Origin of the sequence: Burkholderia lata (genome assembly GCF_000012945.1) — a bacterium.
In the GTDB taxonomy this organism is placed as follows: domain Bacteria; phylum Pseudomonadota; class Gammaproteobacteria; order Burkholderiales; family Burkholderiaceae; genus Burkholderia; species Burkholderia lata.
The window spans coordinates 795,683-906,923 of sequence record NC_007510.1; the positions used below are offsets into that span (position 1 = coordinate 795,683).

The window sequence follows — 111,241 nt, forward strand, 5'->3', positions numbered from 1 at the left end:
TCGAGCCTTCGAGCGTCGGGAACAGCGCGGGATCGACCTTCATCGTCAGGTCGCGGCGCAGCTTGTGAAAGTCGCGGATCAGCCCGTTGTGCGCGAACAGCCAGCGGCCGTGGCGGAACGGGTGGCAGTTGGTTTCCTGCACGGGGGTGTCGGTGGCCGCGCGGATATGCGCGATGAACATCCGCGAACGGATCGCGCGCGCGGCTTCGCGCAGGTTGCGGTCGTTCCACGCGGGATGCACGGAGCGGTAGCGGAACGGGAGTTCTTCGGGGCGCCCGTACCAGCCGATGCCGAAGCCGTCGCCGTTGGTGGTCGTCGCTCCCAGCTCCGAATGCAGGCTCTGGTCGATCAGCGAATGCTTCGCGCGGAACAGTACGGTTTCGAGATGAATCGGATTACCCGTATAAGCGAGCCAGCGGCACATGGAGCGCTCCTTCACGATGGATCGTTCAGCATGGTAGCCGACTTCGCGGCGCATCCGTGCCTGAGCGCACGCGGCCGGTCAATCGGGCAGGTACGCTGGCCAATCTTCATACATCGGTTGCCGGCCCGGATGCGCGACGCGCAACCGGGCGGCCATGCGGCCAATGCGGCCAATGCGGCCGGGCGCCGCCACCTGACGGCAGCGCCGCGGCCGTCAAGCTCACTCGCCGAGCGCGTCCATCACGCGTGCCGAATAGACAAGCGCCGCACCCGCGTTCAGTGCAATTGCCACGCCGAGCGCTTCCGCCACTTCCTCTTTGGTCGCGCCATGCTTGGCCGCTTCCGCGGTGTGCACGGCGATACAGCCGTCGCAGCGCGTCGTGACGGCGACCGCGAGCGCGATCAGTTCGCGCGTCTTCGCGTCGAGATGGCCCGTCTTGGCACCGGCGCCCGACAGCGCCTTGTAGCCGGCCAGCGTATCGGGCGACAGCTTGGCGATCTCGCCGATGCGCGTCGAGAGTTCCTTCCGGTATTCGTTCCAGTTCAGCATGATGCGTCCTTTCGAGTAGGGGTGAGGAAGGCGGCGGGCGCCGCGATCTCGGGCGATGCAGGGCTATTCTGATCGTTCGCGCTGAGGGTTTCGATACGCTAGAGTGTCAATTTTTAGCGCGATCGTCTCATGGATGCGTTGAGTCAACTCCTGTCGCTGGGCCGCAGCCATGTCGAACTCGACGTGCGCTGCCTGCTCGACGGGCCGTTCGCGATGCCGCACGACCCGCTGCCGTCCGGCGAGGCGGCGTTTCACCTGGTGCTGGCCGGAACCTGCCGGCTGCGTACCGCGGACGGGCGCACGCTGCAACTCGCCGAAGGCGATTTCGTGCTGCTGCCCGCAGGTGGCGCGCACGATCTGCTCGACGCAGGGGCCGGCCGGTCGCGGCCGGTTGCGGCGTTGCGCGAACAGGGCGCCGGCGGCGGCGCGGTGCTGCCGGTCAAGTCGAACCTCGATCCGGCCGAACCGGGTGGCGCGAGCGTGGACCTGCTGTGCGGACGGTTCGTCTATGCGCGCGGCGCGGGCGAACTGCTGATGCGCACGCTGCCGCATGTGCTGCATGTCGGGTTGCGCGAGGCGTCGGGGTTCGCGCCGCTGCAACTGCTGACGAGCGTGCTGCGCACCGAGGCATCGAACGGGCAGCCGGGCGCCGGCGCGATCGTGAACGCGCTCGGCCAGGCGCTGCTCGCGTACGCATTGCGGGCATACGGTCGCGGTGCACGCGTACCGTCCGGCTGGCTGGCGCTGGCGGCCGACGCGCGGCTCGGCCCGTCGGTCCAGGCCGTGCTGCAGGCGCCGGAAAAACCGTGGACGGTCGAGTCGCTCGGCGACGCCTCCGCGATGTCGCGCGCGACGTACGCGCGGCATTTCCGCGAGCGGGCCGGGATGAGCGTCGGCGCGTTCGTCGCGCAGATCCGGATGATGCACGCGTGCGCGCTGCTGCTGGACACGCAGCGCGGGCAGGCGGAGATCGGCCAGGCGGTCGGTTACCAGTCCGAGGCCGCCTTCGGCAAGGCGTTTCGCGCGGTGCTCGGCACGACGCCGGGGCGCTGGCGGCGGGCGCAGCGCGAATTGTAAGACTGCAAGCGCGGCGTCTTGCCGCGCACCAAAGCTGCTACCATGCGCGAAACGCAGTTCAACGAAAACGATTTCGAACAAGAAGAAAGAGAGGGCAAAGCAATGAACCAGACCACCATCCAGCAGCCGTCGTTCGCGTTCGTGGCCGCGTCGTGGGCCGCGCTGCTCGCCGGTTTCGCGGCATTCCTGATCGGTCTCTGGAACGCCGGCATGCAGCTCAACGAGAAGGGCTACTACTTCACCGTGCTGGTGTTCGGTCTCTATGCGGCAATCTCGCTGCAGAAAAGCGTCCGCGACCGCGCGGAAGGCATTCCCGTCACCGGCATCTACTACGGCCTCAGCTGGATCGCGCTGCTGCTGTCGATCGCGCTGCTGGTCGTCGGCCTCTTCAACGCGACACTGCAACTGAGCGAGAAGGGCTTCTACGCGATGTCGTTCGTGCTCGCGCTGTTCGGCGCGGTGGCCGTGCAGAAGAACACGCGCGACCTGCAGAACGCGAAGCCGCGCTATACCGACGCCGAATCGGCGCCGTCCGTCCAGGAGTGACGGCACGCGAAGCGGGCGCCATCCAGGCCGCCCGTTTTGCGACGACGGTCGCGGGCGACCCGCATTCGCCGATGCGCCGCGGGCGCTCCGCCCATTCGTTTCATCCATGCCGGTGTGCATGACGATGGAGATATTCCGGATGCCAGACTTCACAGAAACCACGCGGCACACCCGCGCGGCTGCCCGTGCCGTGGCGGCGCAGGCCGCGCTCGTGCTGGAGACGAACAACCTGCGCGGCGGCGCAGGGCTCGCGCAGGCCGTCGACAGCCTGAAGCGCCTCGTATCGGCGCTGTCGAAGCAGACCGTGCCGCCCGCGGCGCTCGCACAATGGATCATCACGCACGACGGGCTGCCGGCCGATGCGTGCGCGGAGATCGCTGCGCTGGCCGGCCGCCCGATCGACTTCGTCGAGATCGGCGCGAGCACCGGCTACTACGATGCGAAGAACGACGGGTTCGATCGCGTCGACGCGGCCCGCTGCGACATCGTCGTGTTCGGCGATGCCGATTGCCGGCCGACCGACGACTGGCTCGAGCACCTGCTCGCACCGTTCGCGCGCGAAGCCGGTGATGCGCCCGTCGCGGTGGCGGGGCGCACCAGCTATGCGCCGAACGTGCTCGGCATCGCGCTGACGTCGATCGATTTCATGTATTTCCCGAGCCCGCTGCGCGACGGCGCGACGCGCAACTTCTACGCGAACAACGTCGCGTTCCGGCGCGAGGTGTTCGCGCAATTCCGCTACGAGCCGCTCGACGGCGTCTATCGCGCGCATTGCCAGGTGATGGGGCTGCGGATGCAGGCAGCCGGCGTGGCCGTCGAGTTCGCACCGGCCGCCCACACCGAACATCGGCTGCCGGACACGCAACGCGAATCGCTGAAGCTGCGCTGGATGCGCGGCGAGGACAGCGTCGGCCTGACACCGTATCTCGTGAACGCGTACCTGCCGCGCGGCTGGCAGTGGCTCGGCCGCAGCGGCCCGCTCGGCCCGTTCTGCGTGATGGCGATGCGGCTCGGCTACAGCCTGCGCGCGCTGAATCGCCAGCAGTTGCCGCCGCTTGGCGCCGCCCGCTATCTCGCGGCCATCGGCGTCACGATCGCGGCGTCCGCCGTGGATACGCTCGGTGCACTCGCGCGCGGTTTCGGTCTCGCCGGGCGTGCATCGGCCCGGCGCGATCTCGAAGCGCTGTCCTATCACCGTCATTGAACCGGCGCCGCGCATCGTGCGCGGCCATGACACACCGACACCCTGCATCCATCCCGACAACGACCATGTCCTCTCTCGCCACCCGTGTTGCCTGCCTCGCCCTGTTTGCCGCCAGCGCCGGCGCCCATGCCGCGCCGGTCGATCATGCGGGGCGCGGGATCTACCACTTCGCATCGCAAAGCGGCTGCCCGTTCGCAAACGCGGCCTCCGCGGACTGCAATCGCGTCGCGCTCGATGCGCCGGACGTTCACGCGAGCATCGATACCGATGCGCACGCGATCGTCTTCTCGAGCGATGCGGCGCGCCGCACGAAGGACGTGCTCGGCGACGTGCTCCTGCAGGGCACGGGTGTCGACGGCGACGGCCGGCGCGTGCCGCTGAGCGTGCACGTGCTGCTGCGTCGCGACGGCGCGAAATGGGACCGCGACGTGTACGTCCACGCGCCCGTGCGCGGCACGTTCACCGAGGTCCGGATCGATCCGTATCGTGTGCGCGTGAAGGAGGGGGAAGGCGAGCGCGACGTGCTCACGCCGGACGAAACGCTGGCGCTGTTCGCGCATCCGTCGCTTGCCTCGCGGCTCGCGCGGCACCTCGTGAAAGTGAGCGCGACCGATCCGAAGCAGCCGTCCGCGGACGACATCACGATCGCGCTCGGCGTCGGCGGCCTGACGAAGTCGGTCGCGCGTGCGAGCTTTACGTCGAACGCGCCGCACGATGCCGACGTCGATCGCGCACTCGCATCCGGCACGTGGACGATTCGTTTCGATGCACTGAGCAATCACATTCCGGTGTGGGTCGCCCAGCGCGAGTTGTTCCTGTTCGGCCTCGACGGCAGCGCGCTCGTGAAGGACATGCGTGCGCGCGGCTTCAGGAAGAACGACCGGATCGAATTCGGCGCGCGTGACGGCAACGGATATCTGCGCGTCAACGGCCGCGAGGAAGCATTTGCGGGCGCGACCGCATCCGCGCACGCGTTCATGCAGGAAAGCTTCATCGGCCTGATCCTCGGATGGCGTCGCGATCCGGCCGCCGCTGCGGCGTCCGCGACGAAATCCGCGTCCGTCCGGGGTGTGCCGGCATGACCGCGGCTGGCGACCTGCCGGCGTCGCCGCATGCGGCGCACGATGCGCGCTTCGACTGTCTCGATGCGCCCGTGCCGCGCGGGGCGGCGCGGGTGCGCGCGTACCTCGTCGATCGCATCAAGCGCGCGGCGATCCGGCAGCTTCATCGCAGCACACATGGCGAGCGCTGGGTGCTGCGCATGTACCTGATCGGCGAGGAAGCGACCGAGTGCGCGTTGCACGAGGACTGGACCGGACAACCGCCGGACTGGCTTGCGCCGCGGATCGAGCAGCATCTCGCGGACGAGCGTCGTCACGCGGCCGCGTTTGCCGATGCGCTGCGCGAACGCGGCGTCGCGCCGTCGACTGTGCCGCATGAGCCCGACTGGCTGAGCCGGCGCAAGATCATGCGATGGCGCCGGCTCGCGCAGCGCCATGCGCCGCATTTCTCGCAAGGCGTGCTCGTGCCGGCCTATGCGACGGGCCTGTGCGCGGAACAGATGGCGATGCGCGTGCTTGCACGTCACTGCGAAACGATCGGCGATGCCCATCCGTTGTACCCGCTGCTCGCGCGCGTGCTTGCCGACGAGACGCGGCATGTGAGGCTCTGCTCGGACACACTGCGTCGTCTCGTTGCGCCGTCCGAGGCCGTGCATCTCGCTGCGTTGCTCGACGAGATCCGCGCGATCGAAGCCGGGTTCGGCGTGACGGGCGCGCTGGCGATGGTTGCGGCGGGCTGGTTCCAGTCGCTTCGTCCGCGCGCATGATGCCGCGCATCGTCTATCTCGCGACGGCCGACGCACGCGGCCACCTGATGCGCGCACAACTGCTCGTGCACGCGCTGCGTGCGGCGGGCGCACAGGTCGACGTGCTGACGACGTCCGATGCGGGGCAGGCGTTCCTGGCTGCGTTCGACATCGACGCAGCCGTGCTGTCCCGTCACTACGCGGTGCAGTTCGACGAACGGCAGAACATGCTGCGCGACGCGACCGATCGGAATGTCGCGCACTACGTGTTCAGGCCGACGCGCATGCTGCGCGACATCGTGCGACTGCGTGTGATCGTCCGCGATGCCGATCTCGTGATCAACGACTCGTTTCATCCGGCGCTGCTGTTCATGGGCGCGATGCCTGGCTGGCGGCGCCGCGTCGTTCATGTATATGGCGGAAGCCTGCGCCGCGCGTTGACCGCGAATTTCGATGCGCGGCTGCCGCGCGCACTGGCGCGTGCTTTTGCGCGGATCGTCGACTGGCAGATCGATTCGGCGCGGTGCTGCATCGAGCACGATTTTGCGTACGATGCCGCCGATGAAGTCCGGCGATCGTGCACGCATTACCGGCTGCCGACACCGGTGCCGATCGTCGCCGAGCGGCCGGCTTCGGAACCGGCTTCAGCAGCCGTCTATCTGAACCCGCACTTCCGTGATATCGCGCTCGCCGATGCGTTGTCGGCCGGCATGCGCGACGCAGGGCTCGCCACACACCGTGTGGGGGAGGGCTATGCCGGGCACGATGGCTGGGCCGGTGTCGACGCCGACTGGGTGACGCGCGCCGCCCATGCACCGCTGATCGTGTCGGCACCCGGCATGGCTGCGCTGTCGATCGCTCGCGTATATCGACGCCCGATCCTGCTCGTGCAGTCCGATCAGCCCGAGCAGGCGAGCAACGCCGAGCGCGCCGCGCGGCTGCAACTCGTGCATCGCGTCGTCACGTGGCGCGGCGATGCGGCCGCGTTCCGGCGGGAAGTCGGGCAGGCTGCAGCCGAACTGATGCGCCATCCTGGAACGCAGGCAGGAACGATCGCTGGCCGCGAGCAGGCGCGTGCGCGCGTCGACGCATGGACGTCGCGCCTCCTCGCGCTGCGTCCGCGTGCGCAGGCGGCCGATACGGATCCGCGATGCGAGGCGCCGGCACCACGATGAATTCGCTGTCGTTTCGTGACGATCGCCGGCCCGATATCCGGCAGATGCTGGCCGCGACGCTCGGCATGGCAGCCGGTCTCGCGATCTTCTTTCTGCTGGAGCGCAGTGTCACGCCGCGCTATGTGTTTGCCACGTCGATCGATGCGCGGATTCCGTTCATCGCGTGGTCGTGGTTCGTCTATGTCGGCTTCTTTCCGTTCGTGATCGCGCTTGCCGCGTATGCGCGACCGCCCGCGTTCGCCGCGTTCAAGGAGGCCGTGCTGATCGCGTTCGTGCTCGGTGTCGTGTGCTTCCTGCTGTTTCCGGAAGCCGTGCCGCGGCCCGACGTCGCGGATATCGGCAATGCGTTCGTGCGCCACCGTCTCGCGCGCATGTGGCAGCTCGATCTCGCGGCCAACGGTTTTCCAAGCCTGCATGTCGCGGTGACGTGTCTTGCCTGCCGGATGCTGGCGGACCGGCGACGGCTCGTGACAGTGGCGGTCGGCCTGCTGATCTGCACGTCGACGCTGACGCTCAAGCAGCATACGGTGGCCGATGTGCTGGGCGGCGTGGCGCTCGCGATGGTCAGTGCGCTGTGGGTCGAGCGGCGTGCGCTGCGCGGGAGGCTCGCGTGACGGATGCCCATGATCACCACGCAGGACCGAATGCGGAGCTTGCGCGGTTCGTGCCCGATCCCGCGTTGTTTCGCGTGAGCGCGTCGCGCGTTGGCGCGGCGCTGGCGGGCGACTGGCTGATGATTGCCGCCGCGTTCGCGGTTGCGATCGCGTTTCCGCATCCGCTCGTGTACGCGTTGGCCGCGATCGTGATCGCGCGCAGCCAGCTTGCGCTCGCGGTCATGATGCACGAAGGCGCGCACGGGCTGCTGGCGCGGAACCGGCGTGTCAACGACGCGCTGGGCCAACTGTTCGCGGCCGGCCCGCTGTGGCTGTCGCTGCGTACGTATCGGGCAGGCCATCTGAAGCACCATCGCGCACCGATGGAGGCGGACGATCCCGTCGCGCTGCTGTTCGGCGTGCATGACTATCCGGTGACGCGCGGGCGGCTGATCGGCCGCCTGCTCGCGTACGCATGCGGGATCGGCTACGTGACGAGTGTCGTGAAGCTCGCACGCGGCGAGTTAGCGCATGCGCTGCCGAAAGTCGGGAAATCGCGTGCGTATGCCGCGTGGGAAGTCGCGTCGATGCTGGCCGGCAACGGTGTGCTGTTCGGCGCGCTCGCATGGGCCGGACATCCGCTGCTGTACGTGACGTTGTGGATCGTGCCGTCCGTCACGCTGCTGCCGCTCGCCGGGCAGGTGCGCGCGATCTTCGAACATGCGGGGCTGCCGGCATGTGCCGACCAGAGCCGCAACGCGCGGACGATCGCCCGGCGTTCGTGGCAGACGTTCCTGTTCGGCCCGCACGCGATTCATTTTCATATCGAACATCACCTGTTCGCGCGGATGCCGTTCCATAACCTGCCGGTCGTGCATCGGCAGCTCGCGCAACGGCAGTTACTGCCTGACGGCAATCTGTACGCGGGATATGGTGGCGTGCTGCGCGACGTGAGCGTGCGCTGATGCGCGGGCGGGGCATTGCGTGCGCTGTCCGGTAGCGGAGTCGGGAGGGTGCGGCTGGGTGGGTTGCGGACATCACCGGGATGCCGCGCGCGACACGGATGCGACAGACGCAAAAAAGCCTCCGCTTGGGAGGCTTTAATTTGCACTATCAAAGATAGTTGGTAGGGTGGGAGGGACTCGAACCCTCGACTCTCTGATTAAAAGTCAGATACTCTAACCAACTGAGTTACCACCCCACGTTCTTGAAACCTGTTCTGTTGGCCCGTTGCTTCAACAACTTGGCAAGCGACCCAAAGAGCAAAAAATTATAGCGGCGGATTGCCAGGCTGTCAACAACCCGCCGCGATAATTATTTGATCGTCTCGAGCTTGCCCTGCGCGGTCTGCGCAGCGTTCGACCCGGCATACTGCGAAACGACCTGCTCGAACGTCTTTTTCGCGGCCGCCTTCTGGCCTTGCTCGAGCTGGTTCGTGCCGATTGCCACGAGGGCGTCGGCTGCGCGCGGATGCTGCGGGAACTTGCTGACGATCCCTTGCCACGTTGCAGTCGAACCGCGGTAGTCGCGCAGCGCGTATTGCGCGTTGCCATACCAGTACTGCGCGGTCGGCTGGTAGGGGCTCTGCGGATACTTCGCGATGAACGCGCGGAACGAAGCCGCCGCCGCCTTGAAGTTGCCGTTGCGGAACTGCTGCTGCGCCGCACTGAGCGCATCCGTTTCACCCGGCTGCACGGTGCCTTCGACACCATCGATCGTCGCCTGCTGCGGCTCGAACTTCTTGAGCCGCGTGTCGAGATCCTGGTAGTACTCCTTCTGCTGCCGCTCGAGCGTCGTCAGCCGGTTCGTCAGGTCCTCGTTCTCGCCGCGCAGCGTCGCGACCTGCTGGTTCAGCTGGTCGAGACGGCCGGATTGATCGAGGATCGTACGCTGGGCGGCCGACAACTGGCTCGCCAGGTTGTCGGTTTTGCTGCGCAGATCGAGCACGGCGCGGCGCGCTTCGTTGTCGTCGAACACGCCGGCGTGCGCCGGCGCGGCCGACCACGCCGCGCCGGCGACGCAGAATGCTGCGGCAACGCGCAGCAGGGATACACGGTGCGTCATACGGCGATTCTTCCGTTACTTACTGTTGGTAGACGAGGTCGGCGCGACGGTTCTGCGCCCACGATGCTTCGTCGTGACCCGCTGCCTGCGGCTTTTCCTTGCCGAGGCTCACGGCTTCCATTTGCGAATCGTTCACGCCGAGCAGTGCCATCGCACGACGGACGGCTTCCGCACGCTTCTGGCCCAGCGCGAGGTTGTACTCGCTCGTGCCGCGTTCGTCGGTGTTGCCCTGGATCAGCACGTGGCGCTGCGGGTGGCTCTTCAGGTACTGAGCGTGCTGCTGCATCAGCGGCTGGTACTCGTCCTTCACCGAATAGCTGTCGAAGTCGAAGTAGATGCTGCGCTTCGCGAGCGGGCTGTTCGGGTCGTTCAGCGGATCGACGTTCACTTGCGCGACGTTGTCGGCGCTCGGTTGCGTGCTGACTGCACCCGCGTTGTTTGCCTTGTCGTCGAGCTTCACGCCCGACTTGCACGCTGCGAGCGCGCTGATCATCATCACGGCCAGGGCCAGACGAGCTTTATTCGACATCATGTTTACTCTCCTTGTGGTCATTGCATGAAGGGCCCCCACGACGGCTCACGTACGGAGCCGCCCTGGACGGACAGGATTTGCGGCGGCGCGCTGCCGTCGGAGGGCACTGCTGCCAGAACATTGCGACCACCCGACTGGGTAGCGTACAGAAGGTACTGGCCGTTTGCCGCGAAGCTCGGCGATTCGTCGCGATTCGTATTCGTGATGGCGTTCGCCGCGCCAGACTGCAGATCCTGAACGTACAGCTTGAAGCCCCCGCCCGTGCGGGAGATGTAGGCAAGCAGCTTGCCGTCCGGGCTGATGCGCGGACTCGTGTTGTAGCTGCCGGTGAAAGTCACGCGCTGCGCAGCACCGGCGCTTTCGCCCTGTGCGGGCATCCGGTAGATCTGCGGCGCGCCGCCGCGATCGCTCGTGAAGTAGATCCAGTGGCCATCCGGCGAGTAGAACGGCTCGGTGTCGATCGAGCTGCTCTGCGTGAGGCGGCGCAGGCCGCCGCCCGTCGAGTTGACCGTATAGATTTGCGTATTGCCCGTCAGCGACAGCGCGACGGCCAGCGTGTTGCTGTCCGGCGACCACGCCGGTGCGCTGTTGTTGCCCTTCTGGTCGGAGACGATGTAGCGACGGCCGGTCGGCAGGTCGTGGATGTAGACGATCGGCTTCTTGCGCTCGAACGACACGTACGCGACCTTCGTGCCGCTCGGCGACCAGGACGGCGAGATGATCGGCTCGGTGCTCGACAGTGCGATACGCGCGTTCTGGCCGTCCGAATCCGAAATCTGCAGCTGGTAGCGGTTACCGGTCTTGATCACGTACGACAGGCGCGTGGCGAACACGCCGCGCACGCCGAGAAGCTTCTGGTAGATGTAGTCGGCGATCTTGTGGCCGGCCGTGCGCAGCGTGGTGTCGGTGGCCGTCAGCGACAGGCCGCCGAGGCTTTGCTGCTTCACGGTGTCGTACAGGATGAAGTTGACCTTGTACTGGCCGTTCGCCTCGCGGTTTACGCTGCCGGCGACGAACGCATTCGCGCCCTTGGCCTTCCATGCGCCGAGATCGACCGATGCGGACTCCGGCACGGGTGTGCTGCCTGCGTCGATGTTGGTGAATTTGCCACTGCGGGCGAGGTCGGCGCGCACGATCGACGTGACCTGCTGCGGCAGGTTCGCCTCGTTCGCGAAATTCGCGGTGGCGATGGGGAACTGGGTCGACCCGACACCGGTGATCAGCACGTTGACCTGGGCGTTAGCGGCGCTGCCCGCCGTAATCAGACACGAGGCCACGAGTGCCCTGAAACCTAGCTTTGTCATCAAACTCATGCTTGTTGCTTCCCGTATGGCTTGGATCGCTGCGCAACGGCAGAGACAGTAAAAATACCCGATTCGTTCCCGTCCGACAGCGACGCCCGGAGTGTAAGCGCATTTCCTTTCACTCCGCTGCCTTGAAGGTAATCGTAATGTCCGACGGGGTACGACCGTTAGAATCGGGCGGCAACGGGACCGATGCGTGGATTGCATTGACCACGGCTTGATCCCACCCCGAATTCCCGCTGGAGCGGGAAACCGATGCGCTCAATACGTCACCGGACGGCGTGCACCGAATCTTGACGACGGTGGTCAGGCCTGCTCGCTCGCCGCCCCAAACGATGTTCGGTTTGACGCGGCGGCGCACCTTGTCGGCATAGCCGGGCGTGGCGGCATTGCCGCCGGAGCCCGTGCCCGTGCCACTTTTCGCGAGGCCTTCGCCGCCGCCTTCACCGGCGCCGGACAGGCCCTGCATCTGTGCCAGGCGTGCGCTGCGCTCGCGGTCGAGCTTGGCGTTCGCTGCCGCATTGGCCTTCGCGCGCGCCGTGGCTTCGGCCTTCGCCTTGGCCTGGGCTTCCGCCTTTGCCTTCGCGGCCGCGTCGGCCTTCGCCTTCGCCGCCTGCTGCGCTTCGAGCTGCGCCTGTTTCTGCTGCTGAAGTTTCTGCTGTTCGAGCTTTTGCTGCTCGGCGAGCTGCTGTTGCTTGAGCTTGTCGGCCTGCTTCTGCTTGTCGCGTTCCGCGGCCTTCTGCGCGGCGAGTGCGGCTGCCTGCTGCGCCGCGAGCTGCGCGCGCCGGGCTTCGTCTTCCTGCTGGGCCTTCAGTTGCTGCGCGCGGCGCTGCTGCTCGAGCAGCGCTTCACGCGCGGCCGCTTCCTGCTGCCGCTTCTTCTGCTGCAGCGCGATGTCGGCCTGCTCGTCGCGCACCGGGGGAGGGGGCGGCGCGACCTTCACGGGCGGTGTGGGTGTGACGACGGGCCGCGGCGCGGGGACATCCGGCACCTCGGTCCACAGCTCGGCTTCGGCGCCGGCCGGCGTGCTGTTCTGCCACTGCACGCCGTGATAGAGAAACAGCGCGAGCAGCACGTGCATCAGCGCGGCGAGCGCGAATGCGCGCCAGGTGCCGCGCTCGCGGGGAGGCTGAGGCGGGTAGGCGGAGCTGCGCGTGGATTGCTGCCGGTTCATTGCGATTTGACGAGGAGGCCGACGCGCTTGACGCCGCGCGCCTTCAGATCGGACATCACGGTCATGACGGCATCGTACTGCACGGTCTTGTCGGCCGCGATCACGACCGGCTGGTCCGGATGGTCAGCCTGCCGGGCGACGATGAAGCTGTCGAGCTCGGCCTTCGTCATCGTGTCTTCCTGGGTCGCGCCCGAGTCGCCCTTGTACTTGACGCTCATCGTGCGGTCGGCCTTGATGTTGACGACGACGGGCGGCGTCTGCTCCTGCGGCGCGGCGTTGCCGACGGTCGGCAGGTTGATGATCGACGGGGCGACGAGCGGTGCGGTGACCATGAAGATCACGAGCAGCACCAGCATCACGTCGATGTACGGCACGACGTTGATGTCGGCCATTGCGCGGCGCGAGCGGCCGCCGCGCATGCTGGAACGGATGGGACTTCCTGCCATGGCGCGCTCCTTACTGGGCCTGACGCTGCAGGATGTTCGAGAACTCTTCGATGAAGGTCTCGAAACGGATCGCGAGGCGGTCGATGTCGTGCGCGTAGCGGTTGTACGCGACCACCGCCGGAATCGCGGCGAACAGGCCGATCGCGGTGGCGACGAGCGCCTCGGCGATGCCCGGTGCGACGTTCGCGAGCGTGGCTTGCTGCACGTTCGCGAGGCCGCGGAACGAGTTCATGATCCCCCAGACCGTGCCGAACAGACCGATGTACGGGCTGACCGAGCCGACCGATGCGAGGAACGCGAGGTTCGCTTCGAGCACGTCCATCTCACGCTGGAACGACGCGCGCATCGCGCGGCGTGCACCGTCGAGCACGAGGCCCGGATCGCTGATGCGCTTTTCCTTCGCCTTCAGGAACTCGCGCATGCCTGATTCGAAGATGCGTTCGAGCGCGCCGATCGTGTGGCGGTTGTTGGCTGCGCTCTGGTACAGCGCCTGCAGGTCGCCGCCCGACCAGAAATCCTTCTCGAAGCGTTCGGTCTGCACGCGTGCGCGGCGGATCGCAAACCACTTGCGGAAGATGAAGGTCCACGACATCAGCGACAGCAGCAACAGCAGCCCCATCACGGCCTGGGCCAGCACGCTCGCGTTGAGGACGAGGGAAATGATCGACAGGTCTTGAGAAGTGTTCATAGAGGTTTGAGTAACGTCCCTTCGGGGGCGCCCGGTATGCGTGTGGCGCGGCGCGCCGGCCATGCCTGACGCCGAACCTTGCTTAGTATCGAATCAGAAAGGCAAGTTCATAGGCTTTGTCTAAACGGGGCTCATGCGAGCTTCGTTGACAGTGCAGTCTGCCCGTCGTCGATGACGGGCCCGCGCTGCAGCGCGTCGAGCACGGCCGGCGGGATGGCCGCGGGCCGGATGCCGGTACGGGCGACGCAGCCGAGACGGATGTGTCCGGCCACGAGCAGCGTGTTTCCGCACCAGGCTTCCTGCGTGAATTCCACCGATGCGCGGCCGATGCGTCCGGGCCGGCTCGTGATCGCCAGTGTGTCGTCGAGTCGCGCCGGTGCGCGGTAGTCGAGCGACGTGCTGCGGACGACGAAGATCGCGTCGGTGTCGTCGGCGAGCTGACGCTGGTCGATGCCGCAAGCGCGCAGCCACTCGGTGCGGGCGCGTTCGAAGAACTTCAGGTAGTTGGCATAGAAGACGATGCCGCCTGCGTCGGTATCCTCGTAGTACACGCGCACCGGCCAGATGAAGCCGGAGGGCGCTTCCGGGGAGCGGGTAGGCTGGGTCATGGCGCGCATTCTACCGGAAGGCAGGAGCCTGATTCGTAACCGATTCGTAACGGAATGTAGTATGCCGTAGCACACTGCGGGCCGGCCCGGAAGGGGCCGGCCCGCGTGGCTTCAGCCGCGGTGGACGGTCGGGCCGCCCGGGGCTTGCGCGATCGGCATCAGCTCGATCGTGTTGACGTTCACATGCGCCGGACGCGTCGCGATCCAGTAGATCGTGTCGGCGATGTCCTCGGGCATCAGCGGCTGGACATTGTTGTAGACGTTCGCCGCTTTGGCGTCGTCGCCGCGATAGCGGATGTTCGAGAATTCGGTGCCGCCGCACAGGCCAGGCTCGATGTCGGTGACGCGCAGCGGCGTGCCGAGCAGGTCGGCGCGCAGGTTCAGGCTGAATTGTCTGACGAAAGCCTTGGTCGCGCCGTAGACGTTGCCGCCCGCATAAGGGTACGAACCCGCGACCGAGCCGATATTGAAGACGTGACCGCGGCCGCGATCGATCATGCCGGGCAGCAGCGCGTGCGTGACCGTGACGAGGCCCGTGCAGTTCGTGTCGATCATCGTGTGCCATTCGTCGAGGCTGGCCTTTTGGGCCGGCTCGACGCCGAGCGCGAGGCCGGCGTTGTTGACGAGCACGTCGAGCGCCGCGAATTCGGCGGGAAGGGCGGCCGGCACGGCCTCGACGGCCGCGCGATCGCGGACGTCGAGCTCGAGCGGCAGAAGGGAATCGCCGAGTTCGGCGGCGAGCGCATCGAGGCGATCCTTGCGGCGCGCGGTCGCGACGACGCGGTGGCCTCCCTTGACGAAGGCACGGGCGATGGCGGCGCCGAAGCCGGCGGACGCGCCTGTGACGAACACGATCATTGCTGCTCCTGGTCGATAACAAAATAGCGAGTGGTATCCCGCAAGCCTACTGAGATTGCCGCACCGCGGCAAGGCGGCAAAGCGTTCCCGCACGGGCGCGTAGAGTCTGGCCCCAATTGCTTCCAGCGCACCGCCGTGCGGTTGCCTATTCATGACGCATCCAATACACTAACGCGCTCATCACCCCCGCGTGACTGGCGATAGAACCCTTCGGGTTCAAGGTGGAGCATCCCACCGTGAAGCGCGGGGCGCCGTTTTTGCCGTTCGCCTGGGCAGCCGTTGTGCGCCGTCGCGTGCATCGCCGGTGGCTGTCCCGCCTCGCGTCATACGGATTCTTCCGCCACGTCGAGCTGGTCCCGCCAGCAGCGCACCGTACTCGGCCGCTCCGGTCAACCTGTACACACTTAACGGAAACCGTATGTTTGACAGAGCCCAAAGCACCATTGCGAACGTCGATCCCGAAATCTTTGCCGCGATCGAGCAGGAAAACCGCCGCCAGGAAGATCACATCGAGCTGATCGCGTCGGAAAACTACACGAGCCCGGCCGTGATGGCTGCGCAGGGTTCGCAACTCACGAACAAGTACGCGGAAGGGTATCCGGGCAAGCGCTACTACGGCGGCTGCGAATACGTGGACGTCGTTGAGCAGCTGGCGATCGACCGCGTGAAGCAGCTGTTCGGCGCGGAAGCGGCGAACGTGCAGCCGAACTCGGGTTCGCAGGCGAACCAGGGCGTGTTCTTCGCGATGCTCAAGCCGGGCGACACGATCATGGGCATGAGCCTCGCGCACGGCGGCCACCTGACGCACGGCTCGCCCGTGAACATGTCGGGCAAGTGGTTCAACGTGGTGAGCTACGGCCTGAACGAAAACGAAGACATCGACTACGAAGCGGCCGAGCAGCTCGCGCAGGAACACAAGCCGAAGCTGATCGTCGCGGGCGCGTCTGCGTTCTCGCTGAAGATCGATTTCGAGCGTCTGGCGAAGATCGCGAAGTCGGTCGGCGCGTACCTGATGGTCGACATGGCCCACTACGCAGGCCTGATCGCAGCGGGCGTGTACCCGAACCCGGTGCCGCACGCGGACTTCGTGACGACGACGACGCACAAGAGCCTGCGCGGCCCGCGCGGCGGCGTGATCCTGATGAAGGCCGAGTACGAGAAGCCGATCAACTCGGCGATCTTCCCGGGGATCCAGGGCGGCCCGCTGATGCACGTGATCGCGGGCAAGGCCGTGGCGTTCAAGGAAGCGCTGTCGCCGGAATTCAAGGCGTACCAGGAGAAGGTGGTCGAGAACGCCCGCGTGCTGGCTGAAACGCTGGTGAAGCGTGGCCTGCGGATCGTGTCGGGCCGTACGGAAAGCCACGTGATGCTGGTGGACCTGCGTGCGAAGCACATCACGGGCAAGGCGGCGGAAGCAGCGCTGGGCGCGGCGCACATCACGGTGAACAAGAACGCGATCCCGAACGATCCGGAAAAGCCGTTCGTGACGAGCGGTGTGCGCCTGGGTTCGCCGGCAATGACGACGCGCGGCTTCGGTCCGGCGGAAGCGGAACAGGTGGGTAACCTGATCGCGGACGTGCTGGACAACCCGGAAGATGCAGCGACGATCGAGCGCGTGCGCGCGCAGGTCGCCGAGCTGACCAAGCGTTTCCCGGTCTATCGCTGATCGACGATGCGCTGCCCGTTCTGCCGGCATGACGACACGCAGGTCGTGGACTCGCGCGTGTCCGAAGATGGCGCCGCGATCCGGCGGCGCCGTCGCTGCTCGGCTTGCGACAAGCGCTTCACGACGTACGAGCGGGTCGAGCTGTCCCTGCCGTTCGTCGTGAAGAAGGACGGCAGCCGCACGGAATTCGACCGTCGCAAGATCGTCGCCAGCATGCAACTCGCGCTGCGCAAGCGGCCGGTTGCTGCCGACGCAATCGACGCGGCGGTCGCCCGCATCGAATATCAACTGCTCGCGACAGGCGAGCGCGAAGTGCGTAGCGAGAAGCTCGGCGAGCTCGTGATGAACGAGTTGCGCGGCCTCGATACGATCGCTTATGTCCGCTTCGCATCGGTGTATCGCCGGTTCGAGGACGTTTCCGAATTTGCCGACGTGATCGAAGAGTTCCGTCGCGCCTCTCCCGCCAAGACTCCGCGTAAGCGCTGACGCGCTGCGTCCGTTCATCGTCTTCTCCGTTGGGTCAGTTCGCGCCGATTGTGTCGGTCGCGATCGCATGCCGCCAGTCGGCCATTCGGCAAATGGTGCGCGTTCGCACGCGCCGCTACAGTCGTCGCATCACCTTGGCGAAGGACGACTGCGATGGGACTGCACGCTCACCCCCTGAAAAACATGTTGCGACGCTCGGGCGGGTTCACGCTCGTCGAGCTGATGGTTGCCATCTCGCTGGCGGCCGGGCTCGCGCTCTATGCGGCGCCCGCGTTCGACCAGTGGCGCATGCGCGAACGTGTGGATGCACGGTCGCGCGCGTTGCTCGGTGCGCTGTCGTTTGCACGTACCGAGGCGACGCGTCTCGGCGTGCGCGTCACGCTGTGCCGGGCCGGGAGCGCCGGCACCTGTCTGCGCGCCGGCGAACGGTGCGATCCGGCCGAATGGTCGTGCGACTGGATCGTCAGCGGGCAGGTCGACGGGCAGTCACGCGTGCTGCGGCGGTATCCGCGCGATGTCGACGTGGCCGTCGCGGGTGCCGCGCACGATCTCGCGTTCGCGCCGCCGGTCGGTCAGGCAATCGGTGGCATCCGCCGTTTCGAATTGCGTCCGCGACGCGATGTGCCGGGGGCTGACGACGCGCATGCATCGCGTTGCGTGCGGATCGCGGCAGGCGGACGGGCGCGGATTGTGACCGGCCGCTGCGACGCGGCATGAGTGCCATGCGCAACGCAGTGCGCGGCACGTCGCTGATCGAAGCGATGCTGGCCATCGCGCTACTCGCGACCGTGATGCTGGCCGTGGCGGGCAGTCAGCTTGCGATGGCGCGTACGCAGCGCGCGACGATCTGGCGTGAACGCGCGCTGTGGCTGGCCGATGCGCGTATCGAGCGCTTGCACGTAGCCGCGGAAGCCGACGATGGCCTCGCGGCGCGGGTCGCAGCGTCGCTGCCCGGCGGCACGATGACGAAAGGTGACGGGCCGGATGGCGTCCGCTACGCGGTTGTCGGCTGGCGGGGCGGCCAGGCAGCTACCGGGCCGCGATGCGAAGCGGCGGGCAGGTCGACGCAGCCGCCGTCGTGCGTCCGGATTCCGTATCGGGAGGCTGACGCCGATGAACGCTGATCGCCGCATGCGTGCGCATACGCTGCTTGAAGTGTTGATTGCGATGACCGTCGGTCTGCTCGTGCTCGCGGCGGCCGGTGCGCTGTACCACGCGCAGCGCGTCGCACAGCGGCGCGCGGACGACGGGTTCCGGATGCGCGATGCTGCTGGCACCGCACTGATGCTGATCGGCCAGCAGATCCAGATGGCCGGATTCCGGCCGCTCGATGGGGAAGGCGTGTGGTCGTTGCCCCCCGTGTTCGGCTGTTCGATGGCACGTGTGAGAGGCGAGGGCGCGCAGGTACGGTGCGAGCCCGTGCGCGGTGTGTCGGACGCGTTGCTGATCGGCTACGTTGGCGATGCGGTGTCGACGTGGCTCACCGTTAGCGGTCAGGTATCGGATTGCCTCGGGCAGGGTGTCGGCGTGTCCGGGGAACGTGCGCCGGTGGAGAACCGCTTCGATGTGCACACCAGTCCGTCGACGGGCGAGCCCGAACTGTATTGCGAAGGAAACGGCCGTCCGGGCACGCCGCAGCCGGTCGTGTCGGGAATCGATCAGTTGCGGATGCGCTATCTTCGCCGCGGTGGCACGCAGTTCGTCGATGCCGATGCATTGCGCGGCGACGACTGGCGCGACGTCGTGGCCGTGCACGTCTGCGTGCGGGCGCGCGGCGAACCGGCGGGCGAGCCGGTGCGGCATGTCGACTGCGACGGCCGCACTGTCGTTGCGCAAGACGGCCGCGCGCGTCTGACGCTCGATCGCATCGTCGCATTGAGGAATTCAGCGCGCGCATCCGAGGATACGTGGCGCGATGCAGCGGATGAACGCGAGGTGCTGCGATGAACGGAGTGGGGCGGTACGCGCGGGGGAGGTCGCGACGCGTCGCGTTACGCAACACGCACGAGCGTATGGCGACAAACGGCCACGTGCCGTGGCTTGCGGCAGGTGCGGAAACCCCGGCAACGAGCCAGCGAGCGCCGCACATACGCTCGCGGTCAGCCAGCCATGATTGGCGTCGCGAAGCGGGCCTTGCATTGCCCGCAGTGATCGCGGTTGGCGCGGCGGTTGCGGCGCTGACAGGCACGTGGTTCGAAGCCGCACTGACGGAATCGCGCCGCACGCGAATGTTGTCCGATCGGCTGGTCGCGTTCCACGCAGCCGATGCCGCGCTGGCCGCGTGCACCGCGCGATTGCGCCGGGGCGCGGCGCCGTACGTGAGCGAAGGCGCGTCGCACGCGGAGCCTGACGCGTGGCGGCGCATGCCGGCGCTGGCGGCCGCCGAAGCGTTCGCGCCGATTGCCGGATGGCCGATGGCTGCGCAACCGCCTCGATGTCTGATCGAAGCGTGGCGCGGGGCAGGGCCGACCGGTGGCCGTGCGTACGTCGTCACCGCGCGTGGCGTCGGTACGCATGCATCGAGCGCCGTCTGGCTGCAGCATCAGGTCGCGATCCGCGACGGACACATCGTCGCCCTGCACTGGCGTCGCGTCGCGACGGTGCTTCGATGATCGGTCGCACGTTTGTGTACCGCTCGGCGGGATTCACGCTGATCGAACTGATGATCGTACTCGCGATCGTCGCGGTGCTGGCCGGATGGGGCATCCCGTCGTATCGCGAGCATGTCGTGCGCGTTCATCGCGCGTCGGCGGTCGCCGCGTTGTACCGAGCGGCTCAATATCTCGAAACACTGGACGGTGGGCCGCCTTCGGCATTGCCGATGGCGCTCACGCAAGCGCCGCCGGACGGGCGCGCGATCTATCGATTGGCGCTCAGGCGGCCGGAGGGCGACGATTCGCCGGTGAGTTATGCACTGGAGGCAATCCCGCTCGACACGGGCCCGATGCACGACGATGCGTGCGGTGCATTCACGCTGCGTTCGGACGGGACGAAAGGCAATGTGCGGAGTGATGGCGCCGATGGACAGGTCGCGGCGTGCTGGGGTGTGCGTTGAGTTCGGCGGGAGGGCGCGCCACGGCGCTTGGCCGTGCGCGCAGGATGCCGACGGTCAGTCGTCGTGCGAGTCGAGCCCGCGCTCGTCGCGGGACTGCTTCCAGATCCGGTAGACCTCCCATGCCGCGAAACCGAGGGTGCCCCACTTCAGCGCGGGCCCCGCACTCGCGCGCAGCAGCGAGCGAACGGGTTTGGCGAGCACGAGCGATGCGAGCGAGCTCAGCATCGGATACTGGTTGACGAGCTGGCCGAGGCTCGTGTTCAGATTCTTGGCAGACTGGCTGAACTTGTTGCTGGACAGGCCGGGGACGAACACCTTGAGCCAGCTGAAGCGCGTGACGGCCTGGCGCATTTCGCCGGCGGCTTCCGCGAGTTCGAGCCGCTCGACTTCGGATCGCAGGATCAGCAGTTCCTTGCGGAGTGCGCGATGCTGCGACGCGCTCCAGTTCGATCGCGACGAATGGGAGCGGGGTGAATTGCCCGTGATGTTCTGGCTCATGGCGCGTCGGCGAAGTAGGTGGGAGGGGTGAGCGCGACTGCGTTCACGGCTTGCCGCGGAACAGTTCGCGGTCTTTCTCGAGTTCGGCGAGCGTCGCCTCGAATACGGTCGGCGCATCGCGCAGGCCCGAGCGGGCCTTCAGTGCGCATGCGATCCCGCCCGCGGCATACAGCGCGGTGATCGCCGCGAGCGACTGCCAGCGATAGGTATCCCAGAACGCGATCGCGATGAGTACGGTCAGGCTGATGAGTGCCATCGTCGCGAGCATCATCGCGGCGAGCCCGAGGAACAGCACGCCCATCAGGCGCTCCTTCTCCTCGGCAAGCTCGATGCCCACCAGTTCGAGGCGCGTTTGCAGAAGTCCGATCGCGGAGCCGACGAGGCGGCGCAGCGGTCCTTGGCCGGACGGCTGCGAGGTGGTGTCTGTCGTCATGGGTGAGGTGCGTGCGCGTGCAGTGTGCAGCTAGGACAAAGCCGGCCGGCGGAAACCGCCAGCTGGCTTCGACGCCCGCAGGCCGCGCGACGCGGCCAACGGGACGAAACGGCGCAGAGCGCGTTACTTGCGGTTGATCAGCAGGCCGATCAGCACGCCGACGCCAGCAGCGACGCCGATCGACGTCCACGGATGCTCGTGCACGTAGTCGTCGGTCGCGCGTGCGGCCTTCTTGCCTTTCTCGACCACCACGACCTGGACGTCGGCTGCCTTTTCCTTGGCCTGCTTCAGGCGCGACATGGCTTTCTCGCGCAGCTCGGCCGCACGGTCGCCCGTGCTGCTCGCAGCTTGCTTGAGCAGGTCTTCGGCGTCCGAGAGAACGGTTTTGATATCCGACATCAGTTTCTCCTTGTTGATTTCCGACATTGCAACTCCCTTCGTGCTGTCATGCTGCAGGTTCACATCGTAGCGAAACGCCTGCCTGCTGGCGAGCCGGGAAGACACACGACGGCCGTGCAAGACCGCATGGTAAACGACTTGTAATCATCAACAGAGCGCCAGACGGGGTGAAAAGTTTCCCGCATGGCCGCCCGTCCCGCACCGACACCGGGCAAAAATGACAAAAAAGTATGAATATCAAACGGAATAATCGTTCGCACGCCCCATTGCTTCCCGTAAGCTGACAGACTTTCCCGCGCCGATCCGGGCGCGGTTTCAACCAGCATCGTTCGAGGAGGGAACATCATGAGTCTGCGTCTTGGCGACATCGCACCGGATTTCGAGCAGGAATCGAGCCTGGGCCCGATCAAGTTTCACGAGTGGCTGGGCGACGGCTGGGGTGTCCTGTTCTCCCATCCGGCCGACTACACGCCGGTGTGCACGACCGAACTCGGGCTGACCTCGAAGCTGAAGGGCGAATTCGAGAAGCGCAACGTCAAAGTGATCGCGCTGTCGGTCGACGGCGTCGAATCGCACAAGGGCTGGATCAACGACATCAACGAAACGCAGTCGACGGTCGTCGGTTTCCCGATCATCGCCGATGCGGACCGCAAGGTTTCGCAGCTGTACGACATGATCCACCCGAACGCGAACGAAACGCTGACGGTGCGTTCGCTGTTCGTGATCGACCCGAACAAGAAGGTGCGACTGACCATCACGTACCCGGCCAGCACGGGGCGCAACTTCGACGAAGTGCTGCGCGTAATCGACTCGCTGCAACTGACCGACAACTACAAGGTCGCGACGCCCGGCAACTGGAAGGATGGCGACGACGTCGTGATCGTGCCGTCGCTGCAGGATCCGGAAGAGCTGAAGAAGCGCTTCCCGAAGGGCTTCAACGCGGTGCGTCCGTATCTGCGCCTCACGCCGCAGCCGAACAAGTAAGCAACGGCTGCACATCAACGCGATACCGGGCCGGCGGCCCGGTGCACGGATCAGATGAAAAACGGCCCGCCCGGCAGTCATGCCGGGCGGGCCGTGTCTTTTGCGCGAACGCGCGCGCGGCGTGGCGGCCGCGCTTTCCGCATCCGGACGATCAGAAGAAGGCCTGGATGCCGGTCTGCGCGCGGCCGAGGATCAGCGCGTGGATGTCGTGCGTGCCTTCGTACGTGTTGACCACTTCGAGATTCACGAGGTGGCGTGCGACGCCGAATTCGTCGGAGATACCGTTGCCGCCGAGCATGTCGCGCGCGAGCCGCGCGATGTCGAGCGACTTGCCGCACGAATTGCGCTTCATGATCGACGTGATCTCGACAGCCGCCGTGCCTTCGTCCTTCATCCGGCCGAGGCGCAGCACGCCTTGCAGGCCGAGTGTGATTTCGGTCTGCATGTCGGCGAGCTTCTTCTGGATCAGCTGGTTCGCGGCGAGCGGCCGGCCGAACTGCTGGCGATCGAGCACGTACTGGCGCGCGGTGTGCCAGCAGGATTCGGCGGCACCGAGTGCGCCCCATGCGATCCCGTAGCGCGCCGAGTTCAGGCATGTGAACGGGCCGCGCAGGCCGCTCACGTTCGGCATCAGGTTCTCTTCCGGAACGAACACTTCGTCGAGGACGATCTCGCCGGTGATCGATGCGCGCAGCCCGACCTTGCCGTGGATCGCCGGTGCCGACAGGCCCTTCCAGCCTTTCTCGAGGATGAAGCCGCGGATCGCGTCCTTGCCGTTCTCTTCGAGCTTCGCCCATACGACGAACACGTCGGCGATCGGCGAGTTCGTGATCCACATCTTCGCGCCGGACAGCGAGTAGCCGCCGGGCACTTTCTTCGCGCGGGTGACCATGCTGCCCGGATCGGAGCCGTGGTTCGGTTCGGTCAGCCCGAAGCAGCCGATCCATTCGCCGGTGGCGAGCTTCGGCAGGTATTTCTGCTTCTGCGCGTCGGAGCCGAATTCGTAGATCGGGACCATCACGAGCGACGACTGCACGGACATCATCGACCGGTAGCCCGAGTCGACGCGCTCGACTTCGCGGGCGATCAGGCCGTAGCTTACGTAATTGAGGCCGGGGCCGCCGTATTCCTCGGGAATCGTCGGGCCGAGCAGGCCGACTTCGCCCATCTCCCGGAAGATTTCGGCGTCGGTGCGCTCGTGGCGGAACGCTTCGGTCACGCGCGGTGCGAGCTTGTCCTGCGCGTACGCCTGCGCGGCATCGCGCACCATCCGCTCTTCTTCGGTCAGTTGCTGGTTGAGCAGCAGCGGATCGTCCCAATGAAAAGTTGCAGCACTCATCGTCTCATCTCCTGTCGACCCGAGTTAGCGCTTTAGCGCTTACTCGGGTCCCATGCTTTGCGGTCGACCCGAGTGAGCACTTCAGCGCTTACTCGGGCCCCATGCTTTGCGGCCGGTCCGAGTCGGCACTTCAGCGCTTACTCGGGTCCCATGCTTTGCGGTCGGCCCGAGTCGGCACTCCAACGCTTTCCCGAGTCCCATGCTTTGCGGTCGGTCCCTGATTCAGCCGGGTTCCATGCCTGAGAGTTTGCTTGACGGAAGTTCCGCTGTGCGGAACAATGTTTTGCAAATCGAACCCAGTGTAGCACCAGATGACACTTTCAACCATCGACGAAACCACGATCGACGAACGCAAGTTCGTCGTCGCGCTCGCGCGCGGGCTCGACCTGTTGCGCGCATTCCGGCCCGGGGAGACGATGCTCGGCAACCGCGATTTCGCGGAGCGCACCGGGCTGCCGAAGGCAACCGTGAACCGGCTCGCCTACACGCTGACCGTGCTCGGCTACCTGCGCTATGACGAGACGCTCGGAAAGTATGCGCTCGACGCCGGCGTGCTGTCGCTCGGCTACGCGCTGCTGTCGGGCTCGGGGACGATCGACCTCGCGCGGCCGCACATGCAGGCGCTCGCACGCGACATCGGCGCGGCCGTGTCGCTCGGCTGCCGCGACGGGCTCGACATGATCTATCTGGAGACGATCCGCAGCGAGACGGCGCTGACGCTCGGGCTCGCGCCCGGTTCGCGGCTGTCGATGCTGACGAGCTCGATGGGGCGTGCGTACCTGGCCGTGCAACCGGAGGACGTGCGCCGCGCGCTCTATGCGGAACTGCATCGCGCGGCCGGCGGCGCGGCCGACGCCGACGCGCTCGTCGCCGCCGCGCAGCAGGCGGTGGCCGAGTTCTCGGCGGGCGGCTGCTGTTATTCGTTCCGGGCGTGGCACATGGACGTCAACGCGGCGGCCGTACCGTTTCGCGAGCCGCGCGAGGGGCGCTGGCTGATCCTGAGCTGCAGCGGCCCCGCATCGTCGATGGACGAGGGTGTGTTCCGTACGCAGGTCGGGCCGAAGCTGAAGGCGCTCGCGCAGCGGCTCGGGCAGACGGCCTGAGCGAAGCGCGCGAGCGGTAGGGGGCCGTCACCGGCTCGGGTGAAAACGCACGAGCGCGACACGGCCGCGGCCGGTTGTGCCACCGGCGAACCGCGCGCATGATCGTTCGCCAGCTCACCGACGCAGAGGGTTGCCATGTCTCACGCAGAAGCGATGGAAGGCGGATGCGCATGCGGCGCGATCCGGTACCGGATCGTCCATGTTCCGACCGACGCCGGTTTTTGCCACTGCCGGCTCTGCCAGCGCACGACAGGCGCGGCGGTCGTCGCGTCGGCATCGGTGCCGATCGACGCGTTCGAATACCTGCAAGGTGAGCCGACGGTCTATGCGTCGAGCGCGTGGGGCGAGCGGCGTTTCTGCGGCCGTTGTGGTGCGCAGCTCGAATACCGGCTCATCGATGCCCCCAAGACGGTCGAGATCAATTCCGCGACGCTCGACGAGCCGTCGCAGCTGCGTCCGGCCTGGCATGTCTGGTATGGAGATCGCTTCCCGGGCATCGAGATCGGCGACGATCTGCCCAAGTATGACGATGGCGGAAGGGCGTAAGCGGTAGATAACCGCCGACACCGACACCGACACCGACACCGACACCGACATCGAGGCGCGTGCGCGCCCGCGAAGCCGCTCTTTCCACGAGGCCGGCAACCACCCGCCGGACATCGGGCGACGGGGCAAGCCAGGCGGCCCGATCCCCGTCACATCACCGGTATTCCACAGTCGGCACGCGGCGCCCCGCGTGTGCGGAATCCTTTATCCACTCAGGCTCAGGCCGTCACGACCTTCGCAAACACGGGCCCCTGCATGAACCGCACGTCGTGCTGGCGCAGCAGCTCGCACTGCGTTTCGTCGACGACGCCGTCGAAGATCAGCGGAATTCGCACGCGCTGCGCATACGCGACGAGCGCCTTGACCATCCCGTCGCGCAACGCGATGCCCGCATCCATCTTGATGTAGTCCGGGCGCGCCATCTCCGATTCGACCGCGAGGATGCGTCCCGGGTCGGGCAGCTTGTCCGCGACCTTGAAGCCGTGATGCTGGTAGCTGCGCGTCAGGTAGCCGAGGAAGGTCTTGTGTGCGACCGCGACCGCCGGCAGCTCGATCACGATCCGCTCGGTCGGCAGCCCGAAGCGCTGCAGCACCGTCGAGAAATGCTTGCCGTGGTCGTACTTCACGCTCTTCAGCAGCCGTTCGTGCACGCGCAGGAACAGCAGCCCATGGCGCTGCGCGCCAAAGAAATTGATCGCATGCAGCGCGCGCGACAGGCGGTCGATCGCGACGAGCGTCTGGTCATCGACGGCAGAGTCGACCGGATCGTGCGGCGTCCCCGTCACCAGCGTGACGGCCTGGAAACCGAGCTCGTCGCCGTAGCGCTCGATCGTGTCGGCGAACGACGTCGATTGCGGCGCACCGGGCATCGTCACGTCGTAGATCGGTTCGTAGGCGCTGCCGAGCGTGCGCTCGGGCAGGTTCGCGCTTGCAGTGCCGCCATCGGCGAGCGCGAGGTGATCCCGTAGATACGGCAGTTGCCCGGCACGGGCGACCAGCTCGGGAATGGTGGGCGGAATCATCGGCGTAAGAAGGAAAAACGGCGGCCGAACGGGCCGCCTCGTAGCTTGATATTAGCAGCGCCGGCCAAGCTCGGCTTGGCGTTTCGTTCATATGGTTATCCCGTCGTCGACGCTTCGCCTAGGGTTTACGTTTATTTCACTATTCGTAATTGGTTTTACTATTCGTAAATCCAGGATTTGTCGCCGATCAAGAAATGCGGCATGCGGGCGCCGCGAGACGGCGCCGTTACGAATCAACAGGAAGCAAGGAGCGAGACGTGGCGGTTGACAGGAATTGCACGCGGGAGAGCGGCGCACCGGCAGGTGACGGGCGGGATGACGGGCGCCCGGCAGGGTTGAGGAGCGGATGGCGACCATGAGCATCGATTACCAGACGCTGAAGTTCGAATACCGTCCGCGCGCGCAGGACACCGCCGTTCACCCGGTGATCGTCGTCGGCGCGGGCCCGGTGGGCCTTGCGGCGGCGATCGACCTGGCGCAGCAGGGCGTACCCGTCGTGCTGCTCGACGACGACGACACGCTGTCGACCGGCTCGCGCGCGATCTGCTTCGCGAAGCGCACGCTCGAGATCTTCGACCGGCTCGGCTGCGGCGAGCGCTTCGTCGACAAGGGCGTGAGCTGGCACGTCGGCAAGGTGTTCCTGCAGGACGAGCAGCTGTACGCGTTCGACCTGCTGCCCGAGGAAGGGCATGCGCGCCCCGCGTTCATCAACCTGCAGCAGTACTACGTCGAAGGCTACCTGGCCGACCGCGCGTTCGAGCTGCCGAACATCGACATCCGCTGGAAGCACAAGGTGACGGGCATCGACCAGTCAGCCGAACACGCAGTGCTGACGATCGAGACGCCGGAAGGCGTCACGACGCTGCGCGCGCAGTACGTGATCGCGGCCGACGGCTCGCGCAGCCCGATGCGCACGATGATGGGCCTCGAAAGCCACGGCCGCACGTTCAAGGATCGCTTCCTGATCGCCGACGTGAAGATGAAGGCGGAGTTTCCGACCGAGCGCTGGTTCTGGTTCGACCCGCCGTTCCACCCGAATCAGTCGGTGCTGCTGCATCGCCAGCCCGACAACGTGTGGCGCATCGATTTCCAGCTCGGCTGGGATGCCGACCCCGTCGCCGAGAAGCAGCCGGAGCGCGTGATCCCGCGCGTGCGCGCGCTGCTCGGGCCGGACGTCGAGTTCGAACTCGAATGGGTGAGCGTCTATACGTTCCGCTGCCAGCGGATGGAGTCGTTCCGGCACGGCCGCGTGCTGTTCGCGGGCGACTCCGCGCACGGCGTGTCGCCGTTCGGCGCGCGTGGCGCGAACAGCGGCGTGCAGGACGCCGACAACCTCGCATGGAAGCTGAAGCTGGTGCTCGACGGCGGTTCCGCCGACAGCCTGCTCGACACCTATGCGAGTGAGCGCGAGTTCGCGGCCGACGAGAACATCCGCAACTCGACGCGCTCGACCGACTTCATCACGCCGAAGAGCCCGGTGTCGCGCGTGTTCCGCGACGCGACGCTGAAGCTCGCGCGCGACTGCGAGTTCGCGCGCAAGCTCGTGAACAGCGGCCGCCTGTCGGTGCCGGCGGTGCTGGCCGATTCGCCGCTGAACACGCCGGACCGCAACGGCGACGCGTTCGCGGGCGCGATGCGGCCGGGCGCCGCGGCGGCCGATGCGCCGGTGCGTGCGCAGGGCGCGTCGGGCTGGCTGCTGCAACATTTGAGCAGCGGCTTCACCGGCGTGCTGTTCGGGTTGCCGGGCGATGCGGCCGCGCTTGCGCAGGCGCTCGACGGCCTCGCGCTGCCGGTGCGGCCCGTGCTCGTCGTGCCGGCCGGGCACGCGCAGCCGGCCGCGGGTGTCGTCGTCGTGGAGGACGTCGACGGCTTCGCCGCGCAACGCTACGACGCGAAGCCCGGCACGTTCTACCTGCTGCGCCCCGACCAGCATGTCTGCGCGCGGACGCGCACGCTCGACCGTCAGGCGCTGGCCGACGCACTGGCGCGCGCGACCTGCGCACGCTGATAACGATAAAGACACCGGAGACTCCGTCATGCCCCCACTCGACACCCGCCCGCGTCTGGCTGACCCTGACGCGTTCTACGAAGCGCTGATCGACATGCATCGCGACCTGTCCGACGCCGACAGCCAGCTCGTCAACGCGAAGCTGATCCTGCTGCTCGCGAACCAGATCGGCGACGCCGGCGTGCTGCGCGAAGCGATGGCGCTCGCGCGCCAGGGCGTGACACCGCCCGTGCATCCGGCCGCCGAGGTGACGCAATGAGCGCGGCGCCGGCCGACGCGCGCGTGCTCGAAGTCGAGAGCGTGATCGACGACACCCATCGCCCGGGTTTTCACTGGATGCTGCTCGTGTTGTGCGGGCTGTGCCTCGTGATCGACGGTTTCGATGCGCAGGCGATGGGCTACGTCGCGCCGAGCGTGATCGCCGAATGGGGCGTGCCGAAGCAGGCGCTCGGGCCCGTGTTCAGCGCGAGCCTGTTCGGGATGCTGCTCGGCGCGCTCGGGCTGTCGGTGCTGGCCGACCGGATCGGGCGGCGCCCGGTGCTGATCGGCTCGACGCTGTTCTTCGCGGTGACGATGCTCGCGACGCCGTTCGCGGGTTCGATCCCGGTGCTGATGGCGCTGCGCTTCGTCACGGGCCTCGGCCTCGGCTGCATCATGCCGAACGCGATGGCGCTGGTCGGCGAGTTCAGCCCGGCCACGCATCGCGTGAAGCGGATGATGATCGTGTCGTGCGGCTTCACGCTCGGCGCGGCGCTCGGCGGCTTCATCAGCGCCGCGCTGATTCCGGCGCTCGGCTGGCGGTCGGTGTTCTTCGTCGGCGGCGCGGTGCCGCTCGTGCTGACGATCGCGATGGTTGCGCGGCTGCCCGAATCGCTGCAGTTCCTGGTGCTGAAAGGGCGCGTCGCGCAGGCACGCGACTGGCTCGCGCACTTCGCGCCGCAGGCCGGCATCGATGCGAATACGCGGCTCGTGGTACGCGAGCGCGCCGCGACCGGCGCGCCGGTCGCCGAGCTGTTCAGCCACGGCCGCCTGCCGGTCACGCTGCTGTTGTGGGCGATCAGCTTCATGAACCTGATCGATCTGTATTTCCTGTCGAACTGGCTGCCGACCGTGATGCGCGACGCCGGCTATTCGCAGGGCACGGCGGTGATCGTCGGCACGGTGCTGCAGACGGGCGGCGTGATCGGCACGCTGTCGCTCGGCTGGTTCATCGAACGCTACGGCTTCGTGCGCGTGCTGTTCGCATGCTTCGCGTGCGCGGCCGTGTCGGTGGGGCTGATCGGCTCGGTCGCGCATGCGCTGCCGTGGCTGCTGGTGGTGGTGTTCGCGGGCGGGTTCTGCGTGGTCGGCGGGCAGCCGGCCGTGAACGCGCTCGCGGGCCAGTATTACCCGACGTCGCTGCGCTCGACGGGCATCGGCTGGAGCCTCGGCATCGGCCGGATCGGCTCGGTGCTCGGGCCGCTCGTCGGCGGACAACTGATTGCGCTCAACTGGTCGAACGGTGCGCTGTTCCACGCGGCCGCGGTGCCCGTGCTGTGCTCGGCGCTGTTCGTCCTCGGGCTTGCCGGTGTGACGCGGCGCAATGGCGCGCAGGCGCCGAACGCCGCGATGAATTGAGGGAGAAAGGAAACGATGACGCTTGACCTGTCGAAACCGGCGAACGCCGGCTACCAGAGCGGTTTCGCGAACGAATTCGCGACCGAGGCACTGCCCGGCGCGTTGCCGCACGGCCGCAACTCACCGCAGCGCGCGCCGTACGGGCTGTATGCGGAGCAGCTGTCGGGCACCGCGTTTACCGCGCCGCGCGGCCACAACCGCCGCTCGTGGCTGTACCGCATCCGCCCGGCGGCCGTGCACCGGCCGTTCGAGCCGTATGCGGGCCCGCAGCGCCTCGTGTCGGAATTCGGCGACTCGGCCGACGTGCCGCCGACGCCGCCGGACCAGCTGCGCTGGGATCCGCTGCCGATGCCGGTCGAGCCGACCGATTTCGTCGACGGGCTCGTGACGATGGCCGGCAATGGCTCGGCCGCAGCGATGAACGGCTGCGCGATCCACCTGTACGCGGCGAACCGCTCGATGCAGGACCGCTTCTTCTACAGCGCGGACGGCGAACTGCTGATCGTGCCGCAGCAGGGGCGCCTGTTCATCGCGACCGAATTCGGCCGGGTCGAGGTCGAGCCGTTCGAGATCGCGGTGATCCCGCGTGGCGTGCGTTTTTCCGTCACGCTGCCGGACGGCGACGCGCGCGGCTACATCTGCGAAAACTTCGGCGCGCAATTGCGCCTGCCGGATCTCGGCCCGATCGGCTCGAACGGTCTCGCGAACCCGCGCGACTTCCTGACGCCGCAAGCCGCGTACGAAGACCGCGAAGGCGCATTCGAGCTGATCGCGAAGCTGAACGGCCGCCTGTGGCGCGCGGACATCGGTCATTCGCCGCTCGACGTCGTCGCATGGCACGGCAACTACGCGCCTTACAAGTACGACCTGCGCCTGTTCAACACGATCGGCTCGATCAGCTTCGACCATCCCGATCCGTCGATCTTCCTGGTGCTGCAGTCGCAGAGCGACACGCCGGGCGTCGACACGATCGACTTCGTGATCTTCCCGCCGCGCTGGCTCGCGGCCGAGGACACGTTCCGCCCGCCCTGGTTCCACCGCAACGTCGCGAGCGAATTCATGGGGCTCGTGCACGGCGCGTACGACGCGAAGGCCGAAGGCTTCGTGCCGGGCGGCGCGAGCCTGCACAACTGCATGTCGGGCCACGGGCCCGACGCGGATACGTTCGAGAAGGCGTCCGCGAGCGACACGACGAAGCCGCACAAGGTCGACGCGACGATGGCGTTCATGTTCGAAACCCGCACGCTGATCCGGCCGACGCGCTATGCGCTCGACACCGCGCAGCTGCAGGCGGACTACTTCGAATGCTGGCAAGGCATCAAGAAACACTTCAATCCGGAGCAACGATGAGCGATACCCAAGACTGGCGCGCGACGCTCGACCCGGCTCGCAAGAGCTGGGTCGAGACGGCGAACGATTCCGCCTGCGATTTCCCGATCCAGAACCTGCCGTTCGGGATCTTCAGCGATGCGAAACAAGCGTCGCGCCGTGCCGGCGTGGCGCTCGGCGACCAGATCGTCGATCTTGCAGCGCTCGCTCGTGCTGGCCTCGTGACGCTGCCGGCCGGCGCCGATGTGTTTGCCGCACCGACGCTCAACGCGTTCATCGCGCTCGGCCGCGACGCATGGCGCAGCGTGCGCGTGCAGCTGTCGGACCTGTTCTCGCGCGACAACGCGAAGCTGCGTGACGATGCTTCGTTGCGAGCACAGGTGCTCGTCGCGCAGCGCGACGCGACGCTGCATCTGCCGGTCGAGATTCCCGGCTACACCGATTTCTATTCGTCGAAGGAGCACGCGACCAACGTCGGCTCGATGTTCCGTGATCCGAAGAATGCACTGCTGCCGAACTGGTCGGAGATGCCGATCGGCTACAACGGCCGTGCGTCGTCGGTGATCGTGAGCGGTACGCCGGTGCGGCGTCCGAACGGGCAACTGAAGCTGCCCGACCAGGAGCGTCCGGTGTTCGGTGCATGCCGCAAGCTCGACATCGAACTGGAGACAGGTTTCATCGTCGGCCAGGGCAACGCGCTCGGCGAGCCGATCGCGTGCGAGGACGCGGAAGCGCATATCTTCGGGATGGTGCTGCTGAACGACTGGAGCGCGCGCGACATCCAGCAATGGGAATACGTGCCGCTCGGCCCGTTCAATGCGAAGACGTTCGCGACGACGATCTCGCCGTGGATCGTCACGCTCGACGCGCTCGAACCGTTCCGCGTCGCGCAGCCGGAGCAGTCGCCGCAGCCGCTCGCGTATCTGCAGCACGCAGGCAAGCATGCGTTCGACATTGCACTCGAAGTGACGCTGCGCGAGGAAGGGGCGGCCGAAGCGACGTCGATCAGCCGCACGAACTTCAAGCACATGTACTGGACGATGGCGCAGCAGCTCGCGCATCACACGGTCGCGGGCTGCAACACGCGTGTGGGCGACCTGATGGGTTCGGGGACGATCAGCGGGCCGACGAAGGATTCGTTCGGCAGCCTGCTCGAACTGACGTGGAACGGCAAGGAGCCGGTTGCGCTGAACGGCGGCGGCAGCCGCGCGTTCATCGAGGACGGCGACGAGCTCACGCTCGCCGGATGGTGCCAGGGTGATGGCTATCGCGTCGGCTTCGGTGCGTGTGTCGGCAAGATCCTGCCGGCGTTGAAGGCGTAACGCGCAACGTAGCGCGTCCGTGAGCACGACGGCCCGCATTGCGCGGGCCGTCGTCGTTTATGCAGTGTGATCGGCGTATCCGTCGCCGGGCGGCGCGCTTTCGCGCCGTCGTCGTTTGGGCAGCGCGCTTTGGTGTGCTCGCGCGCCGGCATCAGACCGCGCGTTGCAACGCGGCGCGGCGCTCCCACAGCGCGGCGGCGACGAATGCCGCGACGCAGGCGACCAGCACGCCGACCAGCGCGTTGCTGCCCACTTGTTCCATCAACGCGCCGGCTACCAGCGGGCCGCCGAAGCTCGCGGCGCTCCACGATGCCGACACGAGCGAGCTCGCGGTGACGAGCGCCGCACCGCGGAAGCGTTCGCCGCATGCGACGAGCGACAGCGTGTAGATGCTGCCGGCCGCCGCGCCGAGCACGAACAGCAGTGGCCAGCACAGCCACGGATTCGCGATCACGAACGGCAGCAGCGGCAGGCCGGCGAGCACGATCCAGCCCGCGCCGAGGTGCACGCGTTCGCGTCCGAGCTTGTCCGCGAGCCAGCCGATCGGGAACTGCATCGCGGTATCGCCGAACAGCATGATCGACGCGAGCAGCACGGCGGTGGCGCTCGCGACGCCGTGATCCATCGCGTAGAGCGGCAGCAGCGACAGCGCGAGCGTATCGAACAGCGCGAAGAAGCCGGTGCCGATGATCAGCGCGGGCATGCGCGGCAGGATGTCGAGCCAGCGGCCGTGCGCTTCGTGATGCGCGTCGTCGCCGGCGAGCGGCGCGCGCCGGATCGTCGCGAGCGTCGGCAGCGCGAGCAGGAACAGCGCGCCGCACAGCGCGAAGCGGATGCTCGTCGCGCCCGCGATCTGGCTGACGAGCACCGGGCCCGCCATCTGGAACAGCGTGAAGTTGGTCGCGTAGATCGCGACGACGCGGCCGCGCGTCGAATCGTCGGCGAGCTGGTTGACCCACGCCTCGCCGATCGTGAACAGCAGCATCAGCGCGGCGCCGCACAGCACGCGCAGCGCGCCCCACAGGATCAGGTTCGACGTGAACTGCATCAGCGCGGTAGCTGCCGCGAGCAGCACGACCGACACGACGATCGCGCGGCGCGAGCCGATGTGTCGCGCGAGCGCGGTGACGAACGGGACGATCGCGAGGCCGCCGAGCGCCTGCGCGGCCGTCAGCATGCCGACCACGTTGGTGCCGTGTCCGGCCTCGGTCAGCGCGAGTGCGGTGAGCGGCAGCGTGGCGCCGGTGCCGAGACCGACGACCGCGACGCTCAGAATGAGTGCGAGGAAATCGCGATTAAGAATGGCTTTCATCGGCGGGGATGCTACACCGCGGACCTTGAAAGGTCCATGAAGGCCATCAGCTTCGAGTGGAGTTGTGTACGCAACGATTTCGACAGGGTTGCTTTACACGTACTCGGTCGGCACGGATACCGGTCGGCGTTCGAGCGACGCCGACCACAACGTGAGCGCGAGCGCCGCGACAGCCATCGCAATGCCGACCCAAGGCAGGTTGACGAGCGACACGCCCGAGCCGATCGCCATCCCGCCGAGCCACGCACCGGTCGCGTTGCCGAGGTTGAACGCGCCCTGGTTCAGCGTCGACGCGAGGTTCGGCGCGTCGCTGGCACGGTCGACGATCAGGATCTGCAGCGGCGGCACGATCGCGAACGCGAGGATGCCCCACACGAAGATCGTCGCGAGCGCGGCGAACGGCAGGTGCATCGTGCCCGCGAACAGCGCGAGGATCACGCCGATCAGCGCGAGCGTCGCGATCAGCGACGGCATCCGGCGCCAGTCGGCGAGCTTGCCGCCGAGCGTGCCGCCCACCGTCAGCCCGAGGCCGAACAGCAGCAGCACGTAGGTGACCTGGCGCGGCGAGAAGCCCGTCACGTCTTCGAGAATCGGGGTGATGTACGTGAACACGCTGAACAGGCTGGCTGATGCGAGCACGCTGATGCCGAGCACCATCAGCACCTGCGGATGTTTCAGCACGCTGAATTCGCGCGTGATGCTGGTGTCGGGCATGGCCAGGTTCTTCGGCAGGCAGACGGCGAGCGCGGCGGCCGCGGCGATGCCGATGCCGGTGACGGCCCAGAACGTCGCGCGCCAGCCGTATGCCTGGCCGAGCGCGGTGCCGAGCGGCACGCCGAGCACGTTCGCGAGGGTGAGGCCGGTGAACATCAGCGCGATCGCCTGCGCGCGACGGTTCGGCGCGACCAGGTTGCTCGCGACCACCGAGCCGATCCCGAAGAACGCGCCGTGGCAGAACGCGGTGACGACGCGCGCGGCCATCAGCACCGCGTAGCCCGGTGCGATCGCGCAGAACAGGTTGCCCGCGATGAACAGCCCGATCAGGCCCATCAGCGCGCGCTTGCGCGGCATCTTCGCGGTGACGATCGCGAGGATCGGTGCACCGATCGTCACGCCGAGCGCATAGCCCGACACGAGCATGCCGGCGGCCGGGATCGACACGCCGAGGTCGCGCGCGACATTGGGCAGCAGCCCCATGATCACGAACTCGGTGGTACCGATTCCAAATGCGGCGACGGCGAGGGCGAAAAGAGGTAAGGGCATCGCGGTAGGCTCGGGAAAAGCCGCCGCTCGGGCTGGCGCAGGATGCGCGGGACGGGCGGACGGTAAGGCGAACGACAGCCGCGATTCTACTTCAGTGAAAACCCCTATGCTTGGGGCCAAAACGGTTGTTGCCGGCGTGCGACGGGGGAGCGTGCGTGAAGCTCACACTGTGGGATTCGGCGGGGTTTGCGGCGCTGAATGTGTTGGGGGCGGAACGGTGGTGGCGGCGAGGTGCGCGTCAGGCGATGCGTTCGGGGGAGCCGTCGACGTTTGCGGCCGATGCACTTGCGGAATCCGCATCCGCCACGTCCGCTCGCGACGGCGGCGAGCCGGCGGCATCGATCGTGGCCGGATCGTCCCAGCCGTTTTCGAACAGGCACGCCTCGATCGGCATCCGCGCCGCCCAGCGCTCCTGCTCGAGCATCGGCTTCGCGTAGAACGCGTCGACGTGCCCGACGCACAGCACGGCGATCGGTTTCGCGCCGTCGGGCATTCGCAGCAGCGCGCGCAGCGCATCGACGTCGAACAGCGATACCCAGCCCATCCCGAGCCCTTCGGCGCGGGCTGCGAGCCACATGTTCTGGATCGCGCACGCGGCGGACGCGAGATCCATCTCCGGCAATGTGCGACGGCCGAACACGTGGCGCTCGCGGCCGTCGGCGAGCGCGACGACCAGCAGCTCGCCGCATTCGCGCACGCCTTCGACTTTCAGCCGCATGAATTCGTCCTGGCGCTCGCCGAGCGCGTCGGCGGTCGCGCAGCGCTCGGCCTCGACCAGCGCGTGGATCGCGGTGCGCAGCGCCGGATCGGTGATGCGGATGAAGCGCCACGGCTGCATGAAGCCGACGCTCGGCGCGTGATGCGCCGCGCGCAGCAGGCGCGCGAGCACGGCAGACTCGACGGGCGCCGGCGTGAAGTGACGCATGTCGCGCCGTTCGAAAATGGCGCGGTAGACGGCGGCGATGTCGGAATCGTCGAAACGCATGGGCGGCACAAGCAGGGGATGACGTCGGCGCAACGATATCAGACCGCGCGCGAGCCGCGTTACATCATTCGAAACAAAGTGCGGAATTGTTGATGCAAAAGATCGTGTTTTCAGCGGCGGCCAAAAGCAAACGATTGCGGTATCGCTTGCAACCATGAAATAAGCCGGTTTCGTCGATTTCTCAGCGATTCGCGGTCACGACGTTCTGCGGCGTGCCCGCGTGCCACGCCTCGATGTTCAACAGGGTGGTGTGCGCGATCTCGGCGAGCGCCTCGCGCGTGAAGAACGCCTGGTGCGACGTGACGATCACGTTCGGGAACGTCAACAGGCGCGCGAGCACGTCGTCCTGCAGCGGCAGGTCGGAGTGATCCTCGAAGAAGAGCCCGCTTTCCTCTTCGTACACGTCGAGCCCGAGATGGCCGAGCTGGCCGCTCTTGAGCGCGTCGACCAGCGCCTGCGCATCGACGAGGCCGCCGCGCCCGGTGTTGATCAGCATCGCGCCGTGTTTCATCCGCGCGAGCGTCCGTTCGTTGATCAGATGGTGCGTCGACGGCAGCAGCGGGCAGTGCAGGCTGACGATGTCGGCGTGGTGCAGCAACTCGTCCAGCGCGACATAGCGCGCGCCGAACGCGATCAGCTCGTCGTTGTACGGCGGCACCGAGTGCGCCAGCACATGCATCCCGAAGCCCATCATGATCTTCGCGAACACGCTGCCGATGATGCCGGTGCCGATCACGCCGACGGTCTTGCCGTGCAGGTCGAAGCCGAGCAGGCCGTTCAGCGAGAAATCGCCTTCGCGGGTGCGCGCGACGGCGCGCGGCAGGCGGCGGTTGAGCGCGAGGATCAGCGCGACCGCGTGCTCGGCAACCGCGTGCGGTGAATAGGCGGGCACGCGCACGACCGTGATGCCGAGCCGCTCGGCGGCGGCCAGGTCGACGTGGTTGAAGCCCGCCGAGCGCAGCGCGATCAGTCGCGTACCGCCGTCCGCCAGCCGTTCGAGCACGGCCGCGTCGACGGTGTCGTTGACGAACGGGCAGACGACGTCATAGCCATGCGCGAGGATCGCGGTTTCCGCGTCGAGGTGCGACGGCTGGAAGTGCAGCCGATAGCCGAACTGCCGGTTGGCGGCAGCAAACGAATCGTCGTCGTACTGCCGGCTGCTGAACAGGATCACGCGCACGCTGCACCTCCGAAGGCTGACGCGCGCAGTTTACTGCAGCCCGGTGACGATGTCGGAGCGGTCGGGCCCACGCGACGGCCGCATGAAGCCGTAGTCGGTGCGTTCGCGGGCCGGCTGCGCGCTGAAGTGATCGAGCGCGTGCTCGACGAAGCTGCGCGTGCGGGCCGGCACGTACTGGCGGTTCGGGTACACGAGCGACAGCTGCGTGTCGGGGTCGTCGATCCGGTAGCCGGCCATCAGCCGCACGAGCGTGCCGCTGGCGAGCGCGCTGGCGACGCACGGCTCGGGCAGCACCGCGATGCCCGCGCCGGCCACCGCGGCCGCGTGGACGAGCGCGAGCTGGTTGACCGTGCAGGCCGGGCGCACCGTGACGGAATGCGCGACGCCGTCGAGGCCGACCAGTTGCCAGGCGGGCGCATGCTGGTGCGGCGCGAGCGTGACCCAGTCGTGTCCCGGCAGGTCGTCGGGCAGGCGCGGCTCGCCGCGTCGCTCGAGATAGGCCGGTGCCGCGACCGCGACGAACGGGTTCGGTGCGAGCGCGTGGCCGATCAGCGTCGGGTTGCCGTCGAGCCGGGTGCCCGTGACGATGCCGACGTCGTAACCCGAATCGAGCACGTCGAGCGGCCCCTCGGCGACGGTCAGCTGCACGCGCAACTCCGGGTAGCGGTGCCGGAAGCTGCTGACGAGCGGTGTCAGCGCGAGCGGCGACAGCAGGCCCGACGCGACGACGCGCAGCGTACCGGCCGGTTCGCGCACGGCATGCGCGACGGACGATTCGAGGTGATCGAATTCCTCGAGCAGCGCCCGGCACCCGTCGAGGTAGCGCACGCCGGCCTCGGTGAGCGACAGGTTCCGCGTGGTGCGGTGGATCAGCCGGGTGTTCAGGTGGCCCTCGAGCATCGCGATCGAACGCGTGACGAGTGCATTGGACACGCCGAGATGGTGCGCCGCGCGCCGGAAGCTCTGCTGCTCGGCGACGCAGACGAATACACGCATGGTCTGAATCTGGTTCATGGCTTGCGTATTTCTGGCCCGGTTGATTGATTATGGTTGTGGTTTTAAGCCGCGCAACCTCGAAAGCGCATCGCACGGCCCCCAGTTTTTACATCGTATCGAAAAATCGCTTTTTTCGATTCCGCAGACGATTGTTCAATACAGAAGCGATATCCGTCAACCTGAGAAAAGGGGCGGGTTGCGGAAAATCTAAATCGGGAGTAACGCGTTAAACGTTGTGCATGTCTAGCATGCCTGCCGTTCAAAGGCGGAACGGTATTCCGTCAGGTATGGATTGGCTGAATATTTCTTATGTTAATCAATAACTTGTGAACTATTCTGGCAGGCTTGTTTTGGTATTGAAGGGAAGCGTACCCCAATACATGCCGAAATAATGGATGTTTTCTGGGCGGTGCGAAGGTTTTGCGTATCGGATTCCGCTTGGCGATTTTTAGCACGGATCAAGCCTATTTCGTTCGATACAGAAGTCGCGCTGAAGCGGCGATGTCGGCGAATCGCGGGGTTATTGACGAAGTAAATCGTGCGCTTGACGCACGAGTGGAACCGTTTCACCACCTGGATGGCAATCCTTTTTCAATCCGGATGACTGGCGTGCGGGCCGCGCAAGGCCGGCTGGCCCGGTCCGGCGACCGGGCCACCGTCGCGCTGTCCGGTCGCGCGTGCCTCTTGCGCGAGGCGGCGGAACGCGGAATGATCGATCAGTTCGCCATGCAGCGCGGCGGGCGTCCGTGCACTTCCTTTCCTCACCTTTTACCAGCCATGTCCATCGATTACTCGCCGATTCCCTGTCCCGTCGTCGTGCCGCTCGACGCGATCCTGCCCGAAGAACCGCTGCTGATGATGGGGGCCGGCCCGGTTCCGATCCCGGCCGCCGTCGCGAAGGCGAACACGGTCGTGATCAACCACCTCGGCGCGACGATGGCGAAGATCATCGAGCAGGTGAAGGAGATGGCGCGCTACGTGTTCCAGACCCGCACGAAGTGGGTGCTCGGCGTCGCGGGCCCCGGTTCGGCCGCGATGGAAATGGCGATCTCGAACCTCGCATGGCGCGGGACGCGCGTGCTGTCGATCCGCAACGGCTTCTTCAGCGCGCGGATGGCCGAGATGGCCACGCGTGTCGGCGCCGACGTCGCGATGCTCGAAGTGGCCGACCGTGCGGTCGCCAGCCTCGACGAGATCGCGGACGCGATCGCGCGCGAGCGCCCCGAGATCGTCACGATCGTGCAGGGCGAGACGTCGAACACCGTATGGAACCGCGACCTGCGCGACATCGCGGCGCTCGCGAAGGCGGCCGGCGCGTTGGTCGTGGTCGACGCGGTGTGCACGCTGTCGACGATGCCGCTCGAGATGGATGCGTGGGGCATCGACGCGGTGATCACCGGCGGCCAGAAGGGGCTGTCGTCGATTCCGGGCGTATCGCTGATCGCGTTCTCCGACGCCGCGTGGAACCGCATGAAACAGCGTCCCGAGCCGAACGCGCACTGGTGCCTCGACATGGCGCTCGCGGAGAACTTCTGGCACAACGCGGGCTATCACTACACGGCACCCGTGTCGGGCGTGCTCGCGCTGCACGAAGCGCTGCGGCTCGTCTGCGCGGAAACGCTCGAAAGCCGCTTCGCGCGCCACCTGCGCTGCTCGCTCGCGCTGCAGGCGGGCGTCGAGTCGATGGGGCTCAAGCTCTATGCGCCGAAGGACTGCCGGCTCAATTCAGTGGTCGGGATCGAGACGCCGGAAGGGCTCACGCCGGGGATGGTCTGCGGCCATATCTCGAAGCAGTACCAGGTCGAGATTTCGGGCTCGTTCGGCTTGCCGATCGTACGGATCGGGCAGATGGGTGAGCAGTGTCGTGAGCACAACCTGTTCCGCACGCTGCATGCGTTCGGCCGCACGATGGTCGACCTGAAGGTGCCGGTCGACCTGCCGGCCGGCGTCGCGGCGCTCGAACAGGAACTGTCGCGGCGCGGCGCGTAAGCGGGAAAACGAGGAAAGGGGCCGCGCTCAGCGGCCTTGCATTGCGCGCCGGTACGTATTCGGCGTGGTGCCGTGCGCGTCGCGGAAGCGATGGCTGAAATGGCCGGCGTTCGCGTAGCCGCAGTCGGCCGCGATCTGCGCGAGCGGCAGCGCCGTCGTGCGCAGCAGCTCGCGTGCCCGCGCCAGCCGTTGCTCGGCCACCCATGCGTGCGGCGCACGGCCGAACGACAGCCGGAACATCCGCGAGAAGTGGTACTCGGACAGCGCGGCCACGTCGGCGAGTTCGCCGAGCGTCAGCGGTTGCGTCAGGTACGTGTCGATGTAGTCGCGCACGCGGCGGCGCACGGCCGGTGCGAGTCCGCCGCGGAACGACGTGTCGGTGCGGGTCGTGCTCTGCCCGCGCAGCAGCAGGCTCAGCACCTCGTGCGCGGTCTCGTTCACGCGCAGCCGTTCGTCGGCATCGTCCCAGCCGTCCAGCGCGAGCGAGCGCAGCAGCGCGGCGACGCGCGCATCCTCGAAATAGGTGCGGTCGGCGAGCTTCAGCTCGCGCGGCTCGCGGTCGAGTTCGCGGATCGCGCGCTGCGTGAAGTGTTCGGGCAGGAAATACAGGTGGATGAAGTGCATCTCGCCGCGCACCCACCAGCGCGATTCATGGTCGCCCGGCAGCGCGCACAGCAGGCTCGGCGCGCCGTAGCGCGGCACGCGCTGGCGTTCGGTCCGGTAGCCGCCGTCGAGGTAGCACGACAGCGTGTGGTGCCCCGGCTGCTCGTAGACCGTCTCGCTTTCGTCGGTGATCCGCGTCCATTCGGCGATCGCCAGATGGTCGCCGAGCCACGCGAAGCGTTCGAGCGTCGCGTTCGCGTCCGCGAGCGTGCGGCAGACCGACTGCAGGCCGAACGGCAGATCGCCGTCAGTCAGGGCGGCGGGGTGGTCGACGGGGGGCGCGGAGAGGGAGAGGCTCATGATGGGCCGAGTATAAGCGGGCGCGCGGCGCCGCGTGCGGCAGCCCGAAAAAGACCGCAATTCCGGACAATCGGCGCGCGCCGGGCGGGGGCATAGTCGGGATCCGTTTCACCTGCTTTTTGGATCGTTGCCGCCATGAACCTGTCGCTTTATTTCGTCACCGTGCTGATCTGGGGTACCACCTGGATCGCGATCAAGTGGCAGCTCGGCTCCGTGCCGCCGCCCGTGTCGATCGCATGGCGCTTCTGGCTCGCGGCCGCCGTGCTGTTCGCGCTGCTGCGCGTGATGCGCCGGCCGGTGCGCCCGCCGCGCGAAGCGTGGCGCTTTCTCCTGGCGCAGGGCTTCGCGCTGTTCTGCCTGAACTTCCTGTGCTTCTACTATTCGGAACAGGTCGTGCCGAGCGGCCTCGTCGCGGTGATCTTCTCGACCGCGCCGCTGCTGAACTCGATCAACGGCCGGCTGTTCATGGGCCGTCCGCTGCGGCCGTCGGCGATCGCCGGTGCGCTGCTCGGGCTGGCCGGTATCGCGTGCCTGTTCTGGCAGCAGATGGCCGGCCATCTCGACGACCATGCGACGTGGGTGGGGCTCGCGATCGCGTTTGCGGGCACGATGTGCTTCTCGATCGGCAACCTGTTGTCGAGCCGGATGCAGTCGATGGGGCTGCACCCGCTCGTGACCAACGGCTGGGCGATGCTGATCGGCGCGGCGATCCTGACCGTCGGCAGCGTGGTGGCCGGATTGCCGTTCACGCTCGACACGAGCCCGCGCTATCTCGGCGCGCTCGTCTACCTGGCCGTGCCCGGCTCGGTGATCGGCTTTACCGCGTATCTGACCCTCGTCGGCCGGATCGGGCCGGAGCGTGCCGCGTACTGCACGGTGCTGTTCCCGATCGTCGCGCTGGCCGTGTCGACGGTGTTCGAGGGCTACCAGTGGTCGCCGCTCGCGGTGGTCGGGCTGCTGCTGGTGGTGGCCGGCAACCTGGTCGCGTTCGACCTGACGCGTAGGTTGTTTCTCCGGGCCGCCTGACCGGCTTGCCCGCCGCACCGGCCCCGTCCGGATACAAAAACGCCCGCGCGATGCGGGCGTTTTTCATTTGGCGGCCGGCTGCGTGATATCCGCGACCGGCCTCCTTGCAACGAACGGCGCGATCAGGCCGCCGCGCCGCTTCCCTCGACCCGCGCCTGCCGCTGATACAGCACCATCGACAGCGCGACGCCCGCGGCAGCCGCCACCGCCGCGAACAGGAACACCTGCGGATAGCCGAACGCGCCCGCGACATAGCCGGCAAGCGGGCCCGTGATGCCGAGCGACAGGTCGAGGAACACCGAGTACGCGGACAGCGCCGCGCCACGGCTCGCGGGCGGCACGAGCGCGACGGCCTCGACGCCGAGCGCCGGGAAGATCAGTGCGAAGCCGAAGCCGGTCAGCGCGGCGCCGATCAGCGCGACGTGCGGCACGGGCGCGAGCCACAGCAGCACGAGGCCCGAGCATTCGAATGCGAACGACACGATCGCGACGCGGAAGCCGCCGTAGGTCTTGATCGTGTTCGCGAACAGCAGGCGCGCACCGATGAACAGCGTACCGAACACGGTCAGCGACAGTGCGGCGTTCGGCCAGTGGCGCGCCGCGTAGTACAGCGTGACGAAGGTTGCGATCGAGCCGAAGCCGGCCGAGCCGAGCGCGAGGCCGAGGCCGTGCGGCAGCACGCGCGTGAACACGCTCGCGTACGACATCCGCTCGCCGTGCACGAGCGGCACGGAGGCGATCAGCCGCGCGAGGTAGAAGCCGGTTGCGGCCAGCGCGATCACGATCACGCCGATCAGCGCCGGATTCAGCGTATGCGCGATCGCGACGCCGACCGGCGCGCCGAGCGCGAGCGCGCCGTAGGTCGCGATACCGTTCCACGAGATCACCTTCGCGTTGTGTGTGACGCCGACCCGGCCGATGCCCCACAGGATCGCACCGGTGCCGCACAGGCTTTCGCCGACGCCGAGCACGAGCCGGCTCGCGACCAGCAGCACGAGGCTCGCGACCGGCCAGTGCGCGAGCAGCAGCGCGACGAGCAGCAGCACGCCCGACACGCCGCAACCGACCAGCCCGCGCAGTACCGTCTGCTTCGGGCCGAGCGTATCGGCCAGGCGCCCGGCGAGCGGCCGCGACGCGAGCGTCGCGAAATACTGGACGCTGATCGCGCCGCCCGCGACGATCGCGGAAAAGCCGAGGTCGTCATGGACGAAGCCCGGCAGCACCGCGAGCGGCAGGCCGATGGTCAGGTAGCAGATGAACGTGAAGCAGACGACGGACACGATTTGCAGCGTGACCGCGAACCCGCTGCGCGGCGGTGTGGCGGAATCGGTTGACATGGGGTCGGAACGAATGAACGAAACGGACGGAGGACGGCGAAAAAGGGAATCGGGATTTTCCCATGGAACCGGTTTTCACGCAGGTACCATTTAGTTAATCGCGACCTGTTTTTGACGATGGCGGACGGTTGCGGGGGCGCAGGGAAGGGGCGGGGAGCGCCGTGTGGAAAGGCCGCCGGGCGGCCGCGGCGCTCATATCGCGGCAGTTATATGGGCCCCATGCGTGATGGGCTATGGGTTGCGGAATTTGATGGTGATAGCGTGCAAACTGTCAGAAAAACGTCGGTCGAGCGCACTGCGCGGGCCGCCTTGCCCCCCATTTGAAGAACCATCGAGACATGAGTGAGCCGATCCGCTTCTACCATCGTCACGCGATCCGCGAAGTCAGCGGCGCGGACGTTACCCGCACCGTGCTGCAATACCTGCGCGAGGACGCGCATTGCACCGGCACCAAGGAAGGCTGCGCGGAAGGCGACTGCGGCGCGTGCACGGTCGTCGTCGGCGAGCTGACCGATGCCGGCGCGGTCGAGTTCAAGGCCGTCAACGCATGCATCCAGTTCCTGCCGACGCTGGACGGCAAGGCGCTGCTCACGGTCGAGGACCTGCGTCAGCCGGACGGCGCGCTGCATCCGGTGCAGCAGGCGATGGTCGACTGCCACGGTTCGCAATGCGGGTTCTGCACGCCCGGCTTCGTGATGTCGATGTGGGCGCTGTACGAGAAGCACGGCCACGAAGGTTGCGGCAGCGCCGGCACGTGCGCGAAGGCGAAGGACGTGCCGACGCGCACCGAGATCGCCGATGCGCTGACCGGCAACCTGTGCCGCTGCACCGGCTATCGCCCGATCGTCGATGCGGCCGTGCAGATGTTCGATGCGCCCGCACCGTCGGCGCCGGTCGACACCGCCGCGCTGGCTCGCACACTCGCGTCGCTCAAGCGCGACGATACGTTCGACTACACGACGATCAACGGCGCGCGCTTCGCGGCGCCGCGCACGCTCGACGCACTGGCCGCGCTGAAGGTCGAGCGGCCCGACGCGCGCATTCTCGCGGGCAGCACCGACATCGGCCTGTGGGTCACCAAGCAGATGCGCCGGCTCGACGACCTGATCTACGTCGGCCAGATCGCCGAACTGCAGCGCCTCATGGAGCGCGGCGACTGGATCGAGATCGGCGCGGGCGTGACGGTCGAGAAGGCGTATGCGGCGCTGGCCGGCCAGTATCCGGAACTGACCGAGATGTGGAAGCGCTTCGCGTCGCTGCCGATCCGCAACGCGGGCACGATCGGCGGCAACGTCGCGAACGGCTCGCCGATCGGCGATTCGATGCCGGGCCTGATCGCGCTCGGCGCGCGCGTGGTGCTGCGCGGCGGCGACACGGTGCGCGAGCTGCCGCTCGAGGCACTGTACACGGGCTACCAGCAGAAGGACATGGCGCCGCACGAATTCGTCATCGGCCTGAAGGTGCCGACCCGCACCGGCGCGCGCGAGAAGCTGCAGTTCCGCACGTACAAGCTGTCGAAGCGGTTCGACTCCGACATCTCGGCCGTGTGCGCGGCGTTCGCGTTCATCGCGGACGGCGACACGATCCGCGAGCCGCGCATCGCGTTCGGCGGGATGGCCGCGACGCCGAAGCGTGCAACGCACACGGAAGCCGTGCTCGACGGCGCGCAGTGGCACGAAGCCACCGCACAGGCCGCGATGCAGGCGCTCGAGCGCGACTACCAGCCGCTGTCCGACATGCGCGCGACGAGCACGTACCGCCTCGATACCGCGAAGAACCTGATGTACCGATTCTGGCTGGAGACGCGCCCGCACGACCCGCTGCCGCCGCAAGCCCTGAATGTGCGTGAAGTGGCCGCCGAACTCGGCACCGACGCGGCGCGCGTCTGAAGACGGAGAACACCGAACATGAACCAGCAAGCAGAACCGTTCCTGAGCACCCTCGACCCGCAAGCCGACGCGGCGCAGGTCCACGTATCGCGCGCGCACGAATCCGCGCACCTGCACGTCAGCGGGCGTGCCACCTACACCGACGACATCCCGGTCGTCGCGGGCACGCTGCACGCGGCGCTCGGCCTGTCGGCGAAGCCGCACGCGAAGATCGTGTCGATGAACTTCGACGCGGTGCGCGCGACGCCGGGCGTGGTCGCCGTGTTCACGGCCGACGACATCCCGGGCGTCAACGATTGCGGCCCGATCATCCACGACGACCCGGTGCTCGCGAAGGGCATCGTGCAGTTCGTCGGCCAGCCGATGTTCATCGTCGTCGCGACGTCGCATGAAACCGCGCGGCTCGCCGCGCGCCGTGCGCAGGTCGACTACGAGGAGCTGCCGGCGATCCTCACCGCGCAGGAAGCGCGCGCGGCCGAAACCTACGTGATCCCGCCGCTGAAGCTCGCGCGCGGCGATGCGGCCGCGCGGCTCGCCGTCGCGCCGCACCGCGAGTCGGGCGAAATGCTGCTCGGCGGCCAGGAGCAGTTCTACCTCGAAGGGCAGATCGCGTACGCCGTGCCGAAGGACGACGACGGGATGCACGTGTACTGCTCGACGCAGCACCCGAGCGAGATGCAGCACCTCGTCGCGCACGTGCTCGGCGTCGCGTCGCACAACGTGCTCGTCGAATGCCGCCGGATGGGCGGCGGGTTCGGCGGCAAGGAATCGCAGTCGGGCCTGTTCGCCTGCTGCGCGGCGCTCGCGGCGTGGAAGCTGCTGTGCCCGGTGAAGCTGCGTCCGGACCGCGACGACGACATGATGATCACCGGCAAGCGGCACGACTTCCATTACCGCTTCGACGTCGGCTACGACGACGACGGCCGCATCGACGGCGTGGCGCTCGACATGACGTCGCGCTGCGGCTTCTCGGCCGACCTGTCGGGCCCGGTGATGACGCGCGCGGTGTGCCACTTCGACAACGCGTACTGGCTGGGCGACGTCGATATCGCCGGCTACTGCGGCAAGACCAACACGCAGTCGAACACCGCGTTCCGCGGCTTCGGCGGCCCGCAGGGTGCGTTCGCGATCGAGTACATCCTCGACGACGTCGCGCGTTCGCTCGATCGCGATCCGCTCGATGTCCGTTACGCGAACCTGTACGGCAAGACCGAACGCAACGTCACGCCGTACGGGCAGACGGTCGAGGACAACGTGCTGCAGGAGCTGCTCGGCGAACTCGAAACGACGAGCGACTACCGCGCGCGGCGTGCGGGCGTGCGCGAATTCAACGCACGCAACACGGTGCTGAAGAAGGGCATCGCGATCACGCCGGTGAAGTTCGGCATTGCGTTCAACGTCACGCACTTCAACCAGGCCGGCGCGCTGGTGCACATCTACACTGACGGCTCGGTGCTCGTGAACCACGGCGGCACGGAGATGGGGCAGGGGCTCAACACGAAGGTCGCGCAGGTCGTCGCGCACGAGCTCGGCATCCGCTTCGGCCGGATCCGCGTGACGGCGACCGACACCAGCAAGGTTGCGAACACGTCCGCGACGGCGGCGTCGACGGGCTCGGACCTGAACGGCAAGGCCGCGCAGGATGCGGCGCGCCAGTTGCGCGAGCGGCTCGCGGTGTTCGCGGCGAAGCAGTTCGGCGACGGCAAGGTCGATGCGGCCGACGTGAAGTTCGGCAACGACTTCGTGTGGGTCGGCGGCGCGAGCGTGCCGTTCGGCGAAGTGATCTCGAAGGCGTACCTCGCGCGCGTGCAGCTGTGGTCCGACGGCTTCTACGCGACGCCGAAGCTGTACTGGGATCAGTCGAAGCTGCAAGGCCGGCCGTTCTACTACTACTCGTACGGCGCGGCCGTGTCGGAAGTCGTGATCGACACGCTGACGGGCGAGATGCGCACGCTGCGTGTCGATGCGCTGCACGACGTGGGCGCATCACTGAACCCGGCGCTCGACGTCGGCCAGGTCGAAGGCGCGTTCATCCAGGGGATGGGCTGGCTCACGACCGAGGAGCTGTGGTGGAACAAGGGCGGCAAGCTGATGACGCATGCGCCGTCCACGTACAAGATCCCGACGGTGAACGACACGCCGCCGGAATTCAACGTGCTGCTGTTCAAGAACCGCAACGTCGAGGACAGCATCCACCGTTCGAAGGCCGTCGGCGAGCCGCCGCTGCTGCTGCCGTTCTCGGTGTTCTTCGCGGTGCGCGATGCCGTGGCTGCGGTCGGCGACTACAAGGTGAACCCGCCGCTCGACGCGCCGGCTACCGGCGAGTCGATCCTGCGTGCGGTCAGCGCGGTGCGTGCGGCGAAGGCAGGCTGAGATGAAACGGCCCCCGCGCTCACTTCGTTCACTGTCTACGGGAGTTGGCGCTTCAGCGCTTGCTCCTGTCCCATGCACGGCTCCCCCCGAGGGGGCGGTCAGCCTCCACGGGGCTGACCGGCGGAGACTGACATGAACGGCCCCGCACGCTCGCTCCGCACCGCGTCGCTCCCTGCGTTGGCGCAGGGCACCGGCCAGCGCAACCGCGCGACCGGCACGCCGGCGCCGATGCACATCGTGCTGTTCGGCGCCGGGCACGTCGGTCACGCGCTCGTTACGCTGCTCGGCGCGCTGCCGTGCGTCGTGCAGTGGGTCGATACGCGCGACGAGCTGTTCCCGGACGAATGTCCGCCGAACGTGCAGCCGGAGCCGACCGACACGCCGGAGGCTGTCGTCGACGCGGCGCCGCCCGGCGCGTACTTCCTCGTGATGACGCACAACCACGCGCTCGACTTCTCGCTCGCCGCGCAGATCATGCGGCGGCGCGACTACGCGTACTTCGGGATGATCGGCTCGCGTACCAAGCGCGTGAAGTTCGAGCGCCGGCTTGCGGCGCGCGGCGTCGATCCGGCGCGGCTCGTGGAGATGGTGTGCCCGATCGGTGTCGCGGGCATCGTCGACAAGGCGCCGGGCGCGATCGCGGTGGCCGTGTGCGCGGAGCTGCTGCAGGCGCGCTCGGGCATGCCGGTGGCCGACGCGAAGGCCGCCGCATCGGGGCGCGCGCGCGACGACGTGTCCTGCGCGCGGTAGCACCGCGGGGTCAGCGCAAGGCCGCGCGATTTTGCATACACTGCACGACGACGCGCGGCACCGGGCCGCGCCTTACCGTGCACGCACCATGTCCGATCACCAGGTTTATCTCGACACGCTCGATGCGAGCCTCGTCGCCATCGAGCGCTGGCTGTCCGGCGTCGATACCGCGCCCGAGGCGCTCGATACGCTGCTCGCCGCGTTTTCCGCCGAATTCACGATGATCCTGACCGACGGCCGCGAGGTCGACCGTGACGGTACGCGCGCGCTGTTCGCGAAGCTCGCCGGCGCGAAGCCGGGGCTGCGCATCGCGCTGTCGGACACCCGCGTGCTCGCGGCCGATGCGTCGCATGTGACCGTCACCTATCTCGAAGCGCAGCACGCGGCCTCGGGCGAACTGCCCGCGCGCCGTGCAACCGCCGTGTTCGAGCGCGACACGGCGGGCGTCGTGCGCTGGACCCATCTGCAGGAAACCTTCTGCACGGCCTGAGCGGCCGCGCCGCGTGTTGTGCCGCGGCTCAGCGCTTGCGGCTGCGGGGCACCGTCAACTCGTCGGACACGCTCTGCATCAGCGCGCACAGCCACGCGATGTCGGTCGGGCGGTCGGGCTGCGGATGCGTGAGCAGGTAGCTCTTGATGCGCGGAAACGGCACGGGCGGCGTGACGACCACGAGCGGCAGCAACTGCGCGTAGTGCGTCGCGAAGCGGCGCGTCGTCGTGAAGATCAGGTCCGACTGCAGCAGCACCTGCGGCACGATCCCGAAGTACGGCAGCGTCGTCACGATGCGTCGCGTGAGGCGTGCGCGTGCGAGGCCGATCTCGATCGCATTGCGCTTGTCGCCGGTGTACGGCGTCGGCGCGACGTGCGCGGCCGACGCGTACGCTTCGCGCGTGAGCGGCACGCGCGCGAGCGGGTGCGCATCGCGCATCAGGCACACGATCGTGTCGGAGAACAGGTCCTGGCGCGCGAACTGCGGGTCGGGCTTCGGCCAGTTGCCGATCACGAGATCGAGCGCGCCCGATTCGAGCGCGCCCGCGTGATCGAGTGCGGGATTCAGCGAATCGATTTCCAGATGGGCATGCGGCGCCGCGTCGCGAAAACGCTCGATCAGCGTCGGCATGAAGAAATCGTTCAGGTAATCGGGTGCGGCGACGCGGAACGTGCGTCGTGCGGACGACGGATCGAAGTCGCCGTGCGGCGTCGCGATGAAGTCGACCTCGCGCAGCGCGCGCTGCGCGGCTTCGAGCAGCGACGCGCCGTATTCGGTCGGCACCATTCCGGATTTGCCGCGCACGAGGATCGGGTCGTTCAGCGTCTCGCGCAGCTTGCGCAGCGCGGTGCTGATCGCGGGCTGGGTCTGGTTCAGCCGCAGCGCGGCCTGCGTGACGCTGCGCTCGAGCAGCAGCGTGCGCAACACGCGCACGAGCCAGATATCGAGCGAGGCGGTACGGTCGTCTTCTTCCATCGTAGGGGGTGATTCGGGGGAAGCGTAACCTTACCGCAGCCGCGCGTTGGCGTGCGTGATACCGGCCATCACAGCCGGCCCTTCGGCAGCGTGCTGATCCGCTTGACCTCGCGCGATTCGAGCCAGTTCGGCGTGCGCGCGCAGTACAGCACCATCGGCAGCGCGTCCTCGCCCCAGAACAGCTGCTGGTTCATCCAGAACGTCGGCACGCCGAACACGCCGAGCGCGATCGCATCGGCATTGTTGCGGGCCAGTTGCGCGGTGGTCTCCTCGAATTCGATCAGCTCGTCGCCATGACCGACGCCGACGCGCTCGCACAGTGCCGCGAAGCCTTCCGGTGTCGACGGATCGTTGCCGTCGCGCCAGATGAAGCGGAATATCTCCCGCACGGTCGCGATATCGGCGCGCAGCGCGATCGCGAGGCGCAGCAGCTTGTCCGATTCGAACGGGTGCGCGGGCGGCATCTTGAAGCGGATGCCGAGCTGCTCCGCGCGGAACAGCGCGTGACGGTACGTGAACACGCGCTTGGCCGGCACGTCGGCGCCGGAGCGCTGCCCCCAGTGACGCTGCAGGTCGGGCAGCGACACGGCGACGGGTTCGAACGGCACGTCGGGCCACTTGTCATGCTGTTCGAGGAGCAGGTAGGAGAACGGCGACACGAAGTCGAAGAACCAGGCAGGCTGGGCGGTATCGAGGCCGGTTGTCATGTCGATCTCCAGTGGGTGGGGCGTGCGGCGCCTGGCGGCGGCCTCCATGTTACGCGGCGGCACGCGCATGCGGCAATGATCGCGGATCGTCCGCTCACGCGGAACCGGGAGTCGCCCGAGGGGGATCGCCGGCCGGCGGCGCGGCTTCGGCACTTGCCTGCGGCGGGCCACCGGCGCCCGGCGGGCTGGCCGGCGTGTCCTGGTCGTGCGCGGTGAGCCGTTCGCGCACGAAGCCGATGTGCTCGCGCAGCACGTAGAACTGCCCGGCATAAGCCAGCGGCATCTTCATCCGGTTCACGGCTTCCTCGATGTCGTCGAGCTCGTCGAGCAACTGCACGCGCTCCTCGGCCGTGTGTTCGCCGAGCGCGCTGCGCTCGAGCGCGATCAGCGCACCGTACCAGCGATAGATGCGCGAGCGCACGCGCCAGCCGTACAGCGACGGCACGAGCCGCAGCCCGGGGATCAGCACGACGATCAGCGGCACGACCACGACGAGCAGCCGGTCGACGAGGCTCGCGACCCAGAACGGCAGCCGCCGGTACAGGAAGGTCTTCCCTGATTTGTAGTAGCGCGCGGCGTCGTCGGAGAGCTGGAAGCCGCGCGTGACGGGCGACGGGAATTCGCCCGCGTGCTGCAGGATCGTCGCGTGGCCGTGCACCTCGCGCGCGGCCTCGATCAGCAGGTCGGACAGTGCAGGGTGCAGCGAATCGCGCGCGACGAGTTCGATGGTCGGCGCAACCGTGTGGATGTCGGCGGGCGGGAGATTCTGACCGAGATCGTAGACGCCCATCGGCAGCGTGATCGCGGTCAGGTACGGAAAGCGCCGCGCGTACGCTTCCGCCTGCGTGAACGAATACACGTGCACGCCCGGCGCGCGGAACAGCTTCGCCATCACCGGGATCTGCGTCGAGTCGCCTGACAGGAAGGCCGCGTCGATCTTGCCGTCGAGCAGCGCGGTGGCCGCGTCCTCGCCGGCGGTCGGTAGCAGTTCGGTCGTGCCGCCCGGCACGATGCCGTTCATCTTCAGCAGGGCGAGGCTCAGCTCGCGTGCGCCGCTGCCTTCCGCGCCGAGCGCGAGCCGCTTGCCCTTGAAGTCGGACAGGCGCGCGACGACCGGGCCGCGATACATGATCGCGAGCGGCACGTAGCCGATGCTGCCGAGCGACACGAGGTGTTCGTCGCGCTCCTTCGGGCCGATGCCGCTCTGCACGAAGCCGACGTCGACCGGCGCGTTCGGGTTCGACAGCCGCGCGAGGTTCTGGGCGGACCCTTCGGACGACTGGACGTCGAGCGTGACGCCGTTCTTCGCCAGGATCGTCTTGTATTTCTGCGCGGCGTTCCAGTAGGTGCTGCCGGGCGGCCCGGACGAGATCACGAGCGTGGACGGCGGTGCCGGCTGGATCAGCTTGACCGCGAGCCAGACGGCCGCGATGGCGAGCAGCACGGTCGGGCCGATCGACAGCGCGAGGTCGCGCCACGACACCGCGACGAAGCGGGCGAGGATGCGGCGAGGCGGGCGAGGGCGGGCTGGCTTCATGGGGGTGACGGATGACGCTGGCGTGACGGATCGGTGACGGTCGGACGGCTGTCATGGACGATGCCGATGCTCGCGGCGATGGTACCCGGTTTCGCCATGGGTGCGCGAGTGGGGCGGCCTGGCGCTGCCCGGCGGCGACAGTGGCGGGCGGCCCCGCGTCAAAAGCTTTGCGCTTCCGCGGGCGCTGGATTACATTGTGCGACGCAGCCGCGCCCGATTTGCGCGCGACCCGGCACGCAACAGACCGGGCGCGTCCGGCCGGCGGCTGTCCGGCCCGGTCGGCCCGCTTTCGCGTGCGCCGACCGCCAGCCCGCCTTGCCTCTCTCGTATCGCCGTGGAAAACACCGGCTGTCCCGCCCGTTCGCGCGCGGGCCGGCTGCTTTTGGGGGTAATCGGCCGTACTGTGCACGGCCGTTCCGGAGTGATAAGGAGATAGCATGAAGTCGATCGTGTTGAGAGCGTTGGGCGTCGCCGCCGTGGCGGCCTGTCTGTCGGGCAGCGTGTATGCGCAGTCGAGCGATGCCGCGGCAACGGAAGCGCCCGCGGCCGCGACCAGCGCGCCGAAGGCCGCCGCGAAAACCGCGAAGAAGGCGAACCGCAAGCTCGGCTACGCGGTGCGCAAGGCGATTTCGAAGGAATCGGGCGAGAACGTGTCGAACCTCGTCGTGCGCTCGAAGGGTGGCGCGATCACGCTGGAAGGCACGATGCCGGCCCAGGATCAGATCGACAAGGCCGAAGCCGCAGCCAAGGGCGTGAAGGGCGTCACGTCGGTCACGAACAAGCTGACGGTTCAGCAGCAGTAATGCCGGGCAGCGGCGCGCGAGCGCCGCATGTGCCCGTTTTCAGGCGGGCCCCGGCGTGCCGGGGCCCGTTTGCGCTTGAGAGGCCGCAAGCCGCATGAAGCGGCGGCGGACCGATAACGATATCGAGAGGGCGGCGATGACGAGGCTCGGGTGGGGCAGGCGGATGGTTTTCGGCGCGGCGCTGGCCGCGGTCGCGATACTCGGCGCCTGTAACGGCGACGAGTCGGCCGAGCGCAACCGGTTGCCCGGTTTCGTGTCCGGCAGCGTGCGCACGACAGCCTATGACGGCGCGAGCGACGACCTGCTCACGGCCGGCCTCGGCAAGACGGGCCTCGGCTCGGCGAGCGCCCCCGGCTTTGCGAATGCCGCCCGCCCGACGAGCGCCGAGCTGCGCCGTCTCGCGATCTGGTCGAACTACCGCGCGCTCGTCGACATGAGCGCAAACGGCGGCTACGGCCGCTTCTGGGGGCCTAACGTCGACCTCGACGGCAACGACACGCTCGGCGAAGGCAAGATCCCCGGCACCGAATATCTCGCGTACTCCGACGATGGCAGCGGTAGCAAGAACGTCACGCTGCTCGTGCAGGTGCCCGCCGGCTTCAATCCCGCGCAGCCGTGCATCGTCACCGCGACGTCGTCGGGCTCGCGCGGCGTGTACGGCGCGATTTCCGCAGCCGGCGAATGGGCGCTCAAGCGCGGCTGCGCGGTTGCCTACAACGACAAGGGCGGTGGCAACGGCGCGCACGAACTCATGTCGGACACCATCACGCTGATCGACGGCACGCTCGCCAACGCGGTGCTGGCCGGCACCTCGAGCCTGTTCACCGCGAACGTCACCAGCGGCGATCTCGCGACGTTCAATTCCCGCTTCCCGAACCGCTATGCGTTCAAGCACGCGCATTCGCAGCAGAATCCCGAGCAGGACTGGGGGCACGTGACGCTGCAGTCGGTCGAGTTCGCGTACTGGGCGCTCAACGAGCAGTTCGGACCGCTGATCGACGGTTCGCGTCACGGCGTGCGCTATCGCGCGGGCGACATCATGACGATTGCCGCGTCGGTCAGCAACGGCGGCGGCGCGTCGCTCGCGGCGGCCGAGCAGGACACCCGCGGCTGGATCACCGCGGTCGTGGTCGGCGAGCCGCAGATCAACGTGCGGATGGCGCCGAACGTGGTCGTGCGCTCGGGCGGCCAGCCCGTGCCGTCGTTCGGCCGGCCGCTGGCCGACTACGCGACGCTCGCGAACCTGCTGGAGCCGTGTGCGGCCGCGTCGGCGTCGCTCGCCGGCGCACCGTACCTGAGCGCGCTGCCGGTGGCGACCACGCAGTCGATCCGCACCCAGCGCTGCGCGACGCTCGCCGCGGCCGGGCTCGTGTCGGGCGCCGATACGCAAAGCCAGGCCGCCGACGCGCTCGCGCAGCTCCACGCGGCCGGCTACCTCGCCGATTCCGACCTGCTGCAGGCGCCGATGTGGGATTCGCAGGCGATTCCGGCGATCGCGGTGACCTATGCGAACGCGTACACGCGCTCGCGCGTCACCGACAACCTGTGCAATTTCAGCTTTGCGACCACGAACCCGGCGACCGGCGCCGTCGCCGCGCCCGCCACGTCGCCGATGCCGGCCGTGTTCGGCGTCGGCAACGGCGTGCCGCCGACGGCCGGCATCGACCTCGTGTTCAACACGGGCGCGGGTGTCGACCACCGGCTCGCGACGCCCGATGCAAGCTTTGCGGGCGCGCTGTGCCTGCGCCAGCTCTGGACCAACGGGATGCTCGGCATGCCCGCGAACGTCGACGCGGTGCGCGTGAACGCGAACCTGCAGGGCAAGCCGGCGATCATCGTGCAAGGCCGCAGCGATTCGCTCGTGCCCGTGAACCACGCGTCGCGCGCATACGTCGCGCAGAACGGCATCAGCGAAGCCGGGCGTAGCCAGCTCGTGTTCTACGAGGTGACGAACGGCCAGCACTTCGACGCGTTCCTGCCGGTGCCGGGCTTCGACACGCGCTTCGTGCCGGTCCATTACTACAACCTGCAGGCGCTGAACCTGATGTGGAAGCACCTGAAGAACGGTGCGCCGCTGCCGCCGTCGCAGGTGATCCGCACGGTGCCGCGCGGCGGCACGCCGGGCGCCGCGCCTGCGCTGACGAGCGCGAACCTGCCGCCGATCTCGGCCGCGCCGGGCGCGAACGCGATCACGGTCGGCGCCGGGGCGATCGACGTGCCGCTCTGACGGCGCCCGCCGCGCTGCCTTCACGAAGCCGGACAGCCGTCCGGCTTTTTCTTTTGGCCGGTCTGGAATCGGTCCCGAACTGCCTTTTATCGGAATGGCGAGCGCCGTAACAAATTATTACTTTACGGCGGTAAATCGGGACCCTAATATGCGCCGGTATTTTCACTTAATTTAATAAATTCCAGATACGAGATATTTCTTTCCGTTTAGTTAATCGATCCTTTCGATTTTATTAAATCGGCTCGAGTCGCGATTGATCGTCGTTTTGCGATTAATCGGTATCTCGCCGAGGGGGATTGTTCGTCTGTTCGAAGCGAGGCGCCCTTGTCAGGCCGGCCTCGCGGGGCATGCTTTTGCCGTCGATTTTGTGCGTATGCAAATACGCGGAATGAATTTGTATTGCTGCGGATTATTGAATTGTCGTTCGCAATGGAATTGATTCCATTGTGCAGTCGCAAAAATATGGGTGGGGTAAATCATGCCGGTCGGTATTCGCCGATCCGGTAAAAAACTCGGAGTGCGTCGCATAACGAATGCATTCCCGGTGCGGAGCGCCGGCGCAAATGATCCTTTGCGACCGGCGGTATTTATCGTTCTGTTCGAGAGGCAATAATGACGACACGGAAGTCCTTGAAAGACGGTTTCGCGCTATTCGGAACGACACTGAGCGTGCCGCTCGCTGCAGCCGCGGCCGCCGCGCTGCTCGTCACGGGGTGCGGTGGCGACGACGGGTCGGGCCCGGCCGCTTCGGCCGCCGCCGCGGCCGCGACGTCGGCCGGCGCCAGCACGTCGGCCAACACCAACGCAACGGCCGCCGCGGCCGACCAGCCTTACGTCGACAACGACGTGTACGGCACCGGGCCGAACGACGCGGTCACGGATTCCACGGAAGGGGCGGCTGTCGTGCACCGCACGGTCACGATCGGCGGCAAGACCATCAAGTACACGGCTACCACGGGCCACCTGACGACGATCGATCCGACCACGTCGGCGCCGAACGCGAAGATGTTCTACGTCGCGTACACGCAGGACAATCCGGACCCGTCGAAGCCGCGCCCGGTCACGTTCTTCTACAACGGCGGCCCGGGCTCGTCGTCGGTCTACCTGCTGCTCGGCTCGTACGGGCCGAAGCGCCTGCAGTCGTCGTTCCCGAACTTCACGCCGCCCGCGCCGTACAAGCTGCTCGACAACCCGGACAGCCTGCTCGACCGCACCGACCTCGTGTTCATCAACCCGGTCGGCACCGGTTACTCGACGGCGATCGCCCCGGCGAAGAACAAGGACTTCTGGGGCACCGACCAGGACGCCCGCTCGATCGACCGCTTCATCCAGCGCTACCTGACCAAGTACTCGCGCTGGAATTCGCCGAAGTTCCTGTACGGCGAGTCGTACGGCACCGCGCGCAGCGCAGTCGTGTCGTGGGTGCTGCATGAAGACGGCATCGACCTGAACGGGATCACGCTGCAGTCGTCGATCCTCGACTACGCGAACGCGCTGTCCGCGCCGGGCACGTTCCCGACGCTCGCGGCCGACGCGTTCTACTGGAAGAAGACGACGCTCAACCCGACGCCGACCGATCTCGACGCGTACATGATCCAGGCCCGCAACTATGCGGACAACACGCTCGCGCCGCTCGCGCAGAAGCCGAACCCGCAGGACGGCGGCTTCGTGAACGTGCGCCTGAACCTGAACCTTCAGACCGCGCAGCAGATGGGCTCGTACATCGGCACGGATCCGACGTCGCTGATCCAGACGTTCGGCAACCCGGCCGCGCTCGGCAACGTGCCGTCGTCGGATGACAACCCGCCGTACACGTTCTTCCTGACGCTCGTGCCGGGCACGCAGATCGGCCAGTACGACGGTCGCGCGAACTTCACGGGCAAGGGCATCGCGCCGTACATCCTGCCGAACTCGGGCAGCAACGATCCGTCGATCACGAACGTCGGCGGCGCGTACACGGTGCTGTGGAACAGCTATATCAACACCGACCTCAAGTACACGTCGACGTCGTCGTTCGTGGACCTGAACGACCAGGTCTTCAACAACTGGGACTTCAGCCACACGGACCCGACCGGCGCGAACAAGGGCGGCGGCAATACGCTGTACACGGCCGGCGACCTGGCGTCGACGATGAGCGTGAACCCGGACCTGAAGGTGCTGTCGGCCAACGGCTATTTCGACGCCGTCACGCCGTTCCACCAGACGGAGCTGACGCTCGCGCAGATGCCGCTCGACCCGACGCTCAAGGCGCAGAACCTGACGATCAAGAACTACCCGTCGGGCCACATGATCTACCTGAACGACGCGTCGCGGACCGCGCTGAAGGGCGATCTCGCCAACTTCTACGACGGCATCCTGGCCAACCGCACTGCGCTGCAGCGCGTGCTGAAGCTGCAGATGCGCACGCAGCAGCTCAAGCAGCAGAAGTTGCAGCAGCAGGGGCAGTAAGCGACGGGGGCAGCTTGCGCCGCCTGTCATGACGTAAAGGTGTCGCCGGGTCACGTGCGCCCGCTTTTCGCGTGACGTATGTCGACGTCGATGCCGTTGTCCTCAACGATGCCCCGGGAGCCATGGACTTCCGGGGCATCGTCTTTTCCGAGGAGACGTGGCGCGTGGAAGCCACCCGTGACGGCATTGCGGAATCCTTGAAGAGGGGATGAACAGCCCTCTATTGAGGATTGGCCGGAAATTCAGGCGGTGACGTTCGGTTCCCGAGCGGGACGAGTTGTTCGCCAGGGGTGAGGTCGATCAGTACCCGGCGGGGCGCTCGCGCCGCTTACGCCAGCACGAGCCGGATGCCGACCGCGACGAGCGTCGCGGCGAGCAGGTTGCGCAGCAGCCGCTCCGGCGCGCGCGCCGACAGCAGGCTGCCGAGCACGATGCCGGGCAGCGAGCCGAGCAGCAGCGACAGCAGCATTGACCAGTCGACCGAGCCGAGCAGCCAGTGGCCCATGCCCGCGACGAGCGTGAGCGGCACCGCGTGCGCGATGTCGGAGCCGACGATGCGGGTCGTTGCAAGCGCCGGATAAAGCAGCAGGAGCACGGTCACGCCGATCGCGCCGGCGCCGACCGACGTCATCGACACGAGCACGCCGAGCACGGCGCCCGTCAGCACGGTCGACCACAGCGTGCGCGCGGGGCTCGGCGCGAGCGGGTTGCGCGCGGCGAATGCGGTGAGCTGCGGCCGGAAGATCAGCGCGAGCGACGTGAGCAGCAGCGCGACGCCGAGCACGAGCTGGATCATCCGCGCGGTGCCCGGCGAGTTCATCCCGTGCGTATGCAGCCACCACAGCGTGACGGCCGCGGCCGGGACACTGCCCGCCGCGAGCCGGCCCGTGATGCGCCAGTCGATCGAGCCTTTCAGGCCGTGGACGAGCGTGCCGGTGGCCTTGGTCGCGGCCGCGTACAGCAGGTCGGTGCCGACCGCCGTTGCGGGGTGGACGCCGAACAGCAGCACGAGGATCGGCGTCATCAACGAACCACCGCCAACGCCCGTCAGGCCGACGAGGATGCCGACGAACAGGCCGGACAACGAGTACAGCAGATCGATATGGGGAAGCGACATCGGAAGCAGGCGGTTATGCGGCGACGGTGATGGGATGTTCGGCGGCGGCGCGTGGCCGCGGCGCGCGCGTCAAAGTCCGCCATTGTCGCAAATGTGGCGGGTCGATGTACGACTGCGTTAAAAATCGCTGGGGAAAGCCCGTGGGGTGGGCAACCGGCCTGAAGTCAAACGGGCGTTTGAGCGGAGCGGGGGCATCGCGGCCGTCGTCGGCGCGACCGATCGGCCCGAAATGCCCGATGAACCGAGCGCGGGTGCCGGGCCAGGCACGCGTAAAAAAGGGCGCGACGATGCGCGCCCTGGTTCGATAGCGACGGCGGACGCCGCCAGCCGCCGGCTACCGGTCAGTGCATCGCGGGGCCGACGCCTTCGACCGCTCCCTGCCGCCGGATGCGCAGCGCGAGGCCGATCAGCGCGGCGGCGGCAGCGAATGCCGCGCCGAACGCGAAGGCCGCATGGTAGCCGCCGTTCAGCGCGTCGAGCGGCGCGGCGTTCGCGGCCGCGAGTGCATCGGTGCGGGCGGCGGCGAGGCTCGCGAGCACGGCGAGGCCGAGTGCGCCGCCCATCATGAACGCGGTGTTGACGATCCCCGACGCGAGCCCGGAATCCGCCGGATCGACGTCGCTCATCGCGGCGAGCAGCATCGGATTGAACGCGACGCCCGCGCCGATGCCGAGCAGCGTCATGCCGGGCAGCACGTGCCAGACGAAGCCGCCGTCCACCGGTGCGCGCGAGAACAGCGCGAGGCCGCAGGCCGCGATCAGCAGGCCGGCGGCGATCGGGCCGCGGATCCCGAAGCGCATCACGATGCGTGCCGACAGCCCGAGCGAGAACACGGCCATGATCAGGTTCGCCGGCAGGAACGCGAGGCCGACCTGCAGCGGCCCGTAGCCGAGCACGCGCTGCATGTACAGCGCGGACAGGAAGAACCACGCGAACATCGCGGCCGCCCACAGCACGGCGATCACGTTCGCGAGCGCGACGTTGCGCGAGGCGAACAGCGAGAGCGGCATCAGCGGATGCGCGGCGCGCGCCTCGATCGCGATGAACAGCGCGAGCAGCACGACGGCCGCGCCGATCAGTGAAACGGTCTGCGTCGACAGCCAGCCGGCCTCGTTGCCGCCGACGATCCCGTAGACGGCCAGCATCAGCGATGCAGTGACGGTGATCGCACCCGCGACGTCGAGCCGCGCGGTGCCGGCCGGCGCGCGCAGGCGCGGCAGCAGCGCGACGCACATCGCATAGACCGCGATGCCGATCGGCAGGTTGACGAGGAAGATCCAGTGCCACGACAGCGAGCTCGTCAGCAGCCCGCCGAGCAGCACGCCGATGCTGCCGCCGCCGGCGCAGACGAAGCCGTACACGCCCATCGCGCGGGCGCGCTCGCCGGGCTCGGTGAAGAGATTCATGATCAGCGACAGCGCGACGGCCGATACGACTGCACCGCCGATCCCCTGCACCGCGCGCGCGGCGATCAGCATCGTCTGCGACTGCGCGAGGCCGCACGCAAGCGATGCGAGCGTGAAGACGACGAGGCCGGCGAGGAACATGCGCCGCTGGCCGTACAGGTCGCCGAGCCGTCCGCCGAGCAGCAGGCAGCCGCCGAACGTCAGCAGGTACGCGTTGACGACCCACACGAGGGCCGTCTCGGTGAAGTGGAGGTCGGTGCTGATCGACGGCAGTGCAACGTTCACGATCGTGCTGTCGAGCACGATCATCAGCACGCCGAGGCAGAGGACGATCAGCGCGTACCAGCGCTTCTCGCCGTGAATCCCGTGGGTCATGGGCTTGCAGCCTTCTGATAGTTATTTGAAAGGATGCATTGTAGGCCCCATCGCTGCGGGCTTCCTGCCGGTTTGTGGCAGCAGCGATGCGTAGTCGCGCGTCCGGGCAGGACGCGCGTGACGGTGGATGCGACGGGTGTTACGAGCGAGCCGGCAGCGCGCAGCCATCGGGGCCGCAGGCGGCCGCGTCGCTGCCGTCGAGTTCGACGATGCCGTCGCGCCATGCCTGGTCGAGCGCCTGCGCGAACGCGTCGGCCGGCTGCGCACCCGACACCGCATAGCGGCCACCGAACACGAACAGCGGCACGCCGCGACCGCCGATCTGCGCGGCGCGCGCGGCGTCGGCTTCGACTTCGTTGCGGTACAGGTCGCTGCGCAGCACGGCGTCGACCGCCGAGCGCTCGAGCCCGGCTTCGACCGCGAATTCGGTCAGCTCGGCGTGATCGAACAGCGAGCCGTGCTCGCAGAAATACGCACGGTACAGCCGCTCGGTCAGCGCGTGTGCGCGGCCCGTCGCTTCCGCGAGCTTCACGAGCCGGTGGCCGTCGAGCGTATCGCCGACGAGCGTGCCGGGCAGGTCGTAGCGCAGCCCGACGCTCGCAGCCGCATCGGTCACCTGGCGCAGCATCTGGTCGACCTGCGCGGGCGACATCCGGTACTTGCCGGCCAGCATCGCCTCGACCGGCTCGACGGGCTGGCCGGGCATCAGCCGGTACGCGCGCAGCGCGACGTCGACGCGGTCGGCGTGCGCGAACGCGGCGAGCGCCTCGTCGAAGCGGCGCTTGCCGATCCAGCACCACGGGCAGATCAGGTCGGACCAGATTTCAACGGTCAGGGTCGGGCGGGCAGTCGGGGCGGGAGCGGTCGTCATGGGCGGTTCCGGGCAGCAAAAAAGTGTAACCGGGACTATATCATTTTGTGCTTCGGCGCTTCGTCTTGGCCGGGCGGGCATGGGGTCATATGAAACAGGCGCCCGGCGTATCACAAAGCATAGACACGGAAGCGGCGTCCCGATAGCGATTGCCGATGCGGGAAGTCGCCGCGCGCGCCGGCAAACCGGCCCGCGGCGCGGGTCGCTTACGCGTCGCCCTGGGTTTCCTTCAGGTGCTTGAGGTGCTTGTAGACGGTCGCGCGGCCCATCCCGAGCACGTTCGCGACGTAGTTCGCCGCGCTCTTGCCGCGGAACGCGCCCTCCGCATAAAGCGCTTCGACGAGCTCGCGCCGGTGCTCGCGCGTGAGCCCGTTCAGCCCGACCTGCCGCTCGCGCAGCCAGCCGTGCAGGAACGTGTTGATGCGCTCCTGCCAGTCGTCGCGGAACAGCTCGTCCGGCTGCGCGACGACGCCCGCGCCCTTGATGAACAGGTCGAGCGTCGCGCGCACCTCGTCGAACACCGCGATGTTGAAGTTGATGCACATCATCCCGGCCGGACGGCCTTCGTCGTCGAACAGCACGTTGCTGACGCAGCGCATCCGCCGGCCGTCCCAGTTCAGCTTCTCGTACGGGCCGATCACGCGCTCGCGCGCGGAATGATCGATTTCCTCGAGCGCGGAATCGTCGCCGACCTCGCGCTTCGACAGGTTGTTCGCGAGATACAGCACGGTCTGGTCGTGCAGGTCGTGGATCACGACTTCCGCGTACGGGAAGAACAGCGCGGCGATACCGTCGGCGATCGGCGCATAGCGGGTGAGCAGCAGGTTCTTGACGGGGGATTGCTTCTTGCGCATCGGGTTCGCCATCTCGGGTGGGCGGGGGCCGGGCAGCGCATCGGGCCGGCGTGCCGGCGCACCGTTGGCCGGCATGCCCGTGCGCCCGCGCGCGGCCGCCGCGGCGGTTGCGCCATTGTATCGGCCCCGCGCGCGAGCGCCGCTCATGCGCGTGCCAGGTGCGTGTACAGCGCGTGGGCGATCGCGATGTCCTCGAGCCCGAGGCCGATCGAGCGGAAGAACGCGTGACGCGTGTACGACGGTGCCGGGCAGGTGCCGGCGACGAGCGCGGGGAGGTCGCCGGCGATCCGCGCGGCGTCCCAGCCGTGTTCGGCTGCCGCGATCTGCATCTCGCCGGCGCTCGCGGGCGTCGTGTGCCGGTAGTCGCAGTACACGTCCATGTCGGGCAGCCAGGCGGGCGGGATCTCGTGCGCGCGCGCGACGTTCGTGCTGATCGACGTGACGAGCGCGGGGCGCGTGAGCATCCCGTCGCCGAGCACGGGCGTGCCCGACGACGTGCACAGCATCACGACGTCCGCGTCGCGCACGCACGCTTCGACGCTCGCCGCGGCGCGGGCGCGCGGATCGAGCTGCGCGAGTGCCGCCTGCTGCGCCGCGTCGCCGGCGAGCGCCGGCGAGTACACGCGGATCGTCTCCCAGTCGCGCAAGCCCGCCGTGTGCCGCAGGTGTGCGAGGCCGACCGCGCCGGCGCCGACGATCGCGAGATGGCGTGCGTCGCGCGGCGCGAGGCAGTCGACCGCGAGCGCGGTCGTGCCGGCCGTGCGCTCGACGGTCAGCAGGCCCGCGTCGCACCACATCAGCGGCTGGCCCGTGCGCATCGACATCAGTGCGGTCCACGCGGTGACGATCGGCTTGCCGCCCGTCACGACATACGGCGACAGCTTCGCGCCGAACACCTGCGCGTCGGCGAGCGCGCCGAGATACGTGATGAAGTCGCCGGCCTGGTCGGGAAACAGCGTGAGCGTTTGCGGCGGCTGCACCGCGCGCGTTGCGGCGAGCGACGCGAACATGCTGCGCAGCGTGCCGAGCACGTCGAGCGACGGCAGGGCCGCGCGCACCGCGGCTTCGTCGACGGTCAGCGGCAGGGTCGGGGCGGTTTGCGTCATGGGGACATCTCCGGTCGGGGCTGGACAGGACCGTCTCGATCGACGGTGTCCGGCAGTGTTCGTGATGGACGAAAAGTCTAATATAGACAAACAAAATCGGGAGAATTTTTCTTTTCGAGACTTCGTGGCGTCGCGTGGTTCGAAAAAAACACCGGTAAATCAATGGTATTTCGTGTGACCGACGAATTTTGGACGTCGCGTATCGGGGCACGATTCTCGTATCCCCTATAGTCTATAGTAGACTTTGAGTCTATATTTCGCGTGCAGGACACGACGCGTCGCCGCGTGGCGGCCGCCTGCTTCGAATGGCGATCCGGCGCCCGGCCGGGGCCGTCGTGTACCGATCTTCATCGCCTCAATCCGGAACGGAAGGACCGTCATGAACTGGAAGCTCTCCCTTTGCGCCGCTGCGGCGCTTGCCTGCGCGGCCGTCACGGCCCATGCGGAACAGACCACGTTGCGCTTCGGGATCGAAGCCGCCTATCCGCCGTTCGAGAGCAAGACGCCGGCCGGCCAGTTGCAGGGTTTCGACGTCGACATCGGCAATGCGGTGTGCGCGAAGCTGAACATGAAATGCGTGTGGGTCGAGAATTCGTTCGACGGCCTGATCCCGGCGCTGCAGGCGCGCAAGTTCGACGCGATCAACTCGGCGATGAACATCACGTCGAAGCGCCGGCAGAGCATCGACTTCACGCCGGCGATCTACGTGGTGCCGATCGTGATGATCGCCAAGCACGGCTCGCCGCTGCGGCCCGATGTCGCGAGCCTGCGCGGCAAGCATGTCGGCGTGCTGCAGGGCTCGTCGCAGGAGGATTTCCTGAAGGCACACTGGGCCACTGCGGGCGTGGCCGTCGTGTCGTACCAGGATCAGGACCAGATCTACGCCGATCTCGTCGCGGGGCGTCTCGACGCGGCCGTGCAGGAAGCGCAGACCGCGCAGGACGGTTTCCTCGACAAGCCGGCCGGCCGCGACTACCAGATCGTCGGCGAGCCGCTGAAGGATCCGGCGACGCTCGGCGAAGGCACGGGCTTCGGGATGCGCAAGAACGACAAGGCGCTGCAGGCGAAGATCGTCGGCGCGCTCGATGCGCTGAAGAAGGACGGCACACTCAGCGCGCTGTCGCAGAAGTACTTCAAGCGCGACATCGTTTCGAAGTAGTCACCGCCGTGCGCCGGCCGCCGCGCCGGCGCGTGTCGCATCGAATCTCGACGCAGTACGGAGAACCATGGATTTCGACGTCATCGTTCTGGGGGCCGGCATCGTCGGCGTGTCGTCGGCGCTGCATCTGCAGGATCGCGGGCTGCGCGTCGCGCTCGTCGACCGGCGTGCGCCCGGCGAGGAAACGAGCCACGGCAATGCGGGGCTGATCGAGCGCTCGTCGGTCGTGCCGTACGCGTTTCCGCGCCGGCTCGGCACGCTGCTGCGCTATGCGCGCAACCGCTCGGTCGATCTCTATTGGGACTACCGCGCGCTGCCCGCGTATGCGGGCTGGCTTGCGCGCTTCTGGCGCGAATCGTCGCCGCAGCGGCTCGCGGCCGCCGCGCGCGACCTGTTGCCGCTCGTCGCGGCGAGCGTCGTGGAGCACGACGCGCTGCTCGCGCGCACCGATGCCCAGCCGCTCGTGCACGACGGCGGGTGGATCGAGGCGTTCCGTTCGCCCGCGCTGTTCGATGCGGAAACCCGCGCGCAGCAGCGCGTGGCCGACGCGCACGGGCTGCGGATGACCGTGCTCGACGCACGTGCGTTGCGGGCGCGCGAGCCCGGCGTCAGCGACGCGTTCTGCGGCGCATTCCACTGGCAGGACCCGAAGACCGTGTCGAGCCCGGGCGGGCTGACCAAGGCCTACGCGCGGCTGTTCGAGCGCGACGGCGGCACGTTCGCGCTTGGCGATGCCAGGACGCTCGTGCAGGTGGATGACGGCTGGCAGGTCGGTACCGAACACGGGCCGATTTCGGCGCGCTCCGCCGTGGTTGCGCTCGGGCCGTGGTCCGATCACGTCTTTGAGCCGCTCGGCTACCGGATTCCGCTGCGCGCGAAGCGCGGCTACCACATGCATTACCGGCCGACGCGCGCACCGTTGAACGTGCCCGTGTGCGATACCGAGGAAGGTTTCGTCGTCGCGCCGATGGAAGGCGGCCGCCTGCGGCTCACGACCGGCGTCGAGATCGCGCTGCGCGGCGCACCGCCGACCGGCGTGCAGCTCGCGCGCGCCGAGCCGCTGGCACGCGATGCGTTCGGGATCGGCGAGCGGCTCGATCCCGAGCCGTGGCTCGGGATGCGGCCGTGCACGCCTGACATGCGCCCGGTGATCGGGCCCGCGCCTCGCCATCGCCACCTGTGGTTTGCGTTCGGCCATTGTCATCACGGGCTCACGCTCGGGCCCGCAACCGGACGCCTGCTCGCCGAAATGATGACGGGCGCACCGACCTATATCGATCCCCATCCGTACCGCCCCGCGCGCTTCGGCTGATCCGGCGGCGCGCGCCGCGTCGCGCGTGCCGGCCTTCACAGTGTTTCAGTCTGCTATCCGAATTATCGGAAATCACGCAATCGGAAATGATCTGCGTAATCGGCAAGAAAGATAATCGCGAAATAAAGAAAATCAGCAAATCGGCGATTTATCAATGCATTTTCATATTGCTGAAATGCGTAATGGGCCGCCGCCGGTGACTGTGTAGCACGCCGTCGCGGCGGGTGTTCCCGTGTTACGCGGAATGTACCGGAACACGTTACCACGGGGCTCGCAAACGTTACGTTACATCCGTGTTCCATCGGCCTTTTTCATCAGATGATTCCGGTTCCCGGGCCACGCATTTCGTCTGAAATCGATTAAAAAAGCGTTATTGCCCGTCAATAGGCAGACGAATCAATCCCGTTTTTGGAATTGGCACACTTCGTGCAATCCGTCCCCATGCTTTATCAACGTTGTGCCAACCGAGATGGGGAAAATAAAGATGGGACACAATCTGAAATTGACGGGTGTGGCGCTGTCGGTCGCGACGGTGTTCGGGGTACTGGCTTCGGGTTCCGCGATGGCGGGGGCCCTCGATGCGCTGCCGATTCCGCAAGTAATCGTCAACCCGCCGACGAACAGCGTGTCGGTCGGGTTGGTCGCGACGGGTACGTCGCCGCTGGGCTCGGTCACAGTGGCGGCAGGCGGGGCGGGCGCGATCCAGACGTCGCTTGGCGACCCCGGCCAGGTGCTGTCGGGTGCCGTGGGGGCGGTGACGGGCGCACTCGGCGGTGGCGGCGGCACGGTACAGCCGCTCGCACCGGTCCAGGGCGTGCTGAATCAGGTGACGGGCGCGCTGAGCGGCGGCAACCCGGCGGGTGCGTTGACCGGTGCGCTGAATACGGCGACGGGGACGCTGAGCAATGCGGTTGGCACGGTCACGGGTGCACTGGGTGGTATCGGCGGCGGGTCGAACCCGCTGGCGCCGGTTCAAGGTGTGGTCAATCAAGTAACGGGTGCGCTCGGTGGTGGCAACCCGGCTGGTGCGTTGACGGGTGCGCTTGGCACGGTCACGGGTGCACTGGGCGGTATCGGCGGCGGGTCGAACCCGCTGGCGCCGGTTCAAGGTGTCGTGAATCAAGTGACGGGCGCGCTAGGTAGCGGCAACCCGGCAGGCGCACTGACGGGCGCACTCGGCACGGTCACGGGCGCACTGGGCGGTATCGGCGGTGGCTCGAACCCGCTGGCGCCGGTTCAAGGTGTGGTCAATCAAGTAACGGGCGCGCTTGGTAGCGGCAACCCGGCAGGCGCACTGACCGGTGCACTTGGCACGGTCACGGGTGCACTGGGCGGTATCGGCGGCGGGTCGAGCCCGCTGGCGCCGGTACAAGGCGTCGTGAACCAAGTGACGGGCGCGCTGGGTAGCGGTAACCCGGCAGGCGCACTGACCGGCGCACTTGGCACGGTCACGGGTGCACTGGGTGGTATCGGCGGCGGGTCGAACCCGCTGGCGCCGGTTCAAGGCGTCGTGAACCAAGTGACGGGCGCACTGGGTAGCGGTAACCCGGCAGGCGCACTGACCGGCGCACTCGGCACGGTGACCGGCGCGCTGGGTAATGTCGGCGGCGGTTCGTACCCGCTTGGGGCGGTTCAAGGCGTCGTCAATCAAGTCACGACGGCGCTCAATAACGGCAATCCGGCTAGTGCATTGACGGGCGCACTCGGTACGGTGGCGGGCGAGCTCGGTGCGGGCAATCCGGCAGGTACGGTGACTGGTGCGATCGGCAACGTAACCGGGGCACTGGGCGCATTGGGCGCCATTGGTGGCGGCGCGGATCCGCTGGCGCCGGTCCAGGGCGTCGTGAATCAAGTAACGGGCGCGCTCGGCAGCGGCAACCCGGCAGGCGCACTGACCGGCGCACTCGGCACGGTCACGGGTGCACTGGGCGGCATCGGCGGCGGTTCGAACCCGCTGGCGCCGGTCCAAGGCGTCGTGAACCAAGTGACGGGCGCACTGGGCAGCGGCAACCCGGCAGGCGCACTGACCGGCGCACTCGGCACGGTCACGGGTGCACTGGGCGGCATCGGCGGCGGTTCGAACCCGCTGGCGCCGGTCCAAGGCGTCGTGAACCAAGTGACGGGCGCACTGGGCAGCGGCAACCCGGCCGGCGCACTGACGGGCGCACTCGGCACGGTCACGGGTGCACTGGGTGGTATCGGCGGCGGCTCGAGCCCGCTGGCGCCGGTCCAAGGCGTCGTGAACCAGGTCACGGGCGCACTGGGCGGCATCGGCGGCGGTTCGAACCCGCTGGCGCCGATCCAGAGCGTCGTCGATCAGGTCACGGGTACGCTCGGCAGCGGCAACCCGGCCGGCGCGCTGAGCAACGCGGTCAACACGATCACGGGCACGCTCGGCAACGTGGGTGGAGCGGGGAGCCCGCTGGCGCCGGTGCAAGGTGTCGTCACGCAGCTCGCCGGCACGCTCGGCGGCTCGAATCCGCTGGCGCCGGTGCAAGGCGTCGTGAACCAGGTCGTCGGCACGCTGTCCGGCGCCGGTGGCGGCAGCCCGATCGCGCCGATCACGAACCTCGTCAACGGCCTGCAGAACGCGCTGCCGACGGGCGGCAACGCAGCCGGCGCACTGACCGGCGCACTCGGCTCGGTGACGGGCGCACTCGGCAACCTCGGCGGCTCGAACCCGCTGGCGCCGGTGCAGGGCGTCGTGAATCAGGTCGTCGGCACGCTCAGCAACAACAATGCGGTCGGCACGGCCACGAACGCACTGGGTAACGCGGTCGGCTCCGTCGTGGGCGCACTCGGCAACCTCGGGGCCTCGAACCCGCTGGCGCCGGTGCAAGGCGTCGTGAACCAGGTCGTCGGCACGTTGTCGGGCGCAGCGGGCAACAACCCGATCGCCCCGATCACGAACCTCGTGAGCGGCCTGACGGGCGGCAGCAACCCGGCCGGCGCACTGACCGGTGCGCTCGGTTCGGTGACGGGCGCGCTCGCGAACGGTCCGGTGGCCCTCGGGCAGGCGGCCGGCGCGCTGTCGGGCGCGGCTGGTTCGACGGCAGCAGCGGGCGGCAGCCTGCTCGGCTCGGGCGCGAACGCGGCCGGCGGCACGGCAGGCGCAGTCGGCTCGCTGCTGTCGACGGGCGCCAACGCGACGGCAACGGTCGTCAACGCGGTCGGCACGACGGTGGGCACGGCACTCGGCTCCGCGCCGGGCCTGTCGGTCACGCCGCACTCGGGCAACAGCGCGCCGGGCAACCCGCTCGCACCGGTGTCGTCGCTGCTCCAGTCGCTGACGGGCGCACTGCCGAAGTAACCGGCCGCACACGCATGGCGGTGCCGGATGGGCCGCCGTGCGCAACGGGTCGCGCAACGCGGCATGACAGCGATGTCATGCCGCGTTGTCTTTGGGGGCCCGCTTTCTTTCGTCGCATGAGTGGCCGCTGCCTGCGCTCGCCGGCCGGCGTGGAATAACCGGTCGCCTCCATCCGTTTACATACCGAATCCCGGCAGCGCCGGCCGGCGGGATAATGGTCGAGACCTGGCCGATCGTCCCGGCCGGTGCCGCCGTGTCGCGATGCCGTGCCAAGGAGAATGGGTATGAAACGGATACTCGTCGCCGCCGCGCTGACGGTGGCAATCGTGCGGCCGGCCGCCGCGGAACCACCGCGAGCCGGCGACGGAAAACTGGTCGACGAAGCGCACATGACGCTGTACGTGTTCGATCGCGATGCGCCCGGCACGAGCGCGTGCGACCGCGCGTGCGCGGCCAACTGGCCGCCTGCGCTTGCCGACGCGTACGACAAGGCAACCGGCGAGCTGAGTCTCGTCGCGCGCGACGACGGCAGCAAGCAATGGGCGTACCGCGGGCACCCGCTGTACCGCTGGAAGCAGGATCGCAAGCCCGGCGACGCGGGCGGCGACGGGATCGGCGGCATGTGGCACGTCGCGCGTCCGTAACTGCACGGCGGTGCGCGAGGCATCCTGATGAGCTACGAATCGGATCTGCTGGTGTGGTTGCCGCATCTCACGCGCTATGCGCGCGCGCTGACGGGCGACCGGGCCTGGGCGGACGATCTCGTGCAGGACACGCTCGAGCGTGCGCTGAACCGCCCGCCGCGCGACTGCGGCAACCTGCGCGCATGGCTGCTGACGCTGCTGCGGCACCGCTTCATCGACCAGTTGCGCGCGCGCCACGAGATCGCGGTCGACGATGCGACGGCACCGTGGCAGACGATGGCCGCGCCGGCCGGCGAAATCGGCGGCCTGGTGCTGCGCGACGTGCAGCGCGCGCTGTACCGGTTGCCGGTCGAACAGCGCGAGGTGCTGCTGCTGGTCGCGCTCGAGGAATTGAGCTATCGCGATGCCGCGGAGGTGCTCGGCGTCCCGGTGGGCACCGTGATGTCGCGGCTCGCACGGGCACGCGGGCAGATGCGCGCGCTGCTGTCGGACGAGCCGTCGGCGCACGGCACGGCTTCACTACGAGTGATCGGGAAGACATGATGGACGATCCGCACAAGCCTTCGAACGAGCGGGACGACGATGCGTCGGCGCAACTGCTGTCCGCGCTGCTGGACGGCGAGCTGTCCGGGCAAGAGCGTCGCGAGGTGCTCGAGCGCGTGCTGGCCGATCCGCAGGAAGCCGAACGATTCGCGCATTACCGCGCGCAGCGCGATGCACTGCAAGCGCTGTTCCCGCTGCCGGGCGCCGCGCCCGCGCTGTTCGTGCAGCGCCGTGCGCCGCGCCGGCGCGCGATTGCCTATGCATTCGCGGGGCTCGCGGCCGGGCTGCTGATCGGCGTCGCGCTGCATGTCGGCTGGGTGACGTTCGGCAGCGAGCCGGCGTTCGCCGCGCGCGCGGATGTCGCGTACGCGACGTACGCGGCCGACCGCGACCATCCGGTCGAGGTCGGGGCGGGCGACCCCGAACGTCTCGTCGCGTGGTTGTCCGCGCGTGTCGGGCGGCCCGTGCGCGCGCCGTCGCTCGACGAATACGGCTACGTGCTGATCGGCGGCCGGCTGCTCCCCGGCGAAGCGGGGCCGGCCGCGCAGCTCATGTACCAGCGCGCGGACGGCGCGCGCGTGACGCTGTACATGACGGCCTACGACGCACGGCGCCTCGCGCCGCAGGCGATGTCGGCCGGCGACCGCTACACGTATTTCTGGTCGGATCGCGGGATGGGCTACGCGTTGTCCGGCCAGGGCGACGAGCGGCGCCTGCGCGAACTCGCGATCGACGCGTGCGGCGACCTCGGCGGCCCGACCGACGCGTGGAAGGGGTGACGCGCGCGGCGCCGGTTCGGAGCAGGCGATGAAGACGACGATGACGAAGGGGCTCGTGCCGATGCTGGTGCCGATGCTGGTGCTGGTGCTGGTGCTGGTGGCGCTCATCGCGGGCAGCGCGCTTGCGCGCGCGGACGGCGACGCGCCGGTGCGCGTGCCCGTCGACGCCGACGGCGTGCAGCGGGTGGCGATCGTCGGCGGCAGCTATTTCTTCCGACCGAACCACGTGATCGTGCGGGCGCACGTGCCGGTCGAGCTGACCGTGTCGGCCGAGCCCGGCCTGGTGCCGCACAGCTTCGAGATCGACGCGCCGCAGGCCGGCATCGCGGTGCACACCGAGCTCGCCACGACACCGAAGACGTTTCGCTTCACGCCGGCGCAGCCGGGCCGGTTCGCCTACTATTGCACGCATCGGCTGCTGTTTTTCAGGAGCCATCGCGAGCGCGGGATGGAAGGCGTGCTCGATGTCGAGGCGGCGCCGTGATCGCCGCGTTGCTGGCCGCGAGCCTGATAGGAGCGAGCATGACCGCCGATCCCGTGACTGTCGCGCAGGCGCATTTCGACCACGTCCGCTCGTACCGCGCGACGATCCGCTCGTCCGCGCGCAGCGGCGAGCACACTGAAATCCGCTACGCGTACCTGAAACCGGGCTTCGTCCGGATGGATTTCGTGTCGCCGCATCACGGCGCGGTGCTCGCCTACGATCCCGGCGACGGCAAGGTGCGGCTGCGTCCGTTCGGTGCGCATGCACCGCCCGCGCTGACGCTGTCGCCGTCCAATCCGCTCGTGCGCGACCGCAGCGGCCACCGGGTCGACCGGTCGGACGTCGGCGAACTGCTGCGCAACGTCCATGCGCTGCAGGAGGGCGGCGCGACGGTGACCGAAGGCGAGGAGGCCGTCGGCGGCCGGACCGCGCTGCGCGTGTCGGTCACGGGCGCCCCCGCGCATGTGGTCGACGGCGTGCATCGCTACCGGCTGTGGCTGGATACCGAGGATGGCTTTCCGCTGAAGGTCGTCAGCTTCGCGGACGATGACGACGTGCCGCTCGAAACCGTGACGCTCGACGACGTCGAGATCGACGTCGCGTTTCCCGAACGCTTCTTCGCGCCCTGAGCGGTGCGCTGACTCATGCCCGTGACGGGCATGCCGGAGGCTGCATGGCGGAATACCGGTTCTCGACGACCTGGCGCGTGGACGCGCCGCTCGCGGTGGTGTGGGACGCGATCTACCAGGTCGACCGCTGGCCCGACTGGTGGAAGGGTGCCGTGAGCACCGTCGAGATCGAGCCGGGCGATGCGCGCGGCGTCGGCGCGCTGCACCGGTACACGTGGAAGGGGGCGCTGCCGTACCGGCTGACCTTCGACATGCGCGTGCGGCGCGTCGAGCCGCCGCATGCGCTCGAAGGTCGTGCGAGCGGCGCGATCGAAGGCGACGGATGCTGGTCGTTCATCGCCGATGGCGCCCGCACGATCGTGCGCTATGACTGGCACATCCGCACGCACGTGCGCTGGATGAACCGGCTGGAGCCGCTCGGTCGCCCGCTGTTCCGATGGAACCATGACGTCGTGATGCGCGAAGGCGCGAAGGGGCTCGCGCGGCTGCTGGGCGCGGCGGTCGAGACGGAGGGCCGGACGTTCCGGCCGTTGTCGGATGCGGGCTGCGCCGATGCCTGAACGCGTGTGAACGCGAGCAGCAGCGCGTAAAGCGCGTAGCGGCGTGCCGCGCCGCTCAGCGCGCGTACGCCATGACCGCGCCATCCACCACCAGTGCGACACGTTCGCCGACGGCCGGACACCGGTGTCCCGGCACGCGTGCGCGCACGAGCACGTCGCCATCGGCATCGAGGCGTACGAGCACGTCGGCGTCCTGGCCCGCGAACTGCGCGGCTTCGACGCGCGCCGTATGGCCGCGCGCCGCGTCGGCGTGCGTGACCGGCACGATGCCGATCTGCTCGGGACGCAGCATCGCATCGGCCGGCCCGTCGGGCAGCGGCGCGACGAGCGGCAGTTCGCCGAGCGCGCAGGCGATGCGCATGCTGCGCACGTGACCGGCGAGCAGCACGGCCTGCCCGACGAACGACGCGACGTCGCGCGTGACGGGCTGCCGGTACAGCATCTGCGGCGCGGCCGTCTGCACGAGCCGGCCGTGCCACATCACGGCCACTTCGTCGCCAAGCGTCATCGCTTCGGGCTGGTCGTGCGTGACGAGAACCGAGGTCGCGCCCGCTGCCGCGAGCGCATCCGCGACCGCGCTGCGCGTTTCGTGGCGCAGCGACGTGTCGAGCGCCGAGAACGGTTCGTCGAGGATCACGAGCGACGGCTCGGGCGCGAGCGCGCGAGCCAGCGCGACGCGCTGCTGCTGTCCGCCGGACAGTTGCTGCGGCGCACGGCTCGCATACGACGCGGGCAGCCCGACCATCTCGAGCAGCTCGTCGACGCGATGATGGCGCCGCCGCGCCGCGCGCGGCAGCCCGAATGCGATGTTGTCGGCCACCGACAGATGCGGAAACAGCGCGCCTTCCTGCGGCACGTAGCCGATCCGGCGCTGTTCGGGCGGCAGGTGCACGTCGGGTGCGGCCACGCGGCGCCCGTCGATTTCGACGGTGCCGCGCTCGGCACGCTCGAAGCCGCACAGCACGCGCAGCAGGGTGGTCTTGCCGCTGCCGGACGGGCCGAGCAGCGCGAGGCGCGAGCCGCGCCGCACCGTGAGGTCGATGTCGTGCAGGACGGTATGCGATCCGAACGATTTCGACAGGCCGTGGATGCGTAGTTCGCTCATGGGCGGTTCCGGGGAAAAAGGGCGGCGCTCAGTCGCGCACCGACGCGCGGCCGAGCAGCAGGAACAGCAGTCCCGATGCACCGAGCGACAGCGCCACGAGCAGCGCGACATAGGGCGCCGCGGCGGCGAACGCGAGTGTCGCCGTATCGCTCCACACCTGCGTCGCGAGCGTGCGGGTGCCGATCGGCGACAACAGCAGCGTCGCGTTGAGTTCCGTCACGACCGAGATGAACACCATCGTCGCGGCCGCGCCGAGGCCGGGCGCCGCGAGCGGCAGCACCACGCGTGTGAGCGTCGCGCGCCAGCCGAGACCGAGCGAGCGCGCGGTTTCCTCGAGCCGCACCTGCACGTGCGACAGCGCGGCGCGCACGCTGACGACCGCGAGCGGCAGGAACAGGATCGCGTACGCGCCGACGAGCGCCGGTGCGCTCTGGTAGAGCGGCTGCAGCAGCCGCACCGTGATCGACACGATTGCCAGCGCGACGACGATGCCCGGCACGCCCTGCACGGTCATCGCGGTACGCTCGAGCAGCGTCGCGACGCGCCCCGGATAACGGACCAGCAGGAACGCGAGCGGCAGCGCGAGCAGCGTGGTGACGGCCGCCGCCATCAGGCCATAGCCGGACGACGCAAGCGTGGCCTGCCACAGCAGCTCGGGCGACACGTCGGCCGGCGTGACGGCGGCCGCGCCCTGTTGCGTGAGCCAGTAGCCGATCATCGCGAGCGGCACGCCGAGCGTCGCGGCCGCGAGCGCGGCGAACGCGACGGTGACGGGGCCGCGCAGATAGCCGAGCGGATAGCGCATCGCGACGCGGCGCGCGGCGCGGTGCGTATGGCCGTAGCGCGCATGGCCGCGCGCGCGTGCCTCGATCGCGAGGCACAGCAGGCACAGCGCGATCAGCACGCAGCCGAGCAGCGACGCGCCACCGCCATCGAACGCGGTGCGGTATTCCGCATAGATCTCGGTCGTGAACGTGCGAAAGCGCAGCAACTGGAATGCGCCGAACTCGGACAGCACGCCGAGCGCGACGAGCAGCATCCCGCCGCACAGCGCGGGGCGCAACTGCGGCAGCACGACGCGGAAGAAGGTATGCCACGGCGAGCAGCCGAGCGTGCGCGCGCTTTCTTCCAGCGCGGGATCGAGTTCGCGCAGCGCGGCGGCCACCGGCAGGTAGACGAGCGGGAAGTACGCGGAAGTCAGCACGATCAGCGCGCCGAGGAAGTCCTGCAGGTCGAGGCTCAGCGACACCCACGCATAGCTCGTGATGAACGGCGGCACCGCGAGCGGCGCGGCCGCGAGCGCGGTCCACAGCGGCCGCGCGGGCAGGTCGGTGCGCTCGATGAACCACGCGAGCGCCGTGCCGAGCAGCGTGCACGCGAGGGTCGCGGCGAGCGTGATCGACAACGTGTTGACCAGCAGTTCGCCGACGAGCGGGCGCCACAGCAGCTCGATCGCGTCGTCGACGCCGAAGGTGGCCGCGCGGTACAGCGTGAAGCCGAGCGGCAGCAGGATCGCGAGCGGCCCGCACGCGGCCGCGGCGACGAGCGCGCGCGACGGGCGGCGCCGTGTCGCGGTGTGCTCGCCGTCGCGTGCGGTGCTTGCCGTGGGGGACACGGCGTCGCTCATGGTCAGAGCAGACCTGCCTGGCGCAGAAGCTTGCCGGCCTGGCTGTCGTCGCCGAGCTGTTCGAACGTCAGCGCCGGCGGGCTCAGTTCGTTGAACGGCTTCAGGATCGGATCGGGTGCGACGCCCGGATGCAGCGGGTACTCGAAGCTGATATGGCCGCCGGCCATGAGTTTCTGCGCGCGCTCGCTGACGAGATATGCGACGAACTTCTGCGCTTCCGGCTGGTGCTTCGATGCCTTCAGCACTGCGGCGCCGGACACGTTGACGGCACCGCCGACGTCGCCTTTGCCGAAGTGGTAGATCGCGCTGCGGGTCGACTTGTCGCCGAGCTCGGCGTGCAGGCGGTCCCAGTAGTAGTTGTTGATGATGCCGGTCAGCACGCCGCCGCGGTTGACGGCCGCCGTCACGCCTTCGTCGTCGTCGAAGATCTGCGCGTTGGCCTTCAGGCCCTTCAGCCATTGCAGCGTCGCGGCTTCGCCGTGCAGTGCGAGCACCGCGCTCACGAGCGGCAGGAAGTCTGCATCGCTCGGCGCGACGCCGACCTTGCCCTTCCATTCGGGCTTCGCGAGATCGAGCAACGATGCGGGCAATTGCTGCGGCTGGATTTTCGCGGTGTTGTAGACGAGCACGTTCTCGCGCGCGAGCACGCCGACCCAGTTGCCGTCCGCCGGGTTGAAGCGCGCGGGCACCGACTGCAGCGTGGCGGCGTCGGTCTTCGCGAACAGGCCCTTGCGGTCGAGCAGCACGAGCTCCGGCGAGTTCTCGGTGAAGTACACGTCGGCCGGCGTGCGGTCGCCTTCCGCGACGAGCTGCGCGGCGAGTGCCGGGCCTTCGCCCGAGCGCACCTTCACGGTGATGCCGCTCTGCGCTTCGAAGTCCTTGACGAGCTGGTTGACGACCTGCTCGTGCTGCGCGTTGTACAGCGTGAGCGTCGCGGCATGCGCGCGCGCGGCGTGCAGCGCGCCGGTCAGCATCAGCGCGGCGGCCGCCGCGGAAATCAGGTGCCGCAGCGGGCGGCTAACGGGTGAAGTATTCATGTGTTTTTTAGCAGGTTGCACCCGGCCGGGGCCGGGAAGGTGTGCCTTGGCTTGCGTTGCGGGCCGTCATGCCTCGAACAGCGCGGCGCCGATGTACGAACCCGGTTGCGCGCCCGGCGGGCACGCGAAGATCGCGCTGCCGACGTGCGTGGTGAACTGGTTCATGATGTCCATCTTTGCGAGCTTCTCGTTGATCGGAATGAAGCCCTTGCGCGGGTCGCGCTGGTGCGCGACGAACATCAGCCCCGCGTCGTACTCGGTCTGCTGGCGCCACGGCGGCCAGCGCTCGATGTAAAAGCTCGTGCTGTCGTTGTACGAGTACGCGCGGCGCAGGATCTGCGCGCCGTTGTTCAACTGCGGCGATGCGAGGCGCGCGTGCGCGTTGTCGGGGATCACCGGGTTGCCGTCCTTGTCGGCCGCGTCGAGATCGAGCGCCTCGAACTCGTGCTTCTGGCCGAGGGGTGCGCCGCTGTACTTGTGACGGCCGACCACCTGCTCCTGGAAGCCGAGCTCCGTGTTGTCCCAGTGCTCGAGCGTGATGCGGATCCGGCGCACGACCGTGTAGGTGCCGCCGTTCATCCATGCCGGGCCTTCGCTGCCGGCCCACACGAATTCATCCATTGCGGCCGGATCGGACATCGGCGGATTCATCGTGCCGTCCTTGAAGCCCATCAGGTTGCGCGGCGTCTCGCCGGGCTTGCCCGACGTGAAGCCGGCCTGGCCCCAGCGCATCTGCGTCGCCTTCGCGCCGAGGCGCACGAGCTGGCGCACCGCGTGGAACGCGACCTGCGCGTCGTCGGCGCACGCCTGGATGAACAGGTCGCCGCCGGTCTTTTCGGGCAGCAACTGGTCGCCATTGAAGCGCGGCAGGTCGACGAGCGCGGCGGGGCGATGCTTCGCGAGGCCGAAGCGGTCCTTGCCGGCGAGCGCGAACATGCCGGGGCCGAAGCCGAACGTGATCGTCAGGCGCGCAGGGCCGAGGCCGAGCGCGTCGCCCCCGTCGGCCGGCGCGACCTCGTCGTTACCCGTCGTGGCGAGCGGCAGCGCGGTGTCGCCGCGCGCCATCCGCGCGGCCGCGTCGGTCCAGGTCTTCAGCAGCGCGATGACGTCCGCGCGCTGGGCCGTCGTCAGGTCGAGCGCCGCGAAATACGCGTGGCGCTGCTGCGGCGTCGCGATGCCGCTCTGGTGTTTGCCGTAGAACGGCTCGACGCCGTCATGCGCGGAAGCGGGCGCGGGTGCGGGTGCGGCGGCGGGTGCATCCGCGGCCTTCGCGGCCGGGATCGACGCCGCCGCGAGGCCGGCGGCCACCGCGGCGCCGCCCGCCTTCAGGAAGCCGCGCCGCGTCGGGCGGGGTGGCTGGTTGGAATCGTCTGCCATGATCGGCTCCCTTACTTCGCGAGCAACAGCGTGTTGACGTCGTCCGCGACGTAGTAGAAGCCGTCGCCTTCAGGCGTCATTGCGATGCCGAACAGGTTGCCGTTGCCGGGGGGCGACTGCGCCTTGTCGGTATTGATCCAGCGCGCGTAGATTTGCTTGCCGGCGACCGGGTCGATCTCGACGACCTGGCCGTTCTGCCCGTTGGTCGTGAGCAGGTGGCCGTTCGGCGCGGTGGCGAGCGCGAGCGGGCGGCGCAGGAAGCCGTCGGCGGTGATCTGGCGGCCGACGCCCGCGCTGGTGTCGCGCGTGAGCGGGTCGTCGATCTCGACGATGCGGTTGCCGATCGCGTCCGACACATACAGTTTCTTCTGGTCGCCGGACAGCGCGAGGCCGGTCGGGCCGACCAGGAACACGCCTTTGTCGGCCTGCGCGCCGAGGCCGCTCGCGACGACCGTTTCCTGCTTGATCACGGGCGGCTTGCCGGCCGGCACGTCGAGGTCGAGACGCAGCACGGTCGCCTGCTTGTAGACGGGCGGATTGCCGTCCGCGCCGCCGACGCCGAAGCCGGCCATGCTGACGAACAGCGTCGCGCTGTCGCCGCGGTCGACCACGGCCATGTTGCCCCACGGGTCGTTGATGTTCGGGGTCGACCACGTCGACGCGATCTTGCCCTGCGGATCGAGCACGATCATGCAGCCGGCGCCCTTGGTGTTGGTCGTGCCGTCGTTGCTCGGCGTGCTGCCGACGATCACCCAGCCCGACTTCAGCATCGTCATCGCCGTCGACAGGCCGACGCCGCCCGGGCACGCCTTCAGGTCGCGCGGAATCGACGCGAACAGGCTCATCTGCTTCGTCGACGGGCGGTAGTTGACGATCGTGCTGCCGGTGCCTTGCAGGTTCGCCGAGTTGTTGAAGTTGTCGACGAGCACGTCGCCCGCCTGGATCGTGCCGGCCGACACCGGCGCGACCGCGATCGCGTACGGATTCTGGTCGCCGTTGTCCGGCACCGTGTTGACGAGCGTGACGTGGCGATGCACGGTCTCGAGGAAACCTTGCGGCTCGGCGAGTGCGCCGGCGGCGGCCGTCAGTGCGGCGGCGGCCAGTGCGCCCGTCGCGAGGCGGCGAAGCGGAGCGGATGGATTCATGTGGGTCTCCTGGGGAGCGCGCCGTCCGGGCGGCGCGCGAAAAGGGTCAGCGTGGGCGCGTCCGCTCAGAACGTGATCGTCGTACGTGCACCGATCACGAACGTGTTGCGCAGCGGCTGGGTCGCGTCGCTCGGGTTCTGGCCGGCACCGGCGTTGAACGTGTACTGCGCGTCGGCCTGGACGATCCACCACGGGTTGACCTGGTACTGGTAGGTCGCTTCGAGGGTCGTCTCGCGGGTGCGTACGCCGTACGGGCCGGTCGCGAACGACTGCGCGGTCTGGTCGAGGTCGGTCACGTGGTTGCCGACCTGGATGTACGTGACGCCGAGGCCGACGCTGTCGTTGTCGCGGCCCTCGAACGGCGCCTTCAGCACGATCCCCGCATTGGCCGACAGGCTCACCAGGTTGCGGTCACCCGGCGCGCCCATCACGCGGGCGAACACGCCGAGGCTTCGCGGGCCGGTCGGGTCGGGGCGCCAGATCATCTGGTCGGCCACCGCGTAGAAGCTGTAGTTGCCGTGCCGCTGCTGCGCGTTGCCGTTCGATGCGGGATCCGAGAGCGACAGCCCGTCGGTGCCCACGTTCTGGTCCGCGAAGCGGCCGTTGTGATACCAGACGCCGATCTTGTAGGTGCCCGGCAGCCCGTTCGAGCGGCCGGTGTCCATTTCACCGTCGGACGGCTGGTTCAGCGCGTACTGCAGTTCGCCGATATAAAGCGCACCGTTGTGCAGGTTGAAGTTGGTGCCGCTGAGGTTGCTCGGGTTGTTGCCGAGCGGATCGCCGTCGAACACGCCCGCGAGTGCGGTGAGCTTCGGCGTGATCTGCGCGCGTACGCGCACGCCGAGGCCCGCGAGCGGATACGCCGGGCCGCCGTTCGGCAGGTCGTACGACGGCAGCGCGGGCCAGCCGAACATCGTGTTGACGAACGTGTTCGCATACGTGCTGACCATGAATTCCTGGTCCAGGCTCTGCTGGCCGATCTTCACGTCGACACGCTTGTCGAGGAACGACTGCTGGTACCACAGCTCCCACAGGCGCGTCGTGCCCTGTGCCTCGATGCCGCTCGCGGTGTTGAGCGTGCCGAGGTTCCGCGTACTCAGGTTGGTGCCGTGGATCTGCAGCGCGCTGACGTTGAACGTGCCGCCGGGCAGGCCGATCGCCTTCTGCGTGTCGACCGTCAAGGTCGCCGTCGTCAGCCCGTCGTACGCGCCGCCGCGGTTCAGGCCGCCGCGCAGGTTCGCAAGGTATTCGCTGGTTTCGGTGATCTGCAGCGTCGCGCCGTACTTGCCGAGCCACGGGCGGATGCCGCCCATGTCGCCGAGCAGGTTCTGGCGGGTCCAGATGCCGGTCCACATGTTGGTCGGCTTCGCCTGGATCGCGAGGTCGGCCTCGGGTGCTTCGGGCTGTGCGTCGACCGGCACGTCGGCGAACGCCGCGCCGCTCGAGAATGACGCGCACGCGAGGATGGCCGCGCAGGCGGCGGGGCGCATCCGGGCACGGACGCTGTCTCCCTGGAACGACGCAAACTTCATATCAAATCCCTGGTTCTAATTAGTGTGGAGTCCTGCTTGTCGGTCGCTGTCCGGACGCTCGGCACCGTTTGGCCAGGGCATGAAGATGAACGCAACGCGGCGCATCGTAGGAGTGTCAAATGGGAAAGTCAATGTAAACGAGAATGATTCGCATCTATATTACTGAATGTAATCCACCTCCTTACGGATGGGGCCTGACACGTGTTTAGTGCCGAGGTAAACCGTAAATATCGGCGTAATGAAAATGAATGCTTCGATGCGGATCGATGGATCCGCGGGGCGGGGCGCAGGAGGCGACCGGCGAGCGCCGGATGGCGCGTGCCGACGGACGAAATCGACGCCGTTACAGAATTTATTAGGTGATGCCGCCGATCGCAGGAACTCCGTGCTTTCCCGGTGTCCAAACGGGGCTGGATGAGATTCCGGAGCCGCGCGGCCCGGCCGGCAAGGCTGGGCGACGCTTGTCAGGGTTTGTTTTGAAAGGGTTTTTTCTTGTCTCCGCGTGCGCTTTGCGCCACGTCCCCGCCCTGAAAATTCGTCCGGTTCCCCTTCTTGAATTTGTCAAAACCCGTCCATATAATTAGCACTCGCTGCACGAGAGTGCTAACAATTCTCTGCCGGGCGATAAGCCGGGCAGATTCCCTAAGCGTTCTTCAATCTCAGTCAAGAGAGGAGTGAATATGAACCTTCGTCCTTTGCACGATCGCGTGATCGTCAAGCGCCTGGATCAGGAAACCAAGACCGCCTCGGGCATCGTGATCCCCGACGCCGCTGCTGAAAAGCCGGACCAGGGCGAAGTCCTGGCCGTCGGCCCGGGCAAGCGCGACGACAAGGGCGCGCCGATCGCGCTCGACGTGAAGGTCGGCGATCGCGTCCTGTTCGGCAAGTACGCAGGCCAGACCGTGAAGGTCGACGGCAACGAACTGCTGGTCATGCGCGAAGAAGACATCATGGCCGTGGTCAACGCGAAGTAAGCGTCCACCGACGGTACATATTCCCAAGAATTCAAGGAGTTAGAAGATGGCAGCTAAAGACGTCGTATTCGGCGATTCCGCCCGTTCGAAGATGGTCGAAGGCGTGAACATTCTCGCCAACGCAGTCAAGGTCACGCTGGGTCCGAAGGGCCGCAACGTGGTGCTCGAGCGCAGCTTCGGCGGCCCGACGGTCACCAAGGACGGTGTGTCGGTCGCGAAGGAAATCGAGCTGAAGGACAAGCTCCAGAACATGGGCGCGCAAATGGTCAAGGAAGTTGCTTCCAAGACCAGCGACAACGCAGGCGACGGCACGACGACGGCAACCGTCCTCGCGCAATCGATCGTTCGCGAAGGCATGAAGTACGTCGCATCGGGCATGAACCCGATGGACCTGAAGCGCGGCATCGACAAGGCAGTCGCAGCGGCTGTCGAAGAGCTGAAGAAGATCAGCAAGCCGTGCACGACGAACAAGGAAATCGCACAGGTCGGCTCGATCTCGGCGAACAGCGACACGTCGATCGGCGATCGCATCGCTGAAGCGATGGACAAGGTCGGCAAGGAAGGCGTCATCACCGTCGAAGACGGCAAGTCGCTGGCTGACGAACTCGACGTCGTCGAAGGCATGCAATTCGACCGCGGCTACCTGTCGCCGTACTTCATCAACAACCCGGAAAAGCAAGTCGCCGTGCTCGACAACCCGTTCGTGCTGCTGCACGACAAGAAGGTGTCGAACATCCGTGATCTGCTGCCGGTACTCGAGCAAGTCGCGAAGGCTGGCCGTCCGCTGCTGATCATCGCTGAAGACATCGAAGGCGAAGCGCTCGCAACGCTGGTCGTCAACAACATCCGCGGCATCCTGAAGACCGTTGCGGTCAAGGCACCGGGCTTCGGCGACCGTCGCAAGGCGATGCTGGAAGACATCGCGATCCTGACCGGCGGCCAGGTGATCGCGGAAGAAACCGGCCTGACGCTCGAGAAGGCAACGCTGGCAGAACTGGGCCAGGCGAAGCGCATCGAAGTGGGCAAGGAAAACACGACGATCATCGACGGCGCAGGCGAAGCCGTGAACATCGAAGCACGCGTGAAGCAAGTGCGCGCGCAAATCGAAGAAGCGACGTCGGACTACGACCGTGAAAAGCTGCAAGAGCGCGTGGCCAAGCTGGCCGGCGGTGTTGCAGTGATCAAGGTCGGTGCAGCGACCGAAGTCGAAATGAAGGAAAAGAAGGCACGTGTCGAAGACGCACTGCACGCAACGCGCGCAGCTGTGGAAGAAGGCATCGTGGCAGGTGGCGGCGTTGCGCTGATCCGCGCTCGCACCGCGATCGCAGCCCTGACCGGCGCTAACGCCGATCAAAACGCCGGCATCAAGATCGTGCTGCGCGCAATGGAAGAGCCGCTGCGCCAGATCGTCACGAACGGCGGCGAAGAAGCCAGCGTCGTGGTGGCGGCAGTTGCTGCAGGTACGGGCAACTACGGCTACAACGCAGCGACGGGCGAGTACGTCGACATGGTCGAAGCCGGTGTTGTCGACCCGACCAAGGTCACGCGTACCGCACTGCAGAACGCAGCTTCGGTTGCAGGCCTGCTGCTGACGACGGACGCAGCGGTTGCTGAACTGCCGAAGGAAGACGCACCGATGCCGGGCGGCATGCCGGGCGGCATGGGCGGCATGGGCATGGACATGTAATCGACTTCGGTCGATGGTGTCCGGAGCGCGCAGCGATGCGCGTTCCAGCCAAAAGAAAAGACCCGCAGCGATGCGGGTCTTTTTTTATGGATTTGCCGGGTGCACGAAATCAGAAGCCCGGCAGGTAGCATGAAGTATCGTCGTCTTCAGCGTGAAGGCCGTAGCTGCACGCGAACGGATCGTGCCAGCCGTTGTTGCGACCGTTGTAGAGATAGACCGTGGTGTCGTTCGATGTCCATGTTAGCGACGCGGCGCCGCTGGAGTAGACGCGCCACCTCCCCGAGCTACCGTCCGGAAACGAAATGGTGCCGTTCGAATGGCAGGGCGAGTAGTAATCGTGCGCGACAAACTTGCCGTCAATTGGCGCGGCTCTCGAAAAGAACCGCTTCAGTTGCGCGACGGTCGGTGTGAATTTCTTGCATGCGCCCCTGGTCAGTGGGTCGTTCGGGGTCGACGTCTGGCCGGATTGCTCGACGGTCACGGTGCTTACCGCTCTGGCATGGCAGAGCGCGATCGGGACGCACAGCACAACCGCCGCGACACATTTGGCTCGAACCATTGCGTCACTCCCACTGTGCCGTGCTTGCCTCGGTGGCGTTCTTGCGCCCGACTTCCGGGTGCCGATATACCTCTCTCATCTCGACGTTCAGCGTCTCGGACAATTCGCGAACAAGCCATTTGAGCGATGAATTCTGTTCGGTCGTGACGCTTTCATAAACCGGTTCCGCGTTTTTCTCGTCGGGGTAGTACATGCCAACGAGTTCGATTCCGATTGCGTCAGAGTTGGATGGATAGCGGTCTGGAAACGCTTTCCTGGATTCGTGGCGATGGGACGCTGCGGGGCCGGTCTGATACGCACGCCTTGCTGCGCGTAGGTCAACGGTCGAGCACTTGAGTGTGCTGATGCAGCGTGACTGCAACTTGCCGACGTGATTCGTGATTCTGTTCAGGGATGCGGTCTGATAGATCGTCCCATCTTTGTCGATCAGGAAATGGGCGCCGTTTGGTACGTGCGCGGAGTTGCTGTAGCTATTGAAGGTGCTTGAGACGGTGGAGCCTCCAGTTTGATGGACGACGATTCCGTTCACGTGTTCCATCGGCCCACGTTCGATGGATGAATATATTCTGAGGATCACGCGCTCGGCATCGACGTGGCCCTGCTTTGAAATGAAAAGCATGACTCCCTCCGATCCTCAGGTCGTTTTGCCGGTTTTGATGTCGTATCCTGCTTCGACAGTTCCGCCGCTCCCTCCTTGGGCGTTCTGAACGACATATTCCTGCCGGATGCCGGCGAATGAAAGTTGGACCTCCTCTCGCGGCCTGACCATGTTCAAATTTGCGGCCGAGTTGACCCGCGTGATCAATACCTTATCCATCGTGATCTTGAGGTATTCCAGGGGCATGCCGCCGGCCTTACGCATTACCAGAACGGCGTTCTCGATGTGATTTCCTTTCAGGCAATGCAGCATGAGAATCGGCGATGCGCGATCAACATAATGTTCAATGGTCAGGTCATTGGCCGTGCATTTGCCACCCGTGCGCGTGGTAGACGACTGATCTGCGGACCAATCCCACGCCAATACGTCGATCTCGTCCAGATGAAAGGCATCTTGAGATTCACCTCTGATGCCGGTCAGTTTCAGGAAAATGTCCTGCGCCATCACATACTCCTTTGCTCGGGTCACATTGAATGGAATGAACCGTAGCAGGGGAGATCACGGCCAATCTATGGGACCGATTCGATTTTCGGCGAGTTTGGGTGTTGAAATGTACGATGTCCACTCATCACTCAACCAAGAATGGACATGAATCGAGTCGGGCTGGCGAGCGCGTGGATTCGGCCACGATGACTGCAGCCGTGTCGGACTGAATGGGCGGGGGCGCGCGGCGGGATGGTCCGGATATCGGACTGCGCGGGCGGGAAGCCGAAGGTTGGGAGAGCGTCGCGCGGAGCCGACGGTCGTTGTCGATACATCGCGTGCATCAGCACTGAATTCCCGATACCGAATTCACGTGCGATTGGCGGATGCTTGCAGTTGAGGGGGAGAGGGCGCGGCGGGCGTTTGACCGTTCAAACGCCCGCGTGGTCCCGGCACCTCAATGCCGGTGCGACGTCCTCGGCACCGAGTCGGCCTTCACGGCCGGCGGCGTATCCGAGTCTTCGTTGCTGCGCGCCCAGAAGAACCGGTCGGGCAGGTACGCCCCCATGCCGGGCCGGAATGCATCACGCACGGCCTGGTACAGGTATTCCTGCGCTTCGCGAACCGCTTCGGGCGGCTCCTGGCCGTTCGCGAGCAGTGCCGCGATGGCCGCGCCCAGCGTGTCGGTGATGCCCATCAGCCGGTGCGGCGAGCGATCCCACATGTCTTCGCGGAGCTGGCCTTCCTCGCCGTACAGCGTGTTGACGAGCCGGTGCGAGCCCGTTTCGGACGACAGGATGTACTCGCAGCCCTGCGACAGCAGGTGCGAGACGGCCGCGTCGAGATTCGGCGCCTCGGCGTCACCGTCCGGCTGCGCGAGCGCGATCAGCGTGGCGTAGTCGGCGACCAGCAGCGTGGTTTGCGGCGCCAGCAGGTCGGCGATCGATTCGCGCAGATCGTCGGCTGCGAGCACGTGTTCGTCGTCGAGCGTGAAGTCCGGTGCGAGCACGAGCGGCACACCGTCGTAGTCGGCGACGACCTCGGCGATGGCGCTCACGACTTCCGCGCGCGTCGCCGCGCCGATCTTGAACGCCGCAACCGGCATGTCTTCGAGCAGCATGCGCGCCTGGGCGGCGACCACGTCGGGATCGAGGCCGGTCACTTCGTCGCAGGCGGCCGAGTCACGCACGGTGTAGCCCGTCAGGACGGACACACCGTGACAGCCCATGCTCGCCAGGGTCAACAGATCGGCTTGAATGCCAGAACCGCCGGTGGGGTCGGACAGGCCGAAGGTGAGGACGATCGGAGGGGCGTTGCTGGACATGTAAAAATGGGGCAAGAGAAAAACGGACAAGCGACGGACATGCGGACGGCGAGGCGAAGTGGGCGTTTTCGGCCCTGTGTTGCCCGGCAGGCCGCACTTTTCAGCCATTATGCGGCGGAATCCGGCCCGCACGACGGATTTTTTAGCGCAGCGCAACGTAGTCGCGTTACTCCAGCGCGATTGCTAGGCAGTCCGGCCCCGACACGGTACCATCATGGCTCCCGAATTTACCGACTTTCCCGACGCGGCTTAAGATGGAATACAAGAGCTGGATGTGCCTGATTTGTGGCTGGATTTACGACGAAGAAGCCGGGCTGCCGGAAGAGGGCATTGCCCCGGGCACGCGCTGGGAAGACGTCCCGATCAACTGGACGTGCCCTGAATGCGGTGCCCGCAAGGAAGACTTCGAGATGGTCCAGATCTGACCGGACCCTTGGCCCACGGACACACCGCTCAGGCCTCGCATCGGCCCGGCGCTCGCGCGTCGAGGTTCGCGCGAGCGACTTGACGATGACAGGCGCGCGTGTCCATGAGGCCAGAACCGGCGAACGTTCCCCACCCTGACGCACTGCCCAACCCGCGTGGCGGGGCCGTGCGCGCGGCCGACGCATGGCTTGCGGCGGCTGCCGACGCCTTCGAGCATCGCGACGACGCGGCCGCGCCGCTCTCCGCTGCGGCGGCCGTGCTGGCGGAAGCCGGCTGGCTGCCGGCCGCGCGTTTCGCGGGGCAGTTGTCGGCGGCCGTGCCGCTCGTCGCCGCCGAGCCGACTTCGGCCGGCTGGCGTGCCGCGCTGCGCGATTTCCGCGCGGCCGTCGCACGCCACAACCTGCGCGAGCTCGCCTGCTCGCCCGTTCTCTTCGACCATTTCCGTGCATTGCGTGCGCAAAGCGCCGCCGACCTGCGCGCGCATGCGCCGTTCGACGCGCTCGCGCTCGTCGGCCGCGCGGTGCCGCCGGCCACGCTGCGTGCGCTGCCCGATGCGTTCGCGACCCGGATTCGTGCCCGCTACGAACAGGCGCTGCTCGGTGTGCTGCGTGCGGAACACGGCGCGCCCGATGCGGCACTCGACGAACTCGATGCGATGCTGGCCGCGCTCGCCGGCGACGATCCCTACGATTTCTGGCGGCTCGCGGCCGCGTGCGTGCGCGCATTGCGCGCCAGCGGCGCGCCCGAGCTGAAGCGCTTTCTCGCGCGGACGAACCTGCTGCTCGGCGAGCACGCGCAGGGCCGACGCAGTGCGCCGCCCGAACTCGTGCGCGAGACGGTGGCGCTGCTGTGGCGCGATTTTGCGCTGTTCGGCGCCGCGGCCGAGGATGTCGCGCTCGTCGACGTGCTGCACGACTACGGGCTGACGGTCGACTGGCATGTCGCCGGCACGCCCGCATCCGAAGCGCTGTGGGAGGCCGATGCTGCCCGCGCCGAGCACGATGCGGTCGCGGCTGCACCGACTCGCGCGCTCGGCGTCGTGACGGTCAATGCCCATGCCTATGAGGATTTCCTGCAGACGGCCGATGCGTCGATGGTGGACCTTGCTGCGGATCCGGCGAGAGCCGACGCGGGTGCCGCATGGCATGCGTCCGGCGCCGCCTACCGGGTCGGTACGGCCGCATGCGCGCTCGGGCTCGGCCACGCGGCGCTCCTGGCCGACACGCTCGGCCTCGCGTGGCGGCGTGCGGCGCACGGCGTGCCGCTCGCCGACGGCGGCCTCGATGCGCACGGCCACGCGTCCGACATGCTGCGCGCGGCGCTGCTGAAGATCGCGGCCGGCGTTGCGCCGCCGGACCTCACCGCGGCGTCCGGCACGCTCGGTGCGGCGCTTGGCCGGGCTTGACGAACAAGGGGACGAACACGCGCCGGCGGCCCTTGCTGCGCGGGCCTGCAACACGCTGCCGACAGCGCCCGCGCGCGTGTTAGAGTGCCGTGTGATCCGTGCGCGCCGTTGCCAGCGCGGCGGGCGTTGCTTGTTGATCGCGGCCCGGTCAGGCCGCGGCGTCTTTGCTAAAATTCAAACCATGTCAAAGCCTTCCGATCGCATCAATCTCACCAACCAGTTCCTGATCGCCATGCCGAACATGGCCGATCCGACGTTCTCGGGAACGGTGGTCTATCTTTGCGATCACAGCGAGCGCGGTGCGCTCGGCCTCGTCATCAATCGTCCTACCGACATCGACCTCGAATCGCTGTTCAACCGCATCGACCTGAAGCTCGACATCGAGCCGCTGCTGCACATCCCGGTGTACTTCGGCGGCCCGGTCCAGACCGAGCGCGGTTTCGTGCTGCACGAGCCGGTGGAGGGCGCAAGCTACAACTCGTCGATGTCCGTCGAGGGCGGGCTGGAGATGACCACGTCGAAGGACGTGCTCGAGGCGGTCGCGACGGGCACCGGCCCGAAGCGCTTCCTGCTGACGCTCGGCCATGCGGGCTGGGGGGCAGGGCAGCTCGAGGAAGAAATTTCCCGCAACGGCTGGCTGACCGTGGCCGCCGATCCGCGCATCGTGTTCGACACGCCGGCCGAAGAGCGCTTCGAAGCCGCACTCGGCCTGCTCGGCGTCAGCTCGTCGATGCTGTCCGGCGAAGCAGGGCACGCATGAGTGGCGCGAGCGCGCGCGATGCGACGCTCCTCGCGTTCGACTACGGTGAAAAACGTATCGGCGTCGCGGTCGGCAATGCGCTGACGCGCTCGGCCCGTGCGCTCGTCGTGATCCAGAACCTGAACCGCGAACACCGCTTCAAGGCGGTCGGCGACCTGCTGGCCGAATGGAGGCCGGACGCGCTCGTCGTCGGCCTGCCGATGCATCCGGACGGCACGCCGCACGACATGACGCAGCAGGCGAAGCGCTTCGGCAACCAGCTGAACGGCCGCTTCGGGCTGCCCGTCACGTGGGTCGACGAGCGCTATTCGTCGGTCGAAGCCGAGGCCGGGCTGCGCGAGCGCAACGTGCGCGGCCGCGCCCGGGCCGAGATGCTCGATGCCGAGGCCGCGCGCGTCATCCTTCAACAGTATCTCGATCAATTGTCCGACCATGAGCACCATTGACGCCGAGGCGCTTTACCGCGTCCTGCTCGACCAGATCCGTGCCGCGTACGGCACGGCTTTCGCCGAACCGGGCGGCCCGCGGCTCGCCGGCATCCACAGCGGCGGCGCATGGCTTGCCGAGCGCCTCGCACGCGATCTCGGCGCGCCGGCGTTCGGCGTCGTGAACGTTGCGCTGCATCGCGACGATTACGCGAAGAAGGGGCTGCACAGCCAGGCCAGCCCGACGTCGCTGCCGTTCGAGATCGACGGCGCGCGCATCGTGCTCGTCGACGACGTGCTGTATACCGGGCGCACCGTGCGCGCGGCGCTCAACGAGCTGTTCGACTACGGCCGTCCGGCCGCGGTCGAGCTCGCGGTGCTCGCCGATCGCGGCGGCCGCGAGCTGCCGGTCGCCGCGCGTTTCGCCGGCGGCGCGCTCGACGTGCCGGCCGACGCGACGCTCGTGCTCGCACGCGACGATGCGCAGTTCACGCTGCGCGTCGAGGCGCACGGCGCCTGAACGACACGCGAACCGTATCCCGGGCCGCTGGTTTGCACCGCGGCCCGTTTGCATAGTTGGAATCACGCACACCATGACCACCGACACCACTGGCCGCACCGGCAATCCCGCTGCGACCGCGAGCCCCGACCGGTTCCGCTACGGCTTCCTGAAGGGCAACCCGCAGCTCACGAAAAACGGCGAGCTGAAGCACCTGCTGTCGATCGAGGGCCTGCCGCGCTCGATCGTCAACCACATCCTCGATACGGCCGAGCAGTTCGTCAGCGTGACGGACCGTGAAGTGAAGAAAGTGCCGCTGCTGCGCGGCAAGTCCGTGTTCAACCTGTTCTTCGAGAACTCGACGCGCACGCGCACGACCTTCGAGATCGCGGCGACGCGCCTGTCGGCCGACGTGCTGAACCTGAACATCAACGCATCGTCGACGAGCAAGGGCGAATCGCTGCTCGACACGATCAACAACCTGTCGGCGATGCATGCCGACCTGTTCGTCGTGCGTCACGCGTCGAGCGGCGCACCGTACCTGATCGCCGAGCACTGCGCACCGCACGTGCACGTGATCAACGCCGGCGACGGCCGCCATGCGCACCCGACGCAGGGCCTGCTCGACATGTACACGATCCGTCACTACAAGCGCGACTTCACGAAGCTGCGCGTGGCGATCGTCGGCGACATCCTGCATTCGCGCGTCGCGCGCTCCGACATTCACGCGCTCACCACGCTCGGCGTGCCGGAAGTGCGCGCGATCGGCCCGCGCACGCTGCTGCCGGGTGGCCTCGAGCAGATGGGCGTGAAGGTGTTCCACAACCTCGACGAAGGGCTGAAGGGCGTCGACGTGATCATCATGCTGCGCCTGCAGAACGAGCGGATGAGCGGCGCGCTGCTGCCGTCGGCGCAGGAATACTTCAAGACCTGGGGCCTGACGCCCGAGCGCCTCGCGCTCGCCGCGCCCGACGCGATCGTGATGCACCCGGGCCCGATGAACCGCGGCGTCGAGATCGATTCGCAGGTCGCCGATGGCCCGCAGTCGGTGATCCTCAACCAGGTCACGTTCGGTATCGCCGTGCGGATGGCGGTGATGGGCATCGTCGCCGGCAACAGCGACTGAGCCCGCTTTCGCGCATCCTTATTCACGCAATCAACGCATTCACAGACAGCGCATGAAGATTCATATCAAAGGCGGCACGCTGATCGACCCGGTCGCCGGCACCGAGCAGCAGGCCGACGTATTCGTCGCAGGCGGCACGATCGCCGCGCTCGGCACGGCGCCGGCCGGTTTCAACGCGGACAAGACGATCGACGCCGCGGGCCTCATCGTCGCACCCGGCCTCGTCGACCTGTGCGCGCGGCTGCGCGAGCCCGGCTACGAGCATAAGGCGACGCTCGCGTCCGAGATGGCCGCAGCCGTCGCGGGCGGCGTCACGACCCTCGTGTGCCCGCCGGATACCGACCCCGTGCTCGACGAGCCGGGCCTCGTCGAGATGCTCAAGTACCGCGCACGCAACCTGCACCAGGCGAACGTGCATCCGCTCGGCGCGCTGACGGTCGGCCTCAAGGGTGAAGTGATCACCGAGATGGTCGCGCTGACCGAGTCCGGCTGCGTCGGCTTCACCCATGCCAACGTGCCGGTGCGCGACACGCAGGTGCTGCTGCGTGCGCTGCAGTACGCGAGCACCTACGACTACACCACGTGGCTGCGCCCGCAAGACGCATTCATCGGCCGCGGCGGCGTCGCCGCGAGCGGCGCGCTGGCGTCGCGGCTCGGGCTGTCCGGCGTGCCGGTCGCGGCCGAGACGATCGCGCTGCACACGATTTTCGAACTGATGCGCGTGACGGGCGCACGCGTGCACCTCGCGCGGCTGTCGTCGTCGGCCGGGCTCGCGCTCGTGCGCGAGGCGAAGGCCGAGGGGCTGCCCGTGACCTGCGACGTCGGCGTGAATCACCTGCATCTGATCGACGTCGACATCGGCTACTTCGATTCGCAGTTCCGGCTCGATCCGCCGCTGCGCAGCGAGCGCGATCGCGAAGCGATTCGCGTGGCGCTCGCCGACGGCACGATCGACGCGATCTGCTCCGACCACACGCCGGTCGACGACGACGAGAAGCTGCTGCCGTTCGGCGAAGCGACGCCGGGCGCGACGGGGCTCGAACTGCTGCTGTCGCTGACGCTGAAGTGGGCCGACGAGACGCGTACGCCGCTTGCGCAGGCGTTGCGCCGCATCACGTCCGCACCGGCCGACGTGCTGAAGCTGCCGGCGGGCCGCCTCACCGAAGGCGGCGCGGCCGACCTGTGCGTGTTCGACCCGCGCGCACACTGGCGCGTCGAGCCGCGTGCGCTGAAGAGCCAGGGCCACAACTCGCCGTTCCTCGGCTACGAACTGCCCGCCAGCGTGCGCACGACGCTCGTCGCCGGGCAGATCGCGTTCGAGCGCTCCTGAACCACGCCGGACCTTCGCCATGATTGCCCTTCGCAAGCTGCGTCTCGTTTTCCACCTGTTGCGCGGCATGGCGATCGTCGCGCTGCGTTTCTCGCACGTCACGCCCGCGCGGCGCGCCGAGATGACGCGCCGCTGGTCGCTCAAGCTGCTGCGGATCTGCGGGATGCGCCTCGTCGTCCACAACGACGGCGCGCGGCTCGACGCGAGCGCGCTCGTGGTCGGCAATCACGTGTCGTGGCTCGACATCTACACGGTCAACGCGTGGCGGCCGACGCCGTTCGTGTCGAAGGCCGAGGTGCGGCAGTGGCCGGTCGTCGGCTGGCTCGCCGAGAAGCTCGACACCGTGTTCCTGCAGCGCGAGAAGCGCACCGAGGCGATGCGGGTCATGCACGAGATGGCCGAGCGCCTGCGTAACGGCGGGCTGATGTGCGTGTTTCCGGAAGGGACGACGACCGACGGGCAGGAACTGCTGCCGTTCCACGCGAACCTGTTCCAGGCCGCGGTATCGGCTGGCTGCGCGGTGCAGCCGATCTGCCTGATGTATGAGGACGGGCAGCGGCGGCAGTCGGTCGCGCCGGCCTACACGGGCGAGCTGGCGCTCGGCAAGTCGCTCGACATGGTGTTGCGCGGCGGCCCGATCGTCGCGCACCTGTACGTGTGCGAACCGATCGCGCCGGGCGGCGACCGGCGGGCGACGTCCGCCGCGGCGCGCGATGCGATCGCGGCTGCGCTCGCGACGCTGCAGGCGAAGGTCGACAAGCCGACGGCCGAGTCGCTTGCGGAATTGCAGAAGCATGCTTATCCGGCGACCGAGGTTGGCGCCGGAGCGGCAGGCGGCGAGGCGGCCGATGCGCCCGTGCCGGGGCGCGAGGGTTGACGCGCTTCCCGGCCCCGCGAATCAGCGCTTAATCACTCTCCTCCCGGCGCGCGGCACGCGTCGCACTGCACCTGCGTGACCGTGCGCTGCGCCGGATCGGCCGTCAGCCGCACGGCCGACAACTGGTTCCCCCACACACATCCCGAATCGAGCGCGACCACGTTCTCGCGCACCATCAGGCCGAGCGCGGCCCAGTGGCCGAACACGACCGTCACGTCCTCCGTGCGGCGCCCCGGTACGTCGAACCACGGCAGGTAGCCGGGCGGCGCGCTGTCGGGGCCGCCGTTCGCCTTGAATTCCATCGCACCGTCGGGCGTGCAGAAGCGCACACGCGTGAATGCGTTGAACGCGACGCGCATCCGGTCGCGTTTCTTCAGATCCGGGCTCCATTGATTCGGCTCGTTGCCGTACAGCTTCTGCAGCGTGTCGCGCCAGTCGGGCGCGCGCAACGCGCGCTGGAGTTCGTCGGCGAGCTCCAGCACGAGCGTCGCATCCCACTGCGGCAGCACGCCCGCATGCACCAGCAGCATCCCGTTCTCCGCATGGACAAACGGCCGGTGGCGGACCCAGTCGAGCAGCGCATCGGCGTCGGGTGCATCGAGGATCTCGCCGATGGTGTCGCCCGGGCGCTCGGTGCGCAGGCCGGCGGAGACCGCGAGCAGGTGCAGGTCGTGATTGCCGAGCACGACGGTCGCGCGCGGGCCGAGGTCGACGAGCGCACGCAGCGCGGCGAGGGAGTCCGGGCCGCGGTTGACGACGTCGCCGGCGATCCACAGCGGCGTGTCGGCGGGCGGGGACAGCTTGTCGAGCAGCGACTGGAGAGCGGAATGACAGCCCTGGATGTCGCCGATTGCGATGGGGGTGCGGGTCATGAGAGGTAGGTTGTTACAAATCCTGACGCGGGTCGAAAAAGGATGCGATCGCTGCAACGCAACTGCGAGCGTATTCGGGGAATTTTAACGTATTGATTTGAATGAAGATTTTTTCGGGGGAGGGTCCGGGGCGCTGTTTCAAGTTGTTAGCGACGTGGATTTTGACCCAACCCGCTTCCTATAATCGATGGCCCCTCAACAAAATTAGCATTTCATGGTTTTGAGGGTTACGGTCAGCAGTTAGAATGCCCGCCTTGGGGGGACGTGCGCGTCATCGTCGCGTCCGGAGTTCGTGGCGGCTCGTGCTTGAGACACGCCATGCATGACTAGAGGGAGCCTCATGATTCTGGTGACGGGCGGCGCGGGTTTTATCGGCGCCAATTTCGTAATCGACTGGCTGTGTCAATCCGACGAGGCCGTGCTCAATGTCGATAAATTGACCTATGCAGGCAACCTTCGCACGCTGCAATCGCTGAACGGAAGCCCGAAGCACGTATTTGCCCGCGTGGACATCTGCGACCGCGCGGCACTCGACGCGCTGTTGGCTGAGCACCGGCCGCGCGCGATCCTGCATTTCGCGGCGGAAAGTCACGTCGATCGCTCGATTCACGGTCCGGCCGAGTTCGTTCAGACCAACGTCGTCGGCACCTTCACGCTGCTCGAGGCCGCGCGCCAGTACTGGAGCGCGTTACCCGACGCGGAGCAGGCCGGCTTCCGGTTCCTGCACGTGTCGACCGACGAAGTGTTCGGTTCGCTGTCCGCGACGGATCCGCAGTTCTCTGAAACGACACCGTACGCACCCAACAGCCCGTACTCGGCGACGAAGGCGGGCTCCGATCACCTGGTGCGCGCGTACCACCATACCTATGGCCTGCCGACGCTCACGACCAACTGCTCGAACAACTACGGCCCGTACCAGTTCCCCGAAAAGCTGATTCCGCTGATGATTGCGAATGCACTCGCGGGCAAGCCGTTGCCGGTCTACGGCGATGGCCAGAACGTGCGCGACTGGCTGTATGTCGGCGATCACTGCAGCGCGATTCGCGAAGTGCTCGCACGCGGCACGCCGGGCGAGACCTACAACGTCGGCGGCTGGAACGAAATGACGAACCTCGACGTCGTGCATACGCTGTGCGATCTGCTCGACGATGCTCGACCCAGGGCACAAGGCACGTATCGCGACCAGATTACGTACGTGAAGGATCGTCCGGGGCACGATCGCCGTTACGCGATCGATGCGCGCAAGCTCGAGCGCGAACTCGGCTGGAAGCCGGACGAGACTTTCGCAACCGGCCTCGCGAAGACGGTCTCCTGGTATCTCGACAACCAGGCGTGGTCGGACGAGGTGGCTTCGGGCGAATACCGCAAGTGGGTCGAGACCAATTACGCAGCGCGCGTTTGACAGGAGAGGCGATGGCACGCAAAGGCATCATTCTCGCCGGCGGTTCAGGCACACGGCTCTATCCGATCACGCATGCAGTATCGAAGCAACTGCTGCCGGTGTACGACAAGCCGATGATCTACTATCCGCTGTCGACGCTGATGATTGCAGGCATCCGGGACGTGCTGATCATCTCGACGCCGCAGGACACCCCGCGCTTCGAGTCGATGCTCGGCGACGGCGGCCAGTGGGGGATGAATATCCGGTATGCGACACAGCCGTCGCCGGACGGGCTTGCGCAAGCGTTCGTCATCGGCCGGGACTTCGTTGGCAACGAGCCGTCGGCGCTCATCCTCGGCGACAACATTTTCTACGGGCACGATCTCGCGAAGCAGCTCGAGCGGGCCAGCGCGAAGGATGCGGGCGCGACCGTATTTGCGTATCACGTTCAGGACCCTGAGCGGTATGGCGTGGTCGAGTTCGACCGCGAATTCCGCGCGATATCGATTGAAGAGAAGCCGGCAAAGCCGCGTTCGAGCTATGCGGTCACGGGGCTGTATTTCTACGACACGCAGGTTTGCGACATCGCAGCCGACATCAAGCCGTCGGCGCGCGGCGAGCTCGAGATCACCGATGTCAATTCGCGCTACCTGGCGGCGGGCCAACTCGACGTCGAGCTCATGGGGCGCGGTTATGCGTGGCTCGATACGGGTACGCACGACTCCTTGATCGAGGCGGCGACGTTCATCGCGACGCTGCAGAAGCGTCAGGGGCTCATGGTCGCGTGCCCCGAAGAGATCGCGTACCGCCGCAACTGGATCGACGCGGAGCAGGTGCTGAAACTGGCACAGCCGCTCGCGAAGAACGCCTACGGGCTGTATCTCCGGAACCTACTCACCCATCAGGTCGCATGGCAATCCACGTAACGGCAACGGCACTGCCCGAAGTCAAGCTTATCGAGCCGAAGGTCTTTGGCGACGCGCGCGGGTATTTCTACGAGAGCTTCAACGCGCGCGAGTTTGCGGAGCACGTCGCTCCGGGTATCGAGTTCGTGCAGGACAATCACTCGCGATCCGCAAAAGGCGTGCTGCGCGGGCTGCACTACCAGATCGAACACACGCAGGGCAAGCTGGTGCGCGTGGTTGAGGGCGAGGTGTTCGACGTCGCAGTCGATGTGCGCCGCAGTTCGCCCAATTTCGGCAAGTGGGTCGGCGTGACGCTGTCCGCCGACAACCATCGGCAGCTTTGGGTTCCGCCGGGGTTCGCGCATGGCTTCCTTGTGGTGTCCGAGTCTGCTCAGTTTCTCTACAAGACGACCGATTATTGGTTTCCCGAGCACGAGCGCAGCATTGTCTGGAACGATCCGGACATCGGAATCGTGTGGCCGCTGGATGGCGAGCCGCTGCTGGCCGTCAAGGATGCCGCGGGCATGCGGTTGATGGACGCTGATCTTTTTGAGTGAGGTCGTGATGAATTCCGAGTCGACGATCCTCGTAACCGGTGTCACGGGTCAGGTAGGCTTTGAACTGCTGCGCTCGCTGCAGGGGCTCGGCCGTGTGGTGGAGTGCGACCGCTCGATGCTCGATCTGTCTGATCTCGACCGGATCCGTGCTGTCGTGCGGGCGTTGCAGCCGGCCTTCATCGTGAATCCGGCTGCCTATACGGCCGTTGATAATGCCGAGGACGACGTCGATGCGGCAAGACGCATAAATGCCGATGTGCCGCGGGTCCTGGCGGAAGAGGCTGCGCGCAGCGGTGCGGTGCTGATTCACTACTCGACCGATTACGTGTTCGACGGAGCCAAGGCGGGCGCGTATACCGAGACCGATGTAGTGAATCCGCTGAACGTGTATGGGATGACCAAGCTTGAGGGCGAGCGTGCGATCGAGAACGCAGGGTGCGCGTACCTGACCTTGCGAACTAGCTGGGTATACGGGCGACGTGGCAGGAATTTCTTGCGTACGATGCTCAAGCTGGGCGCGGAGCGACCCGAATTGCGTGTGGTTGCCGACCAGGTCGGTGCGCCGACCTGGTCGAAAACAATTGCAGCCGCGACTGCGCACATCCTCTCCAAAGGGCTGGCGGCCCATGATGAGGCCTGGTGGCAGGCGCGCTCCGGAACCTATCATCTGAGTGCGGCCGGCGAGACGTCCTGGCACGGTTTCGCCAAGGCGATTCTCGGCATCGCGATGGGGGATGACGCACCCGCTGTGGTGCCGATTTCCGCGAGCGAGTTTCCGGTGCGCGCACGTCGCCCGGCGAATTCGCGCTTGTCCCACGGCAAACTCGCCGAGACGTTCGGCTTGCACCTGCCCGATTGGGAATACGCGCTGGGCCTCTGCATGGCCGACTGAAACGGATCGCCGGTGGTCGAACCCCTGCATCGCCAGGTATTGACCGGGCGCGTCAGGGTAACGGGCAGTCGAGCAAGCGGCGGATCCCGTCACCGAGTTTTACCGTCTTGTCAGCCTTGCATGCCGAAGCGAACCGTGATCGAGCAGGGATAGAGCACTAGCCGAGAATGCCTGTTGCCGCGAAACGGGCGGCCCAGCTGTTTGCGCTCCGGATCCGCGATGCCTCGTCGTGCGTGGTCCGGTATTCGAGTGCCTCGACAACGATTGAAGACAGGTTCCCGGATCCGCTCGAGAGGAATGTACCGGGTTCGTCGCACCGTGTTGCCATTTCTCCGAAGGGGGTCGAGATGACCGGTAATCCAAGCGCTCTGTACTCGTAATACTTGATCGGATCGACACCGTCCGTGAGCGGGTTGCGCAGGAACGGAATCAGGCCGACGTCGAAGTCCGACATCGCGGCGAGAGCGGCGGCGTGTTTCAGCGGCGGAAGAATCTGCACGTTCTCGGGCAGCGCGATTTGCGGGGGATGGAATAACGGCCCGATCAATCGAATCGTGTCTGCGGGGCGGCATTGCGCAAGCGCAGCGAGCCATTGCCAGTCGAACCACGGCCCCATGGTGCCCAAGTAACCCAGTACATGCGGCCCGGCATGATCCGACGTCTTTTCGCGGAACGCCGGAAGGACGGCTGGATCGAGCCCGTTGTGGACCAGTCTGGCGTCAGGCCGAATACTGCTCCAACTCGAGCGTAAGCCCGACGACGATACGAAAACCGTATCGACCTCGCGCGCGACAGCGAGTTCGGTGCGTTTCATCGCCGAGCGCGAAACGCCTCGATAGAACGACGGGAAGTCGTCCATCCTGTCGTAGAGCGACCGGGCAGGACGAGCCGCTTGTAACAAGTCGAGCGCGAGCCCGGACGGCTTCCCGACCGCGAGAAGCGTGTTGCGCTCGGCGCAGAATTGCACGACGCGACGCGTGATGTCACGCCATCCGAATCGATTGATTGCGGTGCCGAGGGGCAGTGGCTCAAGCGGAAGGCTGCGAATGCGGACGACGTCGAGCCAAGGTGGCGTGGCGGTATGCGCGTCGGACTTGCCTTCGCCGGATGGACGGCGCAAGTCTTGAAGCATGGGCAGGCGGGTTGGATACGGATCGATCCAGAGCACACGGCCATGGGTTTCTTGATGAAACCACTCGACGAACTTGTGAGGTCGCTGTGCAAAGCTGCTCCATGGCACCGGCGACAGATAGACGAGTTGTTCGATCACACGCATTGTTCCCGGATGACGTCGAAAATCCGCTGGGCTGCCTTTCCGTCACCGTAGGGCGAGACGCCGCGTGCAACCTTGCTGTATTCGTCGGCGTTGTCGAGCATCAGTTGGACCGCATTGACGATCGTATCGGTTTGAGTGCCGACGAGCCTGACGACACCGGCTTCGACAGCTTCCGGGCGCTCGGTCTCGTCGCGCAACACCAGGACCGGTTTGCCCAGAGCCGGCGCTTCTTCCTGCACGCCGCCCGAGTCGCTGAGGATGAGGTACGAGCGCTGCATGGCGGCGACGAACGGCACATAGTCGAGCGGCGGGCAGAGCCGGATCCGGGCGTGGTGCGACAGCAGTTCGCGCGTCGTACGCTGGACGTGCGGATTGGGATGTACGGGAAACAGCACCTCGATGTCGTCGTTGGCGTCGACAATCTGGCGAATGGCATGGCAGATCCGTTCGAGCGGGGCGCCGAAATTCTCCCGGCGATGCGCGGTGACTAGAATCAGCCGTTTCGTGTCGTCGATATCGACGCCGCAGGACGGATGTGTCCGCAAGACAGTGTGAAGCGCGTCGATGACGGTGTTCCCGGTCACCCAGATCTGGTCGCTGGGGATGTTTTCATGCAAGAGGTTGTCGCGCGAACTCGCTGTCGGCGCGAAATGCAGCCTTGCGAGGCGCCCCGCGAAAACGCGGTTCATCTCTTCAGGAAACGGATTGCCGAGATCGCGGGTACGCAGGCCCGCTTCAATATGACCGAACGGTATATGCCGATAGAAGCATGCAAGCGCCGTGGCCATGACCGTCGTGGTGTCGCCTTGTCCCAGTACGAGATCGGGACGCTTGTCCACGAGCACGGCATCGATACCGTCAAGCAGACGCGACGTCAGGCTGGCAAGCCCCTGATTCGGACGCATGATGTCGAGATCGACATCCGGTTTGATATCGAAACAGGTCAGGATCTGGTCGAGCAGATCGCGGTGTTGCGCGGTCGCGAGCACGTGCACCTTGAATCCCGGATCCGCTCGCAAACGCAGGATGACCGGCGCCATCTTGATGGCCTCCGGTCGCGTACCTACGACGCACAGTATGGTTTTAGACATGCTGTCGCTACGAATCAATCGATGTAGTCCAGATAGAAATGCGGGTAATCGCGCCACTTCTCCTTGAAGTAGTTCGCGTTGCGAAGGAATAGCTTGCGATAGGCGTCGCTGCCGCTGTCGGCGCCGGTCGTTTGATGGGGCTGATGGCGGATTCCGGACAAATCCCGGTAAGTGACCTTCATTCCGAGTGCCTTGACCTGGAAGCACAGGTCCGTATCTTCAAAGCAGGTCGGGTCGTAGAAGGTATCGAATCCTTGCGTCGCATCGAACGTGCGCCGACGCATGAAGAAGCCGCTGGTGCCGAGGAAGCCGATGTCGGCACGATAGCCGTCGCGGATTGCCGCCGCGTTCATCGCCCGATTCGGACAATAGTCGGCGATCATGCCGCCGAGATCGGTGCGCGTGGCGTCGAACCAGCCTGCATTCCATCCGATGACGCCGACGCTCGCGTCGTTTTCCAGGACGTGCAGCGCTTCCTCGAAACCCGACGCGCCCACAAACCACTGATCGCTGTCGAAGAAGACGATGTACTTGCCCGTGCTGTGCTGAACGCCGAGATTGCGTCCCGACGAGCAGCCGTTCTCCGGGTTGCGGACCAGCCTGATGTTGGGAAATTCGCGCTCGACGAGTTCTGCACCACCATCGGAACTTGCGTTGTCGACGACAATCACTTCCGCGATGTACGGCGCAGCATGCTGGAGCAGGGTCTGCAGGCAGCGTGCGATGATGCCCGCGTTGTTGTGAATCAGGATAACGACGCTGACATCGTGCCGGGGCTGCGGTGGGCACAGCTGCTCGATGCGGCCGAGCCAACTGTTGCCCGCAACGAAGATGTCGTCGTTTTGTGTGACGGGTTCTGCCGCGGCGAGTGCGCCGCATTGCGCCGCGAACGACGCAAGGTCCGTGCGAACGTGTAACAGCGGGGTGGCTGTCACGCCAAGTTCCATCGAACACACGACCGGCTTGCGCTGAAGCAGCGCCGCATAAATACCTGCGGTGGAGTCGGCGCTGTGCAGGCTCCGCGCGCCAAGCGGGAAGAACATGAAATCCGCATGGGCGATGTAGGCCGGCACTTCGCTCGTGTGCCGCATGCCAAGCATGACGACGTTATCCGGCAGGCCCGGCGTCAATTGCCCATCGGCGATCACGCAGAACGTGACGTTGACGTTGCGCTCCGCGGTTTCCTTGAGCCACGGGTAATCCACCGAGTCGAGTCCGTCGACCGAGTAGAACAGTGCGACGCTGCGGCGCTTGGACGGCATGTCGCCCGGACGGTTGTACTGCTTGTAGACGTCGAAGACCGTATGAACCGCGGCACCGGGCAGCAACTCGATTTTTTCCCTGGCACGCTGCGGGATGGTGTCTGCAAGTGCCGGCATGCCGACGGTGCATCGATCGGCGTCGACGGCAATCGACTCGAGGATGCGCATGGCCTGGCCATCGTGGCTCCAGTCCTGTGCGACGTCGAGGATTGTTTCGAGCCCGCGATTGCGCGCGAACTCGAAAAAGGGTGTGACCCGCGAGTCGGGCACACCGATGATCAATTTCGCGCTTTCCGATACCTGACCGAAAATGTTCTCGATCTTCGTCGGATCAATATATTCGTGAATCAATCCGGGAATGCGGGGCGTGAGCGGCGCGGGCGTCGATCCCGTATCCGAAGGCGCGACCAGATAGACAACGCGATGGCCCGCGGCGAGCGCCGTCGTGGTCAGTTGTGCGTAGCGATGCCCGGAACCAGCCCAGTCGTACGCGTGAGCGGCGATGACGATGATTTCTTCGCGTTGCAGCTTGGCTGCTGCGCGGAACAAGAGGCGTTGATCTTCCGCAGTCGGCGTGCCGCTTGCCACTTCGATGGCGGCCTGCTGGATCTGCTGCTGTGCTTGCTGATACCGGTAATGGCGTCGTGCAGCAGACACGAGCGCGCGTACGCCGCCATTGCGCAGAATATAGGCGGCACGGCTCATGTAGGTGAGAGGGGCGGACATGTACCGGCGAAAAAGCATAGGGGATCCCGAAGTGGAGTGAATTGCGGCTGCGGCCACATTGGGTTGCGTGAGTGCTTCGGATTCGGCGTGACCCTGCTCGAATTGCCGGATCGTTGCCTTGAGGCTTGAAATTTTATCAGCTTGTTCCTCCGCCACTTTTTGAGCGGAGTCCTTGAGCGTCGTCGTTTGCGCGGCATGCACTTGTGACGCGTGCTTGACGAACGCTTCCGCCGCGACCAGTTTATGGTTCGCCAGTTCCAATCGGTTCTGAAGCTCGGCGACCTGTTCTTCCTGTTGCGCAAGCTGTGCGTCGCGGAAATGCAGCAAATCCACTGTTTTCCCGAGTTCCGTCTCAAGCTGGCCGACCCGTGTGACTTTCTCGGCGAGTTGTGAATCGCGGTAGCGCAGCAGGTCGAGCGCCTTCTCGCTCATGCGAGCGGCGCCATTCTTTTGCCAGACGAGCTGCTCGAGCCATGTGCTCATCCAATCCAGCTGCTGGCTGCTCCAGCGGCGCGGGGCTCCGCCCGACGCGGAGCGAACGGCCGCAAAAGCGTGGTCCAGGACGGTTGAATGTACGCACGCCGAAGCGTTTAGCGCATCGAGCTTTTCCTGCGCGATGATCCAGGGCGCGCCATCCGGGTATGTCAGCCTGCGCACCGCGGCAGTGAAGTCTGCCGCGCCGTCGTTCAGTTGAAGGCGCAGCGACGCTGGAAGGCCCGCCATATCGTGCGCACGCGCCATCTTGACGTCATATTCCAGCGCCGCGACCGGGATCGAATTTCCGAGTGCGAGGATGCTTCCGTGCAGGCGCATCGAGAACGCGGCGTCGCACTCGCCGATAACCGCGAATGCCTCGTCAGGCGTGATCCCGTCAATGATGACACTTTCGATATGGGGCGACACCGCGAGCTTGAGGTGCTCGAGAAAGGATCGATCGGTGAGACGCTCGTGGTCGCCGACGCTCCATTGGAAGCCGAGCCACACGATCGACCAGCTGTCGTCCAGCGCTTCATTCAACGCGGAGACGAGTTTTTCTTCCCAGTTCCGGTTGAACTCCCACGATCGGGCAATGACCGCCAGCTTCTTCTTTGTCCCCAACGGGGCGAGCTTGCCGGAAATGTCGACTTCGGCGGGCGGGTGGCTGACGAATGCCCAGCCCGGATCGGCGCCGACGGGAATGTCCCGACGTACGCCGATATCGTGCAGAAGCGCCTCGGAGTCCGTATCGCGCAGCGAAACGTGATCCGCATGCGTGAACACGTCGCGCGTGATGTCGCGGCTGGCCGGGTTGACCAGCGGTCCGACACCGTGTCCCCAGATGACCGTGCGGACCCCGAACTGCCGAGCCATGTAAAAAATCCGCGCATAGCCCGCGATATCGTTTTGGGTCGGGTCGTAAAGTGCCTCGACGTTGAACGGATGATGATCCTGGAAGATGCCGCCACCGCCGAATACCAGCAGATCGGCGTCGGACAGTGCGCGGCCGACGGCACCGAGATTGAAATAGTCGACGGCGGCGATGCCGTGGGCATGCGTCGTATATTCGGGGTTGATGCTCAGTGCGACGAGCTCGCCGCCGCGCTCCCGAACCTGGCGAGCGAGCAGGCCCAGCAACAATTCGTCGCCGACGTTGGGTGCGCCGTAATAGCCGACCGCGACGACCTTGATGCTGCGCGCTTGCATGGTGTCGTTCTCCGTCATCATTCGAACTCGAACACCGGACACGGCGCGAGCCACCCCGATCCACTGTTGTTTTCCGGAAGCACGTCGATGTGGCCACCATAGGGCAGGCGCGCGTGCCGCTTGTATTCGCCGGAGGCGATATCGCCGACGCCGACCGCCAGCACATAGCGGTTGCCAGAGAAGCTCGCGCGCATCTTCCAGGTGAACTGGTACTTTCCGGCGGACAGGGGCGGCAGCGCAATATTCATGTGCTGGGTGGTCGCGCTCCACAGCACGATATCGTCGATGCTTTTGATCTGAAGTCCGAAGCAAGGCTTCGGGTTCGGCTCGGACACGCTGATCGATACGACGACGCGGAACGCTTCATTGAACGAGAAGGTCGTGCGTTCCTTGCCGTTCGCATCCTCGATCTTCACGTCGAGAATCGACGTCCGGTCCGACAAGGCCGTCATGGCATCGCTTACCGCCGAGCTGGCGGGGGAAGCGGTGTCGGTGTGCTGTGTCGGCACCTCGATGTCGATCGCGCTCCCGCCTTCTTCGTCGACGAGGTCGTTCGCATAGAGCTTGACCACGTCGCGGCACGGACCGTCCTTTACCAGCCGGCCCCGCTTCAGGTAGATGGCCCGGTCGCAGTACTCGACGAGGGTGTTGGTGGAGTGTGTGACCAGCAGGATCGTGACGCCTTCCTTCTGCATCTTCCGGATCCGCGTCAGGCATTTGGTCTGAAACGCGGTATCGCCGACCGCAAGTGCCTCGTCGACCACCAGGATATCGGGGGAGACGTGAATGGCTACCGCGAATGCGAGCCGGACGTACATGCCCGACGAGTAGGTCTTGACGGGCTGGTCGATGAATTCGCCGATGTCGGCGAACGCTTCGATTTCGTGAAAACGCGCGCGGATTTCTTCCGACGTGATGCCCATGATCCGTGCAGACAGCATCACGTTCTCGCGGCCGCTGAATTCCGGATTGAACCCGGCGCCGAGTTCCAGCAGTGCGGAGATTCGGCCGTTGACCGTGACCGAGCCGTCGCTCGGCGACAGCGTGCCGGCAATGATTTGCAGCAACGTCGACTTTCCGGAACCGTTTCTGCCAATGATTCCGATGGTCTCGCCCCGCCGGACGGGGAACGAGACGTCGTGCAGCGCCCAAAAATCACGACCGTATTGCCGGGAATTGCTCCCGGGGAGCTTGATGCGAGTCGCGAGCGAGTGCCGCAGCCGGTCTGCCGGTTTGTCGTAGATACGGAAGCACTTGGAGAGGTGCTCGACGTTGACGAGCAGCTGTTCCGTTTGGCTTGTAGGTTCAGGCTCGCGAGTTTGCATGAGGGGGAGCGAGTTAGCTTTCACGTGTTCAGCGCAGGCGGAAAAAAGACGATCGCACAGTAGACTCAGGGGTCGGATGCTGACTCGCCTCGCGGCCACCATGGTGGCACGGCGAGGTCAGCATTCGTTCGGTTACCGCGAATGCATCAGCCTATTGTAGAGGTCCCGTTTGGTGCGAACGCACGCATCGAGATCATACTTGTCCTTCAGGAGCTGACGGGCGTTCGTGGACAGCGTGGCCAGCATCTCGCGATTCTGGGCGAGCTCGATGATCGTGTCGGCAAATTCAGCCGCCGTATCGCAAATGACGATATCCCGACGATTGACGGCGCCCAACCCCTCGCAGCCCTTTGCCGTGCTGAGAACGGGAATGCCGTTGCTCATCGCTTCCAGAATCTTGACGCGCACGCCACCGCCTGAAAGCAGGGGAACAAACAGTAGATGTGCATTCGCCAGAATCGGGTCGAGCGACGGCACGAAGCCGTGAACGAAGATGTGTCGTCCGTCGTGCAGCGCCTTGAGATCGTCCGGCGGGTTGCCTCCGGTGAAATGGAGCTTGATGTTGTGCGTTTCGAGCTTGTCGCGTACCAGTGGGAGAATGTCGCGGACAAACCACGCAACGCCTTCCGCATTCGGATACCACCAGAAGCCACCCATCCAGAGCAGGTTGACCTCGTTGGCCGGCTTCGCTCGGTAGTCGGTGTCCTTGATCGGGAAGCACAGCGGCAGATAGTGCTTTTCCACGGGCGCCTTCACGCGGTTCATGTCTTCGCGTGAAATGAACGTCATGGCGTCGAAGCGCCAGACGTTGTCGATTTCGACGCGTCGGGCATTGCGGCGGCTGATCTCGGCGATGCGCGCGACCGCTGCTTTTTTCCAGCCTGTCAGCTGCGCGGGAATCCAGAACGGGAAGAGATCGGATTCGATGTTGTGACTGACCAGGACGGCCGGCAAGGCCGGGAAGAACTTGCGGAAAAAGGCCAGATGACTGCTGTGCACCTCAAGCATGTCGATCTTCTTTTCCTTGACGATCCGGCGGGCACTGCGAATTGCTGCAGGGCTGAAGTAGCTCGCATCCATGAACGGAAGGCCATGGAAGCAGTGGACCAGTGAATGCCATGCTCGTCCGGGCGTACCCATGTCGGCAGGCATGGCAGCCCGCGGCTCCACGTGGACCGATTTGAAATGTCGATCATATAGCGAACGATTTTCCTCGATCTTCTTCTTTTCCTCGTCTCCACCGATGGTGAACAGATGGAAATCATACTCGTCGACCAGCGGCGCGAGCGTATTCATCACGTAGATCGGGCCCCCCGCGCTGGCAGGAAGCGGCGGGGACAGCGTAAAAACGAGGATGCTCTTTTTCTGCATATTAGCCACGGGATTCGTCAAACACGTCGGTGTCGAAGAAAGGAGAAAAGTCGGTCAGATAGGCAATGTCGGGATTGCGTTGACCGATGATTTTTGCAGGCACACCACCGACTACGGTGAAATCCGGGACGTCCTTCGTGACGACCGCGCCGGCTGCGACGACTGCGCCTTTGCCGATCGTTACACCTGGCAGGATAATGGCGCGCGCGCCCAGCCATGCGTGGTCGTGGATGGTCACGACGCCGCCGATCGACATGAAACCAGGGTGGTTGTGATCGTGATGCAGGCTGAGAAGGCAGCACTGGAACGAGATGTTGACGTTGTTTCCGATCTCGATGCCCGTGCGACCGTCCAGGTAGATCTCACGATTGAGCACGCAGTTGTCGCCGATGCGCACGTTGCAGCGTGTGTGGTACCCGGTGAAGAACTGCCGCATGCTGACGTGCGTTCGTTGGCCGATGACGATACCCAGCACGCGTCGATAGTAGAAGTTGCGGACGCTTTCAATCGGCATGCGCGCAATGAAGTTGTTGCCGATGTAGTACTTGAGCGCGGCCAGAAAAAAATACGTCGACGACGCTAGCAGGCGGGCCTTGATCCTGCTTTTCATGCGGCCTCGGAAGCTTGCATTGGTCATGATGTGAGGGAGCGGTTAATCAGACGGTTGCTGTCGTCGCGCGCCGGAAAGGACGACGACTGCAACCGCCTTTGCGCGATGGCAGAAGGCTAGCTTCGACCGTAGTTGTCGTCGAAGCGGACGATGTCGTCTTCGCCGAGATAGTCGCCGCTCTGGACTTCGATCATCACGAGGTCGACGACGCCCGGATTGGTCAGACGGTGCTTGTGTCCGGCCGGGATATAGGTCGATTCATTGGTGCGCAGGTAAAACTCCTCATCGTTGTTGACGACGAGGGCCATGCCGCTCACCACGATCCAGTGTTCGCTGCGATGATGATGCAACTGCAGGCTGAGGCTTGCGCCCGGTTTGACCTCGATTCGCTTGATCTTGAAGCGTGTGCTTTCTTCGAGAACCGTATACATGCCCCACGGACGGCCTACCGTTCGATGTACCCGGAAGGTTTCGTGGCCTTGCGACTTGAGGGCCGCGTAGACGTGCCGAACGTCTTGCGCGCGATTGCGATCGGCAATGAGGAGTGCGTCGGGGGTGTCGACGACCAGGAGGTCCTTGACGCCTACGGCGCCGACCAGCCGGTTGTCGCTACGGATGTAGCAATTGCTGACATCGTGGAGCAGCGCTTCGCCGTCCACACGATTGCCGTGGTCGTCCGGCTTCAACAGGTCGCCGAGCGCATTCCACGAACCGATATCGCTCCAGCCGATATCGCAGCGCACGACCGCAACCTTGTCGGAGCGCTCCATCAGCGCGTAGTCGATCGAAATATCGGGCGAGCGATTCAGCAGGTCACCGTTCAGTTCGACCAATGACACGCCGCCGCCTTCCGACTGACGAGACTGCGCGATGCATGCACGCGTGGCTTCGAGCACGTCCGGGCAATGTTTTGCCATTTCCGCCAGCAGGAATGCGGCGGTAAAGCAGAACATGCCGGAGTTCCACAGGAACGATCCCGACTCGACGTATTGCCTGGCCACGTCCACCGTCGGCTTTTCCACGAATCGCTTGACCCGCGTGCCGTCTGCCTCGATGTATCCGTATGCGGTTTCCGCAAACGTCGGCGTGATGCCGAAGGTGACCAGCGCACCCTTGAGCGCCAAGGCGGCAGCTTCCTGGACGGCGGTCGCGAAGGCGGCATCGTCTGTCACGAGGTGGTCCGCGGGAAGCACCAGCAGGATTGCATTTTCGCCGAGCGTTGCGGCAACACGCAGCGCGGCGGCAGCGATCGCGACGGCCGTATTGCGGCCGAACGGCTCGAGGATGAACGACGTCGACAGATGCCCGGTATTGACGGTGCTGAATTCGTCGCTTGTCTTGAAGTACAACTCGCGGTTCGTGACGGTCACGACTTCGGTGACGCCCGGAAGCTGGGTGCCGCGCTTGAATGCCTTTTGCAGCAGGCTCTCGCCATCTTCGAGGCGGATGAACGGCTTCGGATGGGATTCGCGCGAAACGGGCCACAGGCGAGAGCCTGCGCCGCCACACAGGATGGTGGGAACTATTTGGGGCTGCGTCGACATGTGCAGAATATCTCCGGTGATTGCTCTATCGCGTCATGATCCGATCGGTCGGCGATCTATCCGCGTGCACGGCAACTGCCACTGATGCAAGGCGGCAGGCGAGCGCGCTGGCATGGATTACAGGACGTCTGCGAATCCCTTTCGGGTCCGCTGGAACCACCAGAATCCGAACCACGCGAGAAGCAGCGATGCGATCATGCAGGTTAGCCAGTTCGTCCAGTCGGGGGGGTGCCCGAAGATCAGCGTGTTGCGTCCCTCTTCGATGATGAACGTAAGGGGGTTGAGTTCGATCCAGGACCGATACTGTGGCGGCAGATTCGACACAGGGTAGAAAACCGGCGACAGGAACATCAGCACTGACGTGATGACACCGGTAATCTGCGCAATGTCTCGAATGTAGACGCCCAAAGCCGACAGAAACCATGCGAGCCCCAGTGAGCCGATGATCAGCGGCAGCATGACGACGGGGAACAGGATGGCGGTCCAGGGCAGCGAGTGGATAAGGATGCACTCGGCGATGATCAGGACCAGCAGGCTGATCGCGCTGTGGAACAGCGCTGACGCGAGCGCGACCACCGGCAGTATCTCGAGCGGGAAAATAACCTTCTTGACGTAGTTGACGTTTGCAAGGATCAACGTCGGTGCCCGGTTGATGCACTCTGCCAGCAGGCTATGGAGGATCAGGCCGACGAACAGGACGATCGCGAAGCTTGCCTTGTCGTCGCTCGTGGTACCCCATCGCGACTTGAAGATGACGGAGAAGAAGAAGGTGTAGACGACGAGCATCAGCACGGGATTGAAGAACGACCACGCAAGACCCATTGCCGACCCGCGATAGCGCCCGACGACCTCGCGTTGAGTCATTTGCAGAATCAGTCCGCGATTACGGTAAATGCTACGGGCGATCGCCATCGGCGATGCCGGGTGCTTCGAGTTCGGATTCATCAAGTTGCGTGTCGTTGCATTCGGATCGGTGATGGAGCCCCCAACCCCTCGCCCACGTGGCGCAGCCATTGTTGCGGGGTGTCGTGAGTCTGAAAAAGGCGGCAATCCAGTTGGCCGCGACGTTTCAATGTGCTCCCGACTTCAATCCTGAGCGATCGGGCAAATAAGGTGCCATCGCCCGCAACGTATTCTAATGCAGGCCATCCGTCCAGCCCTGGACTGAAGCGCTCTTGGCCTTGATCGGCGGCGCTTGGCGACGCTGGGTTGAGACCGGACCGGTACCGACTGACGACCGCTCGCCCATGGAAACCAAGCATGATCGCCGGAATGCCGATGACACGCAATAGATGTTAATGTTTTCACATCTTTTAACAACTAGGCGTCCGGCGGGGGATTGACATGCTCAGGCCTCCTGGTGTTTATGAGATACGGCATTCGGCGCCGCGAGAGAGGTGCGCCCTGGAAGGGGCGCGTATCTCGTGCTGGAACCAGTCCGGCCGTGGCTCGCCCTGGTCGCCGATCAGGGCGCGAACGCGTGGGCCGGAACGGCTTGAGGGCAGCGGTATTGCGCGGCGTCCCGGGACGGGCGCGTCCGGCAAGGGTGCGAGCAGTTAGAATTGCACCCGTATCGCGAGCACGCGGCAGGCATTCCCTGCACGCCTGACAAATGAGTAAGCCCGCTGTCTCCCAGACGGGCCAGCCAACCCATCGCGCTTGCTGCAGTCAAGCGCTTAGCCGAATTCCGGATGAATGTCATAAGCGCCCCACAACGTCAGTCCGATGACGTCGATGGTCTCTCCATTTCCCTGGTCGTATACCGCCCCGATATCGCGCAGCTGCGGCAGACGCTCGACAGCCTCGGCGCAGCGTGCGAGAACCTGCGGGTGGTTTCACCTGAATACCCCGTCGAGCTGTTCCTGGTCGACAACGGCGGACTCTGCGACATTTCGGGGGCGGTCGACCGGCTCAGCGCGCAAGGCGTGGCATGCCGAATATTGACGGGACATGGCAACGTCGGATACGGGCGTGGCCACAATCTTGCGATCGAGCATTCCAGCGGGTCGTTGCACTTGATCCTGAATCCGGATATCGATCTGGATCCGCAGGCACTTGTGTTGGCCCGTACGTTTTTCAAATCGCACGCCGATACGGGCTTGATCGCTCCCTGGGTCGGGGACGGAACAGGCGGGTTTCAGTATCTCTGTCGCCGGTTTCCGTCGATCGTCGACCTGCTGGTTCGCGGCTTCTT

General features: G+C 66.7%; 105 protein-coding genes, 1 tRNA gene and 1 riboswitch (2 of these 107 cut by a window edge). Of the genes, 56 read left to right on the forward strand and 50 right to left on the reverse strand.

Annotated elements, in window-relative coordinates:
* Both BCEP18194_RS09455 and BCEP18194_RS09460 read right to left on the reverse strand, forming a co-directional pair.
* Positions 1-424, reverse strand: partial view of a class II glutamine amidotransferase gene (locus BCEP18194_RS09455; RefSeq protein ID WP_011351061.1) — the 5' portion only. Its footprint begins 410 nt before the window's first position; only the first 424 of its 834 coding nucleotides appear in the window; it begins with the start codon at positions 422-424; its stop codon lies off the left edge, out of view.
* Between the two features lie 219 nt (positions 425-643).
* Complete coding sequence (locus tag BCEP18194_RS09460) at positions 644-973, reverse strand: carboxymuconolactone decarboxylase family protein (protein ID WP_011351062.1); 330 nt, start codon at positions 971-973, stop codon at positions 644-646.
* A 129-nt stretch (positions 974-1,102) separates the two neighbouring features.
* On the opposite strand from BCEP18194_RS09460, the gene BCEP18194_RS09465 reads away from it, so the two are divergent.
* The 8 genes from BCEP18194_RS09465 to BCEP18194_RS09500 all read left to right on the forward strand — a co-directional run bounded on the left by BCEP18194_RS09465 (position 1,103) and on the right by BCEP18194_RS09500 (position 8,340).
* Positions 1,103-2,050: a cupin domain-containing protein gene (locus tag BCEP18194_RS09465; RefSeq protein ID WP_011351063.1), complete on the forward strand. Its 948-nt coding sequence runs from the start codon at positions 1,103-1,105 to the stop codon at positions 2,048-2,050.
* A gap of 102 nt (positions 2,051-2,152) precedes the next feature.
* Positions 2,153-2,596 carry an inner membrane protein YiaA gene (yiaA, locus tag BCEP18194_RS09470; RefSeq protein ID WP_011351064.1) on the forward strand — a complete coding sequence of 148 codons (444 nt, stop codon included), beginning with the start codon at positions 2,153-2,155 and terminating at the stop codon, positions 2,594-2,596.
* A 139-nt stretch (positions 2,597-2,735) separates the two neighbouring features.
* Positions 2,736-3,800 carry a glycosyltransferase gene (locus BCEP18194_RS09475; protein WP_011351065.1) on the forward strand — a complete coding sequence of 355 codons (1,065 nt, stop codon included), beginning with the start codon at positions 2,736-2,738 and terminating at the stop codon, positions 3,798-3,800.
* Between the two features lie 65 nt (positions 3,801-3,865).
* Positions 3,866-4,882 carry a hypothetical protein gene (locus tag BCEP18194_RS09480; RefSeq protein ID WP_041492748.1) on the forward strand — a complete coding sequence of 339 codons (1,017 nt, stop codon included), beginning with the start codon at positions 3,866-3,868 and terminating at the stop codon, positions 4,880-4,882.
* Positions 4,879-5,628 carry a hypothetical protein gene (locus tag BCEP18194_RS09485; protein ID WP_011351067.1) on the forward strand — a complete coding sequence of 250 codons (750 nt, stop codon included), beginning with the start codon at positions 4,879-4,881 and terminating at the stop codon, positions 5,626-5,628. The genes BCEP18194_RS09480 and BCEP18194_RS09485 overlap by 4 nt, the downstream gene beginning before the upstream one ends.
* Entirely contained in the window at positions 5,625-6,782 is a 1,158-nt protein-coding gene (locus BCEP18194_RS09490; RefSeq protein WP_011351068.1) for a hypothetical protein, read from the forward strand. The genes BCEP18194_RS09485 and BCEP18194_RS09490 overlap by 4 nt, the downstream gene beginning before the upstream one ends.
* Positions 6,779-7,396: a phosphatase PAP2 family protein gene (locus BCEP18194_RS09495; protein ID WP_011351069.1), complete on the forward strand. Its 618-nt coding sequence runs from the start codon at positions 6,779-6,781 to the stop codon at positions 7,394-7,396. Before BCEP18194_RS09490 ends, BCEP18194_RS09495 begins: the two co-directional genes overlap by 4 nt.
* Positions 7,393-8,340, forward strand: coding sequence for a fatty acid desaturase family protein (locus BCEP18194_RS09500; RefSeq protein ID WP_011351070.1), 948 nt, complete (start codon positions 7,393-7,395; stop codon positions 8,338-8,340). Before BCEP18194_RS09495 ends, BCEP18194_RS09500 begins: the two co-directional genes overlap by 4 nt.
* Positions 8,341-8,499: 159 nt before the next feature.
* Here BCEP18194_RS09500 and BCEP18194_RS09505 read toward each other — a convergent pair.
* From BCEP18194_RS09505 to BCEP18194_RS09545, 9 genes are all read right to left on the reverse strand, one after another.
* A tRNA-Lys gene (locus tag BCEP18194_RS09505) sits at positions 8,500-8,576 on the reverse strand.
* Between the two features lie 113 nt (positions 8,577-8,689).
* A complete protein-coding gene (gene ybgF / locus BCEP18194_RS09510; RefSeq protein ID WP_011351071.1) occupies positions 8,690-9,439 on the reverse strand; it encodes a tol-pal system protein YbgF in 750 nt (249 codons plus the stop codon).
* Positions 9,440-9,458: 19 nt separating this feature from the next.
* Entirely contained in the window at positions 9,459-9,971 is a 513-nt protein-coding gene (gene pal / locus BCEP18194_RS09515; protein WP_011351072.1) for a peptidoglycan-associated lipoprotein Pal, read from the reverse strand.
* A 17-nt stretch (positions 9,972-9,988) separates the two neighbouring features.
* Positions 9,989-11,284 carry a Tol-Pal system beta propeller repeat protein TolB gene (gene tolB / locus BCEP18194_RS09520; RefSeq protein WP_011351073.1) on the reverse strand — a complete coding sequence of 432 codons (1,296 nt, stop codon included), beginning with the start codon at positions 11,282-11,284 and terminating at the stop codon, positions 9,989-9,991.
* A gap of 109 nt (positions 11,285-11,393) precedes the next feature.
* A complete protein-coding gene (gene tolA, locus BCEP18194_RS09525) occupies positions 11,394-12,449 on the reverse strand; it encodes a cell envelope integrity protein TolA (RefSeq protein ID WP_011351074.1) in 1,056 nt (351 codons plus the stop codon).
* The gene (tolR, locus tag BCEP18194_RS09530; protein ID WP_011351075.1) at positions 12,446-12,895 is read right to left on the reverse strand and encodes a protein TolR; all 450 of its coding nucleotides are present in this window, start codon (positions 12,893-12,895) and stop codon (positions 12,446-12,448) included. The genes tolA and tolR overlap by 4 nt, the downstream gene beginning before the upstream one ends.
* 10 nt (positions 12,896-12,905) lie before the next feature.
* Positions 12,906-13,583: a protein TolQ gene (tolQ, locus tag BCEP18194_RS09535; RefSeq protein ID WP_041492749.1), complete on the reverse strand. Its 678-nt coding sequence runs from the start codon at positions 13,581-13,583 to the stop codon at positions 12,906-12,908.
* Positions 13,584-13,714: 131 nt separating this feature from the next.
* Positions 13,715-14,200: a tol-pal system-associated acyl-CoA thioesterase gene (gene ybgC, locus BCEP18194_RS09540; RefSeq protein WP_011351077.1), complete on the reverse strand. Its 486-nt coding sequence runs from the start codon at positions 14,198-14,200 to the stop codon at positions 13,715-13,717.
* A 102-nt stretch (positions 14,201-14,302) separates the two neighbouring features.
* Positions 14,303-15,049 (reverse strand): SDR family NAD(P)-dependent oxidoreductase, encoded by a 747-nt coding sequence (locus tag BCEP18194_RS09545; RefSeq protein WP_011351078.1) that lies wholly within the window; start codon positions 15,047-15,049, stop codon positions 14,303-14,305.
* A 180-nt stretch (positions 15,050-15,229) separates the two neighbouring features.
* A riboswitch (ZMP/ZTP riboswitch) is annotated at positions 15,230-15,330 on the forward strand.
* Positions 15,331-15,467: 137 nt separating this feature from the next.
* Between BCEP18194_RS09545 and glyA the strand changes: the two genes are divergently transcribed.
* The 7 genes from glyA to BCEP18194_RS09580 all read left to right on the forward strand — a co-directional run bounded on the left by glyA (position 15,468) and on the right by BCEP18194_RS09580 (position 20,256).
* Positions 15,468-16,715, forward strand: coding sequence for a serine hydroxymethyltransferase (gene glyA, locus BCEP18194_RS09550; protein ID WP_011351079.1), 1,248 nt, complete (start codon positions 15,468-15,470; stop codon positions 16,713-16,715).
* A gap of 6 nt (positions 16,716-16,721) precedes the next feature.
* Positions 16,722-17,201, forward strand: a complete 480-nt coding sequence (nrdR, locus tag BCEP18194_RS09555) for a transcriptional regulator NrdR (RefSeq protein WP_006476792.1) — start codon at positions 16,722-16,724, stop codon at positions 17,199-17,201.
* A gap of 183 nt (positions 17,202-17,384) precedes the next feature.
* The gene (locus BCEP18194_RS09560) at positions 17,385-17,918 is read left to right on the forward strand and encodes a GspH/FimT family pseudopilin (protein WP_241025467.1); all 534 of its coding nucleotides are present in this window, start codon (positions 17,385-17,387) and stop codon (positions 17,916-17,918) included.
* Positions 17,915-18,325, forward strand: coding sequence for a type IV pilus modification PilV family protein (locus BCEP18194_RS09565; protein WP_011351081.1), 411 nt, complete (start codon positions 17,915-17,917; stop codon positions 18,323-18,325). Before BCEP18194_RS09560 ends, BCEP18194_RS09565 begins: the two co-directional genes overlap by 4 nt.
* Entirely contained in the window at positions 18,315-19,148 is an 834-nt protein-coding gene (locus BCEP18194_RS09570; RefSeq protein WP_011351082.1) for a type IV pillus assembly protein, read from the forward strand. Before BCEP18194_RS09565 ends, BCEP18194_RS09570 begins: the two co-directional genes overlap by 11 nt.
* 203 nt (positions 19,149-19,351) lie before the next feature.
* A complete protein-coding gene (locus BCEP18194_RS09575; RefSeq protein ID WP_041493015.1) occupies positions 19,352-19,813 on the forward strand; it encodes a pilus assembly protein in 462 nt (153 codons plus the stop codon).
* Positions 19,810-20,256, forward strand: coding sequence for a type IV pilin protein (locus tag BCEP18194_RS09580; RefSeq protein ID WP_011351084.1), 447 nt, complete (start codon positions 19,810-19,812; stop codon positions 20,254-20,256). Before BCEP18194_RS09575 ends, BCEP18194_RS09580 begins: the two co-directional genes overlap by 4 nt.
* A gap of 54 nt (positions 20,257-20,310) precedes the next feature.
* On the opposite strand, the gene BCEP18194_RS09585 is transcribed toward BCEP18194_RS09580, so the two are convergent.
* From BCEP18194_RS09585 to BCEP18194_RS09595, 3 genes are all read right to left on the reverse strand, one after another.
* Entirely contained in the window at positions 20,311-20,754 is a 444-nt protein-coding gene (locus BCEP18194_RS09585; protein ID WP_011351085.1) for a DUF3318 domain-containing protein, read from the reverse strand.
* A 43-nt stretch (positions 20,755-20,797) separates the two neighbouring features.
* A complete protein-coding gene (locus BCEP18194_RS09590; RefSeq protein WP_011351086.1) occupies positions 20,798-21,187 on the reverse strand; it encodes a phage holin family protein in 390 nt (129 codons plus the stop codon).
* A gap of 123 nt (positions 21,188-21,310) precedes the next feature.
* The gene (locus BCEP18194_RS09595; protein WP_006494044.1) at positions 21,311-21,613 is read right to left on the reverse strand and encodes a DUF883 family protein; all 303 of its coding nucleotides are present in this window, start codon (positions 21,611-21,613) and stop codon (positions 21,311-21,313) included.
* A 318-nt stretch (positions 21,614-21,931) separates the two neighbouring features.
* Here BCEP18194_RS09595 and BCEP18194_RS09600 point away from each other — a divergent pair, with 318 nt between their 5' ends.
* Positions 21,932-22,570: a peroxiredoxin gene (locus tag BCEP18194_RS09600; protein WP_011351087.1), complete on the forward strand. Its 639-nt coding sequence runs from the start codon at positions 21,932-21,934 to the stop codon at positions 22,568-22,570.
* A gap of 151 nt (positions 22,571-22,721) precedes the next feature.
* Here BCEP18194_RS09600 and BCEP18194_RS09605 read toward each other — a convergent pair whose 3' ends face one another.
* On the reverse strand, positions 22,722-23,909 hold the full coding sequence (locus BCEP18194_RS09605; protein ID WP_011351088.1) for an acyl-CoA dehydrogenase: 1,188 nt from the start codon (positions 23,907-23,909) through the stop codon (positions 22,722-22,724).
* A gap of 311 nt (positions 23,910-24,220) precedes the next feature.
* Here BCEP18194_RS09605 and BCEP18194_RS09610 point away from each other — a divergent pair, with 311 nt between their 5' ends.
* Both BCEP18194_RS09610 and BCEP18194_RS09615 read left to right on the forward strand, forming a co-directional pair.
* Positions 24,221-25,012: an IclR family transcriptional regulator gene (locus tag BCEP18194_RS09610; RefSeq protein ID WP_011351089.1), complete on the forward strand. Its 792-nt coding sequence runs from the start codon at positions 24,221-24,223 to the stop codon at positions 25,010-25,012.
* Positions 25,013-25,147: 135 nt separating this feature from the next.
* The gene (locus tag BCEP18194_RS09615) at positions 25,148-25,558 is read left to right on the forward strand and encodes a GFA family protein (protein ID WP_011351090.1); all 411 of its coding nucleotides are present in this window, start codon (positions 25,148-25,150) and stop codon (positions 25,556-25,558) included.
* Between the two features lie 218 nt (positions 25,559-25,776).
* Here the strand turns inward: BCEP18194_RS09615 and BCEP18194_RS09620 are convergent, their stop codons facing one another.
* Positions 25,777-26,580, reverse strand: coding sequence for an EAL domain-containing protein (locus BCEP18194_RS09620; protein WP_011351091.1), 804 nt, complete (start codon positions 26,578-26,580; stop codon positions 25,777-25,779).
* Positions 26,581-26,926: 346 nt separating this feature from the next.
* On the opposite strand from BCEP18194_RS09620, the gene BCEP18194_RS09625 reads away from it, so the two are divergent.
* The 5 genes from BCEP18194_RS09625 to fahA are packed head-to-tail and all read left to right on the forward strand — an operon-like array spanning position 26,927 to position 32,856.
* Complete coding sequence (locus BCEP18194_RS09625; protein ID WP_041492750.1) at positions 26,927-28,588, forward strand: FAD-dependent oxidoreductase; 1,662 nt, start codon at positions 26,927-26,929, stop codon at positions 28,586-28,588.
* Positions 28,589-28,616: 28 nt separating this feature from the next.
* The gene (locus BCEP18194_RS09630; protein ID WP_011351093.1) at positions 28,617-28,847 is read left to right on the forward strand and encodes a DUF2783 domain-containing protein; all 231 of its coding nucleotides are present in this window, start codon (positions 28,617-28,619) and stop codon (positions 28,845-28,847) included.
* A complete protein-coding gene (locus BCEP18194_RS09635; RefSeq protein ID WP_011351094.1) occupies positions 28,844-30,205 on the forward strand; it encodes an MFS transporter in 1,362 nt (453 codons plus the stop codon). The genes BCEP18194_RS09630 and BCEP18194_RS09635 overlap by 4 nt, the downstream gene beginning before the upstream one ends.
* 15 nt (positions 30,206-30,220) lie before the next feature.
* Positions 30,221-31,555 (forward strand): homogentisate 1,2-dioxygenase, encoded by a 1,335-nt coding sequence (gene hmgA / locus BCEP18194_RS09640; RefSeq protein ID WP_011351095.1) that lies wholly within the window; start codon positions 30,221-30,223, stop codon positions 31,553-31,555.
* Positions 31,552-32,856, forward strand: coding sequence for a fumarylacetoacetase (gene fahA / locus BCEP18194_RS09645; protein ID WP_011351096.1), 1,305 nt, complete (start codon positions 31,552-31,554; stop codon positions 32,854-32,856). The genes hmgA and fahA overlap by 4 nt, the downstream gene beginning before the upstream one ends.
* 151 nt (positions 32,857-33,007) lie before the next feature.
* Here the strand turns inward: fahA and BCEP18194_RS09650 are convergent, their stop codons facing one another.
* The 5 genes from BCEP18194_RS09650 to BCEP18194_RS09670 form a co-directional block, all read right to left on the reverse strand.
* On the reverse strand, positions 33,008-34,168 hold the full coding sequence (locus BCEP18194_RS09650; protein ID WP_011351097.1) for an MFS transporter: 1,161 nt from the start codon (positions 34,166-34,168) through the stop codon (positions 33,008-33,010).
* Positions 34,169-34,261: 93 nt separating this feature from the next.
* On the reverse strand, positions 34,262-35,431 hold the full coding sequence (locus BCEP18194_RS09655) for an MFS transporter (protein ID WP_011351098.1): 1,170 nt from the start codon (positions 35,429-35,431) through the stop codon (positions 34,262-34,264).
* A 238-nt stretch (positions 35,432-35,669) separates the two neighbouring features.
* Complete coding sequence (bluB, locus tag BCEP18194_RS09660) at positions 35,670-36,416, reverse strand: 5,6-dimethylbenzimidazole synthase (protein WP_011351099.1); 747 nt, start codon at positions 36,414-36,416, stop codon at positions 35,670-35,672.
* A 181-nt stretch (positions 36,417-36,597) separates the two neighbouring features.
* A complete protein-coding gene (locus BCEP18194_RS09665; RefSeq protein ID WP_011351100.1) occupies positions 36,598-37,596 on the reverse strand; it encodes a 2-hydroxyacid dehydrogenase in 999 nt (332 codons plus the stop codon).
* Between the two features lie 30 nt (positions 37,597-37,626).
* Complete coding sequence (locus BCEP18194_RS09670; RefSeq protein ID WP_011351101.1) at positions 37,627-38,610, reverse strand: LysR family transcriptional regulator; 984 nt, start codon at positions 38,608-38,610, stop codon at positions 37,627-37,629.
* Between the two features lie 759 nt (positions 38,611-39,369).
* Here BCEP18194_RS09670 and BCEP18194_RS09675 point away from each other — a divergent pair.
* Positions 39,370-40,581, forward strand: a complete 1,212-nt coding sequence (locus tag BCEP18194_RS09675; protein WP_011351102.1) for a pyridoxal-phosphate-dependent aminotransferase family protein — start codon at positions 39,370-39,372, stop codon at positions 40,579-40,581.
* 27 nt (positions 40,582-40,608) lie between these two features.
* Here BCEP18194_RS09675 and BCEP18194_RS09680 read toward each other — a convergent pair whose 3' ends face one another.
* Positions 40,609-41,544 carry a helix-turn-helix domain-containing protein gene (locus BCEP18194_RS09680; RefSeq protein ID WP_011351103.1) on the reverse strand — a complete coding sequence of 312 codons (936 nt, stop codon included), beginning with the start codon at positions 41,542-41,544 and terminating at the stop codon, positions 40,609-40,611.
* 135 nt (positions 41,545-41,679) lie between these two features.
* Between BCEP18194_RS09680 and BCEP18194_RS09685 the strand changes: the two genes are divergently transcribed.
* Positions 41,680-42,570, forward strand: a complete 891-nt coding sequence (locus BCEP18194_RS09685) for a DMT family transporter (protein WP_011351104.1) — start codon at positions 41,680-41,682, stop codon at positions 42,568-42,570.
* Between the two features lie 122 nt (positions 42,571-42,692).
* Here the strand turns inward: BCEP18194_RS09685 and BCEP18194_RS09690 are convergent, their stop codons facing one another.
* The gene (locus BCEP18194_RS09690; protein ID WP_011351105.1) at positions 42,693-43,907 is read right to left on the reverse strand and encodes an MFS transporter; all 1,215 of its coding nucleotides are present in this window, start codon (positions 43,905-43,907) and stop codon (positions 42,693-42,695) included.
* A gap of 338 nt (positions 43,908-44,245) precedes the next feature.
* Here BCEP18194_RS09690 and xdhA point away from each other — a divergent pair, with 338 nt between their 5' ends.
* From xdhA to BCEP18194_RS09710, 4 genes are all read left to right on the forward strand, one after another.
* Positions 44,246-45,796 carry a xanthine dehydrogenase small subunit gene (gene xdhA, locus BCEP18194_RS09695; RefSeq protein WP_011351106.1) on the forward strand — a complete coding sequence of 517 codons (1,551 nt, stop codon included), beginning with the start codon at positions 44,246-44,248 and terminating at the stop codon, positions 45,794-45,796.
* Between the two features lie 18 nt (positions 45,797-45,814).
* Positions 45,815-48,169, forward strand: coding sequence for a xanthine dehydrogenase molybdopterin binding subunit (gene xdhB, locus BCEP18194_RS09700; protein WP_011351107.1), 2,355 nt, complete (start codon positions 45,815-45,817; stop codon positions 48,167-48,169).
* A gap of 132 nt (positions 48,170-48,301) precedes the next feature.
* Entirely contained in the window at positions 48,302-48,919 is a 618-nt protein-coding gene (gene xdhC / locus BCEP18194_RS09705) for a xanthine dehydrogenase accessory protein XdhC (RefSeq protein WP_011351108.1), read from the forward strand.
* 88 nt (positions 48,920-49,007) lie between these two features.
* Entirely contained in the window at positions 49,008-49,409 is a 402-nt protein-coding gene (locus tag BCEP18194_RS09710; protein ID WP_041493017.1) for a nuclear transport factor 2 family protein, read from the forward strand.
* A gap of 28 nt (positions 49,410-49,437) precedes the next feature.
* On the opposite strand, the gene BCEP18194_RS09715 is transcribed toward BCEP18194_RS09710, so the two are convergent.
* From BCEP18194_RS09715 to BCEP18194_RS09725, 3 genes are all read right to left on the reverse strand, one after another.
* Positions 49,438-50,385: a LysR family transcriptional regulator gene (locus tag BCEP18194_RS09715; RefSeq protein ID WP_011351110.1), complete on the reverse strand. Its 948-nt coding sequence runs from the start codon at positions 50,383-50,385 to the stop codon at positions 49,438-49,440.
* Between the two features lie 68 nt (positions 50,386-50,453).
* On the reverse strand, positions 50,454-51,092 hold the full coding sequence (locus BCEP18194_RS09720) for a 2-hydroxychromene-2-carboxylate isomerase (protein WP_011351111.1): 639 nt from the start codon (positions 51,090-51,092) through the stop codon (positions 50,454-50,456).
* Between the two features lie 94 nt (positions 51,093-51,186).
* Complete coding sequence (locus BCEP18194_RS09725) at positions 51,187-52,629, reverse strand: TAXI family TRAP transporter solute-binding subunit (RefSeq protein WP_011351112.1); 1,443 nt, start codon at positions 52,627-52,629, stop codon at positions 51,187-51,189.
* A 437-nt stretch (positions 52,630-53,066) separates the two neighbouring features.
* Between BCEP18194_RS09725 and BCEP18194_RS09730 the strand changes: the two genes are divergently transcribed.
* From BCEP18194_RS09730 to BCEP18194_RS09740, 3 genes are all read left to right on the forward strand, one after another.
* On the forward strand, positions 53,067-53,432 hold the full coding sequence (locus BCEP18194_RS09730) for a BON domain-containing protein (protein ID WP_011351113.1): 366 nt from the start codon (positions 53,067-53,069) through the stop codon (positions 53,430-53,432).
* A 136-nt stretch (positions 53,433-53,568) separates the two neighbouring features.
* Positions 53,569-55,659, forward strand: a complete 2,091-nt coding sequence (locus tag BCEP18194_RS09735) for a D-(-)-3-hydroxybutyrate oligomer hydrolase (protein ID WP_011351114.1) — start codon at positions 53,569-53,571, stop codon at positions 55,657-55,659.
* Between the two features lie 612 nt (positions 55,660-56,271).
* Entirely contained in the window at positions 56,272-58,107 is a 1,836-nt protein-coding gene (locus BCEP18194_RS09740) for a S10 family peptidase (protein WP_011351115.1), read from the forward strand.
* Between the two features lie 328 nt (positions 58,108-58,435).
* On the opposite strand, the gene BCEP18194_RS09745 is transcribed toward BCEP18194_RS09740, so the two are convergent.
* The 5 genes from BCEP18194_RS09745 to BCEP18194_RS09765 form a co-directional block, all read right to left on the reverse strand.
* On the reverse strand, positions 58,436-59,224 hold the full coding sequence (locus BCEP18194_RS09745) for a sulfite exporter TauE/SafE family protein (RefSeq protein WP_011351116.1): 789 nt from the start codon (positions 59,222-59,224) through the stop codon (positions 58,436-58,438).
* Positions 59,225-59,565: 341 nt separating this feature from the next.
* Positions 59,566-61,005 carry a DHA2 family efflux MFS transporter permease subunit gene (locus BCEP18194_RS09750; RefSeq protein ID WP_011351117.1) on the reverse strand — a complete coding sequence of 480 codons (1,440 nt, stop codon included), beginning with the start codon at positions 61,003-61,005 and terminating at the stop codon, positions 59,566-59,568.
* A 139-nt stretch (positions 61,006-61,144) separates the two neighbouring features.
* A complete protein-coding gene (locus BCEP18194_RS09755) occupies positions 61,145-61,876 on the reverse strand; it encodes a DsbA family oxidoreductase (RefSeq protein WP_041492751.1) in 732 nt (243 codons plus the stop codon).
* A 206-nt stretch (positions 61,877-62,082) separates the two neighbouring features.
* On the reverse strand, positions 62,083-62,877 hold the full coding sequence (locus BCEP18194_RS09760) for a helix-turn-helix transcriptional regulator (RefSeq protein ID WP_041492752.1): 795 nt from the start codon (positions 62,875-62,877) through the stop codon (positions 62,083-62,085).
* A complete protein-coding gene (locus tag BCEP18194_RS09765; RefSeq protein ID WP_011351120.1) occupies positions 62,874-63,836 on the reverse strand; it encodes an ornithine cyclodeaminase family protein in 963 nt (320 codons plus the stop codon). The genes BCEP18194_RS09760 and BCEP18194_RS09765 overlap by 4 nt, the downstream gene beginning before the upstream one ends.
* A gap of 379 nt (positions 63,837-64,215) precedes the next feature.
* On the opposite strand from BCEP18194_RS09765, the gene BCEP18194_RS09770 reads away from it, so the two are divergent.
* The 9 genes from BCEP18194_RS09770 (at position 64,216) to BCEP18194_RS09810 (ending at position 73,256) form a co-directional block, all read left to right on the forward strand.
* Entirely contained in the window at positions 64,216-64,995 is a 780-nt protein-coding gene (locus BCEP18194_RS09770; protein WP_011351121.1) for an ABC transporter substrate-binding protein, read from the forward strand.
* A gap of 67 nt (positions 64,996-65,062) precedes the next feature.
* Complete coding sequence (locus BCEP18194_RS09775) at positions 65,063-66,307, forward strand: NAD(P)/FAD-dependent oxidoreductase (RefSeq protein WP_011351122.1); 1,245 nt, start codon at positions 65,063-65,065, stop codon at positions 66,305-66,307.
* A 484-nt stretch (positions 66,308-66,791) separates the two neighbouring features.
* Complete coding sequence (locus BCEP18194_RS09780) at positions 66,792-69,617, forward strand: beta strand repeat-containing protein (RefSeq protein ID WP_011351123.1); 2,826 nt, start codon at positions 66,792-66,794, stop codon at positions 69,615-69,617.
* 284 nt (positions 69,618-69,901) lie between these two features.
* On the forward strand, positions 69,902-70,261 hold the full coding sequence (locus BCEP18194_RS09785) for a COG4315 family predicted lipoprotein (protein ID WP_011351124.1): 360 nt from the start codon (positions 69,902-69,904) through the stop codon (positions 70,259-70,261).
* 27 nt (positions 70,262-70,288) lie between these two features.
* Positions 70,289-70,804, forward strand: coding sequence for a sigma-70 family RNA polymerase sigma factor (locus BCEP18194_RS09790; RefSeq protein WP_011351125.1), 516 nt, complete (start codon positions 70,289-70,291; stop codon positions 70,802-70,804).
* Positions 70,801-71,583 (forward strand): anti-sigma factor family protein, encoded by a 783-nt coding sequence (locus tag BCEP18194_RS09795; RefSeq protein ID WP_011351126.1) that lies wholly within the window; start codon positions 70,801-70,803, stop codon positions 71,581-71,583. Before BCEP18194_RS09790 ends, BCEP18194_RS09795 begins: the two co-directional genes overlap by 4 nt.
* A 61-nt stretch (positions 71,584-71,644) precedes the next feature.
* Complete coding sequence (locus tag BCEP18194_RS09800; protein ID WP_063712426.1) at positions 71,645-72,067, forward strand: hypothetical protein; 423 nt, start codon at positions 71,645-71,647, stop codon at positions 72,065-72,067.
* Positions 72,064-72,696, forward strand: coding sequence for a LolA family protein (locus BCEP18194_RS09805; protein WP_041492753.1), 633 nt, complete (start codon positions 72,064-72,066; stop codon positions 72,694-72,696). Before BCEP18194_RS09800 ends, BCEP18194_RS09805 begins: the two co-directional genes overlap by 4 nt.
* Positions 72,697-72,740: 44 nt before the next feature.
* A complete protein-coding gene (locus BCEP18194_RS09810; RefSeq protein WP_011351129.1) occupies positions 72,741-73,256 on the forward strand; it encodes an SRPBCC family protein in 516 nt (171 codons plus the stop codon).
* Positions 73,257-73,311: 55 nt separating this feature from the next.
* Here BCEP18194_RS09810 and BCEP18194_RS09815 read toward each other — a convergent pair whose 3' ends face one another.
* The 6 genes from BCEP18194_RS09815 to BCEP18194_RS09840 all read right to left on the reverse strand — a co-directional run bounded on the left by BCEP18194_RS09815 (position 73,312) and on the right by BCEP18194_RS09840 (position 81,079).
* Positions 73,312-74,361 (reverse strand): ABC transporter ATP-binding protein, encoded by a 1,050-nt coding sequence (locus BCEP18194_RS09815; protein ID WP_011351130.1) that lies wholly within the window; start codon positions 74,359-74,361, stop codon positions 73,312-73,314.
* A gap of 28 nt (positions 74,362-74,389) precedes the next feature.
* A complete protein-coding gene (locus tag BCEP18194_RS09820; protein WP_011351131.1) occupies positions 74,390-75,988 on the reverse strand; it encodes an ABC transporter permease in 1,599 nt (532 codons plus the stop codon).
* Positions 75,989-75,990: 2 nt separating this feature from the next.
* Complete coding sequence (locus BCEP18194_RS09825; protein WP_011351132.1) at positions 75,991-77,025, reverse strand: iron ABC transporter substrate-binding protein; 1,035 nt, start codon at positions 77,023-77,025, stop codon at positions 75,991-75,993.
* Positions 77,026-77,091: 66 nt separating this feature from the next.
* Positions 77,092-78,402: an iron uptake transporter deferrochelatase/peroxidase subunit gene (gene efeB / locus BCEP18194_RS09830; protein WP_011351133.1), complete on the reverse strand. Its 1,311-nt coding sequence runs from the start codon at positions 78,400-78,402 to the stop codon at positions 77,092-77,094.
* A gap of 11 nt (positions 78,403-78,413) precedes the next feature.
* The gene (locus BCEP18194_RS09835) at positions 78,414-79,547 is read right to left on the reverse strand and encodes a hypothetical protein (RefSeq protein WP_011351134.1); all 1,134 of its coding nucleotides are present in this window, start codon (positions 79,545-79,547) and stop codon (positions 78,414-78,416) included.
* A 65-nt stretch (positions 79,548-79,612) separates the two neighbouring features.
* Positions 79,613-81,079, reverse strand: coding sequence for a carbohydrate porin (locus tag BCEP18194_RS09840; protein ID WP_011351135.1), 1,467 nt, complete (start codon positions 81,077-81,079; stop codon positions 79,613-79,615).
* A 680-nt stretch (positions 81,080-81,759) separates the two neighbouring features.
* On the opposite strand from BCEP18194_RS09840, the gene groES reads away from it, so the two are divergent.
* Entirely contained in the window at positions 81,760-82,053 is a 294-nt protein-coding gene (gene groES, locus BCEP18194_RS09845; RefSeq protein ID WP_011351136.1) for a co-chaperone GroES, read from the forward strand.
* A gap of 46 nt (positions 82,054-82,099) precedes the next feature.
* Positions 82,100-83,740 (forward strand): chaperonin GroEL, encoded by a 1,641-nt coding sequence (groL, locus tag BCEP18194_RS09850; RefSeq protein WP_011351137.1) that lies wholly within the window; start codon positions 82,100-82,102, stop codon positions 83,738-83,740.
* A gap of 109 nt (positions 83,741-83,849) precedes the next feature.
* On the opposite strand, the gene BCEP18194_RS09855 is transcribed toward groL, so the two are convergent.
* From BCEP18194_RS09855 to BCEP18194_RS09870, 4 genes are all read right to left on the reverse strand, one after another.
* On the reverse strand, positions 83,850-84,299 hold the full coding sequence (locus tag BCEP18194_RS09855; RefSeq protein WP_011351138.1) for a hypothetical protein: 450 nt from the start codon (positions 84,297-84,299) through the stop codon (positions 83,850-83,852).
* Between the two features lie 4 nt (positions 84,300-84,303).
* Entirely contained in the window at positions 84,304-84,918 is a 615-nt protein-coding gene (locus BCEP18194_RS09860) for a peptidoglycan recognition protein family protein (RefSeq protein ID WP_011351139.1), read from the reverse strand.
* A gap of 15 nt (positions 84,919-84,933) precedes the next feature.
* On the reverse strand, positions 84,934-85,401 hold the full coding sequence (locus tag BCEP18194_RS09865; RefSeq protein WP_011351140.1) for an Hcp family type VI secretion system effector: 468 nt from the start codon (positions 85,399-85,401) through the stop codon (positions 84,934-84,936).
* 436 nt (positions 85,402-85,837) lie between these two features.
* On the reverse strand, positions 85,838-86,704 hold the full coding sequence (locus BCEP18194_RS09870; RefSeq protein ID WP_011351141.1) for a hydroxymethylpyrimidine/phosphomethylpyrimidine kinase: 867 nt from the start codon (positions 86,702-86,704) through the stop codon (positions 85,838-85,840).
* Positions 86,705-86,958: 254 nt separating this feature from the next.
* Here BCEP18194_RS09870 and BCEP18194_RS09875 point away from each other — a divergent pair, with 254 nt between their 5' ends.
* The 8 genes from BCEP18194_RS09875 to BCEP18194_RS09910 all read left to right on the forward strand — a co-directional run bounded on the left by BCEP18194_RS09875 (position 86,959) and on the right by BCEP18194_RS09910 (position 93,552).
* Complete coding sequence (locus BCEP18194_RS09875; RefSeq protein ID WP_004186709.1) at positions 86,959-87,129, forward strand: rubredoxin; 171 nt, start codon at positions 86,959-86,961, stop codon at positions 87,127-87,129.
* 104 nt (positions 87,130-87,233) lie between these two features.
* Positions 87,234-88,535 (forward strand): hypothetical protein, encoded by a 1,302-nt coding sequence (locus tag BCEP18194_RS09880; protein WP_011351142.1) that lies wholly within the window; start codon positions 87,234-87,236, stop codon positions 88,533-88,535.
* A 181-nt stretch (positions 88,536-88,716) separates the two neighbouring features.
* The gene (locus BCEP18194_RS09885; RefSeq protein WP_011351143.1) at positions 88,717-89,295 is read left to right on the forward strand and encodes a YqgE/AlgH family protein; all 579 of its coding nucleotides are present in this window, start codon (positions 88,717-88,719) and stop codon (positions 89,293-89,295) included.
* Positions 89,292-89,741 (forward strand): Holliday junction resolvase RuvX, encoded by a 450-nt coding sequence (gene ruvX / locus BCEP18194_RS09890; protein WP_011351144.1) that lies wholly within the window; start codon positions 89,292-89,294, stop codon positions 89,739-89,741. Before BCEP18194_RS09885 ends, ruvX begins: the two co-directional genes overlap by 4 nt.
* Entirely contained in the window at positions 89,728-90,240 is a 513-nt protein-coding gene (pyrR, locus tag BCEP18194_RS09895) for a bifunctional pyr operon transcriptional regulator/uracil phosphoribosyltransferase PyrR (RefSeq protein ID WP_011351145.1), read from the forward strand. The genes ruvX and pyrR overlap by 14 nt, the downstream gene beginning before the upstream one ends.
* 73 nt (positions 90,241-90,313) lie before the next feature.
* Complete coding sequence (locus BCEP18194_RS09900) at positions 90,314-91,345, forward strand: aspartate carbamoyltransferase catalytic subunit (protein WP_041492755.1); 1,032 nt, start codon at positions 90,314-90,316, stop codon at positions 91,343-91,345.
* Positions 91,346-91,397: 52 nt separating this feature from the next.
* Positions 91,398-92,675, forward strand: a complete 1,278-nt coding sequence (locus BCEP18194_RS09905; protein ID WP_011351147.1) for a dihydroorotase — start codon at positions 91,398-91,400, stop codon at positions 92,673-92,675.
* A gap of 19 nt (positions 92,676-92,694) precedes the next feature.
* The gene (locus BCEP18194_RS09910; protein WP_011351148.1) at positions 92,695-93,552 is read left to right on the forward strand and encodes a lysophospholipid acyltransferase family protein; all 858 of its coding nucleotides are present in this window, start codon (positions 92,695-92,697) and stop codon (positions 93,550-93,552) included.
* 32 nt (positions 93,553-93,584) lie between these two features.
* Here the strand turns inward: BCEP18194_RS09910 and BCEP18194_RS09915 are convergent, their stop codons facing one another.
* Complete coding sequence (locus tag BCEP18194_RS09915; protein ID WP_011351149.1) at positions 93,585-94,424, reverse strand: symmetrical bis(5'-nucleosyl)-tetraphosphatase; 840 nt, start codon at positions 94,422-94,424, stop codon at positions 93,585-93,587.
* A gap of 340 nt (positions 94,425-94,764) precedes the next feature.
* On the opposite strand from BCEP18194_RS09915, the gene rfbB reads away from it, so the two are divergent.
* Genes rfbB through rfbD form a run of 4 tightly spaced genes read left to right on the forward strand, consistent with a single transcriptional unit; the run spans position 94,765 to position 98,159 of the window.
* Positions 94,765-95,826 (forward strand): dTDP-glucose 4,6-dehydratase, encoded by a 1,062-nt coding sequence (gene rfbB, locus BCEP18194_RS09920; RefSeq protein ID WP_011351150.1) that lies wholly within the window; start codon positions 94,765-94,767, stop codon positions 95,824-95,826.
* Between the two features lie 11 nt (positions 95,827-95,837).
* Positions 95,838-96,731 (forward strand): glucose-1-phosphate thymidylyltransferase RfbA, encoded by an 894-nt coding sequence (rfbA, locus tag BCEP18194_RS09925; RefSeq protein WP_011351151.1) that lies wholly within the window; start codon positions 95,838-95,840, stop codon positions 96,729-96,731.
* Positions 96,716-97,267 carry a dTDP-4-dehydrorhamnose 3,5-epimerase gene (gene rfbC, locus BCEP18194_RS09930; RefSeq protein WP_011351152.1) on the forward strand — a complete coding sequence of 184 codons (552 nt, stop codon included), beginning with the start codon at positions 96,716-96,718 and terminating at the stop codon, positions 97,265-97,267. Before rfbA ends, rfbC begins: the two co-directional genes overlap by 16 nt.
* A 7-nt stretch (positions 97,268-97,274) precedes the next feature.
* Positions 97,275-98,159: a dTDP-4-dehydrorhamnose reductase gene (rfbD, locus tag BCEP18194_RS09935; protein ID WP_011351153.1), complete on the forward strand. Its 885-nt coding sequence runs from the start codon at positions 97,275-97,277 to the stop codon at positions 98,157-98,159.
* A 157-nt stretch (positions 98,160-98,316) separates the two neighbouring features.
* On the opposite strand, the gene BCEP18194_RS09940 is transcribed toward rfbD, so the two are convergent.
* The 8 genes from BCEP18194_RS09940 to BCEP18194_RS09975 form a co-directional block, all read right to left on the reverse strand.
* Complete coding sequence (locus tag BCEP18194_RS09940; RefSeq protein WP_011351154.1) at positions 98,317-99,435, reverse strand: glycosyl transferase; 1,119 nt, start codon at positions 99,433-99,435, stop codon at positions 98,317-98,319.
* Positions 99,426-100,526, reverse strand: coding sequence for a non-hydrolyzing UDP-N-acetylglucosamine 2-epimerase (wecB, locus tag BCEP18194_RS09945; RefSeq protein ID WP_011351155.1), 1,101 nt, complete (start codon positions 100,524-100,526; stop codon positions 99,426-99,428). The genes BCEP18194_RS09940 and wecB overlap by 10 nt, the downstream gene beginning before the upstream one ends.
* Before the next feature lie 14 nt (positions 100,527-100,540).
* Positions 100,541-104,218 carry a polysaccharide pyruvyl transferase family protein gene (locus tag BCEP18194_RS09950; protein WP_011351156.1) on the reverse strand — a complete coding sequence of 1,226 codons (3,678 nt, stop codon included), beginning with the start codon at positions 104,216-104,218 and terminating at the stop codon, positions 100,541-100,543.
* Entirely contained in the window at positions 104,215-105,522 is a 1,308-nt protein-coding gene (locus BCEP18194_RS09955) for an ABC transporter ATP-binding protein (RefSeq protein WP_011351157.1), read from the reverse strand. The genes BCEP18194_RS09950 and BCEP18194_RS09955 overlap by 4 nt, the downstream gene beginning before the upstream one ends.
* Positions 105,523-105,654: 132 nt before the next feature.
* A complete protein-coding gene (locus BCEP18194_RS09960) occupies positions 105,655-106,893 on the reverse strand; it encodes a glycosyltransferase family 4 protein (protein ID WP_011351158.1) in 1,239 nt (412 codons plus the stop codon).
* A gap of 1 nt (position 106,894) precedes the next feature.
* Positions 106,895-107,503, reverse strand: a complete 609-nt coding sequence (locus BCEP18194_RS09965; RefSeq protein ID WP_011351159.1) for an acyltransferase — start codon at positions 107,501-107,503, stop codon at positions 106,895-106,897.
* Between the two features lie 116 nt (positions 107,504-107,619).
* Positions 107,620-109,047, reverse strand: a complete 1,428-nt coding sequence (locus tag BCEP18194_RS09970) for a mannose-1-phosphate guanylyltransferase/mannose-6-phosphate isomerase (RefSeq protein ID WP_011351160.1) — start codon at positions 109,045-109,047, stop codon at positions 107,620-107,622.
* A 117-nt stretch (positions 109,048-109,164) separates the two neighbouring features.
* Positions 109,165-109,992, reverse strand: a complete 828-nt coding sequence (locus tag BCEP18194_RS09975; protein WP_041492757.1) for an ABC transporter permease — start codon at positions 109,990-109,992, stop codon at positions 109,165-109,167.
* A 746-nt stretch (positions 109,993-110,738) separates the two neighbouring features.
* On the opposite strand from BCEP18194_RS09975, the gene BCEP18194_RS09980 reads away from it, so the two are divergent.
* Positions 110,739-111,241 carry the 5' portion of a glycosyltransferase family 2 protein gene (locus tag BCEP18194_RS09980; protein WP_011351162.1) on the forward strand. 352 nt of this gene lie beyond the right edge of the window, so only the first 503 of its 855 coding nucleotides appear in the window; its start codon is at positions 110,739-110,741; its stop codon lies off the right edge, out of view.

What these genes read in the sequence shown, in the direction of transcription:
- nrdR (WP_006476792.1), top strand. Translation starts at nt 16,722, where the DNA reads ATGCGCTGCCCGTTCTGCCGGCATGACGACACGCAGGTCGTGGACTCG.
- tolQ (WP_041492749.1), bottom strand. Translation starts at nt 13,583, where the DNA reads ATGAACACTTCTCAAGACCTGTCGATCATTTCCCTCGTCCTCAACGCG.
- BCEP18194_RS09715 (WP_011351110.1), bottom strand. Translation starts at nt 50,385, where the DNA reads ATGGAAGAAGACGACCGTACCGCCTCGCTCGATATCTGGCTCGTGCGC.
- BCEP18194_RS09870 (WP_011351141.1), bottom strand. Translation starts at nt 86,704, where the DNA reads ATGTCCAGCAACGCCCCTCCGATCGTCCTCACCTTCGGCCTGTCCGAC.
- rfbB (WP_011351150.1), top strand. Translation starts at nt 94,765, where the DNA reads ATGATTCTGGTGACGGGCGGCGCGGGTTTTATCGGCGCCAATTTCGTA.
- BCEP18194_RS09565 (WP_011351081.1), top strand. Translation starts at nt 17,915, where the DNA reads ATGAGTGCCATGCGCAACGCAGTGCGCGGCACGTCGCTGATCGAAGCG.
- BCEP18194_RS09620 (WP_011351091.1), bottom strand. Translation starts at nt 26,580, where the DNA reads ATGATTCCGCCCACCATTCCCGAGCTGGTCGCCCGTGCCGGGCAACTG.
- xdhC (WP_011351108.1), top strand. Translation starts at nt 48,302, where the DNA reads ATGAACGGCCCCGCACGCTCGCTCCGCACCGCGTCGCTCCCTGCGTTG.
- wecB (WP_011351155.1), bottom strand. Translation starts at nt 100,526, where the DNA reads ATGTCTAAAACCATACTGTGCGTCGTAGGTACGCGACCGGAGGCCATC.
- BCEP18194_RS09795 (WP_011351126.1), top strand. Translation starts at nt 70,801, where the DNA reads ATGATGGACGATCCGCACAAGCCTTCGAACGAGCGGGACGACGATGCG.
- BCEP18194_RS09770 (WP_011351121.1), top strand. Translation starts at nt 64,216, where the DNA reads ATGAACTGGAAGCTCTCCCTTTGCGCCGCTGCGGCGCTTGCCTGCGCG.
- BCEP18194_RS09685 (WP_011351104.1), top strand. Translation starts at nt 41,680, where the DNA reads ATGAACCTGTCGCTTTATTTCGTCACCGTGCTGATCTGGGGTACCACC.
- BCEP18194_RS09590 (WP_011351086.1), bottom strand. Translation starts at nt 21,187, where the DNA reads ATGACGACAGACACCACCTCGCAGCCGTCCGGCCAAGGACCGCTGCGC.
- BCEP18194_RS09480 (WP_041492748.1), top strand. Translation starts at nt 3,866, where the DNA reads ATGTCCTCTCTCGCCACCCGTGTTGCCTGCCTCGCCCTGTTTGCCGCC.
- BCEP18194_RS09760 (WP_041492752.1), bottom strand. Translation starts at nt 62,877, where the DNA reads ATGAGCGGCGCTCGCGCGCGGGGCCGATACAATGGCGCAACCGCCGCG.
- BCEP18194_RS09735 (WP_011351114.1), top strand. Translation starts at nt 53,569, where the DNA reads ATGACGAGGCTCGGGTGGGGCAGGCGGATGGTTTTCGGCGCGGCGCTG.
- BCEP18194_RS09560 (WP_241025467.1), top strand. Translation starts at nt 17,385, where the DNA reads ATGTTGCGACGCTCGGGCGGGTTCACGCTCGTCGAGCTGATGGTTGCC.
- tolA (WP_011351074.1), bottom strand. Translation starts at nt 12,449, where the DNA reads ATGAACCGGCAGCAATCCACGCGCAGCTCCGCCTACCCGCCTCAGCCT.
- fahA (WP_011351096.1), top strand. Translation starts at nt 31,552, where the DNA reads ATGAGCGATACCCAAGACTGGCGCGCGACGCTCGACCCGGCTCGCAAG.
- BCEP18194_RS09570 (WP_011351082.1), top strand. Translation starts at nt 18,315, where the DNA reads ATGAACGCTGATCGCCGCATGCGTGCGCATACGCTGCTTGAAGTGTTG.
- ybgF (WP_011351071.1), bottom strand. Translation starts at nt 9,439, where the DNA reads ATGACGCACCGTGTATCCCTGCTGCGCGTTGCCGCAGCATTCTGCGTC.
- BCEP18194_RS09780 (WP_011351123.1), top strand. Translation starts at nt 66,792, where the DNA reads ATGGGACACAATCTGAAATTGACGGGTGTGGCGCTGTCGGTCGCGACG.
- BCEP18194_RS09820 (WP_011351131.1), bottom strand. Translation starts at nt 75,988, where the DNA reads ATGAGCGACGCCGTGTCCCCCACGGCAAGCACCGCACGCGACGGCGAG.
- rfbD (WP_011351153.1), top strand. Translation starts at nt 97,275, where the DNA reads ATGAATTCCGAGTCGACGATCCTCGTAACCGGTGTCACGGGTCAGGTA.
- rfbA (WP_011351151.1), top strand. Translation starts at nt 95,838, where the DNA reads ATGGCACGCAAAGGCATCATTCTCGCCGGCGGTTCAGGCACACGGCTC.
- tolR (WP_011351075.1), bottom strand. Translation starts at nt 12,895, where the DNA reads ATGGCAGGAAGTCCCATCCGTTCCAGCATGCGCGGCGGCCGCTCGCGC.
- BCEP18194_RS09940 (WP_011351154.1), bottom strand. Translation starts at nt 99,435, where the DNA reads ATGCGTGTGATCGAACAACTCGTCTATCTGTCGCCGGTGCCATGGAGC.
- BCEP18194_RS09785 (WP_011351124.1), top strand. Translation starts at nt 69,902, where the DNA reads ATGAAACGGATACTCGTCGCCGCCGCGCTGACGGTGGCAATCGTGCGG.
- BCEP18194_RS09710 (WP_041493017.1), top strand. Translation starts at nt 49,008, where the DNA reads ATGTCCGATCACCAGGTTTATCTCGACACGCTCGATGCGAGCCTCGTC.
- BCEP18194_RS09490 (WP_011351068.1), top strand. Translation starts at nt 5,625, where the DNA reads ATGATGCCGCGCATCGTCTATCTCGCGACGGCCGACGCACGCGGCCAC.
- BCEP18194_RS09610 (WP_011351089.1), top strand. Translation starts at nt 24,221, where the DNA reads ATGACACTTTCAACCATCGACGAAACCACGATCGACGAACGCAAGTTC.
- BCEP18194_RS09650 (WP_011351097.1), bottom strand. Translation starts at nt 34,168, where the DNA reads ATGAAAGCCATTCTTAATCGCGATTTCCTCGCACTCATTCTGAGCGTC.
- xdhB (WP_011351107.1), top strand. Translation starts at nt 45,815, where the DNA reads ATGAACCAGCAAGCAGAACCGTTCCTGAGCACCCTCGACCCGCAAGCC.
- yiaA (WP_011351064.1), top strand. Translation starts at nt 2,153, where the DNA reads ATGAACCAGACCACCATCCAGCAGCCGTCGTTCGCGTTCGTGGCCGCG.
- BCEP18194_RS09585 (WP_011351085.1), bottom strand. Translation starts at nt 20,754, where the DNA reads ATGAGCCAGAACATCACGGGCAATTCACCCCGCTCCCATTCGTCGCGA.
- BCEP18194_RS09675 (WP_011351102.1), top strand. Translation starts at nt 39,370, where the DNA reads ATGTCCATCGATTACTCGCCGATTCCCTGTCCCGTCGTCGTGCCGCTC.
- BCEP18194_RS09885 (WP_011351143.1), top strand. Translation starts at nt 88,717, where the DNA reads ATGTCAAAGCCTTCCGATCGCATCAATCTCACCAACCAGTTCCTGATC.
- BCEP18194_RS09790 (WP_011351125.1), top strand. Translation starts at nt 70,289, where the DNA reads ATGAGCTACGAATCGGATCTGCTGGTGTGGTTGCCGCATCTCACGCGC.
- BCEP18194_RS09950 (WP_011351156.1), bottom strand. Translation starts at nt 104,218, where the DNA reads ATGATGACGGAGAACGACACCATGCAAGCGCGCAGCATCAAGGTCGTC.
- BCEP18194_RS09955 (WP_011351157.1), bottom strand. Translation starts at nt 105,522, where the DNA reads ATGCAAACTCGCGAGCCTGAACCTACAAGCCAAACGGAACAGCTGCTC.
- BCEP18194_RS09840 (WP_011351135.1), bottom strand. Translation starts at nt 81,079, where the DNA reads ATGAAGTTTGCGTCGTTCCAGGGAGACAGCGTCCGTGCCCGGATGCGC.
- BCEP18194_RS09655 (WP_011351098.1), bottom strand. Translation starts at nt 35,431, where the DNA reads ATGCCCTTACCTCTTTTCGCCCTCGCCGTCGCCGCATTTGGAATCGGT.
- BCEP18194_RS09975 (WP_041492757.1), bottom strand. Translation starts at nt 109,992, where the DNA reads ATGAATCCGAACTCGAAGCACCCGGCATCGCCGATGGCGATCGCCCGT.
- BCEP18194_RS09800 (WP_063712426.1), top strand. Translation starts at nt 71,645, where the DNA reads ATGCTGGTGCCGATGCTGGTGCTGGTGCTGGTGCTGGTGGCGCTCATC.
- BCEP18194_RS09605 (WP_011351088.1), bottom strand. Translation starts at nt 23,909, where the DNA reads ATGAGTGCTGCAACTTTTCATTGGGACGATCCGCTGCTGCTCAACCAG.
- hmgA (WP_011351095.1), top strand. Translation starts at nt 30,221, where the DNA reads ATGACGCTTGACCTGTCGAAACCGGCGAACGCCGGCTACCAGAGCGGT.
- BCEP18194_RS09635 (WP_011351094.1), top strand. Translation starts at nt 28,844, where the DNA reads ATGAGCGCGGCGCCGGCCGACGCGCGCGTGCTCGAAGTCGAGAGCGTG.
- BCEP18194_RS09690 (WP_011351105.1), bottom strand. Translation starts at nt 43,907, where the DNA reads ATGTCAACCGATTCCGCCACACCGCCGCGCAGCGGGTTCGCGGTCACG.
- BCEP18194_RS09810 (WP_011351129.1), top strand. Translation starts at nt 72,741, where the DNA reads ATGGCGGAATACCGGTTCTCGACGACCTGGCGCGTGGACGCGCCGCTC.
- BCEP18194_RS09630 (WP_011351093.1), top strand. Translation starts at nt 28,617, where the DNA reads ATGCCCCCACTCGACACCCGCCCGCGTCTGGCTGACCCTGACGCGTTC.
- BCEP18194_RS09965 (WP_011351159.1), bottom strand. Translation starts at nt 107,503, where the DNA reads ATGAAAAGCAGGATCAAGGCCCGCCTGCTAGCGTCGTCGACGTATTTT.
- BCEP18194_RS09825 (WP_011351132.1), bottom strand. Translation starts at nt 77,025, where the DNA reads ATGAATACTTCACCCGTTAGCCGCCCGCTGCGGCACCTGATTTCCGCG.
- groES (WP_011351136.1), top strand. Translation starts at nt 81,760, where the DNA reads ATGAACCTTCGTCCTTTGCACGATCGCGTGATCGTCAAGCGCCTGGAT.
- BCEP18194_RS09775 (WP_011351122.1), top strand. Translation starts at nt 65,063, where the DNA reads ATGGATTTCGACGTCATCGTTCTGGGGGCCGGCATCGTCGGCGTGTCG.
- BCEP18194_RS09855 (WP_011351138.1), bottom strand. Translation starts at nt 84,299, where the DNA reads ATGGTTCGAGCCAAATGTGTCGCGGCGGTTGTGCTGTGCGTCCCGATC.
- BCEP18194_RS09740 (WP_011351115.1), top strand. Translation starts at nt 56,272, where the DNA reads ATGACGACACGGAAGTCCTTGAAAGACGGTTTCGCGCTATTCGGAACG.
- BCEP18194_RS09545 (WP_011351078.1), bottom strand. Translation starts at nt 15,049, where the DNA reads ATGATCGTGTTCGTCACAGGCGCGTCCGCCGGCTTCGGCGCCGCCATC.
- bluB (WP_011351099.1), bottom strand. Translation starts at nt 36,416, where the DNA reads ATGCGTTTCGACGATTCCGACATCGCCGCCGTCTACCGCGCCATTTTC.
- BCEP18194_RS09600 (WP_011351087.1), top strand. Translation starts at nt 21,932, where the DNA reads ATGAGTCTGCGTCTTGGCGACATCGCACCGGATTTCGAGCAGGAATCG.
- BCEP18194_RS09495 (WP_011351069.1), top strand. Translation starts at nt 6,779, where the DNA reads ATGAATTCGCTGTCGTTTCGTGACGATCGCCGGCCCGATATCCGGCAG.
- BCEP18194_RS09765 (WP_011351120.1), bottom strand. Translation starts at nt 63,836, where the DNA reads ATGACGCAAACCGCCCCGACCCTGCCGCTGACCGTCGACGAAGCCGCG.
- rfbC (WP_011351152.1), top strand. Translation starts at nt 96,716, where the DNA reads ATGGCAATCCACGTAACGGCAACGGCACTGCCCGAAGTCAAGCTTATC.
- BCEP18194_RS09905 (WP_011351147.1), top strand. Translation starts at nt 91,398, where the DNA reads ATGAAGATTCATATCAAAGGCGGCACGCTGATCGACCCGGTCGCCGGC.
- BCEP18194_RS09580 (WP_011351084.1), top strand. Translation starts at nt 19,810, where the DNA reads ATGATCGGTCGCACGTTTGTGTACCGCTCGGCGGGATTCACGCTGATC.
- pal (WP_011351072.1), bottom strand. Translation starts at nt 9,971, where the DNA reads ATGATGTCGAATAAAGCTCGTCTGGCCCTGGCCGTGATGATGATCAGC.
- BCEP18194_RS09615 (WP_011351090.1), top strand. Translation starts at nt 25,148, where the DNA reads ATGTCTCACGCAGAAGCGATGGAAGGCGGATGCGCATGCGGCGCGATC.
- ruvX (WP_011351144.1), top strand. Translation starts at nt 89,292, where the DNA reads ATGAGTGGCGCGAGCGCGCGCGATGCGACGCTCCTCGCGTTCGACTAC.
- BCEP18194_RS09745 (WP_011351116.1), bottom strand. Translation starts at nt 59,224, where the DNA reads ATGTCGCTTCCCCATATCGATCTGCTGTACTCGTTGTCCGGCCTGTTC.
- BCEP18194_RS09835 (WP_011351134.1), bottom strand. Translation starts at nt 79,547, where the DNA reads ATGAATCCATCCGCTCCGCTTCGCCGCCTCGCGACGGGCGCACTGGCC.
- BCEP18194_RS09485 (WP_011351067.1), top strand. Translation starts at nt 4,879, where the DNA reads ATGACCGCGGCTGGCGACCTGCCGGCGTCGCCGCATGCGGCGCACGAT.
- BCEP18194_RS09595 (WP_006494044.1), bottom strand. Translation starts at nt 21,613, where the DNA reads ATGTCGGAAATCAACAAGGAGAAACTGATGTCGGATATCAAAACCGTT.
- ybgC (WP_011351077.1), bottom strand. Translation starts at nt 14,200, where the DNA reads ATGCGCGCCATGACCCAGCCTACCCGCTCCCCGGAAGCGCCCTCCGGC.
- BCEP18194_RS09725 (WP_011351112.1), bottom strand. Translation starts at nt 52,629, where the DNA reads ATGAAGCCAGCCCGCCCTCGCCCGCCTCGCCGCATCCTCGCCCGCTTC.
- BCEP18194_RS09865 (WP_011351140.1), bottom strand. Translation starts at nt 85,401, where the DNA reads ATGGCGCAGGACATTTTCCTGAAACTGACCGGCATCAGAGGTGAATCT.
- BCEP18194_RS09755 (WP_041492751.1), bottom strand. Translation starts at nt 61,876, where the DNA reads ATGACGACCGCTCCCGCCCCGACTGCCCGCCCGACCCTGACCGTTGAA.
- BCEP18194_RS09465 (WP_011351063.1), top strand. Translation starts at nt 1,103, where the DNA reads ATGGATGCGTTGAGTCAACTCCTGTCGCTGGGCCGCAGCCATGTCGAA.
- BCEP18194_RS09915 (WP_011351149.1), bottom strand. Translation starts at nt 94,424, where the DNA reads ATGACCCGCACCCCCATCGCAATCGGCGACATCCAGGGCTGTCATTCC.
- BCEP18194_RS09910 (WP_011351148.1), top strand. Translation starts at nt 92,695, where the DNA reads ATGATTGCCCTTCGCAAGCTGCGTCTCGTTTTCCACCTGTTGCGCGGC.
- pyrR (WP_011351145.1), top strand. Translation starts at nt 89,728, where the DNA reads ATGAGCACCATTGACGCCGAGGCGCTTTACCGCGTCCTGCTCGACCAG.
- xdhA (WP_011351106.1), top strand. Translation starts at nt 44,246, where the DNA reads ATGAGTGAGCCGATCCGCTTCTACCATCGTCACGCGATCCGCGAAGTC.
- BCEP18194_RS09970 (WP_011351160.1), bottom strand. Translation starts at nt 109,047, where the DNA reads ATGTCGACGCAGCCCCAAATAGTTCCCACCATCCTGTGTGGCGGCGCA.
- glyA (WP_011351079.1), top strand. Translation starts at nt 15,468, where the DNA reads ATGTTTGACAGAGCCCAAAGCACCATTGCGAACGTCGATCCCGAAATC.
- efeB (WP_011351133.1), bottom strand. Translation starts at nt 78,402, where the DNA reads ATGGCAGACGATTCCAACCAGCCACCCCGCCCGACGCGGCGCGGCTTC.
- BCEP18194_RS09880 (WP_011351142.1), top strand. Translation starts at nt 87,234, where the DNA reads ATGAGGCCAGAACCGGCGAACGTTCCCCACCCTGACGCACTGCCCAAC.
- BCEP18194_RS09720 (WP_011351111.1), bottom strand. Translation starts at nt 51,092, where the DNA reads ATGACAACCGGCCTCGATACCGCCCAGCCTGCCTGGTTCTTCGACTTC.
- BCEP18194_RS09815 (WP_011351130.1), bottom strand. Translation starts at nt 74,361, where the DNA reads ATGAGCGAACTACGCATCCACGGCCTGTCGAAATCGTTCGGATCGCAT.
- tolB (WP_011351073.1), bottom strand. Translation starts at nt 11,284, where the DNA reads ATGAGTTTGATGACAAAGCTAGGTTTCAGGGCACTCGTGGCCTCGTGT.
- BCEP18194_RS09460 (WP_011351062.1), bottom strand. Translation starts at nt 973, where the DNA reads ATGCTGAACTGGAACGAATACCGGAAGGAACTCTCGACGCGCATCGGC.
- BCEP18194_RS09680 (WP_011351103.1), bottom strand. Translation starts at nt 41,544, where the DNA reads ATGAGCCTCTCCCTCTCCGCGCCCCCCGTCGACCACCCCGCCGCCCTG.
- groL (WP_011351137.1), top strand. Translation starts at nt 82,100, where the DNA reads ATGGCAGCTAAAGACGTCGTATTCGGCGATTCCGCCCGTTCGAAGATG.
- BCEP18194_RS09860 (WP_011351139.1), bottom strand. Translation starts at nt 84,918, where the DNA reads ATGCTTTTCATTTCAAAGCAGGGCCACGTCGATGCCGAGCGCGTGATC.
- BCEP18194_RS09750 (WP_011351117.1), bottom strand. Translation starts at nt 61,005, where the DNA reads ATGACCCACGGGATTCACGGCGAGAAGCGCTGGTACGCGCTGATCGTC.
- BCEP18194_RS09900 (WP_041492755.1), top strand. Translation starts at nt 90,314, where the DNA reads ATGACCACCGACACCACTGGCCGCACCGGCAATCCCGCTGCGACCGCG.
- BCEP18194_RS09730 (WP_011351113.1), top strand. Translation starts at nt 53,067, where the DNA reads ATGAAGTCGATCGTGTTGAGAGCGTTGGGCGTCGCCGCCGTGGCGGCC.
- BCEP18194_RS09960 (WP_011351158.1), bottom strand. Translation starts at nt 106,893, where the DNA reads ATGCAGAAAAAGAGCATCCTCGTTTTTACGCTGTCCCCGCCGCTTCCT.
- BCEP18194_RS09625 (WP_041492750.1), top strand. Translation starts at nt 26,927, where the DNA reads ATGGCGACCATGAGCATCGATTACCAGACGCTGAAGTTCGAATACCGT.
- BCEP18194_RS09670 (WP_011351101.1), bottom strand. Translation starts at nt 38,610, where the DNA reads ATGAACCAGATTCAGACCATGCGTGTATTCGTCTGCGTCGCCGAGCAG.
- BCEP18194_RS09475 (WP_011351065.1), top strand. Translation starts at nt 2,736, where the DNA reads ATGCCAGACTTCACAGAAACCACGCGGCACACCCGCGCGGCTGCCCGT.
- BCEP18194_RS09875 (WP_004186709.1), top strand. Translation starts at nt 86,959, where the DNA reads ATGGAATACAAGAGCTGGATGTGCCTGATTTGTGGCTGGATTTACGAC.